General features: G+C 47.2%; 92 protein-coding genes and 1 riboswitch (2 of these 93 running past the window's edge). Of the genes, 60 read left to right on the top strand and 32 right to left on the bottom strand.

All coding sequences use genetic code 11. The features are described 5' to 3' along the window. The 5 genes from glcD to MKX80_RS01860 all read right to left on the bottom strand — a co-directional run. A protein-coding gene (gene glcD / locus MKX80_RS01840) for a glycolate oxidase subunit GlcD (RefSeq protein ID WP_216930708.1) crosses the window boundary here: on the bottom strand, positions 1-129 show its start. It extends 1,284 nt beyond the left edge of the window; the window shows 129 of its 1,413 coding nt (coding positions 1-129); the start codon lies at positions 127-129; its stop codon lies off the left edge, out of view. 122 nt (positions 130-251) lie between these two features. Then, positions 252-554: a PTS sugar transporter subunit IIB gene (locus MKX80_RS01845; RefSeq protein WP_154998052.1), complete on the bottom strand. Its 303-nt coding sequence runs from the start codon at positions 552-554 to the stop codon at positions 252-254. After that, positions 551-883 carry a PTS lactose/cellobiose transporter subunit IIA gene (locus MKX80_RS01850; RefSeq protein ID WP_154998054.1) on the bottom strand — a complete coding sequence of 111 codons (333 nt, stop codon included), beginning with the start codon at positions 881-883 and terminating at the stop codon, positions 551-553. The genes MKX80_RS01845 and MKX80_RS01850 overlap by 4 nt, the downstream gene beginning before the upstream one ends. 16 nt (positions 884-899) lie before the next feature. Next, positions 900-2,186 (bottom strand): PTS cellobiose transporter subunit IIC, encoded by a 1,287-nt coding sequence (gene celB, locus MKX80_RS01855; RefSeq protein WP_154998056.1) that lies wholly within the window; start codon positions 2,184-2,186, stop codon positions 900-902. Next, entirely contained in the window at positions 2,173-3,507 is a 1,335-nt protein-coding gene (locus MKX80_RS01860) for a 6-phospho-beta-glucosidase (RefSeq protein ID WP_268342930.1), read from the bottom strand. The genes celB and MKX80_RS01860 overlap by 14 nt, the downstream gene beginning before the upstream one ends. 162 nt (positions 3,508-3,669) lie before the next feature. Between MKX80_RS01860 and MKX80_RS01865 the strand changes: the two genes are divergently transcribed. From MKX80_RS01865 to MKX80_RS01880, 4 genes are all read left to right on the top strand, one after another. After that, on the top strand, positions 3,670-4,398 hold the full coding sequence (locus MKX80_RS01865) for a GntR family transcriptional regulator (RefSeq protein WP_154998060.1): 729 nt from the start codon (positions 3,670-3,672) through the stop codon (positions 4,396-4,398). 4 nt (positions 4,399-4,402) lie between these two features. After that, positions 4,403-5,137, top strand: coding sequence for a chitin disaccharide deacetylase (gene chbG / locus MKX80_RS01870; protein WP_154998062.1), 735 nt, complete (start codon positions 4,403-4,405; stop codon positions 5,135-5,137). 404 nt (positions 5,138-5,541) lie between these two features. Next, a complete protein-coding gene (locus MKX80_RS01875; RefSeq protein WP_234113131.1) occupies positions 5,542-7,329 on the top strand; it encodes a glycosyl hydrolase family 18 protein in 1,788 nt (595 codons plus the stop codon). A 90-nt stretch (positions 7,330-7,419) separates the two neighbouring features. After that, positions 7,420-9,501 carry a glycosyl hydrolase family 18 protein gene (locus MKX80_RS01880; RefSeq protein ID WP_268343162.1) on the top strand — a complete coding sequence of 694 codons (2,082 nt, stop codon included), beginning with the start codon at positions 7,420-7,422 and terminating at the stop codon, positions 9,499-9,501. Between the two features lie 58 nt (positions 9,502-9,559). Here MKX80_RS01880 and MKX80_RS01885 read toward each other — a convergent pair whose 3' ends face one another. Then, positions 9,560-10,510, bottom strand: coding sequence for a serine protease (locus MKX80_RS01885; protein WP_339227835.1), 951 nt, complete (start codon positions 10,508-10,510; stop codon positions 9,560-9,562). A 171-nt stretch (positions 10,511-10,681) separates the two neighbouring features. On the opposite strand from MKX80_RS01885, the gene MKX80_RS01890 reads away from it, so the two are divergent. The 3 genes from MKX80_RS01890 (at position 10,682) to MKX80_RS01900 (ending at position 13,933) form a co-directional block, all read left to right on the top strand. Beyond that, the gene (locus MKX80_RS01890) at positions 10,682-11,455 is read left to right on the top strand and encodes a glucose 1-dehydrogenase (RefSeq protein ID WP_154998070.1); all 774 of its coding nucleotides are present in this window, start codon (positions 10,682-10,684) and stop codon (positions 11,453-11,455) included. A gap of 163 nt (positions 11,456-11,618) precedes the next feature. Then, the gene (locus tag MKX80_RS01895; RefSeq protein WP_268324723.1) at positions 11,619-12,449 is read left to right on the top strand and encodes a DUF1835 domain-containing protein; all 831 of its coding nucleotides are present in this window, start codon (positions 11,619-11,621) and stop codon (positions 12,447-12,449) included. Between the two features lie 86 nt (positions 12,450-12,535). Beyond that, entirely contained in the window at positions 12,536-13,933 is a 1,398-nt protein-coding gene (locus tag MKX80_RS01900) for a YcdB/YcdC domain-containing protein (RefSeq protein ID WP_216930720.1), read from the top strand. A gap of 53 nt (positions 13,934-13,986) precedes the next feature. Here MKX80_RS01900 and MKX80_RS01905 read toward each other — a convergent pair whose 3' ends face one another. Continuing rightward, positions 13,987-14,838 carry a sulfurtransferase gene (locus tag MKX80_RS01905; RefSeq protein ID WP_268324721.1) on the bottom strand — a complete coding sequence of 284 codons (852 nt, stop codon included), beginning with the start codon at positions 14,836-14,838 and terminating at the stop codon, positions 13,987-13,989. A gap of 155 nt (positions 14,839-14,993) precedes the next feature. On the opposite strand from MKX80_RS01905, the gene MKX80_RS01910 reads away from it, so the two are divergent. Further along, a complete protein-coding gene (locus tag MKX80_RS01910; RefSeq protein WP_154998105.1) occupies positions 14,994-15,422 on the top strand; it encodes a cell wall hydrolase in 429 nt (142 codons plus the stop codon). A 141-nt stretch (positions 15,423-15,563) separates the two neighbouring features. Here MKX80_RS01910 and MKX80_RS01915 read toward each other — a convergent pair whose 3' ends face one another. Then, a complete protein-coding gene (locus MKX80_RS01915) occupies positions 15,564-16,148 on the bottom strand; it encodes a hypothetical protein (protein WP_268324719.1) in 585 nt (194 codons plus the stop codon). A gap of 382 nt (positions 16,149-16,530) precedes the next feature. Here MKX80_RS01915 and MKX80_RS01920 point away from each other — a divergent pair, with 382 nt between their 5' ends. Beyond that, positions 16,531-17,889 carry a C40 family peptidase gene (locus MKX80_RS01920; RefSeq protein ID WP_182069391.1) on the top strand — a complete coding sequence of 453 codons (1,359 nt, stop codon included), beginning with the start codon at positions 16,531-16,533 and terminating at the stop codon, positions 17,887-17,889. A 51-nt stretch (positions 17,890-17,940) separates the two neighbouring features. On the opposite strand, the gene MKX80_RS01925 is transcribed toward MKX80_RS01920, so the two are convergent. Together MKX80_RS01925 and MKX80_RS01930 are read right to left on the bottom strand one after the other, a co-directional pair. Beyond that, positions 17,941-18,753 carry an ABC transporter permease subunit gene (locus tag MKX80_RS01925; protein ID WP_154998080.1) on the bottom strand — a complete coding sequence of 271 codons (813 nt, stop codon included), beginning with the start codon at positions 18,751-18,753 and terminating at the stop codon, positions 17,941-17,943. Then, positions 18,750-19,637, bottom strand: coding sequence for an ABC transporter ATP-binding protein (locus MKX80_RS01930; RefSeq protein ID WP_182069387.1), 888 nt, complete (start codon positions 19,635-19,637; stop codon positions 18,750-18,752). The genes MKX80_RS01925 and MKX80_RS01930 overlap by 4 nt, the downstream gene beginning before the upstream one ends. A gap of 150 nt (positions 19,638-19,787) precedes the next feature. Between MKX80_RS01930 and MKX80_RS01935 the strand changes: the two genes are divergently transcribed. Further along, positions 19,788-20,375, top strand: coding sequence for a TetR/AcrR family transcriptional regulator (locus tag MKX80_RS01935; protein ID WP_154998084.1), 588 nt, complete (start codon positions 19,788-19,790; stop codon positions 20,373-20,375). Between the two features lie 115 nt (positions 20,376-20,490). Further along, positions 20,491-22,386, top strand: coding sequence for a DUF2207 domain-containing protein (locus MKX80_RS01940; RefSeq protein ID WP_268324716.1), 1,896 nt, complete (start codon positions 20,491-20,493; stop codon positions 22,384-22,386). 33 nt (positions 22,387-22,419) lie between these two features. Here MKX80_RS01940 and MKX80_RS01945 read toward each other — a convergent pair whose 3' ends face one another. Next, positions 22,420-22,902, bottom strand: a complete 483-nt coding sequence (locus MKX80_RS01945; protein ID WP_154998088.1) for a DUF4188 domain-containing protein — start codon at positions 22,900-22,902, stop codon at positions 22,420-22,422. Next, a complete protein-coding gene (locus MKX80_RS01950; RefSeq protein ID WP_154998090.1) occupies positions 22,895-23,458 on the bottom strand; it encodes a PadR family transcriptional regulator in 564 nt (187 codons plus the stop codon). Before MKX80_RS01950 ends, MKX80_RS01945 begins: the two co-directional genes overlap by 8 nt. A gap of 316 nt (positions 23,459-23,774) precedes the next feature. Between MKX80_RS01950 and MKX80_RS01955 the strand changes: the two genes are divergently transcribed. The 9 genes from MKX80_RS01955 (at position 23,775) to MKX80_RS01995 (ending at position 31,690) form a co-directional block, all read left to right on the top strand. Beyond that, positions 23,775-24,377, top strand: a complete 603-nt coding sequence (locus tag MKX80_RS01955) for a TerD family protein (protein WP_154998092.1) — start codon at positions 23,775-23,777, stop codon at positions 24,375-24,377. Positions 24,378-24,405: 28 nt separating this feature from the next. Continuing rightward, positions 24,406-24,987, top strand: a complete 582-nt coding sequence (locus MKX80_RS01960) for a TerD family protein (RefSeq protein WP_043925472.1) — start codon at positions 24,406-24,408, stop codon at positions 24,985-24,987. A gap of 78 nt (positions 24,988-25,065) precedes the next feature. Next, the gene (locus tag MKX80_RS01965) at positions 25,066-25,644 is read left to right on the top strand and encodes a TerD family protein (RefSeq protein ID WP_043925471.1); all 579 of its coding nucleotides are present in this window, start codon (positions 25,066-25,068) and stop codon (positions 25,642-25,644) included. 65 nt (positions 25,645-25,709) lie between these two features. Beyond that, positions 25,710-26,483 (top strand): TerC family protein, encoded by a 774-nt coding sequence (locus tag MKX80_RS01970; protein ID WP_043925470.1) that lies wholly within the window; start codon positions 25,710-25,712, stop codon positions 26,481-26,483. Between the two features lie 92 nt (positions 26,484-26,575). Continuing rightward, the gene (locus MKX80_RS01975; RefSeq protein ID WP_154998094.1) at positions 26,576-27,757 is read left to right on the top strand and encodes an HpcH/HpaI aldolase/citrate lyase family protein; all 1,182 of its coding nucleotides are present in this window, start codon (positions 26,576-26,578) and stop codon (positions 27,755-27,757) included. A 141-nt stretch (positions 27,758-27,898) separates the two neighbouring features. Beyond that, positions 27,899-28,120 (top strand): helix-turn-helix domain-containing protein, encoded by a 222-nt coding sequence (locus MKX80_RS01980; RefSeq protein WP_003178729.1) that lies wholly within the window; start codon positions 27,899-27,901, stop codon positions 28,118-28,120. Between the two features lie 5 nt (positions 28,121-28,125). Continuing rightward, complete coding sequence (locus MKX80_RS01985; RefSeq protein ID WP_182069386.1) at positions 28,126-29,730, top strand: YceG family protein; 1,605 nt, start codon at positions 28,126-28,128, stop codon at positions 29,728-29,730. Positions 29,731-29,746: 16 nt separating this feature from the next. Next, on the top strand, positions 29,747-30,841 hold the full coding sequence (locus MKX80_RS01990) for a toxic anion resistance protein (protein WP_154998098.1): 1,095 nt from the start codon (positions 29,747-29,749) through the stop codon (positions 30,839-30,841). 147 nt (positions 30,842-30,988) lie between these two features. Then, the gene (locus MKX80_RS01995; protein WP_154998101.1) at positions 30,989-31,690 is read left to right on the top strand and encodes a cytochrome c biogenesis protein CcdA; all 702 of its coding nucleotides are present in this window, start codon (positions 30,989-30,991) and stop codon (positions 31,688-31,690) included. Positions 31,691-31,709: 19 nt separating this feature from the next. Here MKX80_RS01995 and MKX80_RS02000 read toward each other — a convergent pair whose 3' ends face one another. Beyond that, the gene (locus MKX80_RS02000) at positions 31,710-32,396 is read right to left on the bottom strand and encodes a type II CAAX endopeptidase family protein (protein ID WP_268310372.1); all 687 of its coding nucleotides are present in this window, start codon (positions 32,394-32,396) and stop codon (positions 31,710-31,712) included. Positions 32,397-32,479: 83 nt separating this feature from the next. Here MKX80_RS02000 and MKX80_RS02005 point away from each other — a divergent pair, with 83 nt between their 5' ends. Then, positions 32,480-33,220, top strand: a complete 741-nt coding sequence (locus MKX80_RS02005) for a MerR family transcriptional regulator (RefSeq protein WP_182069384.1) — start codon at positions 32,480-32,482, stop codon at positions 33,218-33,220. Between the two features lie 104 nt (positions 33,221-33,324). Here MKX80_RS02005 and MKX80_RS02010 read toward each other — a convergent pair whose 3' ends face one another. Then, complete coding sequence (locus MKX80_RS02010; protein WP_154996943.1) at positions 33,325-34,530, bottom strand: nitrate/nitrite transporter; 1,206 nt, start codon at positions 34,528-34,530, stop codon at positions 33,325-33,327. Between the two features lie 448 nt (positions 34,531-34,978). Here MKX80_RS02010 and MKX80_RS02015 point away from each other — a divergent pair, with 448 nt between their 5' ends. The 3 genes from MKX80_RS02015 (at position 34,979) to MKX80_RS02025 (ending at position 38,359) form a co-directional block, all read left to right on the top strand. Next, positions 34,979-35,938 (top strand): L-lactate dehydrogenase, encoded by a 960-nt coding sequence (locus MKX80_RS02015; protein ID WP_154996945.1) that lies wholly within the window; start codon positions 34,979-34,981, stop codon positions 35,936-35,938. 50 nt (positions 35,939-35,988) lie between these two features. Continuing rightward, positions 35,989-37,611, top strand: a complete 1,623-nt coding sequence (locus MKX80_RS02020) for an L-lactate permease (RefSeq protein WP_154996981.1) — start codon at positions 35,989-35,991, stop codon at positions 37,609-37,611. Positions 37,612-37,720: 109 nt separating this feature from the next. Next, a complete protein-coding gene (locus MKX80_RS02025; RefSeq protein WP_234113133.1) occupies positions 37,721-38,359 on the top strand; it encodes a LysE family translocator in 639 nt (212 codons plus the stop codon). On the opposite strand, the gene MKX80_RS02030 is transcribed toward MKX80_RS02025, so the two are convergent. Continuing rightward, entirely contained in the window at positions 38,360-39,694 is a 1,335-nt protein-coding gene (locus MKX80_RS02030; protein ID WP_154996949.1) for an amino acid permease, read from the bottom strand. A gap of 167 nt (positions 39,695-39,861) precedes the next feature. Between MKX80_RS02030 and nadE the strand changes: the two genes are divergently transcribed. From nadE to MKX80_RS02065, 7 genes are all read left to right on the top strand, one after another. Continuing rightward, positions 39,862-40,680 carry an ammonia-dependent NAD(+) synthetase gene (gene nadE / locus MKX80_RS02035; protein ID WP_268293063.1) on the top strand — a complete coding sequence of 273 codons (819 nt, stop codon included), beginning with the start codon at positions 39,862-39,864 and terminating at the stop codon, positions 40,678-40,680. Between the two features lie 120 nt (positions 40,681-40,800). Then, complete coding sequence (locus MKX80_RS02040; protein ID WP_216930735.1) at positions 40,801-41,325, top strand: shikimate kinase; 525 nt, start codon at positions 40,801-40,803, stop codon at positions 41,323-41,325. A 301-nt stretch (positions 41,326-41,626) separates the two neighbouring features. Continuing rightward, a complete protein-coding gene (locus MKX80_RS02045) occupies positions 41,627-42,397 on the top strand; it encodes a nucleotidyltransferase domain-containing protein (protein ID WP_268293061.1) in 771 nt (256 codons plus the stop codon). A 370-nt stretch (positions 42,398-42,767) separates the two neighbouring features. Beyond that, on the top strand, positions 42,768-43,679 hold the full coding sequence (locus MKX80_RS02050; RefSeq protein WP_268293145.1) for a proline dehydrogenase: 912 nt from the start codon (positions 42,768-42,770) through the stop codon (positions 43,677-43,679). Between the two features lie 23 nt (positions 43,680-43,702). After that, positions 43,703-45,253: an L-glutamate gamma-semialdehyde dehydrogenase gene (pruA, locus tag MKX80_RS02055; protein ID WP_075753795.1), complete on the top strand. Its 1,551-nt coding sequence runs from the start codon at positions 43,703-43,705 to the stop codon at positions 45,251-45,253. A 129-nt stretch (positions 45,254-45,382) separates the two neighbouring features. Next, positions 45,383-46,831, top strand: a complete 1,449-nt coding sequence (gene putP, locus MKX80_RS02060; RefSeq protein ID WP_154996960.1) for a sodium/proline symporter PutP — start codon at positions 45,383-45,385, stop codon at positions 46,829-46,831. Positions 46,832-46,992: 161 nt separating this feature from the next. Next, positions 46,993-48,237: a PucR family transcriptional regulator gene (locus MKX80_RS02065; RefSeq protein ID WP_182069380.1), complete on the top strand. Its 1,245-nt coding sequence runs from the start codon at positions 46,993-46,995 to the stop codon at positions 48,235-48,237. A gap of 37 nt (positions 48,238-48,274) precedes the next feature. Here the strand turns inward: MKX80_RS02065 and MKX80_RS02070 are convergent, their stop codons facing one another. Together MKX80_RS02070 and MKX80_RS02075 are read right to left on the bottom strand one after the other, a co-directional pair. Then, positions 48,275-49,120 (bottom strand): TIGR03943 family protein, encoded by an 846-nt coding sequence (locus tag MKX80_RS02070; RefSeq protein WP_182069378.1) that lies wholly within the window; start codon positions 49,118-49,120, stop codon positions 48,275-48,277. Positions 49,121-49,124: 4 nt separating this feature from the next. Continuing rightward, a complete protein-coding gene (locus tag MKX80_RS02075) occupies positions 49,125-50,036 on the bottom strand; it encodes a permease (protein ID WP_216930742.1) in 912 nt (303 codons plus the stop codon). A gap of 165 nt (positions 50,037-50,201) precedes the next feature. On the opposite strand from MKX80_RS02075, the gene MKX80_RS02080 reads away from it, so the two are divergent. The 3 genes from MKX80_RS02080 (at position 50,202) to MKX80_RS02090 (ending at position 52,006) form a co-directional block, all read left to right on the top strand. After that, a complete protein-coding gene (locus tag MKX80_RS02080) occupies positions 50,202-51,158 on the top strand; it encodes an acetylxylan esterase (protein WP_154996968.1) in 957 nt (318 codons plus the stop codon). Positions 51,159-51,245: 87 nt separating this feature from the next. After that, the gene (locus tag MKX80_RS02085; RefSeq protein ID WP_268342679.1) at positions 51,246-51,674 is read left to right on the top strand and encodes a MarR family transcriptional regulator; all 429 of its coding nucleotides are present in this window, start codon (positions 51,246-51,248) and stop codon (positions 51,672-51,674) included. Then, entirely contained in the window at positions 51,665-52,006 is a 342-nt protein-coding gene (locus MKX80_RS02090; RefSeq protein ID WP_154996970.1) for a DUF3147 family protein, read from the top strand. The genes MKX80_RS02085 and MKX80_RS02090 overlap by 10 nt, the downstream gene beginning before the upstream one ends. 140 nt (positions 52,007-52,146) lie before the next feature. Here MKX80_RS02090 and MKX80_RS02095 read toward each other — a convergent pair whose 3' ends face one another. The 3 genes from MKX80_RS02095 to MKX80_RS02105 all read right to left on the bottom strand — a co-directional run bounded on the left by MKX80_RS02095 (position 52,147) and on the right by MKX80_RS02105 (position 54,577). Then, a complete protein-coding gene (locus tag MKX80_RS02095) occupies positions 52,147-52,659 on the bottom strand; it encodes a hypothetical protein (protein ID WP_154996972.1) in 513 nt (170 codons plus the stop codon). Between the two features lie 347 nt (positions 52,660-53,006). Next, positions 53,007-53,690 (bottom strand): amino acid ABC transporter permease, encoded by a 684-nt coding sequence (locus tag MKX80_RS02100; RefSeq protein ID WP_182069370.1) that lies wholly within the window; start codon positions 53,688-53,690, stop codon positions 53,007-53,009. A gap of 11 nt (positions 53,691-53,701) precedes the next feature. Beyond that, complete coding sequence (locus tag MKX80_RS02105) at positions 53,702-54,577, bottom strand: transporter substrate-binding domain-containing protein (RefSeq protein ID WP_182069369.1); 876 nt, start codon at positions 54,575-54,577, stop codon at positions 53,702-53,704. A 183-nt stretch (positions 54,578-54,760) separates the two neighbouring features. On the opposite strand from MKX80_RS02105, the gene MKX80_RS02110 reads away from it, so the two are divergent. From MKX80_RS02110 to MKX80_RS02120, 3 genes are all read left to right on the top strand, one after another. Beyond that, entirely contained in the window at positions 54,761-55,312 is a 552-nt protein-coding gene (locus tag MKX80_RS02110) for an NAD(P)H-dependent oxidoreductase (protein ID WP_182069368.1), read from the top strand. 96 nt (positions 55,313-55,408) lie between these two features. Further along, complete coding sequence (locus MKX80_RS02115; protein ID WP_182069367.1) at positions 55,409-56,134, top strand: AAA family ATPase; 726 nt, start codon at positions 55,409-55,411, stop codon at positions 56,132-56,134. Positions 56,135-56,203: 69 nt separating this feature from the next. After that, positions 56,204-57,640 carry a family 1 glycosylhydrolase gene (locus MKX80_RS02120; RefSeq protein WP_154995497.1) on the top strand — a complete coding sequence of 479 codons (1,437 nt, stop codon included), beginning with the start codon at positions 56,204-56,206 and terminating at the stop codon, positions 57,638-57,640. A 40-nt stretch (positions 57,641-57,680) separates the two neighbouring features. Here MKX80_RS02120 and MKX80_RS02125 read toward each other — a convergent pair whose 3' ends face one another. Both MKX80_RS02125 and MKX80_RS02130 read right to left on the bottom strand, forming a co-directional pair. Beyond that, entirely contained in the window at positions 57,681-58,079 is a 399-nt protein-coding gene (locus tag MKX80_RS02125; RefSeq protein WP_154995495.1) for a competence protein ComJ, read from the bottom strand. Between the two features lie 17 nt (positions 58,080-58,096). After that, positions 58,097-58,543 (bottom strand): NucA/NucB deoxyribonuclease domain-containing protein, encoded by a 447-nt coding sequence (locus MKX80_RS02130; protein ID WP_182069366.1) that lies wholly within the window; start codon positions 58,541-58,543, stop codon positions 58,097-58,099. A 268-nt stretch (positions 58,544-58,811) separates the two neighbouring features. On the opposite strand from MKX80_RS02130, the gene MKX80_RS02135 reads away from it, so the two are divergent. Further along, on the top strand, positions 58,812-59,015 hold the full coding sequence (locus MKX80_RS02135; RefSeq protein ID WP_128814219.1) for a hypothetical protein: 204 nt from the start codon (positions 58,812-58,814) through the stop codon (positions 59,013-59,015). A gap of 5 nt (positions 59,016-59,020) precedes the next feature. Beyond that, positions 59,021-59,824 (top strand): protein kinase, encoded by an 804-nt coding sequence (locus MKX80_RS02140; protein ID WP_268310378.1) that lies wholly within the window; start codon positions 59,021-59,023, stop codon positions 59,822-59,824. A 275-nt stretch (positions 59,825-60,099) separates the two neighbouring features. Here MKX80_RS02140 and MKX80_RS02145 read toward each other — a convergent pair whose 3' ends face one another. Then, on the bottom strand, positions 60,100-61,803 hold the full coding sequence (locus tag MKX80_RS02145; RefSeq protein WP_268342622.1) for a methyl-accepting chemotaxis protein: 1,704 nt from the start codon (positions 61,801-61,803) through the stop codon (positions 60,100-60,102). A 117-nt stretch (positions 61,804-61,920) separates the two neighbouring features. Beyond that, positions 61,921-62,661, bottom strand: a complete 741-nt coding sequence (locus MKX80_RS02150) for an LXG domain-containing protein (RefSeq protein WP_182069361.1) — start codon at positions 62,659-62,661, stop codon at positions 61,921-61,923. A 403-nt stretch (positions 62,662-63,064) separates the two neighbouring features. On the opposite strand from MKX80_RS02150, the gene MKX80_RS02155 reads away from it, so the two are divergent. The 10 genes from MKX80_RS02155 (at position 63,065) to licTE (ending at position 97,893) form a co-directional block, all read left to right on the top strand. Further along, the gene (locus MKX80_RS02155) at positions 63,065-65,119 is read left to right on the top strand and encodes a hydantoinase/oxoprolinase family protein (protein WP_154995485.1); all 2,055 of its coding nucleotides are present in this window, start codon (positions 63,065-63,067) and stop codon (positions 65,117-65,119) included. Positions 65,120-65,121: 2 nt separating this feature from the next. Then, on the top strand, positions 65,122-67,116 hold the full coding sequence (locus MKX80_RS02160) for a hydantoinase B/oxoprolinase family protein (RefSeq protein WP_268342623.1): 1,995 nt from the start codon (positions 65,122-65,124) through the stop codon (positions 67,114-67,116). Between the two features lie 2 nt (positions 67,117-67,118). Next, positions 67,119-68,201, top strand: a complete 1,083-nt coding sequence (locus MKX80_RS02165; RefSeq protein WP_216930758.1) for an ABC transporter substrate-binding protein — start codon at positions 67,119-67,121, stop codon at positions 68,199-68,201. A 9-nt stretch (positions 68,202-68,210) separates the two neighbouring features. Beyond that, the gene (locus MKX80_RS02170; RefSeq protein WP_154995479.1) at positions 68,211-69,329 is read left to right on the top strand and encodes an ABC transporter ATP-binding protein; all 1,119 of its coding nucleotides are present in this window, start codon (positions 68,211-68,213) and stop codon (positions 69,327-69,329) included. Then, positions 69,316-70,182 (top strand): ABC transporter permease, encoded by an 867-nt coding sequence (locus tag MKX80_RS02175; protein WP_268342624.1) that lies wholly within the window; start codon positions 69,316-69,318, stop codon positions 70,180-70,182. The genes MKX80_RS02170 and MKX80_RS02175 overlap by 14 nt, the downstream gene beginning before the upstream one ends. Next, on the top strand, positions 70,175-70,987 hold the full coding sequence (locus MKX80_RS02180) for an ABC transporter permease (protein WP_268342625.1): 813 nt from the start codon (positions 70,175-70,177) through the stop codon (positions 70,985-70,987). Before MKX80_RS02175 ends, MKX80_RS02180 begins: the two co-directional genes overlap by 8 nt. Before the next feature lie 449 nt (positions 70,988-71,436). Further along, positions 71,437-71,523, top strand: a riboswitch (cyclic di-GMP riboswitch). 183 nt (positions 71,524-71,706) lie between these two features. Then, the gene (licA, locus tag MKX80_RS02185; RefSeq protein ID WP_339227856.1) at positions 71,707-82,455 is read left to right on the top strand and encodes a lichenysin non-ribosomal peptide synthetase LicA; all 10,749 of its coding nucleotides are present in this window, start codon (positions 71,707-71,709) and stop codon (positions 82,453-82,455) included. 19 nt (positions 82,456-82,474) lie between these two features. Further along, positions 82,475-93,244, top strand: a complete 10,770-nt coding sequence (gene licB / locus MKX80_RS02190; protein ID WP_339227858.1) for a lichenysin non-ribosomal peptide synthetase LicB — start codon at positions 82,475-82,477, stop codon at positions 93,242-93,244. Positions 93,245-93,300: 56 nt separating this feature from the next. Next, complete coding sequence (licC, locus tag MKX80_RS02195; protein WP_268342653.1) at positions 93,301-97,149, top strand: lichenysin non-ribosomal peptide synthetase LicC; 3,849 nt, start codon at positions 93,301-93,303, stop codon at positions 97,147-97,149. A 3-nt stretch (positions 97,150-97,152) separates the two neighbouring features. Next, positions 97,153-97,893 (top strand): lichenysin biosynthesis thioesterase LicTE, encoded by a 741-nt coding sequence (gene licTE / locus MKX80_RS02200; protein ID WP_182069343.1) that lies wholly within the window; start codon positions 97,153-97,155, stop codon positions 97,891-97,893. A gap of 47 nt (positions 97,894-97,940) precedes the next feature. Here the strand turns inward: licTE and MKX80_RS02205 are convergent, their stop codons facing one another. Then, the gene (locus MKX80_RS02205; protein ID WP_182069341.1) at positions 97,941-98,852 is read right to left on the bottom strand and encodes a DMT family transporter; all 912 of its coding nucleotides are present in this window, start codon (positions 98,850-98,852) and stop codon (positions 97,941-97,943) included. Between the two features lie 134 nt (positions 98,853-98,986). Between MKX80_RS02205 and MKX80_RS02210 the strand changes: the two genes are divergently transcribed. Beyond that, positions 98,987-100,336 carry a PLP-dependent aminotransferase family protein gene (locus tag MKX80_RS02210; RefSeq protein ID WP_268315674.1) on the top strand — a complete coding sequence of 450 codons (1,350 nt, stop codon included), beginning with the start codon at positions 98,987-98,989 and terminating at the stop codon, positions 100,334-100,336. Between the two features lie 11 nt (positions 100,337-100,347). On the opposite strand, the gene MKX80_RS02215 is transcribed toward MKX80_RS02210, so the two are convergent. After that, entirely contained in the window at positions 100,348-101,028 is a 681-nt protein-coding gene (locus MKX80_RS02215) for a 4'-phosphopantetheinyl transferase superfamily protein (RefSeq protein ID WP_182071079.1), read from the bottom strand. A 99-nt stretch (positions 101,029-101,127) separates the two neighbouring features. Between MKX80_RS02215 and MKX80_RS02220 the strand changes: the two genes are divergently transcribed. From MKX80_RS02220 to MKX80_RS02230, 3 genes are all read left to right on the top strand, one after another. Beyond that, positions 101,128-101,913 (top strand): alpha/beta hydrolase-fold protein, encoded by a 786-nt coding sequence (locus tag MKX80_RS02220; protein ID WP_182069337.1) that lies wholly within the window; start codon positions 101,128-101,130, stop codon positions 101,911-101,913. 40 nt (positions 101,914-101,953) lie between these two features. Next, positions 101,954-102,268: a helix-turn-helix domain-containing protein gene (locus MKX80_RS02225; protein WP_326099708.1), complete on the top strand. Its 315-nt coding sequence runs from the start codon at positions 101,954-101,956 to the stop codon at positions 102,266-102,268. Positions 102,269-102,335: 67 nt separating this feature from the next. Continuing rightward, positions 102,336-102,821, top strand: a complete 486-nt coding sequence (locus tag MKX80_RS02230; RefSeq protein ID WP_326849665.1) for a GyrI-like domain-containing protein — start codon at positions 102,336-102,338, stop codon at positions 102,819-102,821. Positions 102,822-102,848: 27 nt separating this feature from the next. Here the strand turns inward: MKX80_RS02230 and MKX80_RS02235 are convergent, their stop codons facing one another. Then, on the bottom strand, positions 102,849-103,511 hold the full coding sequence (locus MKX80_RS02235; RefSeq protein ID WP_075753853.1) for a YitT family protein: 663 nt from the start codon (positions 103,509-103,511) through the stop codon (positions 102,849-102,851). A 163-nt stretch (positions 103,512-103,674) separates the two neighbouring features. On the opposite strand from MKX80_RS02235, the gene MKX80_RS02240 reads away from it, so the two are divergent. Together MKX80_RS02240 and MKX80_RS02245 are read left to right on the top strand one after the other, a co-directional pair. Then, complete coding sequence (locus MKX80_RS02240) at positions 103,675-103,839, top strand: hypothetical protein (RefSeq protein WP_268342654.1); 165 nt, start codon at positions 103,675-103,677, stop codon at positions 103,837-103,839. A 45-nt stretch (positions 103,840-103,884) separates the two neighbouring features. Then, on the top strand, positions 103,885-104,073 hold the full coding sequence (locus tag MKX80_RS02245; RefSeq protein ID WP_254115756.1) for a hypothetical protein: 189 nt from the start codon (positions 103,885-103,887) through the stop codon (positions 104,071-104,073). Positions 104,074-104,081: 8 nt separating this feature from the next. Here the strand turns inward: MKX80_RS02245 and MKX80_RS02250 are convergent, their stop codons facing one another. Continuing rightward, positions 104,082-104,330, bottom strand: coding sequence for a hypothetical protein (locus MKX80_RS02250; RefSeq protein ID WP_234112616.1), 249 nt, complete (start codon positions 104,328-104,330; stop codon positions 104,082-104,084). 238 nt (positions 104,331-104,568) lie between these two features. On the opposite strand from MKX80_RS02250, the gene MKX80_RS02255 reads away from it, so the two are divergent. Next, positions 104,569-106,230: a pyridoxal-dependent decarboxylase gene (locus MKX80_RS02255; protein ID WP_268342655.1), complete on the top strand. Its 1,662-nt coding sequence runs from the start codon at positions 104,569-104,571 to the stop codon at positions 106,228-106,230. Between the two features lie 14 nt (positions 106,231-106,244). Beyond that, positions 106,245-107,969: a methyl-accepting chemotaxis protein gene (locus MKX80_RS02260; protein WP_268342656.1), complete on the top strand. Its 1,725-nt coding sequence runs from the start codon at positions 106,245-106,247 to the stop codon at positions 107,967-107,969. A 38-nt stretch (positions 107,970-108,007) separates the two neighbouring features. Here the strand turns inward: MKX80_RS02260 and MKX80_RS02265 are convergent, their stop codons facing one another. From MKX80_RS02265 to MKX80_RS02280, 4 genes are all read right to left on the bottom strand, one after another. Further along, positions 108,008-108,751, bottom strand: a complete 744-nt coding sequence (locus MKX80_RS02265; protein ID WP_154998512.1) for an amino acid ABC transporter ATP-binding protein — start codon at positions 108,749-108,751, stop codon at positions 108,008-108,010. A 15-nt stretch (positions 108,752-108,766) separates the two neighbouring features. Then, positions 108,767-109,471 (bottom strand): amino acid ABC transporter permease, encoded by a 705-nt coding sequence (locus tag MKX80_RS02270; protein ID WP_043926244.1) that lies wholly within the window; start codon positions 109,469-109,471, stop codon positions 108,767-108,769. After that, complete coding sequence (gene tcyA, locus MKX80_RS02275; RefSeq protein ID WP_154998510.1) at positions 109,458-110,264, bottom strand: cystine ABC transporter substrate-binding lipoprotein TcyA; 807 nt, start codon at positions 110,262-110,264, stop codon at positions 109,458-109,460. The genes MKX80_RS02270 and tcyA overlap by 14 nt, the downstream gene beginning before the upstream one ends. 128 nt (positions 110,265-110,392) lie before the next feature. Then, positions 110,393-111,805, bottom strand: a complete 1,413-nt coding sequence (locus MKX80_RS02280) for a sigma-54-dependent Fis family transcriptional regulator (protein ID WP_154998508.1) — start codon at positions 111,803-111,805, stop codon at positions 110,393-110,395. A 240-nt stretch (positions 111,806-112,045) separates the two neighbouring features. Here MKX80_RS02280 and MKX80_RS02285 point away from each other — a divergent pair, with 240 nt between their 5' ends. The 3 genes from MKX80_RS02285 to rocF all read left to right on the top strand — a co-directional run. Beyond that, entirely contained in the window at positions 112,046-113,248 is a 1,203-nt protein-coding gene (locus tag MKX80_RS02285) for an ornithine--oxo-acid transaminase (protein ID WP_268342658.1), read from the top strand. Between the two features lie 212 nt (positions 113,249-113,460). Continuing rightward, positions 113,461-114,864, top strand: coding sequence for an amino acid permease (locus MKX80_RS02290; RefSeq protein ID WP_234113136.1), 1,404 nt, complete (start codon positions 113,461-113,463; stop codon positions 114,862-114,864). Continuing rightward, positions 114,857-115,343, top strand: the 5' portion of a protein-coding gene (gene rocF / locus MKX80_RS02295; RefSeq protein ID WP_154998502.1) for an arginase. The gene runs 407 nt beyond the window's last position; 487 of the gene's 894 nt are visible here — the first part of the coding sequence; it begins with the start codon at positions 114,857-114,859; the stop codon falls past the right edge of the window. Before MKX80_RS02290 ends, rocF begins: the two co-directional genes overlap by 8 nt.

A 115,343-nucleotide genomic window follows, 5' to 3' on the forward strand; every position in this document is an offset into this window, starting at 1 on the left:
CGCGTCAGGCATTGATTGAAACTGGGGTGTCGCATCATAGGAATAGACGAGCCGTCCGGCGTTCGAATCGTCATAATTGGCAGAGCTGACAATCTCAATCAGCTGGGATCTCACTTGTGAGGAAATCATGTATGATCACATCCTTTACCAATTATTATACAAAAACAAACGCTTTCAAAAAATCATTCTTTTAAACTTCAAATATAAAAAAGAACCCGTTTTCAAAGAAAACGCGGTTCTTTGCAGGAGGATCAGGTTGCAAGACTGATTGCTTGATTCAGCACTTTTGCTCCGTCCATCATTCCATAGGCCATTTGGTCAATGACGGCCACGGGCGTATGATACGGCTCGGCACGCTCTGTCATTTGCCCTTTTAAATACCGGACCTGCGGACCAATCAGTATCACATCAATTTCCTCCAGATGGCTGGGCAAATCTGCCTCCGCATACGCATTAATTTCGGCCTTCAATGAACGGCTTTTCGCTTCTTCCCTCATTTTTTTCACCAATATACTCGTAGACATTCCGGCTGAACATACAAGTGCGATCTTCATTCTCCTCTTCCTTTCCCAAGCTCTTGATATAAATGAATCATTTCTTTCGCCAAATCTTTTACAGTCATGGCTGTCATTAAATGGTCCTGCGCATGGATTAATAATAGATTGGGTGAAAGGCCTTCCCCTTGTGCTTCTTTTTGCAGGAGGCGGGTTTGTGCCTGATGCGCTTGGCTCAGCTCCGACTCTGCTTCTTGTATCTTTTGATACCCGGTTTCCCATTCGTGATGTTTCACAAGCTGTAACGCTTCCATTGCAGAAGAACGCGCATTTCCGGCGTGAAGGATGATTTCAAATGAGACCTGTTCCAATTGAAGTGTATCTGCCATAACATTCACTCCTTATTTATTCGTTTTCTGTCTGGTGCAAGGCGGAACGTTCTGCCGCTTTTATAAACGGGAGGTAGAGCAGGGTGGCCAGCACCAGGTTGAAGATTTGCAAAAAGACCCCCCGGACTGATCCCCCGGTGACGAGATATCCGCTGACAATCGGCGGCGTCGTCCACGGAAGGATCGCCACAGTTTTCGGGACGAGACCGGAAGCCAAAGCGATATATGACGTAATCGTCAAAATTAATGGAATCAAGATAAACGGAATGAACATGATCGGATTTAATACAATAGGAAGGCCGAACAGAACGGGTTCATTGATATTAAAAAGGCCGGGTGCAAGAGATACCTTTCCTATCGTTTTGTAGTGCTTCGATTTTACGGCAATTAAAATGCCGGCAAGCAGTGCCAATGTTGTTCCAGATCCCCCCATAAATACGTAAGAATCGAAGAAAGGCTTTGTCACAATATACGGCACATCAAAAGCGCTCATTCCTTGCGAGAATAAGTGTTGATTTTCCTGAATGAGCGGGAGGTAGACGGATTCCATGATCGGGCCCAGGATGTTTGTTCCATGCAATCCAAAGAACCAGAGTAAATGATTCAAGAAAGTAAAAATCAAGGCTGACCCAACCGTGTTGGAAAGGCCTTGAAGAGGCTCTTGAATCGTGCTGAAAACAAGCTCATGGATGCTTTGCCCCGAAAAGTGAACGATCAGAGCATTACATAGCCCGGCAGTGGATAAGATGACGGCAGCCGGCAATAGAGCATTCAAGGATTTTGTGACGCCGTCAGGCACCCCTTCAGGCATTTTGATTTTCAATTTCTCATTTTGGGAAAACAGCCGGAAGACTTCTGTTGACAGCAAAGCCACGATTAAGCCGACGAACAGGCCTTGGGCTCCCAGCCAAGTCATTGAGAAGCCAAAGTCTTCAGTGGTCGGCGTAAGCACAGCGAATGCGCCAATCCCGATTAATGCGGCAGACAGACCATCTGTGTGATATGACTCGGCCAGCTTGAAGCTGACTGCCGCAACGGCTAAAAGGCTCAACAGAGCAAAAGAGCCATTCCATATCGCTCCGCCGACAGCCGTCCATCCCTCACCGAAAAGACCGGTCATAAAATTTTGAAACGCCGGTATTGGAAAATTATTGACCAGGATGGCGAGGGAACCGATGATGATAAGAGGCATAATGGCGATGAATCCGTCGCGTATTGCAATCAGGTGCCTTTGGGAACCGATCCTTCCGGCGATCGGCATGATGTTTGATTCGATGAATGCCATCATTTTATTTTGTTTCATGAGCACGGACCTCCTCAAAAAATTGCGGGAGATAACGTTTATGAGCCTCGAGCATTTCATCCAGTACCTTTTGAGCTTTGTGATCAGAAGATACCAATGGATTGGTAATCATCGCTGAGTATGCCGTATTGTAATCGCCGGTGACCGCAGCTTCAATCACTAATTGTTCAAATTTTTTCATCAGGATGATCGGCCCGCTGATGGCATCGGGCAGTTTTCCGACGGTCAGAGGAATCGGTCCGCTTTTTGTAATGACACTGTTGACTTCGATCACCGCATCATCGGGAAGGTCTGGTATGCTTCCTTTATTCAGTGTGTTCACGGTCTGAACATCCATTGAATGATGATAAAGCGAGTTCATTAATGAGCAGGCTGATTCACTATAGTAAGCCCCGCCGCGGCCTTCCAGTTCTTTAGGTTTCTCATGGATCTCGGCGTCTTTGTATTTCTCAAACAGCTGCCGCTCCACTTCCATGACGGTTTCTGCGCGCGTCCCTTTGTTATTGTACGCTTCGATATCTTTCGCGAGCGCATCTTCATGTTGATAATAGTACTGATGATACGGGCTCGGAAGCATGCGTAACGACCGCAAAAATTGGCGATTCCACGGCAGCGCCGCAATATTGGAAGGCGAGTAGCCGAAATGATTATTTAACAGATGCTCAATCGTCTCTTCCGTCCGGTCGATCCCGTCGATCCATACTCTTTTTCCAAAAACAAAATGGTTGAGGCCCGCGAATTCAATCATGACGCGGCTCACATCCACGGCGAATATTTCTGCGATGCTATTTTTCATGTTGTAAGGAATATTGCATACCCCGACGACCTTTTGATGAGGTCCGTGCTTCAGCAAAGCTTCCGTCACGATGCCGGCCGGATTGGTAAAGTTAATCAGCCATGCTTCTGGACAAATCTCTTTGATATCGCGGGCGATATCCAGCATAAAGGGAATGGTGCGCAAAGCTTTAAACATGCCGCCCGCCCCGTTTGTTTCCTGGCCGATCAGACCGTGGCTGAGCGGAATTTTTTCGTCTAAAGCTCTCGCCTTCAGTCCGCCGACTCTGATTTGAACCGTGACGAAATCGGCGCCTTTCAATGCTTTTGCCCGATCTATTGTATGGCTCAGTTCGATGGGTATCCCCGCATGTCTGATCATTCGCTTCGCAAGCTCTGAGACGATGCGAAGTTTTTCTTTGCCCTCCTCGATATCAACAAGTACAATCTCATTCACCGGAAATTGATGATGCCGTTTGATGATGCCTTCAATGATTTCTGGTGTGTAGCTGGATCCTCCGCCTATAACAACTACTTTCAGCGCCATAATCCCCCTCCTTAACTCTCTTTTTATGAAAGCGCTTAACACAATTGAAACTTAACATGTTACAACAAATTTGTCCATACATATTTGTTATAACAAATTGTTTTTTTGGGAAACTTTTTGTGTTATTCTATAATTACGAACTCACCCCAAAGGAGAAAATGTATGGCGAAACAACCACAGCTCCACAGTCAAATTAAACAAGATATTGTAGATAAGATTGAAAGCGGTTATTATCCGCCGGGCAGCCTGTTGCCGACGGAGTCCGAGTTTTGCAAAATGTATGATGTCAGCCGGACGACGCTGCGGACCGCATTGAATCATTTGCTTATGGAAGGGGCTATTTACCGAAAGCAGGGAAAAGGGACATTTGTCGCCAAAGGAAAAGTAAAGCAGATCTTAAGCTCCAGCAGCCTCCGCTATGCAGAACAATTGAATGCTCAAGGCTTTAAACCGAAAATCAAAGTTGTTGATTTGCAAAAAATAAAGCCGTCTGAAAAAATCCAAACCCGCCTCGGAATCGATGCTGAACAAATGGTCTATCAAGTAAAAAGAATCCGTTATGCAGACGATGAAGAAATCCAGTTTGAAACCGCCTATATCAGAGCGGATCTTGTCCCCGAAGTAACGGAAGAAATGGCGAATATCTCACTTTACCAGTGCATCAGCAGGCAAGGAAACAACATTAAAAGAACAGAAGAACAAATCAAAATTGTGATTTCTGATGAGGAGATCGCACAACATTTAAATATTACACAAGGCACACCTTGCTTCCAGATATCGACGCAAACATTTTTGGCGTCTGAAGAAGTCGTCGAGTATTCTATGGCCTATTTTCGCGGTGACCGTGTTGAGTTCTTCATTGAACGTGATTATGGACAAAGGGGGAAATGAAAGGGTGAAATCTCTAATCATAAATGCGGATGATTTTGGATTTTCAAGGGGAGTCAACCTTGGAATCATTGAAGCTTTCCAGCACGGAGTGCTCACATCGACTACGCTTATGGTCAATATGCAAGAAGCGGAGCATGCCGTTGAACTCGCACGGCAAAATCGTGAACTCGGAGTCGGCGTCCACTTGACATTGACGGCCGGGCGTCCGATTCTTGGCGGACTGTGTACGATAACAGATGAGGAAGGGAATTTTCGCAAGCTTTTGAACTACCAGGGTTTCTTCGACATTGACCTTGAGGAAGTATATCGAGAGTGGAAAGCGCAAATAGAGAAGGCCTTGTCCTGCGGTTTAAATCCGACACATATCGACAGCCATCATCATATTCATACATACGGAAATCTCCCTGAGGTGTATGTAGAGCTTGCAAAAGAGTATGACCTGCCTTGCAGAAAGGTCAATCATGACCAGCCTTCACTATGGAAGGGTGTAAGATCGAACGATGCTTTTGAGCTGAAAGTCGACCGATTGAAGGATCTATCGAGCTTCTTTAATGACTATCAAGACGCAGCAGTGATTGAAGTGATGTGCCATCCGGCTTACGTCGATAAATGTCTGCTTGAGAAATCGTCCTTCCATTATCCTCGGGCATATGAACTTTCACTACTGACGGAACCTTCTCTCAAAGCGGCTTTGCAACAATGTCCGGATATTCGCCTTACGTCTTACGCCTGTCTATGAAAGAGGCGCCGCTTCTATTCCGTGGCTTTTCGCCTGCAAATAAGACTTGAAATGGGATAGAAAGCGGCGGGTTTCATCAATTTCTTTATGTTGACAGTTCAGAAAATTCTGATTAATATAGATTTGTCATTACAAATTTTGTGAGCCCTTCACCACTAAAAAGTCTTCTTTTATACACAAATGTATAGACATCTATACTTGTTTCACTCTCTGTACAACCAGCTCTTTCTGAAATCACGATGTCAATCTCACTTTTGTAAGCGTTTTCCCTTGTTAGCTTCAGCGTATCTGCAGCTATTAGATGACAAGGAAAAATATAAAACCAGCAAAAAAGGCGGTGAGGAAAAAGAGAGTTCTAGTTTCATGGCTTGCCAAAAAAATTGCATGAAAAGGAGATGAAAATCGTGTTGATCAACAAAAGCAAAAAGTTTTTCGTTTTTTCTTTCATTTTTGTTATGTTGCTGAGCCTGTCATTTGTGAATGGGGAAGTTGCAAAAGCCGATTCCGGAAAAAACTATAAAATCATCGGCTACTATCCATCATGGGGTGCTTATGGAAGGGATTTTCAAGTTTGGGATATGGACGTTTCGAAAGTCAGCCACATTAATTATGCTTTTGCTGATATTTGCTGGGAGGGAAGGCATGGGAACCCTGATCCGACAGGCCCCAATCCTCAAACGTGGTCATGTCAGGATGAAAACGGAGTGATCGACGCGCCAAATGGAACAATCGTGATGGGCGATCCTTGGATTGATGCACAAAAGTCAAATCCTGGGGATGTCTGGGATGAACCGATCCGCGGCAACTTTAAACAATTGTTGAAGCTGAAAAAGAGCCACCCTCATTTGAAAACGTTCATATCGGTCGGCGGGTGGACTTGGTCTAACCGCTTTTCAGATGTCGCGGCAGATCCTGCGGCAAGGGAGAATTTCGCCGCTTCGGCCGTTGAGTTTTTAAGGAAATACGGGTTTGACGGGGTCGATCTTGACTGGGAATATCCGGTCAGCGGAGGATTGCCGGGGAACAGCACACGTCCGGAAGATAAAAGAAATTACACGCTGCTCTTGCAAGAGGTGCGCAAAAAACTCGACGCTGCAGAAGCAAAAGACGGCAAGGAATACTTGCTGACGATCGCATCCGGCGCAAGTCCCGATTATGTAAGCAACACTGAGCTCGATAAAATTGCTCAAACTGTGGATTGGATTAACATTATGACCTATGACTTTAATGGGGGATGGCAAAACATAAGCGCCCATAATGCACCGCTGTTCTATGATTCAAAAGCGAAAGAAGCAGGCGTCCCAAACGCTGAGACCTACAACATTGAAAACACTGTGAAACGCTATAAGGAAGCCGGTGTCAAGGCCGACAAATTAGTGCTTGGAACACCGTTCTACGGAAGAGGCTGGAGCGGTTGTGAATCCGGCGGACACGGAGAATATCAGAAGTGCGGACCGGCTAAAGAAGGGACATGGGAAAAGGGAGTATTCGATTATTCAGATCTTGAAAAGAACTATGTGAATCAAAACGGCTATAAAAGGTATTGGAACGATCAAGCGAAAGTGCCGTTTTTGTATAATCCGGAAAATGGCAATTTCATTACTTATGATGATGAACAATCATTCGGCCACAAAACGGATTTTATTAAAGCAAACGGATTAAGCGGAGCGATGTTCTGGGATTTCAGCGGCGATTCCAATCGGACGCTTCTCAATAAATTGGCAGCCGATTTAGATTTTGCACCGGATGGAGGCAATCCTGAGCCGCCTTCATCGGCACCTGCGAATGTGCGTGTAACCGGAAAAACTGCTACAAGTGTCAGCCTGGCGTGGGATGCGCCAAGCAGCGGAGCAAACATTGTGGAATATGTCGTGAAATTTGAAAACCGGTCGATATCTGTAAAAGAAACATCAGCGGAGATCGGCGGCTTGAAGCCGGGTACGGCCTACTCATTTACAGTTTCAGCAAAGGATTCGAATGGAGAGCTCCATACCGGACCAACGGTAGAGGTCACGACAAATTCTGACCAAGCATGTTCATATGACGAATGGAAAGAGACGAACGCATACACAGGCGGAGAGCGGGTTGCATTTAACGGAAAAGTGTATGAAGCGAAATGGTGGACGAAAGGCGACCGGCCGGATCAATCCGGTGAATGGGGCGTATGGCGGCTGATCGGAGGCTGCGAATAAGAGAAAGTCCAATGGATAGAAAACGGTAAAGAGAGATTTGGGAAAAAGCTTCTCACGTCTCTCTTTATGGACAAAGGAGTCTGAATAAACATGAAGATAGCCGCTTCATCTTTTTTATCCTGTATGCTGCTCCTCGCGCTTTTTATCCCGAACGGGCACATTTCCGCAGAGACTTCAAACGAAAAACCGGACTGCCGTCCGGAAGGGCTTTGGGACTCAGGCGTTGAACATGTGCCGTATTGCGATGTATACGACCAGGAAGGCCGTGAAAAGCTAGCCAATCAGTTAGATCGGAGAATCATCGGGTACTTTACGAGCTGGCGTACAGGAAAAGGCAATCAAGATCGTTATTTAGTAAACGATATCCCCTGGAAGTACTTGAGTCACATTAATTATGCGTTTGCCCACATCGGGGAAGATCATCGGATTTCAGTCGGAGATGAGACAGATGAGAACAACCCGTCTATCGGGATGACCTGGCCGGAGCATCCCGATGTAAAAATGGATCAAACCTTGCCGTATAAGGGGCATTTTAACGTTATTCATCAATATAAAGAGAAATACCCGGATGTAAAAGTGTTGGCGGCTGTCGGCGGTTGGGCCGAAACCGGCGGTTATGTTGACAAGGACGGGAAGCGAATTCCAAGCGGCGGCTTTTACTCGATGACAACGAATGGAGACGGATCTGTAAACCACAAGGGTATTCACACCTTTGCAGAATCGGTCGTTGCGTTTCTCAGAAAATATGAGATCGATGGAATCGATATTGACTATGAGTACCCTACATCGATGCAGGATGCAGGGAATCCGGCAGATTGGAACACCGCCAATCCGCGGCGCAAGGGGTTAAATAAAAGCTTTGAGGCATTGATAAAAATATTAAGAGAAAAGCTTGATCAAGCGTCCGCTGAAGATAGAAAGTACTACATGCTGACCATTGCAGCGCCATCATCGGCATATCTACTAAGGGGGATGGAAACGTTTAAGCCGCTTCGATATGTCGATTATGTCAATATCATGTCCTACGATCTTCATGGAGCCTGGAATGAGTTTGTCGGACCGAACGCTTCTTTATTCGATAACGGCGAAGATGCCGAACTCAAGCAGGCCAACATTTATACTACGCCGGAATACGAAGGGATCGGATATTTAAATACGGACTGGGCTTACCATTATTTTAGAGGGGCAGTAGAATCGGGGCGAATCAATATCGGTGTTCCTTATTATACGAGAGGCTGGAAGAATGTGAACGGCGGAGTAAACGGGTTGTGGGGAAGAGCCAAAAGTACAGATTGTCCTCAGGGACTCAGGCAATGCGGTGACGGAGCAACCGGAATCGATAATATTTGGCACGATAAAGATGAACAGGGGAATGAAATTGGAGCAGGGACAAACCCGATGTGGCACGCCAAAAACCTTGAAAAGGGCATTGCCGGTTCTTATTTGGAAAGGTATGGATTGAGCAAGGCTGATTTGACAGGCGCTTATAAAAGGCATTATGACGCAGGGCTGGCAGCGCCTTGGCTTTGGAATCCAGAAAAGAAAGTGTTTCTATCGACAGAAGATGAGGAATCGATCAAAACGAAGGCTGATTATGTCGTTGATAAAGGAATCGGGGGTGTCATGTTTTGGGATTTGAGCGGTGATTATGACTGGTATCCCGAACGAAACGGCAATAAAGGAGAATACGATATCGGCAATACCTTAACGAGAACGCTATATCACAAATTCTCAGATACAACACCATATGATAATCGGCTCAGCACATCGCCTTTGCCTGATGAATCACTGGATGTAGACATAGAGTTGACGAACTTTCCGTTAGGAGATCAAAATTACCCGATCCACCCGGTAATGAAGCTGATCAATAACAGCGATGACACGATTACGGGAGGTTCTGTTATCGAATTTGATGTGCCGACATCCACTTCCCCTCGGTTTGGAAGCTGGAGCGGCGATCAGGTTGAAGTGATTTCTAAAGGGCATAGGGGACCGAACATTGGGGGACTGACAGGAGATTATCACCGTATCGGAGTGACTCTATCAAGCCGGAAGACCATTAAACCGGGCGAGACAGCGGAGTTTCAGCTTGTCTATTATTTGCCGATCAGCGGTCCTTCAAATTTCACGATATCAATAGATGGCAAAAAGTACAGGCTTAAAGGAAATTAAGTATGCAGCAGTTAGATGTGACAGCCCGTTCCAAAAGGAAGCGGGCTGTCTTCGTGTGTTATTGGGCGCTGTTTTTCCAGTTGGTCAAATTGTCGAACACCTCTTTTGTAATCCGGGTGCCTCTGTTGTACGAAGAGCCGGCGTATACTCCATTTGTGTGTACGGCAAGCGAGCATGGACCGCTGCAGTTCGTTCTTGAACTGCTTTGTTCGAATACCGGTGAACCGCTTTGTCCTCCGTACGTGTCCATTGCATACTGCAATTTATACGTTTCGGAGATGGCAATTGGTCCTGAATGCTGCCATTGTGTGCCGGTTGTTTTATCGCCTGGATAGCCGCTGATGGTAACAGTTGTCCCGACAAGTGATGAAGTGGTGTACGAGTATCCGAAGTATCCGACAGTATTGCCGATCGGTTCGCTTAGTTCAATTGCACCGTAATCGTAGTTGGTGTTCCCGCTTCTCCATCCTGACGGAATAAAGTAGCGCGTTGATTTAACAGAGCCGTAAGGATAGCTTGTCCCGTTCCGTCCCGGCGAGACAGTGGCTGTACCCGCAAATGAACCGCTTGATGTGTCATAGATACAGTGCCCGGCTGTTGCGACGGTTTTCGGACCGATCATCCATCCGGTGCACGAACCGATGCTGCTTGAAATATGAACGATCGCTCTGTACGGATATGCTGTTGTGTTGGTCACCCTTGTCCGATCATCAGAACCAATCACCGATTTAATGCTGTAAGGAGCTTTGGCGGGTGACTTTTTTTCCGCTTTTTCTTTTGTTTCATTCACTTTGCCGGTGCCTGTAAATGCTTTTGAATACAAGCCGTATTGATCGCTCTTAATGTTTGGGTCATAAGTAACCGATGTTTCCGCTTTGTATGAAGGATCGCTTGAAACAGGAGTATGAGGCGATGATGCGGCTTGGGCCGGGTGGATACCTAAAGAATAAATAGAAATACCAATGAGACCTGTGATCAAACCTCGTTTAACACTCTTTTTACTAACCAAATCGTATCACTTCCTTATTTTGTTGTAAGTACAAGTTAGATATTAACAAAATAATTCTGAATTTTCCATATGTTTAAAAAAGATCATACTAAAGGCGTGTGTTAACATTTTGTTTGATCATATTGATACCGGGTAATGTACATGAAGAAAAGAAATTGAGGGGGGTTTAGGTTGTATAGTGATTTAAAAGGAAAAACAGCAATTGTGACCGGTTCTTCAAAAGGTATAGGCAAGGCGGTTGCAGAAAGGTTTGGAAAAGAAAAGATGAATGTGGTTGTCAATTATCACAGCGATCCCGGAGGCGCACGGGAAGCCGTCGACAATATTCAAGCAGCGGGTGGAAACGCGCTTGCGGTAGAAGCTGACGTGTCTTCTGAAGAGGACGTGAAAAAGCTGATTAATTCAGCAGTTGAACACTTTGGTTCACTTGATGTCATGGTCAATAATTCAGGATTTAACGGCGCAGGCGCCTTCCCGCACGAACTTGAGCTTGATGAATGGCAGAAAGTGATCGACGTTAATTTAACCGGTGCGTTTCTCGGCGCACGGGAAGCCTTAAGATATATGGCGGACCGCCACATGAAAGGAAGCATACTCAATATATCGAGCGTTCATCAGCAAATCCCGAGACCGAAAAATGTTCATTACTCCGCTTCAAAAGGCGGAATGAAGCTGTTAACAGAAACGCTTGCCCTTGACTACGCGGACAAAGGAATCCGCGTCAACGCGATCGCGCCGGGAACGATTGCGACCGAAAGCAATGAAGACTTGGAGGGAAGCCGCAAGTCGGCACAGCTGAAAAAGATACCGATGAACGAATTTGGCGAGCCTGAACAAGTGGCTTCCGCAGCGGCATGGCTTGTGTCGAAAGAAGCCGCCTATGTAACGGGCGCGACTTTGTTCGTTGACGGCGGCATGACGCTGTATCCATCACAGCTGGAATAGAAAAGCCTGTTTTTTTCAGCTCCCGTTCTGCCCTTTTTCGAATGGCGGAATGGGGGCTTTTTCATTATGTTACCTTTTATATCCTGTTTTTGTATATAATAGTTAAAAAGATGAGTTTAATAGCTTTAATGCTATCACAACTTTAAATAAAAAGGAGATTATCATGCAAAACAATGTCGTTCACATTGCCTTCGGCGAGTCTGCTGGCGGCAGTATAAACATGATGCTCAAACAGTTGGGAGGAATCCAGGAAAAGAGTCTGATCGTTCTTCCTGAATTATTTTCCATCGGGCCGCTTCAAAAGCTGGAAGTCAAAGAAGGCAGGGTCAATCGTTATCAATGGCTGAAAACGCATCTGAATGACCGATTTCACGAGCTTGGAGAGATATACAGCCGTTTTGAAGATGCGGTTTCTGCATTAAGCCGTATTCATGAGCAAGCCTCCGTCTTTATGTGGACGGGTGATCATGCACATGAACAAACGGGCCTGAGGTTTGTACACTATATCCTTCGGCAAATGAACCTTGCTGTTTTCCATCTGAATACGTCGAAGTACTTTCCCCATACCCGAAGTTCTGGTGAATTGAATGATGAAAAACTGAGATTCATTTATGAACAAGGGGATCAGGCGGCTTTGACAGCCGCTGAAAGACGGCGCCTTGCAGAGGAATGGATAGCGCTGTCTCAGCAGACAAGCGTGTTACGAGTATGGGATGACGGTAGAATCAAAAGCGTGAAGGAGGATTTTTATGATTCGTTCATAATCGGCAAGCTGGCACAGCTTCAAAAAAACCGTTCAGCCAAAACCTTTATCAACTGTCCCCGCCTGGTCGGCGAGGTCATTGGCCATCTGGAGGAAAACATCGGAGATGAATATATCGAGTACCGTATTTTAGAGCTGATCCGCAAAGGTATTTTTGAGATGGAAGGCGTACCAACAGGAATGAGATACTTTAGTGTCAGGTTAAAATCGCCATGTAAGTTCACCAGTTAAATCCAATTATCTCAATTTTCATGAAACGATTAATGGTATATTTCGTATACATAAGGAGAAGAAAATGAAAGAGAGGTAGACAGGATTTGGTTCGTGAACAGTTAAAACAAAAAGCGCAATCCATCAGTAAGGTTCCCTCACATTATCAGCTCATGATCGAAGATTACGGAGAAAAGTACGAAAAAGAGAGCCGGGCTTTTTTCGCCTGGCAGGACGTTGAAGAGCCGGAGCGGGACATTTCGGTGGAGTTAGATCATCACGGCCGCTTAATCAGTTTGACAAAAGAGTATGAACCGGTGGTCGAGGAATCTCTTCCGGAGGAAAGGCTGCTGCAAATCGCCCTTCAGTTTACAGAACAGCATTACCCGAATGCGTCACATGAATTCGTTTTCCATGAAAAGAGGGAAACAGAACAATTCGTCCGTTTTACGTATGTCCAGACTGTCCTTGAGCTGCCGCTTCCGCAAACGGGCTTTTATGTCCGGGTCGCCAAGAACGGAGAGGTGATGGAGTTTCGCTATAACGGCGGAACGAGCTCTTTCTCCATTCCAAAGCAGATCGCTGATAAACAATCGGTGACAGCCGATTATCTTAAACATATTCAATTCGAATTGGCGGTCGAAAAAATCCGCAGTGAACTTTATGAAGGGGGAGATGATCGCCCGCATCTTATTTACGAAGCTGACTTGCCATTTTTCAGCTATCCCGCCGATATCACGGAAAAACGCCATATGAAGCCTGCGGCGGATGACGAGGATGAGGAGGAAACATTGCCGCTCCCTTTGCTGCCTGAGGATGACCGTCATGCTGATATCGATGATATGATTGGCTTTACTCGTTCGATGCGGAAAATCCGTGAAACCGATATGGGAGAGTCAACTGGAACGGTATGGCGCCTGGGAAACGACCCTCAGCCGAGAGACCGGAGTATAGCCGGCTACTTTGAAACATGGAACCAAAATACGTTGAAAATTATGAAAGACAAAAAAACGGGGAAGCTCAAAGGAATAGCTTCTTTCATCAAATCGGAAGGCTCTCTTGCCTTGAGCGGGGAAGACTGCTTGAAACGGGCGCTGCAATTTTTGTACAAGCTTTATCCGGACGCTGATCAGCTTTTTCGAATGCATCCGGCGGAAAATGACGGGGACAGGCCAAACGCTTTTTTTCAATTTGATCTTCAATACAAAGGGGTGCCGTTAAGGCTTGGCTCTGCCAATATCAGTGTTAATCGGACAACCGGCAGGGTCGTCGGTTATCACGGTCCGGAAATCGAGCCGGAAGCGCTGGCCGATCTGAGTCCTTCGCCATCCATTTCAGAGGAAGAAGCGAAAGCCGTTTTTGCATCGTCATTTGATGTGAAGCTGCAATGGGAAAGGGATTACAGTCGGGAAAAGGATGACTTCTACAGGCTTGTCTACCGGCCGGTATACCCGTACTTTATCGATGCCCATGACGGAAAGGCGTTTATGAGCAAAAACATGTAATGAACGGCGGCTGGCTGAGGCGCAAAAGCCCCCGGCCGCCGCCTCTTGTAAGATCAGACGTCGTCCTCGGTTCCAGTGGAGATCGGATGGTCGGGGTAGCTGATCCAATCGCTCCAGCTGCCGGCATACAGCTTCACATTTTCAAATCCGGCTTCTTTTAGGCCGAGCACATTCGGGCAGGCTGATACGCCCGATCCGCAATAGACGACGATTTCACTGCCCGGCTCCAAAACAGCATAGTGCTGTCTGAGCTGTTCTTTGCTTTTCCATAATCCGCTTTCGGTCAGATTGCCTTTCCAAAAAAAGTTTTTGGCACCGGGAATATGGCCGGCCCGGTGATCGAGAGGCTCGGTTTCCCCGGTGTATCTGGAAGGGGCACGCGCATCGATCAGGATGGAGCCTTTTCTGCCGATTCGTTTCAGCACTTCTCCGGCATCAAGCAGTTCGTTTTCTCTGAGCGCCGGCTTAAATTCGCGCTGGATAGGACGGAGAACCTCGGCCGTCATCTCATAGCCCGATTTGATCCAATTGGACAGACCCCCATCCATAATATAGACGCTGTCATGCCCGAGGTAGTGAAGCTGCCACCAAAAGCGCGCCGCAAACATGCCGCCGCTGTCATCATAGACAACGACATCTGTTTGCCGGTCAATGCCGATTTTTCCAAGCTTTGCGGCCAGATGGTCAGGGGCTTGAAGCGGGTGTCTGCCGCCGTGCTCTTCCACCTTGCGCGACAGATCCTCTTTTAAATCCATGTAAACGGCTCCAGGCAGATGGCCTTTCGTGTACGCTTTCCGGCCTTCTTCCGGTTTTGTCAAATCAAACCTTACATCGACAATAACCGTTTGATCCGGTTTTTCCATTAATCGTTTGTATACCCATTCAGGGCTCTTCACTGCTGACATTTCGTGATCCCTCCGTTCTCATTTGTTTTTTCTCAATTCTGATAATAGAAGAATAGCTTTCTTTTATGGGGAGTGTCAAAGATAAATCCCGAAATCGTCATCACCTAAATGAAACAGAATATGATAAAGGTGACGACATCATGGGGGTGACTAAAATGGCAGTGGTTCAGGCTTCTTCTAAAGATATCGCTCTTTTGGCCAGACTTTTGAGAGCGGAGGCTGAAGGCGAAGGCGTGCAAGGAATGCTTATGGTCGGAAATGTCGGAATCAACCGCATCAGGGCAAACTGTTCCGACTTTGTGGGACTTCGCACCATTCCGCAGATGATCCATCAGCCGCATGCCTTTGAAGCCGTGACGCACGGTTATTTCTATCAAAGGGCACGGGAAAGTGAAAAGCGCTTGGCGCGCAGGGCGATTAACGGAGAGCGGCTTTGGCCGGCAAAGTTCAGTTTGTGGTATTTCAGACCGGCGGGGGCGTGTCCCGCACAGTGGTATGATCAGCCGCATGTCGGCCGCTTTAAATCGCATTGTTTTTATGAGCCGACAGCAGAAGAGTGTGAGAATGTCTATAATACGTTTTAACAAAAACATCCCTTTTCAACGGATTTTGAAAAGGGATGTTTTGCTGTTTAAATATTACTTTTATATAAATATAAAAATAACTCGGTAATGTTAATTATATAACTTTATTAAAAGAACAGGATAGATTTTTTATGTATTCTTTTATTTAATTGTTCCTGTTCCTTTCATGCCGTTGCTATAAACTAATTTAGGATTATATTTTGAAGGCCAATTACCTTTATATAAGAAGAAATATGGTGTTATCGCATCCTGTTTAGCAACTAATTCAGCTGTTGGAAATACACCAGAACCTATAGAATATGCTTGATATACAATTTTAGAACAATAAGTTTTTTCAGTATTATAAAGCTCGAAATTCATTCCATTTACAAAGCCATATGTAGCTTTTGGGTTGTACATATGTGCCCAATAACCTGCTAGTTCAGCTTTATGTTTATTATTAATTCTGACAACCTTAGTCGGTCTATTTTTCTTTTTAAACCAATTTGAAATAGATTTATTAGTAGGGTGATCGCCTTTTCCGGTTATCTCCATGATTTGATTTGGACTTGAAACAATAGCGGTATGCCCGACTAATCCCCAAAGAGCTCCATCACTAGTTACTAAAATATCACCAACTTGTGCTGCCTTCCCATTTGGATATTTGTACGCTGCACTTGCAGATTGAGCGCTAAAAGCAAGTGCTAAAATAAAAACTGTAAATAAAGAAACTAATAATTTTTTCAAGGTAAATTCCTCCTTTTGATAAAAAAAAGAATATCCCATATATATCTAAAAAACAATATAATCTACAAAAAAAACCAGTTAAAATAATTAAAAAATGTTTTATGTTGCATATATACTTTTCCTATGAGATAACTTAACTTAACAATTGGGAACGACAATTTTAGAGAAAAAATTCAGGAGTATTACAACCTTTTCAATTTGTAATGTAACTGTAAAGAAACTTGGCTTTAATTGTCGAAAATAGATGGTATAATAACGTCTGTACATCAGTTCGGATATTTTTGTCATAGGTCGTAAGAATGGAAGATTCATTTATTCATAATGTTCGATCGAATTCACATAATGAAAAAACAAGAATACATAAAGGAAAGAGGAGTAGAAAGTGAAGAAAAAGGTTTATACTTTTGGTTTAGCGTCGATTCTCGGAACAGCTAGTCTATTTACGCCCTTTATGAACAACACAGCATCGGCAGAAACATCTCAGCAAAAACAAGAAATTCAGCAAAAGCGCTCTGAAGTGAACTCAGGCATCGAGAGCAAGCGAAAAGAAATCGCCAAGCTGCAAGAAGAGCAGAAAAAGCTTGAAGCCAAAATCCAAGAGCTTGATAAAAAAGCACTTGAAACAAGCAACAAAATCGAAGATAAGCAAAAAGAAAACAAAAAAACGAAAAAAGAAGTGGAAGCTCTGAAAAAAGAAATCAAAGAAACCGAAAAGCGGATTGAAGAGCGTTCAAAAGTGATTAAAAATCGCGTGCGCAGCCTGCAGGAAAACGGCGGATCCCAAAACTATCTGAATGTCCTTCTGGGCGCACAAAGCTTCGGAGATTTTATCACTCGTGCAACTGCTGTTTCAACAATTGTTGATGCGGATAAAGACCTGCTTGATGAGCAGGAGAAAGATAAAAACAAGCTTGAAAAAGCAATGTCTGACTTAAATACAAAACTGGATGAAATCCAAAAAACATTAGCCGATTTAAAAACGCTTAAATCGGATCTTGATAAACAGCTGAAAGAACAGGCGAACCTTTCTAAGCAGCTGCAAACGAAGCAGGCGGCAGCAGAATCAGAGCTGAACGATCTGAAAAAAGAAGCAGGCTCTCTGACAAAAGAGGAAGCCGCTCTTGAACAAAAACTTAAAGAAGAAAGAGCTGAAGCGGCTGCAGTAGCAAAAGCGAAAGAAGAATCTGCGACGGCTGAAAAGTCTGATTCAGGATCTTCATCAAACTCAAGTTCAGGTTCAGTCAGCAAATCTGACGGATCGTCCAACAGCGGTTCTTCAAGCAGCAAGAAAAGCAGCAGCCCGTCAAGACACTACTCTTCCGGTTCTGTTGTAAGCAGCAATGGAAATGCGATTGAAGTTGCCATCAGCACAGGTTCAAGCATCGTCGGCAGATCTCCGTACCATTGGGGAGGCGGACGCACACAAGCTGATATCGACAACCGTCGTTTCGACTGCTCATCATTCGTGCGCTGGGCTTATGCATCAGCAGGCGTAGAGCTTGGATTCGGTGCGACAACAAGCACGCTTGTCGGCAAAGGACGAGCTGTGAGCGCGTCTGAAATGAAGCGCGGAGACTTGGTCTTCTTTGACACATACAAAACGAACGGCCACGTTGGTATTTATCTAGGCAATGGCACATTCTTGAACGATAACAGCTCACGCGGGGTATCCGTCGATTCTATGAGCAATTCTTACTGGAAGCAAAAATTCAACGGAGTTGTCAGACGGGTCGTTGAATAAAATATCATACAGAAACAAACGCCGTTCCTGATCGGGAGCGGCGTTTTTATATTACAGCGGCAAGTCGCGCTTTTTAAAGATGAGAATGCTGAGTGCGAAGGCGGCAAAACCGACTGCGGCGAGAACAAAAGACACTTGAGCGATGTCGGCGCTCCCGTTCACAATATCGCCCGGTCTGAATAAAGAGAAAACCGACAGGCTCCTCAGCCATTCCGTCTTTTCGCTTAATTTCCCGAGCAAGTCGAAGCTGAAGAATAAAAACGTGATGCCTCCGGAAAGTCCGAGGGCCCTTTTTTCGTCATTTGAAATGGCCGAAAAGAGGAACGAAATGCCGCCGACTGCAAAGAAGAGCAGAAAGCCGACCAAGTTCAGAACGAGAAACCTTGACACATTAAAATCGTAATCACCGTCCAGCATCAAATGGTAACCAGCCAGTCCGGCCGCTGTCGTCACGGCCATAATGATCAATAGGCCTGTCGTTAAAACGGCTGCTTGGGTGAAAGCCACTTTGCCGCGCGTTGTCGGCGCAGACAGAATATATGCCATTGATCCTTGATCCACGAGCTTTGCCAAAAGCTTTGTCGACAGCATGACAGAGAAGATCGACAAAATCACGATAAAGATTAATCCGTAATACTCTCCAGACATAAAATCTTCGAGATTCCCCAGTCCGTTTTCAAACCCAAAAGCATTGAGAAAGCCTTCCGGCATCGATTTGATCATTTTCTCAATATCCTCCGCATTGCCCGCGATGCTTGGATAAATGCCCAGTATCAAAAGGATATAGAAAGCGGAGCCTACTCCGTAGCTCATGATTCCTTTCATGTTTGTTCTCATCATTTGTTTGTACAGGGAGAAGTTCATTTCACTGTCTCCTTTCTGTCATAGTAGTTCATGAAAATTTCTTCCAAGCTTTGTGAAGAAGCATCAATATGCCGAATATGGTATTTGGCTGTTTCTTTAATAAATTGATCATGGTTCCCTAAAACGGCTACTTTGACACGATTTTCCGTCCGGGACTCGATTTGCAGACCCGAATTCATGAAGGCGGGAATGTCGCCCTTGTTTTCAAATGTAACTTCGAATACTTTTCGCTGCATCGACTGCAGTTCATGAATATCCTTGACGGCAATGATGATGCCGTCTTTTATAATGGCGGCTCTGTCACAGGTTCTTTCGATTTCCTGAAAGCTGTGGGAAGACATTAAAAACGTCGTTCCTTTCGCTTTTTCTTCGAGCACGATTTCAATAAACACTTTTTGCATCAGGGGATCGAGGCCTGATGTCGGTTCATCAAGAATGATGACTTCGGGGTTGTGCATAAAAGCGGCGACAATCCCGACCTTTTGCTTCATTCCTTTCGACATTTTTCTGATCGGAGTATGAACATCGAACTGGAGCCGTTCGATGAGTTCATTGCGCTTAGCTGTATCTTTTAAGCCGTGCATGTCTGCCATGAAATCGAGAAATTGTTTTCCCGTCATGCCTTCGATAAACGCAATCTCTCCGGGAAGATAGCCGATATGCCGCTGAATGTCGCCTTGATGATTCAAGACGTTCATTCCGTTCACTTTGATATCGCCTTGATCAGGCTTCATAAACCCCATGATATGTCGAATGGTTGTCGATTTTCCGGCTCCGTTCGGCCCTAAAAACCCGAAAACTTCACCTTTTCGAACATGAAATGAAACATCAAATATACCTTTACCGTTGGAAAACTTTTTCGTAAGCCGTTCAACTGTCAGCATGTGACACCTCCAGAAATGAAAATTATGAAATAATAATGATTGAAAATTACATAATTTATTTTACGTTCTTATGAACTTTTTTGTCAACGAAAATTAGTGAAATATTTATATGTTATAATTTCATTAAGAAAGATAAGTAAGGATGGTTATATGAACGGATTTGAAAAAAGGGCATTGCTGATTAAAGAGAAGATCAAAAAAACGGCTTTGGAAATGCTCAAAACATGGGAGCCAAAGCGCATCCGGATAACCGATATTGCAAAAGAGGCAAATGTTTCGCAGGTGACGATTTATAATTACTTTGGAAGCAAAGAAGCGCTCCTGAAAGAGGTTTTCAAAGACTATATCGATCATTCTATCAGCGAATTTGAAGAATATATGAACAAAGATATTTCGGTTAAAGAAAAGATTGAATTGATGATATTGCAGAAAAGGGAAGCCAATAATCAAAAATTCGCTTTAACGGTCATCAAAGAGGTGATGATCGAAGACAGTGAAATAATGGATTATGTAAAGAGGCAATACGATGAAAAAATCATTCCCCTTATGCTCCAAATGATTGAAGAAGGTCATCGGACAGGTGAAATCTCTCCTAAAATCACCGCGGAAAGCTTTCTCATCTTTATGAATATGATCATTGAACATTCAAAAACTCTGGGTGAAGCCTTTGAACAAAACAGGCAGTTTACAGAGGAAATGATGCACATTTTCTTCTATGGTTTGTGCGGCAGACCGTAGATGTGTTTTTTTAGAATAAAATTGTCATCTCTGTCATTTCTGTGAACCGCTGAAACAATTTCCTTGCTTTTCCGTATATAAGGCAGATACAAAAAACGAAAGGATTTACTAAACGATGAAGCACTCCTTTTTCTTTTTTATGTTTATTGCCTTTTTTCTTGTCACAGGTTTTTCTGAAGCAGGCAAATCCTTCTCGATCGAGCGGGCTGATATACGCGCAACAGTAAAAGAAAACGGTGATTTAAGCGTAGAGGAAGTTTACACATACGATTTTAAAGGTTCTTTTGAAGGGGCGACAAGATCGTTCAGCGAAGAAACCGCGAGCCGTTTGAAGAATTTTAAAGCCTATCTCCTTCCGGATCACCAGAGAAAGGGCGATCAAGCCATCCCGTTAAAGACAAAGAAAGAAGACGGGACTTATTTTGCTTATTCGGCATCAAAGGATGAAACGAAAAATGTAATGTTTCGCTATGTGATCGAAGATGCCGCTCAAAAGTTTGAAGACACGTCGATTTTGATCCATTCATTTTACCAAAAGGCAAATACGGATTTCGGCCGCGTAAAGATTGAAGTGCACCTGCCTGATTCGGTAAAGGCGCGGGATATTCATGCGTTTTTGCGTGAAAAAGGAAACGGAAAGATTACGAAGGTGAACGATTCATCAGTCACCTACGAGACAGAACTCTATCGCGCAGGCACGGGCTCCGAACTGAGAATATATTTTCCGCAAAGCGCCTTGAAGGAGGCGGTTCGGCACCCTTCTTATCAGACGAAAGATGAGCTGCTGAAGGAGGAGAGAGACGAGGCGAAACGCTACGCAGATCGGGATGAACGGATTGCCGGCGCTGACAGGATGATTTGGATATTTTCGGGGATTGTCGGGTTCATGGTCATCATGGCTGTCATGCTTTCGTTTTTGAGGAAGAGACGCCGTGTCATGCTTTCGTTTGAAGAACTCGAGTCCTTTGATCCTGTGCTTGTCGCTTTTCTTTACAAAAAAGGCCGTTTCACAGACCGTGATCTCCTTGCCGGCTTGCTTTCGCTTTATCAGCGGGGGTTGGTCACTATGCGGAAGGTGCAGGCGGAAGAGAGGTTTCTCCACGATCCTAAGGCGCCTGATGACACATACCAATTCGAATTTTCCGGAAGCAAGGCGGATTTGCCAAAGCCTGATCAGCTCTTAATCGAAAAGCTTTTTGAGCAAACGGGCAGCGATACCTATATGTTCAGGCTGGATTCCCTTAGCGGGCCGACTGAGGAGGAATGCAAGCATAAGGAGCAGTTGGGCAAATATGAACGAAAGAGGATCATTCTTCAAAACGTGGTTCAAAAATGGACGGAAAGCGTCAGACAAGCGCCTGAATTTAAGGAGCTGTTTCAAGAAAATCGCTGGCTGAGAATGCTGTCGCTTTCACTGCTTTCTGTCCATACCGGGCTCCTGCTCTTTATCTTGTATGCAGATGTGGTGCATCCGGCCGGATTCATGACGGCTTGCGTCATATTTGGCTTTGCGCTGTCGGCAGGCATTGTTCTTGCGAAATCAAAGCTGTATACGACTCTGTTTTTGGCCGGATTGTTTTTGGCGTCTGTTTTTACTGACAGCGTTCACACCATTTTGTATTACGGCATATGTGTCGGGCTGTCCATTTTATTAATTGCTTTCATTCCGGCCGTGAAAGAAAACAGGTATGCCTCCATCTGCCGAAGATCGATTCTTTCCTGGAGAAACCATCTGAGAAAAGAAGATTTGTTCTCAGGGAGAAGCCTGTCTCAAAACGAAAAGACGATGATCTATGCAATTGTGCTTGAGGTTGAGGATGATTCTGCCGTGTGGCTCAATCAATCAGCAAACAGGCTTGATTACGCTTCCCCTGTACTGGGTATGGCCGCAGCCGGCTGTTTGCATTATCCGTTTTACAGCTGGCAGCTGCCGTCTTCGCAGGAGCACGCCGGGGCATATGATGCAGGCGGTCCCGGAGCGGGCGGGAGCGACGGGGCAGGAGCTTTTTAAGTTGAAAGGGGCTATCGATTGCGATAGCCTCTTTTAGCTTATTTCAGATCCCCGCATTCGCTGTTCAGCCGTCTTGGTTCTATGGGTGACAGGTTGATGTCCGTACGCTTTTGCCAAGCCGAACATCGGCATGTTATGGTAAAAAGCCTCATAGCGCCCTTTTGGAACTGTATACGTTTCATGATAGATGCCGACAGCTCCTGATGCGGCAGTTTTCTGATAAAAACGGCGCCAAGCCGCCATATGTTTATCACCCTTTGCATATGCTGTCAAATCTTCGAAAGAACGCCAATATTGAATGAGAAAAATCGTCCTGAAATTGATGCATGATTCCATTGCCAAAAAGCCGAGGTCTTTGTTTTGATGAAGCTCTTTTATCATAGGGGGCATGGCGGTAAAAACCGGCCACCATTTATGAACAGCATGCCACTTGTTTATTCTCATCCCGATCACAAATACAACGACTTCATCTTCAGGGGCGGCCGTAAAAGGCTTGTTGATGATCGTTTTACCCATTGGTCCCTTCCTTTCCATTCAGCCGGTTGATTGTGGCTTCACACCATTCAATTCCGGCCGAAGTGGTGCGTTTTCCATAATCCAAAGTGAAAAGCCAGTACTCTCTGTCCTTTGAATGGGTGCTGCATGAAAGAATTGACTGCTCGATTGCTTGATATGCCTCAAGCCGTTCTTCTAGCTTTTGTTGGTACTCCTTGACTTTCAAAGCGGTTTTCTCCCGCTCTTCTTCCTTGCTGAAAAACAGCTTCAGCAAAAATTCGTTTTTTTCTGAGGCGATGCCATTGATCGGTTCTTCAAGCCAGCTCTGCAGCGCTTTTTGACCTTCATCGGTAATCAGGTACTCTTTTCTGTCCGGCTTTTTGTCCGAGAGCGCCGGAGATGCAGCGACCCAGCCTGCTTCTGTTAATTGGCGCAGCGCGGGATAAATTTGGCCGTAGCTGATTTTCCAAAAATGATTTAAACTTTGGTCGATCATTCGTTTCATTTCGTAACCCGTTCGGTAGCCGGCCGTAATCAATCCAAGCAGCGCATAAGTCGTGTGATTTCTTTTTGTCATACATACCGCCTTTATATATCTAATTGATATATATCTTTTAGATACAGCATATCAAACACGATGACTTCGTGCAATCGCTACTATTGTCGTCTATATTTTGACCAGGATGAAAAAATGATAAGAAAATATCGAAAAACCGCGAAACTTTCCTCTGAATCTTTCCGTATATATAGTTAAGCAGGTTAAATAATGATTCATTGGTCTTGTAGTTGTGAAGATATGAATCACGCTGGCGTGATAATTGGATCTTTCAAACTCTTATTCTCATCCAGCACTGTAATCTTGAAAGTCATGATTCAACGGAGGAGTGAACAGTTTGGCTATTTCTTTAGAGAAAGGTCAGCGGATTGATTTAACAAAAGGTAAAGCGGGGCTTTCGAAGATTTTGGTCGGTCTCGGCTGGGACCCGGTAGCGTCCGGAAGCGGCGGTTTTTTTGGAAAGCTGTTTGGAGGAGGAGCCCCGAATATTGACTGTGACGCATCTGTGCTGATGCTGGAAAACGGAAGAGTCACAGAGAACAAGAACGTCATTTATTTCGGAAACTTGAAGAGCAGATGCGGCAGCATCGAACATACCGGAGATAATCTGACAGGGGAAGGCAGCGGAGATGATGAACAAATCATCGTAGATTTGCAAAAAGTTCCTTCGCATATTCATAAGCTTGTCTTTGTCGTGAATATATACGATTGTGTGAAACGAAGCCAGCATTTCGGAATGATCGAAAATGCCTTCATACGCATCGTCAATATGAATGATCGCAGGGAGATGGTCAAGTACAATCTGCGGGACGATTATTCGGGACGGACAAGCCTGATTGCTGGCGAGATTTACCGTGACGGCGCCGAGTGGAAATTCACCGCTGTCGGAGAAGGCACAAACGATACGAGCATTACGGAAATCGTCAAACGCTACGCCTGACATTCATAAAAGAAATGGGGAGATCAACATGGCAATTTCATTAGCAAAAGGACAAAAGGTCGATTTAACAAAAACAAATCCCGGATTGTCGAAAGTCGTCGTCGGCCTTGGCTGGGACGTCAATCAATATGACGGCGGCGCTGATTTTGACCTTGATGCGAGCGTGTTCCTGCTCAATGCAGACGGCAAATGCGCTTCTGAAAAGGACTTTATTTTCTATAATCAGACCGAGGGCGCAGGCGGAGCTGTCATACATACAGGCGACAATCGGACAGGGGAAGGCGAAGGAGATGATGAGCAGGTAAAAATCAATTTGAATGCAGTGCCTGCCGACATTCAAAAGATTTCTTTTGTGATTACGATTCATGAAGCGGAAGCGCGCCGCCAAAATTTCGGACAGGTGTCAAATGCTTACGTTCGCGTGATCAATGAAGACTCGAACGAAGAGTTAATCCGCTATGATCTGGGTGAAGATTTCTCGATTGAAACAGCGCTGATCACGGGAGAGCTGTACCGCCACGGAGGAGAATGGAAATTCTCAGCGATCGGCTCAGGCTATCAAGGCGGGCTGGCGAGGATCGCCACCGATTTCGGCCTGCAGGTCGGCTGATTTTGACGATCCGGACAGCGGGCGCCGCGCGGCGTCCGTTTGTCCGGCACCTGACATTTCTTAAAGGAGGTCCTATCGATGGCGATTCAATTATCTAAAGGACAAAGGATCGACTTAACGAAAACGAACCCCGGTTTGACGAAAGCGCTGATCGGTTTAGGCTGGGATACTAACAAATATACCGGAGGCGCCGATTTCGATTTGGATGCGTCGGCCTTTCTTGTCGATCAGAACGATCGATGCATCAATGAACGCGACTTCGTCTTTTACAACAATCTCGAGCATCCGAGCGGCGCCGTGATTCATACGGGTGACAATCGGACAGGAGAAGGTGAAGGCGATGACGAGCAAATCATCGTCGATTTCTCAAAAATACCCGCCCATGTTGAAAAGATCGGCATCACGGTGACGATTCACGAGGCGGAAAGCCGCAGCCAAAACTTTGGACAAGTCTCAAATGCGTTTGTCCGGCTCGTTGATGAATCAACAAATGAAGAGCTGCTTCGCTTTGACTTGGGAGAGGATTTTTCGATTGAGACAGCGGTTGTTGTTTGCGAATTGTACCGTCACGGAGCCGATTGGAAATTCAATGCCATCGGCAGCGGATTTTCCGGCGGATTGGCATCGCTTTGCCGCAACTACGGCCTGCAAGTCTAGTTTTGCCGGCTGAATCACGTTTGCGTGATTCAGTCTTGCTTTTTCATCATTAGGAGGTAACGAAAGTGGATTTATTTCATCATATTATGTCAATTTACGCCTCATTTTTCGATTGGGAAATGTGGGTGGAAGTATTAACGGACCCCGTTTCCTGGGGGCTGATCGGCTCGCTGGTCGTGCTGGAGGGGCTTTTATCTGCGGATAATGCTCTCGTTCTCGCCGTCATGGTGAAGCACCTTCCGGAAAAACAACGCAAAAAAGCGTTGACATACGGTTTAATCGGGGCCTACTTCTTTAGATTTCTATTCATTGGACTTGGTATGATCCTGATTAAATTCTGGTGGATCAAACTGCTTGGAGCCGCATATCTGGCATGGCTCGTCATCAAGCACTTCTTCATCGGCGAGGGCGATGATGAAGCAAACGCCATCAAAAAAGACAGCTGGATGGTACGCGTTTTCGGGGTCTTCTGGGCGACTGTCATTTCGGTAGAGCTCATGGATCTCGCATTTTCAGTCGACAGCATCCTGGCGGCATTTGCCGTATCCGAAAAGGTATGGGTGCTTCTGATCGGCGGCATGCTCGGCATCTTAATGATGAGAACTGTTGCGAAATTCTTCCTGACGCTGATTGACAAAGTGCCTGAACTTGAAACAACGGCCTTTGTTTTGATCGGGATCATCGCACTGAAAATGGCTGCGAGTGTATGGCATATTGAAATGCCGCACAGCGTCTTCTTTATCATTCTGATAATCGCTTTTGCCGCAACATTCATCATTCACTATTTGAACAAGCAAAAAGCTGTGAAAGAGCAAACGGCGGCTTCAAAGGAAGAATAACAAACTGCAAAACATAAAGGGGGGAGTATATCTGCTCCGCCCTTTTTTACATCAAAGGGGTGTATGATTCCTATTCAAAGAAGGTGACCCATATGCAATACTTTGATTTTTTATCCGCCTCTCAAAAAGAAGATGTCTTTTTCAAACTGCCGGGCTCGGTTACAAAAGACTCTCCGAAGCACATTCTGGAGTATGCGCTTGGAGCTGCGCTTTATGTTCCGGGGAACCGAAAAGATATAGCAGATGTCATGATCAATAACAAGTATCCTGAACTGTGCTCGGTCGTTTTTTGCCTTGAAGATTCGATCGGCGATTGTGAGGTTCTTCAGGCTGAAAACAATCTTGTCAGTCAGGCCGATATGATTTACCAGGCGCAAAAACTGCAAAACATCAGCAGCGATGTGTTGCCGCTAATGTTTATCCGGGTGCGGGAACCGGAGCAAATGCTCGAATTGGGCAACAAGCTCGGCCGCGCGCTTCACTTGTTTACCGGATTCGTATTTCCGAAGTTTTCGATGTTGAATGCAGAGCACTACCTTGATACTTTAACGAAACTGTCGCAAGAATCCGGCATTGTGCTGTACGGAATGCCGATCTTTGAGACACCCGATCTGCTGGCAATGGAAACGAGGGCAAAGGCGCTGCAGGAATTAAAATCAACGCTGGGCTTTTATCAGGATATCATTCTGAATATCAGGATCGGCGCGACTGATTTGTGCGGTCTGTACGGGTTAAGAAGAAAACCGGAAACGCCGATTTATGACATTTTGGTCATCTCTGATTTCATCAAAGATATCGTCAATTATTTTGGCTTGCAATTCGTGATTTCGGGGCCTGTCTGGGAGTACTTTGAAGATGCTTCGCGAACGGTCCCGCCTTTCGCGCCGAATTGGGCTGAGGCGGGGGAACCTTCGCTTGTGATCAATCGGTATATGGACGGATTGATCAATGAAACGCTTCTTGACCTGGCCAACGGCATTCACGGCAAGAGCGTGATTCATCCGTCACAAATAAAAGCGGTCCAAAGCCTGCACGTCATATCAATGGAGGATTATCTGGATGCCCTGAGCATCGTCGAAAGTGCCGACGGCACCCGCGGCGTTGTAAAAAGTTCTTTCTCAAATAAAATGATCGAAATCAAGCCGTACCTTAGTTGGGCCAAAAAAATATTATTAAAGGCTGAAATCTACGGGGTATATCATGGAAACCGCAGCTATACGGACATACTTAGAGCGTCCAAACCGCTTTCAAATCTTGGATCATTCGGGAGGTAGTCTGGGACGGGTGATTGGAAAGGGGCAAAACGCTTAAAAGATCAGTTCCTCTACTGTAAAAGAGCCGCACTACCACCATGATCTCTAAAGCAGACATTGTGAATTCAAGAGAAAACAAATGAAATTTTAGGATGAACAGCCATGATGAAAATAGTCGATCTCACGAGTAGCGAGATTCTAAGTTCTCAGCAGGCTTGTGAAGAGTGGGGGATTGATTCGTCTACGCTTCGAAAGAGAGCGCATGACTTTCCTGCAGGAACAATCAGAAAGTTCGGGACAACCTATGCCGTGACAAGAGCGGGCATGTGTGCCGTATTTGGACGGAAGAGTGATACTGACTCAGAAGAAAGGGGAGACGGCTGAGCGCTATGAATCAAGAGATTAATATTCAAAACGCCCTGGTCAATGATGATGAATGGAAGCAGATCATCAAGAAGCCGCTGCCGGAGAGAACCCCGTATGAAAAAAACGGACATCTGACGATAAGCCGTTTGGCGGGACGGATTCTCGGAACGCCGCCCGATGAAACGGATTACTACATATATCTCCATGAGCTGTATGCATCCGGTGATGTGCATGTGTTAAGCGAGACACTTGATAAAACCATTTCTCCGGAAAGGTTTCAGGCCATACAGCGCATCCATATGGTCAATCAGAAAGAAAAAGGGCTTTCCGTCAATCGGTTTGCCGCTTTTCTCGACGGGGAGCAGCTGATTCCTAAGCACCCTGACGCCGCTATGCACCGGCATTTAAGAAAGGCGCTTATCGAAGTGCTGCAGATGTTTCAGTCCTTTCATGAAAAAGGATTGAACGATCCGGATTTTCGCCGTGTCCTCCTCGACCTTGTCAAATGGATGGGCAACCATTTGGAGAAGTGGCTGAAAGGGGCCGACTGCGAAAGTGCGATGCCGAAAGTGGTTTGGTACGGGGACACGACAAAAAGCCACCGGTATTTTTTATACTATTTGATGCTTGTCGGATGTGATGTGCTGCTGTTTCATCCGGAGGGAAAAGACGAATTTCGCCAGCTTGATCCCGAACAAAAACTTTCTTTTGTCTTCACATACCCGGGAACGTCTCCATTAGAGCCGTTCCCGACTGAAAAGCCCCAGCGCAAATCAACGGTGGCGTACCGTTCCGCCAAGGAGCTGGATACTGTTCTGCACAATGAGGATTCGCTGATGTACAAACCTTGGCAGTTCAGGGAGCATACTCCAGTCTCTGTGACTTTGAAGACCACGTATGATGAACTGTTTTTAATTGCGAAGGAACGCGCCTTTATCAGACCCAATTTTCAGGCGTCTCAAGCAACGGTCAACATTCCGAACTTATTCGCGATGGTCATGGGCGTCTCCAGCAATGAAAAAGAGTACTGGGACCGTCTGCAGACACTGACGGAGTATAAGGAGTCGCATACGATCCGGCGCTACCCGTTTACAAAGGAAGAGACGTCGAATTATCAATTCCATTACAGCCATGCGCTTGATCAAACGGGGATGATCGATCCAGGCCGTTTAATGGAGAGCAATATATGGCGCTACAAACATTTGCCTGAGGGAGTTCAGCGCGGCATTGCCGAAGCGATTTCCAGGATGTGCAAAAGTCCAAAGATGGTGGCCTTGAACAATGAAAAGACAGCTGATGTGCAGCTGTATTTGTTTACTCAGGCGGTACAGCTTCCGGCAGCGCTTTTGAACATGATTCAGACATTTGACTATTCACAGACAGTACCGAAGCTGATCTTGTATCACACTGAACAGACGGGAACACTCACCCGGTCGGACGCGGCCGCCTTGCTTTTGTTAAATGAAATCGGCATTGATATCATCATCTATAATCCGCCGGGCCATAAGTGTATTGACCACCATATCGACGGACAGCATTTTGATACCCATTGGCTTGATGAAATGTCCTTCAACCAGGAGTTTAAAGAGCCGTCAATCGTCCGGAAGTTCATCAATAAAATTTTTTAAGGAGGGGGCCATTCTGATGGCAAATCCAAATGAAACAAGCATCGTCAATATCAGCAAAGAGGAAGAGATCACGGTTGAAAAAGCCGAGGACATCCGTGCCAAACTCCGGCAGGAGCCTGATGTGCAAGCTCTCGCTCGGCAAATTGACGTGAAAAACCAAGTGGAGCTTTTAGAATTCGGAAAGGAGCCCGCACTTGAAATATCCAAGTTCTCCGACCGCATTCTTTCCATGATGAGAACGAACAGTGTGACAGATTCAGGTGCGATGTTGACGCAGCTCGGAAAAATCATGGACCGCTTTGACAAGAATGACTTTGAAGAACAGAAAGGTCTGCTCTCCAAATTGTTTAAGCGCGGCAACAGCATGATCGAGAAAATATTTAAAAAATATCAAACGCTCGGCGGAGAAATCGAAAAAATCAACATTGAAATTTCGAAATATAAAGATGAAATGACAAAATCAACCGTGACGCTTGATGAAATGTATGAAAGCAATCTCCATTACTATGTGGAGCTGGAGAAATACGTTGTAGCCGGCCAGATGAAAATAGAAGAATTGCAGCAGCTCATCCCTGAATATGAAGCGAAAGCGGCAAGCGGGAACCAGATGGCGCAGATGGAGCTTGATACGCTTCGAAACGGCATTCAAGCGCTGGAAGAACGGGTGTATGATCTCGATATGGCCCGGATGGTCGCGATTCAAACCGCGCCGCAAATCCGCCTGCTCCAGCGCGGAAACACAAAGCTGATCGGGAAAATCAACTCGGCATTCATCATTACGATTCCGATTTTTAAAAATGGCATCATCCAGGCTGTTACCGCCAAGCGCCAAAAGCTTGTCGCCGATTCAATGAGCGAACTCGACCGCCGCACAAACGAAATGCTGAAGCGGAACGCTGAAAATATTTCAAGCCAGTCCGTCGAAATTGCAAGAATGTCCGGAAGACCGAGCATCGATATTGAAACGATCGAACAATCTTGGAATACGATTGTCAAAGGCATGCAGGAGACGAAGCAGATTGAAGATGAGAACAAACGTCTGCGCGAAGAAGGGGCAAAACGCATATTGGAACTTCAGGACAATATGAAAAAAGCCGCTATAAACGGTTAAAAAAATAAAGAAGCCGCCCCCCAAATCAGCTGGCGGCGGCTTCAAATATACAAAAAATCACCGCCATGATAGGCGGTTTTTTATGTTATGCTAGAGTAAGAGAATCGCATGGTAAAAAATATATAAACATGAAGGGGATGGAAGTATATGACCGCTTTATGGCTGGCATTCGGCGGCGGTTTCCTGTCGTTTATTTCTCCTTGCTGCCTGCCTTTGTATCCATCATTTATTTCGTACATTACCGGGATTTCGGTCAGCGAATTGAAAAACCGAAATGCAAAGCGTATCAAACAGTTGGTGATGATTCACGCGGCGGCTTTTTTGGCCGGTTTTTCTGTGATCTTTTACATATTGGGTTTCTCCGCCAGCTCGTTTGGCCTGCTGTTTTTGCAATACCATAACTTGATCCGCATGCTGGGCGGGATATTTGTCGTCGTCATGGGCCTGTTCTTACTCGGTGTTTTCCGGCCGGCTTTCATGATGAAGGAGCGGCGCTTTTCGTTTAGAAAGGGAAAAATAGGCTTGCTGAATTCAATGCTGGTCGGAATGATTTTTGCGGCGGGCTGGACGCCGTGCATCGGTCCTATATTCGGAACGATCGCATATGCAAATTTTCAGAACCCTGATTTTGGGAGCGCATTCATGATGATTACCGCATATTCTTTAGGCTTTGCCATTCCTTTTTTGCTCATGGCGTTTTTTATCGGAAACATCAGGCCGCTTATGAAATATTCGAATATGCTCATGAAAGTGGGAGGCGCGCTGATGATCGTCATCGGCATCCTGCTTTATACGGACAACATGATATGGATTAATATCTGGTATTCGAATTTGACGAATCTATTTTGAAAAACTTCCGCATGCTGCATTATGTGAGTAAGATTGTGAGAAACAGCAAAATCGCGTTAAATAAACTATGGATGATCATCGCAGGTATAATCGAGCGTGTTTTTTCGTATGTCCAGGCAAACACAAGCCCTGTTCCAAAGTTAACGGCCAGGGTGTTATATGTGGGGATGTGAGCGATCATAAAGAGAGCGCTGCTTGCAACAAGTGCCCATACAACCCCGAATTCAGCGCGGAACCAGCGGTAAAGAAAGCCGCGGTAAAACAATTCTTCGTAGATGGGAGAAACGATGCAGGCAGAAGCGAAAGACATTGCAATGTTCAACCATGAAGGATCGGCAGTGATCGTTTTTGTTTTTGTATTTTCGTAGCTTACCCCGAACCAAGTCAGGATTTCCATAACGGCAAACGTCATCACGATTAAAAAAACCGTCCATCCCGCTATATGAATCAAGTATGCAGGGGCGAACCGGGAGATTCCGATTTCCCGCCAGGACAGGCGGTCCGGCTTTAAGGCGATATAGTACAGGCTTAGAATAAAAACGGCCGCCATTGCAATACTCATCAATATAGCTGAAGGCATGCCTTCGCCTAAAAGCAGATCCAAAGCATTCTTTAATAAATATTCAATGAAAATCGGAACAGCTGCAAAGGCGATCAAAAACAAGCAAACCCGCTGCTTTTTGTTCCAAGGATTTTTCCATTCCATTACAAAACCCTCCTATTTTTGAGATAAAATTATTTTAAATAGTGACGTAACGTAATCTTCAAGCGCTATGTTAGGAGGGAGATATGGTGAAAGAAGAACTGACAACCGGGCGGGTGGCGAAGATGATGGGGATATCCGTAAGGACGCTCCGCTATTACGATCAAATCGGTTTATTAAAACCGAGCACAACACTGCCAAATGGGCGCAGGCAATATTCGAAGGAAGATATGTTAGAGCTCGAAAAAATTATGATCTTGAAATCTGCTCAATTTTCATTGGAACATATCAAAACGTTAAGGGATCAATTGGATACCATCAGTATCATTGAAATGCATAAAAGGCGCCTGCACTCGGAGATCGAACAGCTGACGAAGAGCCTGCAGCATACAAACACTTTGCTGAACATGTATCAAATCGAAGGAAGCTTAAGCTGGGAAGCCCTTCTCAAGCTCGTCAGACAGCCCCGGCATAAACCATGGAAGGAATCGTTCTCTGAAGAGGAAGCTGAGATTTTAGCAGAAAGGCTTCCGAAGGCGGAGAATGACGATTTCATCACAAAGCAATGGCTCTCCATTATCAAGCGGATTAAGCTGTGTTTAAAAAAAGAGGTACCGCCTGAGTCTGAATGGGGAAAGCAAATTGCGGAGGATATCATGTGCCTGTCTGATCATTCATTTAAGGGACATAAGGATTTAGTTGATCGATTTTGGGAGGTTCGTAAATCTGAAGAGCCAAACGGGCTTTATCCGCTCGACAGCGGGATTCTGGAATTCGCGGAGAAAGCGCTTGAATCTGCATCTAATCATTCAGGAAGATCAGGGTGACTCTTCACATGAACGTCCAATCGTCATGTCCGGACTGGATAACCAAAAGATCAAACAAGCTTTGCCGAATAGAAAACCGCCCGAACAGAATCGGGCGGCTCCCCTTAAATCCGGATTGATTTCTCCTCGGCTTTCCACTGTTTTTTCCATCCGGCCTGAGCAAACAAAAGCAGTCCGAGTGCCAAAAATGCGATAACGGTGAAGGTGAGGAATCCGCTTGAATACGTACCTGTGATTTGCTTCAGCGTTCCGAGGATATTCGGGAGGAAGAATCCGCCGATTCCTCCCGCAGCGCCGACGATCCCTGTCACCATCCCGATCTCTTGTTGAAATCGCTGCGGTACAAGCTGGAATATCGCGCCGTTCCCCATTCCGAGGCAGCCCATGCCGACAAATAATGCGGCCGTAACAACGCCAAGAGGCGGGAGCATGCTGACCGAGAACATGCACAGAGCCACTCCGATAAAGAGAAACTGCAGCAGACGCACGCCGCCGATTTTATCGGCAATCAACCCGCCGACAGGGCGGAGGCAGCTTCCGGATGCAACGACAAGCGTGACAAATTCGCCGGCTCTTACCGCCGGAACGGCATACTGGGATGCAAAAAAGTAGCTTAAAAAGTTGGACAAGCCGACAAAACCCCCGAATGTCACGCTGTAGAGAAGGCAAAAATACCAAGTGTCCCTTTCTTTGAAAACGGCAAAATAGTCTTTAAGCGGTTTAGGCGCCGGCTGATTCGGAGGTTCTTTAGCCATAAGGAAATAGCTGAATAACACGAGGGTTAAAGGAATCAGTGCCAGTCCCATGACACCGTTCCAGCCCACTTGCTCCGCAAGGCGAGGGCCGAATAGCGTAGCAAGCAGTGTTCCGCTGTTTCCCGCCCCGGCGATTCCCATGGCAAGACCTTGCAAGTGCGGCGGATACCAGCGGCTCGCCATAGGAAGGGATGCGGAAAAGCTTGCGCCTGCCACACCGAGTAGAATTCCGATGATAAACAGCTCGGCGACCGATGAACCGAACTGCCACCCCCATATCAGCGGAATCATCGTCACCAGCATTCCGCCAATGGCCGTCTTTTTCGGTCCGAAACGGTCGGTTAAAATGCCGAGTACAATCCGGAAAAACGATCCGGCCAAAGTAGGTATGGCGACGATCAATCCGACCTGAGAAGGCGATAAATCAAAATCAGCCGTAATATAAACACCAAGCGCCCCCAGCAACACCCAAATCATAAAGCTGACATCGAAATATAAAAAAGATGACAACAAGGAAGGCGCGTGTCCGCTCTTCCTCAAATCCGCCAATTTCAATTGCAACACTCCCCATCCGATAGATTCTAGAATTTATCATGACAAAATTGATTAGGGTTGGCAGTATTTTTGTAAGCTTTACTAACAAACTAAAAGATTGAATATTTAAAATGTTAATTTGGATAGCACCATAGCCGGCGATGATTGAATTCTGCTGAAGATTAGAGGTGTTATGACTGCTGAAAATGGGAAAGTTATATTGGTATGGGCCTGATGCACTCGCAGATAAAGCCGTCTTTTGCAACACGTTTATCAATTTTTCTTTAGCCATAAGGCATATTTTTACCAGAAAATGTACAAATTTAAGGAAGAAATATGTGGAGACACAAAATAGACATAAATTAAAATGTATATCACTTGAAAAAGTATGTGAAGTATTGCACAATATGAATGTGAAGAATTTCACAAACAACTCAGTTTAAAACAAACGGCAAAGGAATGATGAGTCATGAGAAACCAAAAAGTCAACCGTACAGTATTGATCGGTGCGGGTTTTGTTGGAAGCAGTTATGCATTTACGTTAATTAACCAAGGTATCACAGACGAACTTGTGATCATTGATTTAAATAAAGACAAAGCAATGGGCGATGTCATGGATTTAAACCACGGTAAAGCATTTGCCCCGCATCCTGTGAAAACATGGTACGGCACATATGAGGACTGCAAAGACGCCGATATTGTCTGCGTATGCGCCGGAGCGAACCAAAAGCCGGGTGAAACCCGCCTGGATCTCGTCGAGAAAAACTTGAGAATTTTCAAAGGAATCATCGGAGAAGTCATGGCCAGCGGTTTTGACGGCATCTTCCTCGTAGCTACAAACCCGGTCGACATCTTGACTTATGCGACTTGGAAATTCAGCGGCCTTCCGAAAGAACGCGTCATCGGAAGCGGTACAACACTTGACACTGCCCGTTTCCGCTACTTGCTCAGCGAGTATTTCGGTGTCGCTGCCCACAATGCGCACGGCTATATTATTGGTGAACACGGAGATACGGAGCTGCCTGTCTGGAGCCATGCGAATATCGGCGGAGTTCCCGTCAGCGACTTGCTGAAAAGAAATGAGAAATACAAAGCGGAAGATCTTGATGAACTGTTTGACAATGTAAAAAACGCCGCTTACCACATTATCGAGAAAAAAGGTGCGACATACTACGGAGTTGCCATGAGCCTCGCGCGTATTACGAAAGCGATTTACCGCAATGAAGAAGCGATTTTGACCGTGAGCGCTCATCTTGATGGTGAATTTGGAGAAAATGATGTTTATATCGGAGTTCCGGCGGTTGTCGGCCGATGCGGAGCTAAGGAAATTGTTGAGCTCGACCTGAATGAAAAGGAAAAACAACAATTCAAGCATAGCGCAGGTGTGTTAAAAGCAATTTTAAAACCGCATTTTGAATTGCAGGCGTAACTGAACATCATAAAGATACTGAACATCATGAAGATTGCGAGATGATGAAAATGTGGCAGCAGATATACGATCCGTTTGGGAATCTGTTTATAAGCGCTTTTGCCGCCATTCTGCCGATTCTTTTCTTTCTCCTTGCATTGACCGTGTTGAAGATGAAAGGAATCATCGCGTCATTTTTGACGCTGGCGGTCAGCTTTATTGTAGCTGTGTTCTTTTTTCACATGCCAGCTGCAAAAGCTGTCTCCGCCGTTTTACTTGGAATTGCAAACGGCCTTTGGCCGATCGGATATATTGTCCTGATGGCTGTATGGCTTTACAAAATTTCCGTCAAAACCGGAAAGTTTAAAGTGATCAGAGCGAGCATTGCCGGGATTTCGTCTGACCAGCGGCTTCAGTTATTGCTGATCGGGTTCAGTTTTAACGCCTTTTTGGAAGGCGCGGCAGGCTTCGGTGTGCCGATTGCGATCAGCGCCGTTCTTCTTGTCGAGCTTGGTTTTAAACCTTTGAAAGCGGCATCCCTATGTTTAATTGCAAATGCGGCATCCGGCGCCTTTGGAGCCATCGGAATTCCGGTGATCACAGGAGCGCAGATGGGAGGCTTGACACCGGTTGAGCTTTCCAGAACGCTCGCTTTGATGCTGCCGGTCATTGCTTTCTTTGTCCCGTTCCTGCTCGTTTTCATATTGGACGGGTTTAAAGGAATAAGGGAAACGCTGCCGGCTCTTCTCGTATTAAGTGGAAGCTATACGGCGGTGCAGACTTTAACGATGATTGGATTGGGGCCGGAGCTTGCTGACATTTTGGCCGCTTTAATCAGCATGGGAGCGCTGGCGCTGTTTTTGAAAAAGTGGCAGCCGCGTCACATATACAGGGAAGCCGGGAATGAACATGAACCCGCTGAAAAATATCATGCAGCAGACATTATGAAAGCCTGGTCACCGTTTTATATCTTGACCGCCGTCATTGCGGTGTGGAGCCTCCCAGGTTTCAAAGGGCTTTTTCAGGAAGGCGGATTGCTGAAGCAAACGACGATTTTATTCAACATGCCTTTTCTTCACCGGGAAGTGCTGAAAACGCCGCCGATATCCCCGGAACCGGCACCGCTTGATGCCTTGATGAAGCTTGACCTCATTTCAGCGACGGGTACGGCGATACTGATCGCCGTGATCATCACGATTGTACTGAGCCGAAACATCAGTTTCCGCGGAGGACTCTCCAGTTTGAAAGAGACGGTCAAGGAACTGTGGCTCCCCGTTCTCACCATTTGCTTTGTGATGGGTTTTGCAAACTTGGCCAATTATGCCGGATTGAGTTCAACCATTGGACTGGCGCTCGCCAAAGCAGGGGATATTTTTCCATTCGTCAGTCCTGTATTGGGCTGGATCGGTGTCTTTATCACAGGTTCAGTCGTCAGCAACAATGCCTTATTCGGCCACCTGCAAGCAGTCACCGGCGCGCAAATCGGGACAAGTTCAGCTTTGCTGCTTGCCGCCAATACCGCGGGAGGCGTGATGGCCAAGCTGATCTCACCGCAGTCGATTGCGATTGCAACAGCCGCGGTTCAAGAGACAGGGCAGGAATCAAAGCTTTTCAGCCAAACCGTTAAATACAGCTTGATCCTGCTTTTCATCATTTGCATTTGGACGTTTGCACTTTCAAAGCTTGGCATATAAAGAAGAGCCTTTTCCCGCAATGGGAAAAGGCTTTTTAAGCTGTTTGTTCTATCATGTCCTCTTTTTGAATACATTGTACAAGTTATCCGCGGAAGGGGGACGAGATATGATAAACATCTTCCTGAGTTATGTGTTTTTGGGTTTGTCATTGGCCGCACCTGTCGGCCCTGTGAATGCGGCGCAGATCGACAGGGGCATGAAAGGCGGATTCTTTCATGCCTGGCTGTTTGGACTTGGCGCTGTGACGGCGGATGTCTTATATATGGCTTTAATCTACTTTGGAGTCGCTCAATTTTTGACAGCGCCATTCTTAAAAACGTTTTTATGGCTGTTTGGTTTTTTTGTTTTGACCTACACGGGAATCGAGAGTCTGGTCAAGGCGAAGGAAGTATCGCTGATGAGAGGTTCGGGAGAGAAAGGTTCATACCGCAAATCTTTCTTGTCTGGGCTGGTGATCTCCCTTTCAAACCCGTTAAGCATCATGTTTTGGCTCGGCATTTACGGAAGCATTTTGGCGAAAACGGTAGAGACGTACGAATCATACCAGCTGCTGATCTGCAGTTCAGGCATTTTAATCGGACTTTTTCTGTGGGACTTGGCCATGTCTTTTCTTGCAGGGACATTCAGAACATTTTTAAGCCCGCGGATGATCCAGGCAACGACTTGGCTCGCGGGCATCAGTCTGATTGTTTTCGGATGTTACTTCGGCTATCAGGGGATGCTCGAACTGCTGAAGGCGGGAGGCTGATTATGTCTGCCCGTTTTTCTCTTCCTGATGCGCCCACCTTTTTTTCATCAGCAACGTCACAGCAGCAATAACGGCAAGAAACAGAAGGCTCACAAAAAAACCGGGCCTGCTGTTTTTTTCAAATAACGTACCCGAAACGGCAAATAAAATCAGGACGAGTGCTGTGACAATCTGGACATTCCCTTTCATTTTCGGCTTTGTGAGCTTTTTGCTGGAAAGCAGGATGAACATCCAGTTATAGAGCAGCATTAAGCTGGCGGCCGTCGTCATGTGTTCATAAAGCTGCTTCGGCAAGAGCAGCGACAGGACGATGGAAGCAGCGAGAACGAGCACCGTCAAGCCGAGTGCCGGCCACGATACTTTCGCCTTTTCTTTTTTCGCAAAGCAGGCGGGAGCATCACCGTTTTTCGCCATTGTTCCCATCAGTGTGGTGACAGCAAACAAGGAAGCGGTCAGCGTTGAAAAACCGGCGATAATAAAAATGCCGTTGAAAATATCCATGATCAAATCGAGATGAAAGTCTTTTAATGACGTAATAAACGGGCTGTTCTGTTCGGTAAATGCCCCGCGGGGTACAAGGAGCATGGCCAGCCCGATCGATGCGACGTAGATCACAGCAAGGGTTATGAGCATCAGGCTGCCTGACTTTGATGAATCTTTCGGGTCTTTTAAGTGAATCGCCATCAGACCCATGACTTCGATTCCCCCATAGGCGTAAAATGTGTAAATCAACCCTGTCCACAACCCCATAAAGCCGAAAGGAAACAATTCGTGAACCCGGTCAGGGAACTGTACTTCAGGCGTTTTCCCGGGCAGCAGCCCGCACAATGCCAAGACAGCGATGATGATAAACATTAAGATGGCCGCCGTTTTCAACACGGCCAGTATGTTTTCCGTTTTTTCAAAACTGCTGCGCCCTGTGAAAATGACGATCAGTCCGAGAATCGCATAAATGGAAGCGAACACCCACAGCGGAATCTGGTTAAACCAATGGCGCGTGAACAGGGAAATCGCCGTCAACTGGCTCCCGATGATCAGCATTTCCGATGACCAGTAGACCCAGCCATTGCTAAACCCCGCCCAATTGCCGAAGGCCTCTCTGGCGTAAGAACAAAAAGACCCTTCAACAGGATGATCTGCCGTTAATTTCGCCAGCTGCTGAAAGACAAGAAAAGTGCCAAGGGCAGCAAGAAGAAAGGCGGCCAATACGGAAAAGCCGCTTTTCTTAATCGCGATGCTTGAGCCGAGAAAAAACCCGGTTCCAATTGTGCAGCCGACCCCGATCATGGACAGCTGCCACCATTTTAAATCTCCTTTTTTCGCTTGTTGTTTCATCGTTTCAACCCCTCTAATCTTCTTGTTATTTTGCCAGGGGGCACTGTTTTTATTCGCGAAGGGGGGAAGGTTCTTTGCGCACCTCAATATTCACTTTGAAATGGGACATATGCTATAGTTAAAGACATAATCATTACGGTTCATTCAGTCAAAAGGAGGAATGACGGATGACTTTACAAGAAAAAATCATGCAGGAACTGAATGTAAAGCCTTCTATCGAACCGAAACAGGAAATTGAAAAAAGGGTCGGTTTTTTAAAAAGCTATTTGAAAAAAACGGGTGCCAAAGGCTTTGTTTTAGGCATCAGCGGAGGACAGGACTCCACATTGGCGGGCAGGCTTGCCCAGCTGGCTGTTGAAGAATTGAGAGAAGAAGGCGTTCAGGCGGAATTTATTGCGGTCCGCTTGCCTTACGGTGTTCAGCAGGATGAAGATGACGCTCAGCTGGCGCTGAAATTTATCCAGCCGGACAAGTCTTTTGCTTTTGACATTGCTTCAACTGTAGGCTCGTTTGCTGCTCAATATCAGGCAGTCACGGGAGAGGCGCTTGCCGATTTTCACAAAGGCAATGTAAAAGCGAGAGTCCGGATGATCACCCAATATGCGATCGGGGGTCAAAATCAGCTGCTGGTGATCGGAACAGATCATGCTGCAGAAGCTGTTACCGGATTTTTCACGAAATACGGAGACGGGGGCGCAGACCTTTTGCCGCTTACAGGACTGACAAAACGCCAGGGCAGAAGCCTGCTGGAAGAGCTGGGAGCGCCGGAGCGGCTTTATACGAAGTCCCCGACCGCCGATTTGCTTGATGAAAAACCTCAGCAATCCGATGAAACAGAGCTCGGCCTGACGTATGATAACATTGACGACTACCTTGAAGGAAAAGCCGTCTCCAGCGAGGTGGCAGAGGCCATCGAAAAACGCTATAAGGTATCCGAGCACAAACGCCAAGTCCCTGCTTCAATGTTTGACGACTGGTGGAAATAAGCAAAAAGAGGCTGACTTCAGCCTCTTTTTTATTAACAGGCACCCTATATCATTACAGATGGATTTGTCATATACTTAAGATATTTGATTCCTTTATGCAAGGAGGAGTAGAAGCTGGAAATGAATGCCGCAAAGAATATTGTGCTGATCGGGTTTATGGGCGTCGGAAAAACAACCATCGGTCAGCTTGTGTCAAAGAAATTAGCCCGTGACTTTATCGATATCGACCACGAGATCGAAAAAGACTTTCAAATGACCATTCCGGAGATGTTTCAGCAAAAAGGGGAAGCGTTTTTCAGACAGACTGAAAAAGAATATATTTTTCAGATGTGCGAACATACAATGGGCAACATCGTGTCTTTAGGGGGCGGCGCTTTTCAACAGGAGGAAATCAGAAAGAAGTGCCTCGAACACTGCTTCGTCATCTTTCTTGATTTAACATGGGAGAATTGGAAGCAGCGGATGGATCTCTTAGTTGAAAACAGGCCGGTTCTTCATAACCGCACAATCGAAGAAATGAAACAGCTGTTCAATGAGAGAAAGAGCATCTATGCATTCCACCACTTAAAAGTGGAAACAGATAACCGGTCTGCCGAAGAAACGGCCGACTATATTGTGGAGATGCTAAAGCTTGGTCCATCTTAAACAAACGTTTAATTAAGCTGTTTTTGTTTAAATATACCGGAATAAGCAAAGAGCCAATGATCTGTCTGATCATTGGCTCTTTCCGTTATACGCATGGGATGAATGCCGGATTTTTCAGTCTTGTTTGACCGTTTGTCCATTTGATACATTATAGAGGCTCGGGATAGGCAGCACGTTTCGCCCCGCCGCCACTTCCCTGGATAAGATTTTTCTTGCTCTGCGGCCGCAAAAAAGTCGCTTATTGCCGGATCGGACACTATAATGTAAATAATAGAAACGATAGACTGGCGGTGCACATATCATGAAACAGCGAATTCAAGAAGAACTGAAAAACATTGAAGCAACATATGGTGTTAAAATCCTTTATGCTGTTGAATCGGGCAGCAGGGCATGGGGCTTTCCCTCGCAGGACAGTGATTACGACGTCAGATTTATTTATGTCCATCAAAAAGACTGGTATCTGTCAATTGATGCAAAGCGCGATGTGATTGAACTGCCGATTGACGATTCTCTCGATATCAGCGGCTGGGAGCTGACAAAAGCGTTAAGACTGTTCCGGAAATCAAATCCTCCGCTCCTCGAATGGCTCTCTTCGGGAACCGTTTATTATGAAGCCTATTCGCTGGCAGAAAAAATGAGGCAGCTTAAAAGCCGCGCCTTTTCTCCAGTCTCCTGCATGTACCATTATCTCAATATGGCATCAGGGAATTTCCGAGACTACCTGCAGCGGGAAGAAGTGAAAATCAAAAAATATTTTTATGTACTCCGCCCGATTCTGGCGTGCCAGTGGATCGAAAGCCGCCGGACGGTTCCTCCGATTGAATTTCAGGATTTGCTTGACGAACTTATGGAAGACGGACCGCTGAAAACGGAAATCCATCAGCTGCTTGAGAGGAAAAAGAAAGGGGAGGAGTTCAATCTTGAACCTCAAAATCCCATCCTCCACGCATTTATTAAGAGTGAATTGGAGCGGCTTCAGCAGGTTGCCAAAGCATATAAAACGGATCATGAAGATCTGACGCAGGAGCTTGACCGGCTGTTTAGAGAAACGCTAGACGAGGTGTGGGCATAACATGATATTCCCTTTAAGTATTCTTAAAGGGTTTTTTCTTTGCATTCATAGGGAAATGGTTGAGTATAACAGAAAGCGTTTTCAAATTAAGCGGCACGGAACGGCAGACAGGGCATTCGCAAAAACGGGTTCGCCGAAAACGCATCCTTTTCTTTACCGAAGTTTCTTCCTGATTCTATTGTCGTATACCATCCAAGTTTTAGGAAGAAAGTTTCTTAAAAAATCCCAGCAGATGTAAAACATTGTGGAAAAACCACAAAAATCGTCAGCTTTTTTGTTTTTTCGAAATATTGTGAATCGGCCCTTGGCTCTTATAAAATTAAGAATATAAAGAAATATTTCATGAGATGGCGGGGTGTGAGTAATGGAAGTGATAACAAGAGACTTTTTCCTATTCTTATCTAAAAGCAGCATCCTGAATCGCCTGGCGAGAAATTGGGGGAGTTCCGTCGCGACCGGAAAAATTATCGGAGGAAAAGATTTTGAAGCTTCAATTCCGATTATTAAGGGGCTGAACGAACAAGGGTTGACTGTAACAGTTGATCATTTGGGCGAATTTGTAGACAGCAGGGAAGTCGCAAGGGAACGCACGCAGGAATGCATTCGGGCCATTCAGCTGATTGCTCAGGAACAGCTTAATTCACATGTTTCATTAAAGATGACGTCACTGGGACTCGATATTGACCTTGACCTTGTCAGGGATAATATGACCAGCATTCTGGAATGTGCCGAACAGCACCAAGTGATGGTCACAATCGATATGGAAGATGAAGTGCGCTGCCAAAAGACGCTTGACCTCTTTAAGGAGTTCAGGCAGAAATACGAGTATGTCAGTACTGTCCTGCAGGCCTACTTGTACCGGACCGAACAGGATTTGGAGGAGCTTAATCCGTATAATCCGTTTTTCCGTCTTGTGAAGGGAGCTTATAAAGAATCGCCACAAGTGGCGTTTCCTGACAAAAAAGATGTGGATGAGAATTACAAAAAGCTCATTAAAAAGCAGCTGCTGAGCGGCCATTACACAGCCATCGCAACTCATGACGACAAGATGATTGATTACACCAAAGAAATTGCGAAAGAGCATCAAATCGGCAAAGACCGCTTCGAGTTTCAAATGCTGTACGGGATGCGCAACAAAACTCAGCTGGAACTGGTGAAGGAAGGCTACAATATGCGCGTGTATCTTCCTTACGGAGACGACTGGTACGGATACTTTATGAGACGGCTTGCCGAGCGGCCTGCCAACATCGCTTTTGCGTTTAAAGGCATGACGAAGAAATAAAACGATAAAAAGGGGAGATTAGCATGACAACACCTTACAAACACGAACCATTTACAAATTTCGGGATCGAAGAAAACCGGAAGGCATTCGAAAAAGCTCTGGAAACGGTAAATAACGAATGGCTGGGTCAGTCCTATCCTCTTGTTATCGATGGAGAAAGGTATGAAACGGAAGACAAGATCGTATCGATCAATCCTGCAAACAAAGAAGAAGTTGTAGGCACGGTATCCAAGGCTACTCAGGATCATGCGGAAAAGGCCATTCAGGCGGCTGCGAAAGCGTTTGAAACTTGGAGATACACAGATCCTGAAGAAAGAGCGGCTGTTTTATTCCGCGCGGCTGCCAATGTGCGCCGCAAAAAGCATGAGTTCTCTGCGCTTCTAGTTAAAGAAGCAGGAAAACCTTGGAATGAAGCGGATGCGGATACGGCAGAAGCGATCGATTTTATGGAATATTATGCGCGGCAAATGATTGAGCTTGCGAAAGGAAAGCCGGTTAACAGCCGTGAAGGCGAACGAAATCAATATGTGTACACACCGACTGGTGTTACGGTTGTTATTCCGCCTTGGAACTTCCTGTTCGCGATCATGGCCGGAACGACGGTTGCGCCGATCGTGACAGGAAACACGGTTGTTCTGAAGCCTGCAAGCGCAGCGCCTGTCATTGCTGCCAAGTTCGTTGAAGTGCTTGAAGAAAGCGGTCTTCCAAAAGGAGTAGTCAACTTCGTCCCTGGAAGCGGAGCTGAAGTCGGAGATTACCTGGTGGATCATCCGAAAACAAGCATCATTACGTTTACCGGTTCAAGGGAAGTCGGAACGCGCATTTTTGAGCGTGCAGCGAAGGTTCAGCCTGGTCAGACACACTTAAAACAAGTGATTGCTGAGATGGGCGGAAAAGATACGGTTGTCGTTGATGAAGACTGCGATATTGAATTGGCTGCACAATCAATTTTCACATCTGCCTTCGGCTTTGCAGGCCAAAAATGTTCAGCAGGTTCACGGGCTGTCGTGCATGAAAAGGTATATGACGAAGTATTGAAGCGCGTGATCGAAATTACGGAGTCCAAGAAAGTCGGAGAGCCTGACAGCGCGGACGTTTACATGGGACCTGTCATCGACCAGGCATCCTTTAACAAAATCATGGACTATATCGAAATCGGAAAAGAAGAAGGCCGCTTAGTCAGCGGAGGAAAAGGCGATGATTCAAAAGGCTACTTCATCGATCCGACGATCTTTGCCGATCTAGATCCGAAAGCTCGGTTAATGCAGGAAGAAATTTTCGGACCTGTTGTTGCTTTCTCAAAAGTCAGCAGCTTTGATGAGGCGCTGGAAGTTGCCAACAACACCGAATACGGCCTGACAGGCGCGGTCATTACTAAAAACCGCGACCATATCAACAGGGCAAAACAAGAATTCCATGTCGGAAATCTGTATTTCAACCGCAACTGTACAGGGGCGATCGTCGGCTACCATCCGTTTGGCGGTTTCAAAATGTCGGGAACCGATTCTAAAGCGGGCGGACCTGATTATCTTGCGCTTCACATGCAGGCGAAAACGATCAGCGAAACGTTTTAAGGTGTAAGAAAAGGGGTTAAACAGGGGACGAAGGCAGCCTATGAAAGGCTGCCTTCAAAAAAAGAGAAATTAGTCTAAAAATTTAGATAAACGGCATCTTGGGGGGAGATTCTTATTCAGAACGTACAATTGATCATTTCCATCGTGATTTACATGGTAGGGATGCTTTATATTGGGTATTACGCTTACAAACGGACAGCAAACCTCTCAGACTATATGCTTGGCGGACGGACGCTCGGGCCTGCTGTCACGGCGCTTAGCGCCGGCGCATCAGACATGAGCGGCTGGCTTTTGATGGGGCTGCCGGGCGCCATGTTTGCAACAGGCCTGAGCGGTTCATGGATTGTCATCGGCCTTGTACTCGGCGCATGGGCGAACTGGATTTTTGTGGCGCCGCGTTTGAGGTCATACACCGAGGTAGCAGGCAATTCGATCACCATCCCTGCATTTTTAGAAAACCGCTTTCATGACAAATCAAAGATCCTGCGAATATTTTCCGGAGTCGTCATTATTACCTTTTTTACGTTTTATGTATCATCAGGAATGGTTTCCGGCGGCGTTTTATTTAACAGCATGTTTAATTTGGATTACCATACAGGGCTGTGGCTCATTTCGGGAGTCGTCGTGGCTTACACGCTTTTCGGCGGGTTTTTGGCAGTCAGCTGGACGGACTTTGTCCAGGGCATCATTATGTTTGTCGCGTTAATTCTTGTTCCGATTGTGACCGTCATTCAGACGGGAGGACCTGGAGAAGCCTTCAGCGAAATCCAGTCGATCGATCCAAACCTCCTCAATATTTTTAAAGGAACGAGTGTCCTCGGCATCATCTCCTTGTTCGCATGGGGCCTCGGCTACTTTGGACAGCCTCACATTATCGTGCGTTTTATGGCGATATCCTCTGTCAAGGAAACGAAGAAAGCGCGCCGGATCGGCATGGGATGGATGATCTTTTCAAGTGCGGGCGCACTTCTGACCGGATTGCTCGGTATTGCTTATTACTCAAAGAACGGGCTTCACTTGGATGATCCGGAAACCATCTTCATTCAATTGGGGAACATCTTGTTTCACCCTCTGATCACAGGCTTTTTAATCTCGGCGATTTTAGCAGCGGTTATGAGTACTATTTCCTCCCAGCTGCTAGTTACATCAAGTTCTCTAACTGAAGATTTATACAAAACACTATTTAAACGCTCTGCATCTGACAAAGAACTCGTCTTTTTCGGACGGCTTTCTGTTTTGGCGGTTTCCATTGTCGGACTCTGTCTCGCCTGGACGAAAAACAATACGATTCTCGGTCTTGTCAGCTATGCTTGGGCGGGTTTCGGCGCGTCGTTCGGCCCTGTGATCATCTTAAGTTTGTTTTGGAAAAGGATGACAAAATGGGGGGCGCTTGCCGGAATGGTTGCCGGAGCAGTTACCGTCATCATTTGGGCGGAAGCCGGGCTTTCCGATGTTCTTTATGAAATTATTCCGGGCTTTGCCGCCAGCTTGCTGTTTGTATTTGTCGTCAGTCTATTGACGTCAAAACCGGAGCAGCAGGTGCTTGATGAGTTCGAGCAATACAAACAAACACTGTAACGATGATGGAGATGGGGAACTATTCTCCGTCTCTCTTTTTATAGGCCTTCTCCCCCCTTCTAACAGGGGATTGATCCCATTTTTTTAAAAGTCGCATATAAGTCTATACAAGAGTGTAAAGGAGAAGTATGATTAAGTTAAAAACGAGTAGGAGAAAGGATATGGAAGAGCTATTAGAACAAGTTGTTTCTCTTTCAAACATTAATGAGATCATTGACTTTATCAGCGGCGAGCTGAAAAAGCCGGTCATACTGGAAAGCGCAGATTTTTTCTTATTAGCTTATAACTCCTATTATATTAACCATTTTGATGCAGCAAACCAGCAAACGATTTTCTCCAAAAAATGTCCGCTGCCGATCTTTGAAAAATTCGTCGAAGAAGGCATTATTGATCAATTGAAAACGACTCCGACTCCCTTTCGGGTAAAACAGATTGAAGAAATCGGCTTAAACCAGCGGGTTGTCGTCAGCGCCAAGCATAAAGACGAAATTATGGGCTATATCTGGGTGCAGGAGATTGAAGACAATCTGTCTGATGAAGAGCTCGATTTCTTATACCAAGCTTCCTTTCATGTCGGGAAGATCATTTATAAGAAAAAACGCCTCAAACAAGAAAAAGAAGAACAGGCGGAAGAGCTTTACAAAAAGGCAATTAACGATCAGTTTCAAACGGAAAAAGAGCTGAAAGCCGCCGCCGATAAGGCAAGCGTTGTCCTGCCGGCTGTGTTTACGGTCATGGTGCTTCAAGTCGTTGACGGGGAGGATGAACTGCTCGAAGATCTGAAGGAAACGATCCGATCTTATTTAAACCTGAAAGATAACATCAGTCACGTATTGGAGGATCATTCGAATATCGCCATCATTGTCGGCAGTGTGTCGCGCAAGCGTTCCGCGCTGGCCGCGGCCTCAGAACTGATCAACCGTCTGTTGACCCATCTGCGCTCACAAATGCTGCCCCTTATTTTGATCGGGGTCGGCAATGAGTACAGCAGCCTGCTGTCCCTTGGCAGAAGCTACAGAGAGGCGCTCCAAGTGACGAAAGCAGCGGAAATCACGGGAAGCCAGGAACACATTCCCTATGAATATCAAAAGCTCGGGCTTTTCAAATATCTTGACCAAATCGCCGCAAAAAACGATCATCTGCAATATGTAAACCCGGACCTTCAGCTGCTGAAAGAAAAAGATAAAGAAAGCCACACCGAATTTTTAAGAACGCTTGAAATCTATCTCGTCAACAACTGCAAGGTCAAACCATCCGCAGAACAGCTGTTCATCCACCAAAACACGCTCAATTACCGCATTAAACAAATATTAGAAATGACATCGATCGATCTCAATGATTTTAATACAAGATGTCAATTGTTTATCGATTTAATGCTGATGAAGAAAGCAGGCTACAAATCGTAAACAGGAAAAGAAAAGCTGGCACATAAAGTGCCGGCTTTTAATATGTCCGATAAACATAAGGATCTTTCGGTTCTTTTATTGTAGACCAATCCTTCACTTTCAGCACGGGGATCGTAGATTTGAAAGGCTGATAGTATTCGGAAGACAGCGTTCCTTTTACATGAAGCCACTGGTCGTCTTTAATATCCATATTTTCAGGGAACTCGACCAGCATGCCGTAGACTCCCGAGTCGGCGATGCAATGAATGATTCCGAAGCGGAGGACAAACAGCTGTTTGTCACTGATCGCTTCCCCTTTAAAAGCAAAGCCGTCGAACTCGATCGTTCGGTCAAGGAATTCTCCCGGATATTGGTATATCGTTTCCATGCCCTTCAAAAAATCATCGTCTTTTAATGTAATATGCTGTTTTGTTTTATAATTTTTCAGCGCTTTATTCATCAATTCATCGTACCCTTCTTCGCCGTAGTAGATGCTTGTGTCAGGGCGCAGGTATTGGGTTTGGGCATAATGCTCCGGCTGTTCGATCGCTTTGAACGAGAAGCCCTTCGACTTGACGATATTGGAATCGAGCGTCGCTGCCGGCAGAAAAAGTCCGGTGCATAAAGGGAAGATGAACACGAAATAAATAAACATTCTTTTCAGAAAAGGCTTATCTTTTTCATGATCGTGATCATGGCTGCATCCGCAGTCGTGGTCACACCCTTTTTCATCCGAGCCTTTCATATAAATGTAGAATTGCACTGCTGTCAAAATGGCCAGAAGAAAAATAGCGATGTATGAAAGGTAAGCGTATTTCATATTAATATATTTTGTCAGATTGCCGGATGCATGAAGATGAAAAAAGAAAAATGTAAACAACATTAAAATGAATGTGCGAAACATGTTCTCACCCCTTTACCAACAGTGATCCGGCTAAGACAATAACGGCGATGTAGGCGATTAAGACAAACACAAAGCGCTTTTTGAAGATGCCGAGCATCATCAGCAGATTTTTGATGTCCACCATCGCTCCGAATACAAGAAAGGCGATGAGGGAGCCGAGTGAAAACGTGCTGCTGAAAGAAGAAGCAATAAAAGCGTCGACCTCTGAACAAAGGGACAGCACAAATGAAAGCCCCATCATAACGAGGGAGGAAGAAACATCATTTTGCCCGATCGCTAAAAGGGTCGATGTTTTAATATACGTCTGCATCGCTGCTGCGACAAATGCGCCGATGATCAAATATTTTCCGACTGAGAAAAACTCGTCAACTGCATGGCGGAGCGTCCCGCCGAGCTTTTGCAGGAAAGACTGGCTCGCATGGCCATGGTGGTGATGGCCGTGCGTCCCGTTTTCGATCAGCTGATTCCCTTTAAATTGATAAGAGATGATCAGCCCGGCGATAAGAGACACCGCAATCGCCAACCCGCCGCGATAGAACACAACATCCCATTTGTTCCCGAAAGCGATGAATGTCGAGAATAAAACAATCGGATTGATGATCGGGGCCGTTAGCATGAAGGCGACCGCTGCGTGAAGAGGCACTCCCTTTAAAAGCAGCCTGCGGGCAATCGGAACGATGCCGCACTCGCAAGCCGGAAACAATACCCCGGCAAATGTCCCTGACAAAACGGCGAGAAATCGGTTTTTTGGAATGATTCTCGCCATCATCTCCTCTGTTACAAACATTTGAATCAAACCTGATATAAAAACCCCGATTAAGACGAACGGAATCGCTTCTATTAATATACTGATAAATATTGAGTTCAGCTGCAGAAAGGATTGTGAAACCACAAAAAAACCTCCGCGCAAATGCATATTTTTAGTTACAATCTAGCATTATAACATAAATTGAAAAAGCGGTTTTGTGCGGCGGGGTTCAGATAATGGGAGGCGCAGGAGTGACAGAATTAATACACAGCCTTGAAGGGTAATGTTATGATAAGAATATTCAAAAAATGAAAAGAAGAGGGGAAAGACAAGATGCAGCAGCCTTATGATATGCCGCTAGAACAGCTTTATCAGTATAAACCTGAACGGACGGCACCGTCCGATTTCAAAGAGTTCTGGAAGGGTTCATTGGAGGAATTGGCAAATGTAAAAGCGGAGCCTGAGCTTGAACCGCATGAATATCCGGCTGACGGGGTAAAAGTCTACTGGCTTACATACAAAAGCATCGGAGGAGCGCGAATCAAAGGCTGGTACGCAGTACCCGACCGCCAAGGACCGCATCCTGCGATCGTCAAATACCACGGCTATAACGCCAGCTATGACGGAGACATCCACGATATTGTCAATTGGGCTCTTCACGGCTACGCGGCATTCGGTATGCTGGTCCGCGGGCAGAACAGCAGTGAAGATACAGAGATCTCTCTTCACGGAAATGTACCAGGCTGGATGACAAAAGGAATCCTCGATCCGAAAACATATTACTACAGAGGGGTTTATTTAGATGCCGTACGAGCAGTCGAAGTGGTCAGCGGTTTTGCTGAAGTCGATGAAAAGCGGATCGGAGTGATCGGGGCAAGCCAAGGAGGCGGGCTGGCCGTCGCGGTTTCGGCGCTGTCCGGTATTCCAAAAGCAGCCGTGTCCGAATACCCTTATTTAAGCAATTTTCAACGAGCGATCGATACAGCGATCGACCAGCCTTATCTCGAAATCAACTCCTTTTTCAGAAGAAACACCAGCCCGGATATTGAACAGGCGGCCATGCATACCCTGTCTTATTTCGATATCATGAACCTTGCCCAAGAGGTCAAAGCGCCCGTTCTCATGTCGATCGGACTGGTTGACACCATCACACCGCCATCTACCGTCTTTGCGGCTTACAATCACTTGGAAACGGATAAAGAAATAAAAGTGTACCGTTATTTTGGACACGAATACATCCCGCCGTTCCAAACAGAAAAGCTGGCGTTTTTGAGAAAGCATCTGAAATGAATAAAAGTGAACACCCGGTGAAGCCGGGGTTTTTTTATGTCTTGATTTAAGAATATATCGTATTATAAGATATAATTAGAGAGGATGATGAAAGTGAATACGGAACAAATTATAGAAGTGATGAATCAGGACTGGACGGATATTTACTACCATCTGCACACAAAACATGATGATCATTTATCTCACCAAGCTGTTCGGATGCTTCAGCATATCGAAAAAAACCGCTTTGTGACCATTGGCCATTTAGCAGAATTATTGGATGTATCTCATAATACGGCATCAGAACATGTGAAAAGACTTATACAAAAAGGCCTTGTACGGAAAAAAAGGGACAGCAGTGATGAACGCAAAGTCTATGTCACGTTAACGCCTGAAGGTGAAGAAGCAGTGAAACGGCATACGAGACTTAATCCGAAAAAACTGCAAAAGGTGCTGGAGCAATTAAATAAGGAAGAAGTTGAAATGATTAAAACGGCATTTTCCTTGTTAAGCCGGGAGGCAAAATCATGTTTTTAATAGTGAAAATCGGGGTGTCTGCAATATTGATCGCCATTATAACCGAAATTGCACGAAAATCGCCTGAAATGGGCGGAATAATTGCGGCTTTGCCGCTTGTCAGTCTGCTCAGTTTATTTTGGCTGAGTGTACAAGGGGAATCTTTGAAGCATTTAAGCCAATTTGCGAAAGGCGTGCTATGGGGGTTTCCCGCCACGGCGGTTCTCCTTTTGATCGTGGTTTTGAGTTTGAAAGCATCATTCCCGGTTATCATTTCTGTTGTATTTGGAATATGCGGATGGGGCGGGTGTTTAATGCTGCAAAAAGCTCTCATTGGTGCGATATTCGGGTGAAAGGCGGAATGTCCTTTCGAATGGAATAAGTAGCTGCCTGTGCTGCCGCACAAGCAGCCTAAGAAGGCTCGATGGCGGGATGGGCTTGAACCAGGCAGAAAACGATCGGAGAGCGGAGTAACCATCCCTATATGAGACTATCACATATAAAGCCTGGAGTAGTAAATCATCCTCGCCGGAAAAGGAGCGTCCCGGTATGGCCCGTCGGGCGGGATGGATGTCGACAGAAATCTGAAATAATTGCTCCAGAGTACTTTTAAGTTTACCGGATATGTCTGGACGGTTTCAGGAGCGAGTTCGTAGGAGAATGCTTGAGCTTTAGATTGACTGATCATAAACTTTTGATATTCTCCGTTTTGAAAGTAATATAAATAGCCTTTTAAACGATGCGCTTCCTGGTTGACCAAAGAGATATACAGGTCTTCTCGGCCGGTTTTTTCAACCGGGTTTCCTGCTTTGTCAGACAGATAAATCAATCCCGTTTGTGATGCGCTTCCGCTGTTCGTTTGACAGTTAACGGGTTCAATATAAGCAGGGTGTGCCAAGAGCCGGTCAGGATGCAGAGCATGTGAAATCAATTCAAAATAGTAGGGCGCTACATAGTCGGCATCCCGATTCCATTTGCAATCGCGCTCAGCCTTTGGATCGAACATGAAAGTCTGGGTGATGATATAAACGATATGTCTGCCTGCGGGAACATGCTGGAGCCTGATTTTGATTTCCTTGGACGAATGAGCGGGGACGATGGATGGAAAGGTTTGCGAGGGCCGGTCATTTCCTTCAAAGAAGACGGATATATGAATGCGGTCTTCTGCATTCGTATAGTTGCAGTAGACGTATGATGCTTGGAAATGGCCTGACGGGTCTGTTTGATAGCTTAATTTGTTTCTGTCGATCGTATAAAGGTTTTCTGCGTGAAAATGAGTTGATCCGATGATATGGATAGTACCGCCTCCGTTTCACAGTATGGTAAGCCGCCGGAGCACCCGGCAGCTTCTTGCTATTTTTTGATATAGACCTCTGTCCGCTTTTCCAGGAAATCCTGGAGCAAAGCGATCGCCGAGCAAACGGCCCAGTAAATCAAGGCAACTAAAATATACATCGTCATATAGTCGAATTCCCGCCCGCCGACGATTTTTGCCTGTTGAAACAATTCAGGCACGGTAATCATGGCGGCCAGGGAAGACGCTTTAACGAGATCAAGCATTACGTTTGCAAGAGGCGGGAGCGCAATTCTAACCGATTGAGGGACAATCACATGGCGCATCGTCTGCCAGTAGGAAAACCCGATCGATTTTGCAGCGTCCCACTGCCCTCTGTCAACAGACGACAGGGCAGAGCGGATAATCTCGGCAATGTATGCGGCGCTGTTGATGCTGAAGCCAATTAAGGCAGCAGTCAAAGCCGTAAACTGGATTCCGATATAAGGAAAACCGAAATAAAGGATAAATAGAATGACCAGGATCGGAACGCCTCTCATAAACGAGATATAGATTCTTGCCGGCCAACGAAGCAAAGCGATCCCGGACATACGCCCAAGCGCGATGAAAAAACCGAGAATTAAACCGGCAAACATGCTCGCAAAAGAAATTAAAAGCGTATTCCATATGCCTTGCATCACATAAGGAAAAGATTTCGCAGCCAATTCTGCATTAAAAATATACTCCCATTGAATAGAGCCCAATTTACATCCCTCTATTTATTCACATCGACATCGATATAGTCGATATCCTGCTTTTTCGAAACATCGGCACCGCCGAAAAACTTTTTCGAAATCTTTTTGATTGTGCCGTCCTTCAGCATTTCGTCAATCGTTTTGTCGAATTGCTTTTTAAGTTCAGTGTTTCCTTTTTTCATGATCATGCCTTGCTGATGCGGATAGTATTTAAGATCGGGATGAATAGTCAGATCCAGATCAGGCATTGCGGCGAGCGCGAGCTTTTGAAGGTAGTAGTCGTTTAAGATGACGTCGGTTCTTCCATTCGCTACATCCTTTAAAAATTGGTCATTTGTTGCGTTGTCGTAAATGACTTCCTCTGCTCCGTATTTGCGTGCGATATCCATGTAAACTGTCGTAGCTGCACCAGCGGCTTTCTTTCCCTTTAAGTCCTCAAGCGAGTGGATGCCTGATAAGTCTTTTTTGCGGACGATAGCCGTTCCGAATGAATATTTATAAGGCATAGAGAACAAAAACTTTTCTTTGCGGTCGTCTGTCATTGTAATATCGTTGGCGGCAGCGTCGACTTGTCCGCTCCCCACCGCCGTCAGCATACCGTCAAAGCCCATTTCTTTAAATTCAACATTCAGGTCGAGTCGTTTAGCCGCTTCCCGAATCACTTCAACTTCGTAGCCGGTCAGCTTGTCCTTGCCGGAATCAGTGTCATGATATGAAGTGGGGTAAAGGGTTCCCGAAGTCGCTACAACGATCTTCCCTTTTTCCTTTATCTCATCCCAGGCTGTTTTTTGGTTTTCAGCCTTATTTTGAGCTGTGCTGCATGCAGCTGTTATAAGAGCAAGCGCTAACACTGTTATCCACAATGTAATGCGCTTATACGTATGCAATTTGTTCACTTAAACAATCCTCCTATTCCTTTAGTCAAGTAAACCATAGCACTGAAGTAGGGATTAGGCAATAAGATAATTAGTATTGGGAAAAAATAAAATAATTGATTGTGCAACCTGCTTTACTTTTTAAGGTGAAAGATGGAATCATAAAGGTATTGGCAAATTGAAACATAAGGAGGATCAGAAAAGATGAAAAATATTTTAATCATCAACGGACATGAAGCCTATCCCCATGCAAGGGGACAGCTCAATCACACTATTTTTACAGCGATGGCGGACAAGCTGGGCGAAAAATATGAGGTGAAAAAAACAGTGGTGGCAGACGGCTATCAAATCCCGGAGGAACACGAGAAATTCAAGTGGGCTGATGCCGTTATTTATCAGACGCCTGTTTACTGGTTCAGCGTTCCTGCTTTATTTAAAAAATATATTGATGAAATTTATGAGTACGGGCTTTTTTATCAAGGGTCTGAAGACTACGGCAGAGGCGGGCTGTTTACCGATAAAAAGTATATGTTTTCAACCACATGGAACGCGCCGAAGGAAGTCTTCTCCAAAACGGGGACATTCTTCGAAGGTAAAAGCCTTGATGAAGCGCTGTTTCATTTGCACAAAATGCAGGAATTCGTCGGCATGAAGCCTTTAAAAACATTCTCTGTCCATGATGTCATCAGCAATCCGCAAGTGGATCAATATTTAGCTGACCTGGACGCTCATTTAAAAGAAGTATTTTCGATTTAAGTCAAGAGGTTTGTGCACAAGCGCAAACCTCTTTTTTTCGTTTTCCTCTAAGAAAACGTGATACAGTTGAGTAAAAGCAAAGCAGGGGGTGTTCGCATGTTTTTAAAAAAGCTGACTTTACTTCGAGAAGAAGTTCCTTCTTATGCAAAATATCCATTTTCAATTCCTGCTATTCAACATTTAAATGAACTGACGTTTCAAAAAAACGTAACATTTTTTGTCGGGGAAAACGGATCGGGCAAATCGACGCTGCTTGAAGCAATCGCAGATAAATGCGAATTTAACACGGCTGGCGGGGGAAGAAATAATACATATGAAGTATACGGCTCCGGATCGGCTCTAGGAGACTATATCAGATTGTCGTGGCTTCCCAAAGTAACAAACGGCTTTTTCCTTCGCGCTGAATCTTTCTATCATTTTGCCACTCATATTGATGAAGTGGATATCACAGGTTTTCGCAGCTACGGAGGCAGATCTCTTCACGAGCAATCGCACGGCGAATCTTTTTTATCGCTTTTCAAGCATCGTTTTAAAGAAAAGGGAATCTATCTTCTCGATGAGCCTGAAGCTGCTTTATCCCCGGCAAGACAGCTGGCATTCCTGAAAATCATTCATGATTTGACGAAATCCAGCCAGGCTCAGTTTATCATCGCCTCCCATTCCCCCATTTTATTAGGGTATCCGGAAGCTGAAATCTTCAGTTTTGATGGTGAGCAAATCGCTGAAGTGAACTATGAGGATACGGATCATTACACCTTAACCAAGTATTTTCTTCAGCATCGGGAAAAGCTTCTGGCGGAGCTGTTTTTAGATGATGTTTGATCTGAAACGCGTTTCATAGAATATGATAAGAAGCATCCGGATCAAAATACGAAACAGGAGTTGAGCCATATGATTCATCAGCGACTACGCCCATTTCCAGACCATTTCTTATGGGGATCAGCATCAGCAGCCTATCAGATCGAAGGAGCCTGGAATGAAGACGGCAAAGGCCTCTCGGTTTGGGATGTGTTCACAAAGATTCCCGGAAAAACGTTTAAAGGAAGCAATGGAGACATTGCGGTTGACCATTACCACCGCTTTAAAGAAGATGTTGCTTTAATGGCCGAGATGGGGTTAAAAGCATACCGTTTTTCAGTCAGCTGGCCGAGAATTTTTCCGCAGGGCAGGGGAGAAGCCAATGAAGCGGGTTTGAGATTTTACGATGACTTGATCAATGAGCTCCTTGCTCATGATATTGAACCTGTTTTAACGCTTTATCATTGGGATCTTCCCCAGGCTTTAATGGATGAATACGGCGGCTTTGAATCCAGAAGAATTATAGAGGATTTCAATGCGTATTGCGTTACGCTCTATAAGCGGTATGGGGACAGGGTCAAATATTGGGTGTCCCTTAACGAGCAAAATTACAACTTTAATCACGGCTTTATCACAGCGATGCATCCTCCGGGTGTGAAGGATAGAAAACGCTTCTATGAGGCTAACCATATTGCATTTCTGGCGAATGCAAAGGCAATCGATTCTTTTCGCCGGTATGTTCCCGATGGAAAAATCGGACCTAGTTTTGCTTATTCGCCTGCATATCCGCTCTCCAGCCGTCCGGATGATATCCTCGCTTTCGAAAATGCCGAGGAATTCACAAATTATTGGTGGCTTGATGTGTATTGCCGGGGGACATATCCGGGCATTCCTTTGAAATATCTGAAGGAAAAAGGCTGGGCGCCGACAATTGAGGATGGGGATATGGAGCTTTTAGCAAAAGGAAAACCCGATTTTGTCGGTGTGAATTATTATCAAACCATCACATATGAAATGAATCCTCTTGACGGGGTATCGGAAGGAAAGATGAATACGACCGGCCAAAAGGGCAGCAACCAGGAAACAGGCATGCCCGGTTTATACAAAACAAAGAGGAACCCTCATCTTGAGACATCGAATTGGGATTGGGCCATTGATCCGATCGGTTTAAGAATCGGGCTTCGCAGGATTTCCAGCCGCTATGGGCTTCCGCTTTTCATAACAGAAAACGGGCTGGGGGAATTCGATAAGGTTGAAAATGACGGCGCGATTCATGATGATTACAGAATTGCCTACTTGCGTGCGCACCTTGAACAGTGCAGACAGGCTTTAAACGACGGAGTCGATTTAATCGGCTACTGCAGCTGGTCATTTACAGATTTATTGAGCTGGCTAAACGGCTATCAGAAAAGATACGGGTTTGTTTATATTAATCGTGATGAAGAGAATGTAAAGGACTTGAAGAGAATTAAAAAAGACAGCTTTTACTGGTACCAAAACGTCATTCAGACGAACGGGGAAGAGCTTTAGGATGAGGGCGCCGGATGAAACCGGCGCCTTTATCCGTTGTTCAAGCCTGTTTAAAATCGAGAATATAGGTGATCTTCGCAGTGCTGTTATGATCAGGCATTATCGTATAGCATGTCAGCTGATAGGCGCCTTGCGGGATGTCGCATGTCAATTTTTTGGATAGGACGCTTGCAATTTCGACCCCGTCATGAAGGACGTCGAAGGAAACGGTGACGCGCCTGTTAAAGGAGGGCACCTGTTCTTGGACATTCAAACGGACTTCTACTAAAGATGCCGTGTTATCGAGAGCTTCAAACGAGACCGCATGCTCTCCCGTCGTGTAGCCTCTTTTAATATCCTCGTCTGTCCAATCCATAACGGGCGGCTTTCCGCCTTTTTGATAAACGGTAAACTGATGGTATGACATCGTCATTTCTCGTGCTTCCCACTTTTTGATCAAAGACCGTACCTCCAGTGTTATTTAATCTTGAAAAGTACCTTCGTCCCATCCGGATAATCGCTTACCTGATTGCCCACCCAAGATCCTGCTCCGCGGTTATCAGACGGCCTGATATACTCGACGGAAGCACCTGTTCCGCCTTCTTCGCACATGGCCATCGGCCACTCGTCGCGGTCATAGCCTGATTTGGAAGGAACATCTTTTAATGAATCCTTTCTGCGTTCGTCGGCTCCGTCCCTGTCGATCGTACAGATTTCGGAATGCCCTTTTTTGATGGCTTTTCGAATGTGCGCGCCTGTTTCAGGATAGCGGTCCGAAGGAAAAATCAGCACTTCATCATAGTTTGAGCCGTTTTGCCGGCCAGTAGGCTGATGTTCTGAAGTAAAAAAGTCGCCAGATATAATGCCGATGATCACGACGGCGATGGCGAGCAAGGTGATCAGCAAAGATTTAATCTTGTCCATTCTTGTTGTCCTGCTTTCTTATAAGTTAAATCATTCGGTCGCAGCGGACCGGAAGTAAATACAACTTTATTATCGTAAAAATGATTTGAGAAATAAAGGGGAGATTAATAAGTTTTTCCTCTTAAAATGCTGAATTTTCGTCTATCATATCGCCTTTTTTAAAAATTTTGCCGGTCATTTAGAAAGTTTTAGAGGTTCAAAATCTAAATTTCTCATATGAAAGAAAAACTTTCAGGCCCCCTTTATAAAGCCTTCCTGCGCGAATGATATGAAATACAAGACAGAAAAGGAGCTGATCGAGTTGCTTCGCAAGCTATTGAAGGCACTGCAAAACGGTAAAAACCGACGATACAGCAGCAGCGATTACGGACGGAAATCATACAAAAAATACAGCAGCAGCGATTATAAAAGAAAAGGGTACGGTCATCACCATTACAAAAGAAAGCATAAGAAATTTTTCGGCAGCAGCTAAATCGCGTGAAAATATTGATGAGATGGCTGTTTGACCGCCCGCTCAAAAAAGGAACTGTCTTGGAGGGGAGATATCGGATCCACCGTGTGCTCGGGATGGGCAGCTACGGCATCACATATCTTGCCGAAGAACTTGGGAGAGCCGGTTTCCGCGTCATTAAGCAACAGAGAAAAACAAAAGCATGGACATCAGCCGGACGGCAGTCTTTCAACCGTGAGGCTGAAATTTTGCGAGAATTGGATCTGGCTGCCGCGCCCCGTATATATGAGGTGCTTCAATCGGCCGGTGAGCGGTATATCGTAATGGAGTATATCGAAGGAAAAACGTTTGAAGATTTGCTCTTTTATGATGGGCGTGTCTTTGATGAACAGCAAACGATCAGCATATTGAAGGAAGTGCTTCACAGCGTTTCCCTTCTTCACAGGCGAGGAATTATTCACCGGGATTTGAGGATTCCAAATTTGATTGTGAATGGAGGAACGATCCGCATCATAGATTTCGGACTGGCATGCCGCCTGACTGAAAGAGAACGTGTTGATGACCGGCACCCGGAAAAAAAGCTGATGCGTGCTGTTTCAGTCAAAAGTGACTTTTATGCGTTAGGGCATTTCGCATTGTTTCTCCTCTACTCCGGGTTTACTCCGTCCAAGGAGGAAGAAAAATGCTGGGAAGAAGAGCTCAGCATATCGTCCGGGCTTAAATCTGTTCTGCGGAGGATGCTGCAGATTGATCTCCCGTATGAGCGTGCAGAAGATATTATCGGCGATTTGACTTCCTGTATGGCGAAAAAGAAGAAGCTGCCGTTTTAACGGCAGCCCAGCGTGTCGAGAAACCCTCGCATTCGTTGTCAGGCCTGCGCGTCGGTGCTCACGAATAGAGGAAGGATCGGCGGCTAAACGCCCAGGCGTCCTGCCTGAACGCCGCCGTCATCACCTCCTGTGAAAGTCCGCTCCGATGCTCGGCCTTCCTAGACTGCAAGGGTTTTCAATCACGCTGAAAGGATGACAAAGTCCCAAAACAAAAGCCGTTTTGGGATTTTGTCAACAATCTAAGCTGCCGTTTTAACGGCAGCCTTTATTCCCTGCTATTTCATTTTGACTTCCCCGATGAGCTGATGCAAATCTTCAGCCAGTTTGGAGAGTTCATTTGCAGAGGCGGTGACTTCTTCCATAGCCGCAAACTGCTCTTCTGTCAGACCTGCGACTTGTTGTGAATGATCTGAAGTTTCCTGGACTTCTTTTGAGATTGCTGCAAATGACGCTGTGATGTTTTGAATGCTTTGCGATATATGCTGAGCAGCGGAAGACAAGTCGGAAATTCTTACGCTGGACTCTTCCATTAAGTCGACAATAGATTCAAACGTCCTTTTGTTCTGTTCGATCATTTTGACGCCGTTGACCGCTTCCGTTTTCACTGTCATGATTGAATCGGTTGTGGTTGCGATTTCTGATTGAATCCCTGAAATGAGATGGGAGATCTGATTGGCTGATTGCTGCGACTGTTCGGCAAGACTGCGAACTTCTTCTGCAACGACGGCAAAACCTTTTCCGTGTTCTCCTGCTCTTGCAGCTTCTATTGAAGCGTTCAAGGCGAGCAGGTTGGTTTGATCGGCAATCTCCGTGATCGCTTTTGAAATGCTGCCGATTTCATGTGATCTTGTATTAAGCATTTCAATGATTTCTCCGCTTTCATGAACCGATTGATGCATTGTGTGAATTTGCTGCATCGTTTCGGAGATATCTTTTGCCCCCTGTTTTGCTTTTTCGCGGGCGTATTGGCTTTTCTCAGAAAGGACCGCAGCGTTTTCGGATATGTTTTGAATATCGGCGGAAGTTTGTTCAATGGCTTGTTTGCTGCCTGCTATCCCCGATGTCTGCATTTCGGACAAGCTTGCTACATGCTGGACGGCTTCGGTGATTTTTTCAGAAGCAAGGCTTGTTTCTTCAGCGCCAGATGTCAATTGATCAGAAGCCGCAGCTACACTGTGCGACGACTGTGAAATTTTTTGCATCAGACGGTTTAAGCTGTCATTCATTTGATTGAAATGATGTGACAAGTCGCCGAGTTCATCTGTCGAATCATCCTGGATCTCGGTCGTCAAGTTGCCGCTGCCCGCCTGTTCAAAAGCATGAGTCAGCATCCTGAGCCTTCTGTTGATGCTTTTGGTGAATACGAGGACAAGGAAAATGGAGATGATGATGGAAGCAGTCAGAACGATAGCAAAAATTTTCAGGAACGATTGAAGAGTGCTTGTAATCATATCCTGGTTGGCCCCTGTATAAAAGATGCCGATAACTTCACCGCTCTTGTCCTTGATCGGCATATATGCCGTTTGATATGTTTTTCCCGCTACATCAGCTTTTCCATAAAAGTTTTTTCCTTCTTTTAAAACCGCATTTGCTACCTCCGAAGACACTTTCGTTCCGACAGCGCGTTTTCCGTCTACCGTTACATTTGTAGATACGCGAGTATCATATTGAAAGATGGTGACTGTATCTTTCGTATCATTGCCGATTTGATCAACGAGGTCTTCATTGCCGTTGATAAGGGTCGAACCTTTGTAAAGTCTGTCTTCTTTGACTTCCCAATCCCCTTCTAGAGACTCATTCAAATAACGGTAGCTCAATTTCAAATCGCTTTTGGCTTTTTCTGTCGCCATCTGTTCTAACTCTTTTGAAAGCTGATTGATAATGAAAATCCCGAGTGCTGACGAAAAGATCAAAATAACGGCCAACACGAGAAGATTGATTTTTGTCCCCAGTTTCAGCTTAAATCGTTTTTTCCTCACTGCTTTTCCCCCTTTTGCTTCACCTGTATATACAATATCGGTTAAAACGGGGGCGTTTTGACAAGATGAAAAAGAAAACCCCGTTTGTGATAACGGAGTTTTGGACGATCTGAAAGCCTAATGTCCATCTGGTTTTTCGGCTTTTCCTGTTTCATACTGTTTTTGTTTATTTGCGATGTAGCTTCTGGCCTCTTGATGCATACGATGTTTCAGTTTATAGACTTCACTGTTTTGATAGATATGTGAATTGTAGTTTAGCGGAGACGCATTTTTCCCTTTTCCTGTTGCGTCGATTAAGGCGGAATAGTCAGTCTGGATCATTTGCTCAATTTGCTCAGACGCCGAGTATTCTCTTTTGAGCAGCCCGTCAAGATCCTCGACAGCTTTAATCGTGTCTTTTCTGTTTTGGTTTGCAGCATCGAGCTGCTGTTTGATTTCATCAGATGAGAACGGCTGTAACGATATTAAATCATCAATCTGTCCTAAAATATTCGACAGCTCTTGTTGCTGTGCGGAGACCATGTTTTGAGAGTGAATGTGGACATTTGCAAGCTCCTGTTCAAGAAATTGAACATCAACGAATGTGTCCTCTGAAAGCCCGGCATTTTCGGCAGCCGCAGATACACCATTCAGAAACTGAATCTGCATATCGGCTAAATCCAGCCAGCCGTCTACGACCCCTGATTGGTCTCTGTAAAATGCTTTAATGGCATCGGCGCCTTTTCCTTGGAACTCATCAAGTTCAGCGACGCTGTTTAACGCTTTTTTTAAGCTGACGAGCTGTTCTCTCAAGTTTTTATATTCATCAGATCTTTGCTTCATAGCTGATATTAGGGTTTCCGCTTCGTAGACTTTCATTGGAAATCTGCCCTTCCTGCGACTTATTTAGTACAGAGTGTACCACTTTGTCATAGGGAATTGGGCAATAAATCCTGAATATCCATGAAAATGAATCTTTGTGATCAAATTCGCAAGCCCTTTGGGCTTTTGGTCGTAATAGATGACCTTTATTTTAGTAGTTAATTAGTCCTCTTTATGGCAGGATTGTGTCGTCGGACCGAAGAAAAGCGGAACACCAAAAATATGAAATACTGTGAACAACACAATTAAAAATGTGATTTTATGGTATCTTAAAATAAAATATTAAATAATAAAGACTTGGAATATTGTAATTAAACATAATTGACTACTTTCTCATGCTTGATTAGTATGATAGTAAAATATTTTAAAAAAAGGATATTTTTAAAAGGGGAGATCGGGATTGAATGAAGAAGGTTACCGGCTTGGAATTGATATTGGAGGAACTTTTACCGATCTTACATTGTTAAATCCAGCAGATGGAAGCATGACCGCAGTTAAAACGCCGACCGTTCCCGAAGATCCGGCCCAAGGGATCATCAACGGCTTGGCTCTCTTGAAAACCCGGGGTGTTCAGCCTTCAGAAATTCATCACTTTGTACACGGCATGACAATCGGTTTGAACACATTATTACAACGCAAAGGGGCTGATATTGCTTTATTCGTAACCGAAGGTTTCCGTGATATTCTTTCGCTCCAGCGCCTCCGGCTTCCGATACCCTACGATTTTAGATCGAGAATGCCGGAGCCTCTCATTCCCCGGAAAAACGTGTTTCCCATTCAAGAAAGAATGCTTTATGACGGTTCTGAAAAACTGCCGCTTCATATGGAAGAGATCGATGAGGCGGTTGGACAAGTTTTAAAAAAAGGCTTAAAAGGAATCGTTGTTTCTTTTTTGCACAGCTATCGGAATCCGCTCCATGAACGCCAGGCTGCAGAACGGATCAGACAAATAGCACCTGAGCTTGAGGTGGCAACGTCTGCGGAGCTCTGGCCGCAAATGAGGGAATACGAACGAACGGTTATGTCCGTCGCGAATCTATATATTAAACCGAATGTCCATCACTATTTTGGAACGCTGAAAGAGAGGCTTGCTCTGGAAGGAATTTCGGCGCAGCCGTTTATCACCCAGTCTAACGGAGGATTGATGGACATTGAATCGGCTGCCGAGGCACCTGTCAAAACGCTTTTTTCCGGACCGGCAGCAGGGGTCATCGGAGCCATCAGAACGGCGGAATCCGCAGGCGAGGTGAATATCATCACATTTGATGTTGGAGGAACTAGCGCGGATATTTCGATTGTTGAAGAAGGAGAGCCGACCTTTACCCAGTCAAATCAAATCTCGGGATTTCCGATTACGATTCCGTCTGTAGCGATGTATTCGATCGGTGCCGGCGGAGGATCGGTGGCATGGATTGACAGAGGCGGTCTCTTGAAAGTAGGACCGGAGTCAGTTGGCTCTGATCCGGGGCCGGCCTGTTACGGAAAAGGAACACAGGCCGCACTTACAGATGCGTTTCTCATATGTCATTATTTAAATCCAAACCGGTTTGCATCAGGAAATATGAAACTGTACCGGGAAAGATCCGAAAAAGCGCTCCTCCCGGTTGCCGAGTATTTAGGCACAGATGTGGAGCAGGCCGCGGATAAGATGATTCAGGTTGCGCTTGCCAATATGTACACGGAACTAAGCAATGTCATGGAGCAACACGGGTTTGACCCGCGTGAATTCAGCCTTATGGCTTTTGGAGGCGCAGGCCCGGTTACTGCTAATTTTTTGGCTGAGGAAATTCAGGCCAAAAATGTGCTGATCCCGCCGCATCCTGGAACTCTATCCGCTTTGGGCGCACTGACGGCTGATTTTATCTACGATGCTGTATGTTCAAGACAGGTGCTGCTTGAGCAAATAAAAACGGCTGAGTTAAAAGCGGAGTTTGTGAGGCTGCAAGAAAAAGCGGAAACATGGCTGCGGAAACAACAGGCGGACATGATGACGGAAACCTCTCTTCTTTACTTGCTTGATGCCCGTTATAAAGGTCAGGCGTACGAAATTGAGCTCCCTGTTTCACCGGAATGCCTGGAAGGCGAAAGTACGAGTGAAATTGCAGACTCCTTTCATCTCTTACATGGGAAGCAATATGGACACAGCGATGAGAAAGCAAGCATTGAATTGATGAATATGCGCGTCCGCATCATAGGCAAGACACCGAAGCCGCCAGGCGGAAAAGGATGTCAAAGTAATCTGCCCGAAGCTGAACCGGTCAGCCAAAGAAAGATCATCATGAAAGGCGGTACATATCAAGCCTCCGTATACCGTCGTTCAGATTTAAAGTGCGGACAGAGAATAAATGGGCCGGCCATTGTGGAGCAGGACGATACAACGACGTTGATTTTGCCAAATTGGAGCGGGAAAACCGATCATGCCGGAAATTTGATCATTGAACGGAAGGAGAGCTGACCATGCGCACAGATCCTGCTCGGCTTGAAATAATGAGAAGCTACTTTAACGCGATAGCCGCGGGAATGGGGCACGTTATTGAACGGACGTCCTTTACCACATTTGTAAAAGAATCAGCTGATTTCGCTACTGCGCTTGCAACGCCGGAAGGGGAATTTTTCGTTTATCCGAAAACGGTCGGCGTCACGATTTTTTTAGGGCTTTCATTAAAACGGGTCATCGAAGAAAGCGGCCCATTTGAACCGGGAGACATTATCCTCACAAACGATCCCTATACAACGGACGGACTGGCGACCCACTTGCCTGATATTCATGTGGTGAAGCCGATTTTCATGGAGGGCGAGGTCATCAGTTATGCATGGTGTTTTGTCCATTGCAGCGATGTCGGCGGCCTTGTCCCGGCAAGCATTTCGCCGACAGCGACAGACATCCATCAGGAAGGCCTGAGGATACCGCCGGTAAGGATTTACAAATCGGGAAGAGAAAATCGCGATATATTGAATGTTTTGCGGGCAAACAGCAGGGTTCCCGATTTAAATGAAGGGGATATTCATGCGATGGTGGCCGCGGTCAATACGGCGGAGAATCGATTGACAGAGATGGTCGGAAAGTTTGGAAAAGAAGCGGTCCAACAAGGAATGGATGATTTGCTCGAACAATCAGCGATGAGAGCCGGCCGGGTTATGAGCAGGATTCCGGAAGGCACATACAGTTTTTCAGATTATCTTGATGACGATATGATTTCTGACGTTCCGATCCGCTTGGCTGTTACGGCAAATGTCTCGGGAGGGGAAATCACATTGGACTTTTCAGACTGTGATCCTCAGGTGAAAACCGCATTTAACCTTGTCACTAATGGAAGCAAACATTCATTTCTATACCAGGGCCTGATCAACTATATCATAAGTGAAGACCCGTATATTCCGATTAACGGGGGACTGACAAGGCCGATCAAAGTTATCGCTCCAAAGGGTACGCTCGTTCATCCGGAATATCCAGCGGCGGTCGGCATTCGTCATTCGATCACGATGAGACTTTATAATGCTGTACTGGGCGCTTTGGCCAAGGCGCTTCCGAAAGCTGTGCCTGCAGCAGGCGCCGGTCAGTCAGCGATTGTCGTACTGTCGGTTCCCGACGAATCAACGGGCGGCCGGAAGATGTCGGTGGTCGAACCGATGGGAGGCGGAGGAGGCGGCCAGCATGACATGGACGGAGCAGACGGAATTGACCATGCCTCCGGATTTTTGAAAAATACGCCGATTGAAAGCCTTGAACAGCATATTGACATCCATGTTCGCCGCTATGAGCTGATCAAAAATACCGCCGGAGCCGGTTTTCACAGGGGCGGCCATGCAATCGGGCTGGAGTTTGAAGCGGCGGTATCAGAATCCATTGTGACCGCAAGGGGGATGGAGAGGATGCGTTTTCATCCGTGGGGGCTCGCCGGGGGAACGGCAGGAGCGCTCGGGCGAGTGCGCCTTTATCCGGATCAGCCTCAGGAGAAAACGATTTCGAAGATCGACGTTCTAAAGCTCAACAAAGGGGATGTTATCAGCATTCATTCACCTGGCGGCGGAGGCTGGGGAAATCCCTTCAGCCGGGAAGCTGAATCGATTTTGAGAGAAGTTGAAGCGGGCTTGCTGAGCCCGGAAGCGGCCTATCGCCAATACGGCGCGGCTGTAAAAGAAAACGGTGCAGGCTCCTTCATTATTGATCTGGAAGAAACAGCTGAAATCAGAAAAAAGAAGGCAGGCGAACATCGGAAACAATGGGATTTCGGAATCGCCAGAGAAGAATACGAACGGCGCTGGACAGAGGAAGCCAGCAGCACATTGGCCCGGCTTCTGCGACAGCTTCCGGCTCATCAACGATCACATGTTAAACATTTAGTCCACCGTTATTTTTTAAAAGAATATAAAGGTCCGATCAGTAAAGGCGACGTTGCGGCCGCTGTGGAAAAACTGGCTGGCAAAAATAACACGGGAATGGTGAGATGACAATGAAAAGTAAAATTTCTGCTTTATTTATTCTGTCTCTTGTATCGGTGATCCTCCTTTCGAGCTGCGGCGGAAACGGAAGTCAGGAAAGCAAACAATCAGATACAGTCGTTATCGGAGTCTATGGGGGCGATTGGGAAAAACATATCAAGCCGAGCCTTGAATCTTTTGAAAAAGAAACAGGGCTGAAGGTCAAAGTCGTCGCAGGGACAGACTCTGAGTGGTTCACAAAGCTCAAAGCATCGAATGGCAGAAATGCTCCGTATGATCTCTTAATCCTGCAGCCGGATACGATTCACAGGGCACAGTCGGCGGGATTGCTGGCGCCGATTGATCAGGAAAAGGTTCCGAATGTCCGCGATCTGTACCATTCAGTTCAGAAACGCTTCACCGATGATGGAAAGCAGTATGCGGCCGGTTTCAGTATGGGACAGCTCGGAATTGTCTACCGAAAGGATCTTGTACCACAGGAGCCTAAGCGCTGGACGGATCTTTGGAACAGCAGCTATAAAGGTCATGTGGCCATATCATCGCCGGCTTATTCGGCAGGACTTCAGTTTTTTGTAGGATTAATCAATGCCCAGGGCGGCCTGGAGTCAAATGGGAAAGACGTGGATAAAGCGTTCAACAGTTTGGCGGATTTAAAGAACAACATAACGGCCTATCCAGATAATCCGGGCTCGATACAAACGCTTCTGGAACGCGGGGATGCATGGGTTGTTCCGTTTTGGGACGGACGCGCTTTTTCTTTGCAGGATGCCGGTCTTGACCTGGGATTTGCGTACCCTGAGGAAGGTGCAGTCGCAGCAGTTGCAAGCTGGGCTTTAGTGAAGGGAAGTCCTAATCAGGATAACGCATACAAGCTGTTAAATCATCTGCTCAGTCCAGAAGTGCAAGGAGATTTTGCCGATAGAACGTTTTACGGCATGGCCAATAAAAAAGTGAAATACAGCGATAAATTAAAAGGAAAGATCAAAGTAGGGGAGGACTATTACAGGAATTTAAAATGGGTTGACTATGAAGTTGCTGCAAAAGATCTAGGCGATTGGACAAATCGCTGGAATCAAGTACTTGGCGGAAAATAGGTGACAAACATGAGTACAATTCAGATTCAGCATGTCAGCCGGCATTTCGAAAACACCATCGCATTGGAAGACGTACAGCTTGAAGTCAAAGAAGGGGAGTTTTTCTCTCTCCTCGGTCCGAGCGGCTGCGGAAAGTCAACGCTCCTTAATGTCATTGCCGGGTTCCTTGAACCGACGTCAGGTTTTGTATATATAGGAGGACGAGATGTAACTGATTTGCCGCCATACGACCGACATATCGGAATGGTTTTTCAGGATTATGCTTTATTTCCGCATCTCAGCGTATTTGACAATGTTGCATACGGATTGAAAGTTCGAAAATGGCCCCGCCGCAAGATTGAAGAACGGGTGATGGAATGCCTCGCTCTTGTCAGGCTTGAAGCGTTTGCTAAACGCATGCCCCGTCAGCTGAGCGGGGGCCAGCAGCAGCGGGTGGCGATTGCCCGGGCATTGGCCGTTCAGCCGTCTGTGCTTTTGCTTGACGAGCCGCTGAGCAACCTGGATGCGAAACTTCGAAAGGAAATGCAGACGGAGCTGCGCAGTATCCAAAAGCGCGTCGGCATTACAACGATTTTAGTGACGCACGATCAGGAGGAGGCTTTAAGCTTATCAGACAGAATTGGAATTCTTGGACGCGGCAGGCTTCAGCAGCTTGGCACTCCGTTGGACGTGTACCGCACGCCTGCCAATCAATTTGTCGCCGAATTTATCGGACAGGTCAATTTGCTGAAAGCGCGTAAGTCGGAGGTACAGCCTTCAGCGGGCGGTTACGGCTACGAAGCGATCGATTTCGAAGTGTATGAAGGCGTTCCGCTGACTTTTGAAATCAACCAGAATCTCTTAAAAAAATCCTCTGTATTGTTTATGGTGCGGCCTGAGAGAATCTCAGTTTCCTTCGAGAAGCAGAAGAACAGGCTGATTGAAATGCCTGCAACGTTAACGGAAGTCAGTTATGCCGGGCATGCTCTCAGGCTGAAAGCAGCTGTTTTCAAAGGTGAATGGATCATTCAGGCGCCCGATCCTCAATTTCCAAGATTGCCGAAGGCGGGAGATCAAGTGTATCTTTCTTTGGAGCCGGACGATTTTGTTCCGCTGGATGTAAAGGAGGATGCAGATGGGTGCTGTTGAACAAAAACGATTTTATTGGTTTTTGCTTGTTCCTGTCCTTTTATTTCTCGGCGTTTTTCTTGTTTTGCCGCTTGTTCTGCTGCTGTTTTTAAGTTTCAGAGACGTGGACGCTATGATGAATGCGCTCGATACGTATAGTTTTTCTCAATATATCGAAGTGTTTTCTTCAGACATTTATTTGAAAACAATCGGTATAACGCTTTGGACGGCGTTGAAGACCACTGTTCTATGCCTTGTGATGGCGTATCCGGCGGCATATTTACTCGTTAAGGCGCAAACCGGCAGGCTGCGGGCTTTGTTTTACATTTTGCTTGTATCTCCTTTATTGACCAGTGTAGTCATTCGGACGTTTTCCTGGATTGTGCTGCTTTCGCAAAACGGGATCGTCAATGAGGTGCTTATCAGCATGAAGGTGATTGAAAAGCCCCTGCCACTTTTATGGAATATGAACGCCGTCATCATTGCATATGTCCAGGTTATGTTGCCGTTTGCTGTGCTGCCGCTCGCAGGTTCTTTAAGCGAAGTGAAACCCGATCTTAAATTTGCTTCGATGAGCCTTGGAGCGGGGAGGCTGCGGACATTTTTTTTCGTGACCTTGCCGATGACGGTTCCAGGATTGCTGACAGGAGCAATGATCGTGTTTTCGCTTTCTGCAGGAAGCTATATTACGCCTCTTCTCGTCGGGGGAAGGATGCAGCCATTGCTGCCGTTGTCAATCTATCAGCAGGTCATGCAAGTCTTTCATCTTCCTCTTGCAGCCGCCATGGCGATTACTTTATTAGCCGTTGTCAGCGTGGTCATCGGAATCCTTGGCTTTTTCCAAAAGCGTTGGGAGGCGAGAATAAATGGGTAGACGATTCCGCCGTCTGTCTGGGGGAAAATGGATTGATGCGTGTGTTTGGACTGCGGGTTTATTGGTATACCTTTTTTTGGCGCTGCCTGTCTTTGTGATCATACTGTCGGCTTTCAGCCCGGACGAATATCCGAAGTTCCCGCCATCAGGCGTCTCGCTGCGCTGGTTTGCCGGAGTTTTCAGCAGCACCGGCTGGATGGAATCGATTTGGGTCAGCTGTATGCTGCTCCTCGTTGTAACGCCTCTTGCGGTGATCCTTGGAACTGTTGCGGCCTATGCATTGGCGCGGCTCAACTTTCCTGGAAAACAGGCGATTCAGGCTTTTATTTTATCGCCGTTGATGATTCCCCAAATCGCATTAGGCGTGTCCTTTCTCTATTTATTGACAATAATTGGGATAAACGGCACGTTTGCCGGGCTGGCCGCCGGGCATATGCTGATCAGCCTTCCGTATGTTGTTCGGACGGTCGGAGTCAGCATGGCAAACGTGGATCCGAAGCTTGAGCTGGCATCCATGAATCTCGGCGCAGGTCCCTGGCATACCTTTTTTCATGTCACCTTGCCGCTCATTAAACCGGGAATCATTGCGGGAGCCGTTTTTGCCGCAGTAACGTCATTCGGAGAAATCTCAATCAGTCTGTTTGTTTCTTCACCGGCTGTCACGCCTGTACCGGTTCGTACGTTCAGCTATATTGACCAGACGTTTGATCCGAGCGTTAATGCGATTTCGGTTATTTTTATCACAGTTTCAGTGATTGCGCTGATCATCATCGAGCGGACGATCGGGCTCTCAAAATCCATGTAGCAGGCGAAACTCAGCCTGCTTATTTGTATGGAACATCGGAAGAGAATGAGACAGTTCAGCAAATTTACCGTTCTGCTTCAATGTTTTTGCAAGCCGGTTTGTCTTTTCCCGTCAGTTTAAAAAGCCGGGTAAAAGAAACGTTTTAATTGAATGAATATTGTAAAAGGAAATACTGAAGCTTTAACGGACTTTCATGAGTTATTTATGAAATTCATGCTGTTTTTTTAATATTTTAATACACTCTTCATCTAAGATTTGGAATATTTTGCGGGTTTAAACGATTTTTTTCGTTTTCCCGCATATTTTTTTGTCGATTTCGGGATCACGCATTAACATTCATGGATAACATTCGGCATCCCGCATGAAACTTTTCACCTATTTTTCGGTGAAAAAAACAAAATTTTCATTTAAAGTGAACTGTGAGCAGAAAATGAATTTATATCAAGAAAAGCAGATAAAGGCAAACCTGCGGAAACGCAGGGACGCAAAGCCATGGCCTAAGGTGCTGACAGTGCTACGGTTGACAGGTTGCCGAATAAACAGGGAGTTCGCCCGTTTTTATTCGGGTGGGCTCTTTTCTTTTTATTTCCAATATAATGTTTTATTGGAAACGACAAATCTGTGACAGCGTTTTTCGCTCATCGCAAAACCGCAACATTGCATTGCGGATTGGCTGTTCGCATCGTCATACATAACAAGAGATAAAGGAGGAATAAAGAATGGGAAACACATTTTACCCGCTGACACATGCTCAAAGGCGAATTTGGTACACGGAAAAGTTCTATCCCGGCACAAGTGTTTCAAATTTGAGCGGCTTTGGAAAATTAAAATCTGCATCCGGAATCGATTCCGGGTTATTGACTGAAGCCATTCGCCAGTTTGTTCGTACGAATGAAACCATGCGATTCAGGCTGATGTTTGAAGGAGAGGATGAGCCGAAGCAGTATATAGCGGAAGACGAACCTTTCCAGATTGAATATTTTGACGCTTCAGAAAGCGGAGGAGCAGACGGCGTTCTTAAATGGGGACAAGCTGAGGCGCGCAGACCTCTGCCTTTGTATGAAAGTCCGCTGTTTAAATTTGCCGTTGTTCGCATCAGTGAAGAAGAAAGCTGGTTTTTTGCAAAAGTTCATCATATCATTTCCGATGGTATTTCCATGACGATCCTGGGCAACCGGATCACAGACATTTATTTGAAGCTTGCCAAAGGGGAAACCGACCTCGAACCTGTACAGTCATCATTTACGGAACACATTCAGAGTGAATTGGAGTATGAAAATTCGAAGCGGTTCCAGAAGGATAAAGCATATTGGAACGCACAATATGAAGTGATTCCGGAGCCCGTATCGTTAAAAGCGAGCGATACGTATCAGATCCAATTGGATGCAGCTCGCTTTTCAAAAGAGATTTCCCCTGCCCTGTATAAAAAAATTCAAACGTATTGTAATGAACATAACATAAGTGTACTCTCACTGTTCCTATCCATTCTGCACATTTATATGCACCGGGTAACCGGACAAAAAGACGTCGTTCTTGGAACATTTATGGGTAACCGGACAAATGCAAAAGAAAAACAGATGCTCGGAATGTTCGTGTCGACGATTCCGATGAAAGCCTCCATTGATGTACACCAAGACTTTAGTGCATTTGTGCAGGAAAGAATGAAAGACCAGCTGAAAATCATTCGGCATCAAAAGTATCCGTACAATCTGTTGATTAATGATTTGCGGGAAAGACAGCCGCATGTCAGCAAATTGTTCGCCGTCTCACTGGAATACCAGGTTATGCAATGGCAGCAAAAAGAAACGGTGTCATTTCTTACTGAGCCGATTTTCAGCGGCAATGAAGTAAACGATATTTCCATTCACGTGAAAGAGAGATGGGACACCGGTACGCTTGCGATTGATTTTGATTACAGGGAGGAGCTTTTTACCTGTGAAGAAATGGCCATTTTATATGAACGGCTGATGACGCTGCTTAAAGATGCCCTGCTGTCTCCGCAAAAAACAATCGCTGAACTGGAGATTGTTCCCGCTTTTGAAAAAGAGCAGCTGTTAAAGCGTGCATCAAGCCAAACCATTGCATATGACAAGAACATGACCCTGCACGGTTTATTTGAACAAATAGCAGCCGATCGTCCTGAAAAAACCGCGGTTGTATATGAAGGACAAAAACTTTCGTACCGCGAGCTGAATGAACAATCAAATCGTTTAGCAAATGCGCTTCGGAGAAGAGGCATCGGGCCTGACGCTCCGGCTGCGATAGTAATGGAGCGGTCAGAGCGGGTCATCACGGCGATGCTGGGCGTTTTGAAAGCCGGCGGAGCTTATGTACCGATCGATCCCGGATTTCCGGAAGAAAGAATCCGTTTTATGCTGGAGGATTCTAAGGCCAAAGCGGTTATCACAGACAGCGGGCTGACTTTTGAAACGCCCGAAACTGTGCGGTTCAGCGAAGCGCTTTCTGAATCGCGGGAAAACGGCCATCCGTCTTCAGAGGCAGGCGCCGGGCACCTTGCATATATCATTTATACTTCCGGAACAACAGGCCGTCCAAAAGGCGTCATGATTGAACACAAGCAGGTTCACCATCTTGTAAGAGGGCTTCAGCAGGCTGTTGGTACATACGATCAGGATGATTTGAAACTGGCACTTCTGGCTCCGTTTCATTTTGATGCTTCCGTTCAGCAGATTTTTACGTCTCTATTGCTCGGCCAAACGTTGTACATCGTTCCGAAAAAGACGGTTTCCGACGGACGCGCTTTATCGGCTTATTACCGCCGGCATCAAATCGATGTGACAGACTGTACGCCGGCTCATTTGCAGCTTTTGTCTGCGGCTGATGATCTTTCAGGCGTCAAGCTGAGACATATGCTTGTTGGAGGAGAGGCTTTATCAAGGGTCGCGACGGAAAGGCTGCTTCAGTTATTTGCAGAAACAGCTGAATCCGTGCCTGATGTTACGAATGTTTACGGACCGACGGAAACTTGTGTGGATGCCTCTTCTTTTACGATGACAAACCGCACGGATCTTCAATACGATACGGCCTATGTACCGATCGGCCGACCGATAGGAAACAACCGTTTTTATATTTTGGATGAAAACGGTGCACTCCTTCCTGATGGCGTCGAAGGGGAATTGTATATTGCAGGAGACGGAGTCGGGCGAGGCTATTTGAACTTGCCTGACATGACCAGAGACAAGTTCTTGGAAGACCCGTTTGTCCCCGGAGGTCTCATGTATCGAACAGGGGATGCTGCACGTTGGCTTCCTGACGGTACGGTTGATTTTATCGGCCGAAAAGACGATCAAGTGAAAATCCGCGGCTACCGGATCGAGCTTGGCGAGATAGAGTCGGTGCTGCAAGAAGCCCCTGCTGTCGAAAAGGCAGTTGTCCTCGCGCGGCATGAAACCGGCGGCAGCCTTGAGGTTTGCGCTTATATCGTGCCGAAACAAGGCGGAAAGTTTCACCTTCAGGTGGTGAGGGAGCACTTATCCAAGCATCTGCCCGACTATATGGTCCCTTCATGCTTTGTCGAGCTTGATGAAATACCGCTGACAGCAAGCGGCAAAGTCGACCGGAAAGCGCTGCTTCGTCATGAAGTCTCTGTCAGCGGGGCTGCAGAGTATGAGGCGCCGAGAAATGAATATGAAGAAAAAATGGTAGGTATATGGCAGGAAGTGCTTGGAGCTGAACAAGTCGGAATCAACGACCAGTTTTTTGACCTGGGCGGCCATTCTCTCAAAGCGATGGTCATGTTGGCAAAAATTCATAAAGCTTTCGGTGTCGAGGTTCCGCTGCAAGTCCTATTTGAAAAGCCGACAGTAGCGGCGCTGAGCGACTTTGTTTCTGAAGCGGAAAAAGACGGATTCACGGTTATTGAACCGGCGCCGGAAAGTGACGATTATCCTCTCTCATTGGCGCAGCAGCGAATCTATATCGTCAGCCAGCTGGAGGATGCCGGAGTCGGCTACAATATGCCGGCCGCGGCGATGCTTGAGGGCACCCTCGATCTTCAGCGTCTTGAAGCTGCTTTTCAAAAACTGATTGATAGGCATGAGGCGCTGCGCACTTCGTTTACAGTTGTCGATGGCGAGCCGAGGCAGATCATTCATCAAACGGTTCAGTTTAGGATTGAGAAAGTCGAGGCAGAGGACAAGCCGATCGAACAAATGGCGAAATCTTTTGTCCGCCGCTTTGATCTTGCCAAAGCTCCGCTGATGAGAGCAGGCCTCGTCCGTCTTGCAGACAGCAGACATCTGCTGTTGTTCGATATGCATCACCTCGTATCTGACGGCGTGTCGATTTCGATCATATTGAATGAGCTGGCCGTGCTGTATAAAGGGGAGGAACTGCCGGAGCCGCATTTGCATTACAAAGATTATGCTTTCTGGCAAAGGACGCAGGCACAAGAAGGTTTTCAAAAAGAAGAGGCCTATTGGCAAAGCGTGTTTGCCAGCGAGCTTCCCGTACTCCAGCTGATGACGGATGAGCCGAGGCCGCCTGTTCAAAGCTTTGAAGGAGACAGGGTATCCGCAGTCCTGCCAAAAGACATGAAAGAAAAATTAGCCGTGCTGGCAGAGCAAAACGGCGCGACATTGTACATGGTCATGTTGTCCGCGTACAACATGTTTCTTGCAAAGTACTCCGGGCAGGAAGATGTGATCGTCGGGACGCCGGCGGCCGGCCGAAGACATTCCGATCTGGAAGGAATCATCGGCATGTTTGTTAATACGCTGGCGATCCGTTCAAAAGTGGACCCGGGCAGAACGTTCGCAGATTTCCTCCATGATGTTAAGAAAACGGTAATCGATGCTTTTGAGCATCAGGATTATCCGTTTGAGCGGCTTGCGGAAAAGTTTGGTGCATCTCGCGATTTAAGCCGTCATCCCGTCTTTGACACGATGTTCATTTTGCAAAATGCATGGGAAGACATTCCGCTGCTCGGTGATTTGCACCTCTCGATTTATGAAACGAATTTCAATATTGCAAAATTCGACCTGACGCTGCAGGCAAAAGAAGAGCAGGGAGAATTGATTCTTGATTTGGATTACAGTACGAAGCTGTTTAAAAAAGATACGGCTGAAAGGATGCTGAAAGCATACTTGAACCTTCTGGAGGACATGACGGCTGATCCGCTGCGCAAGATTGGCGAGTACAGCCTTTTGACAGAAGAGGAAACAAATCGTCAGCTCGTCGCGTTCAACCCCGCGACAAGCGATTATCCGCGGGAGAAAACGATCGTTCAGCTATTCGAGGAACAGGCGGCAGAAAGAGGCGGGCATCCTGCCTTGCAATTTGAAGACAAAGTATGGTCATACGATGAGCTCAATCGGAAAGCGAACCAATTGGCGAGGCGCCTCCGCGAAAGAGGTGTGCAGGGCGGCACGACGGCAGCGATTCTTACCGCCAGGTCAGCTGAAATGGTCATCGGCATTCTCGCTGTGCTGAAAGCCGGCGGGGCTTATGTGCCGATCGATCCCGATCATCCGGAAAAGCGTGTGCAACATTTCTTCAAGGACAGCGGAGCGGCGGTTCTTTTAACGCAAAAGGCGATGAAGCCGCTCGCTGTGGCGGCTGAATTTGGCGGCGACATCCTATTTCTGGAGGATGAACATCTTTATATGGGAGATACATCTGATTTGCGTCTTCCGATTTCTCCGGAAGCAATGGCAAATCTAACGTACACATCTGGAACGACAGGGACGCCGAAGGGCAATATGGTCTCTCACCGGAATATTTTGCGTACGGTAAAAAACGCGAATTACTTGGAAGTGATGGAATCCGATACCGTTCTTTCCATTTCAAATTATGTGTTTGACGCCTTTATGTTTGATGTGTTCGGTTCATTGCTGAACGGCGCCAAGCTGGTGATAGCTCCAAAAGACACGATTCTTGATATGAGCCGGCTCGCACATGTACTCGAAAAAGAAAAGGTTACCGTCTTAATGATCACAACTGCATTATTCAATCTGCTGACAGACATGCGGCCGGACAGTTTGAAGGGACTTCGCAGGGTTCTGTTCGGCGGCGAACGTGCATCTGTCGATCATGTCAGAAAAGCTTTGAAGACAGTTGGCAAAGGTCGGCTGCTTCATATGTATGGCCCGTCTGAGAGCACGGTCTTTACAACTTATCATCCAGTTAACGAAGTGCCGGACGATGCGCAGGCTATACCGATCGGAAAGCCTGTCAGCAATACGGAGGTTCTGATTCTTGATTCATTCGGCAATGTCCAGCCGGCAGGGGTTGCGGGAGAATTATGCGTCAGCGGAGACGGCCTTGTCCGCGGCTATTTTAACCGCCCGGAACTGACGGCTGAAAAGTTTACAGCGCATCCTTTCAAAATCGGCGAGAAGATTTACCGAACGGGTGATATGGCGAGATGGCTTGCCGACGGATGCCTCGAATTTATCGGCCGGATTGATCATCAGGTCAAAATTCGCGGACAGAGAATCGAACTGGGCGAAATCGAGCACCATCTCCTCACACATGACATGGTTCAGGAAGCCGCTGTTCTTGCTGTTGACAGCGGGGCGGGAGATCAAATGATCTGTGCATACTTTTCAGCCGATCAGGAGCTTTCAAGTGAAGAGCTTCGCCGACATGCGGCAGAAGGTCTGCCGGGCTACATGATCCCGTCCGTGTTTATGCAGCTTGATGAGCTTCCGCTCACAGGCAATGGAAAGGTTGACAGAAGGGCGCTGCCTGAACCGGATATCGCGCAGGCGGCGCAAAAGGAATATACGGCGCCAAGGAGCAGCACAGAAGCGCAGCTTGCCGATCTTTGGCAGGAAGTGCTCAATGTACCGAAAATCGGTGTGCATGACAATTTCTTTGAACTCGGCGGACACTCTTTACTCGGAATGACGCTCATCGCTCGCATCCAGCAAGAGATGAATGTTGACCTGCAACTGAAAGACTTGTTCCAGGCACCGACAATCGAAAGCCTGGCACAGGCGGCGGCAAAAGCTGAGAAAAAATCAGCCGTTTATATTGAAGCGGCGCCGGATCAGGAAACGTACCCCGTATCTTCGGCGCAAAAACGGTTGTACGTCCTTCAGCAGATCGAAGGCGCTGAGAAAAGCTATAACATGCCGGCCGTTCTCCAGCTTGAAGGGAAGCTTGATTTGAAGCGCCTCGAGTCTGCCGCGCAAATGCTGATCAAGCGCCATGAAGCATTCCGCACGACGTTTGAAATCAAGGACGGCGAACCTGTTCAGCGGATTTGGGAAGCAGCGGAATTGACCATTGATGTCACCGATGCAGATGAACAAGAAGCGGAAAAGCTGATTAAAGAATTTATAAGGCCGTTTGATTTAACAAAGGCCCCGTTATTTAGAATGAGCATCATACGTGTCACGGAAGAAAAACATCTTTTGCTTGTGGATATGCATCATATCATTTCAGACGGCGCTTCCGTCAGCGTGCTGATCGATGAGATGACAAGGCTTTATGCGGGAGAGGCGCTTGAACCGCTGAGGATTCAGTATAAAGACTATTCTGTATGGCAGCAGCATCTGCTGACAGAACGGCACAAAATGCAGGAGGAATACTGGCTCAAAGAGCTGGACGGCGAACTGCCTGTTTTGACGCTTCCGGCAGACTACCCGCGTCCTTCTATTCAAACGTTTGAAGGAAGCCGTCTCAGCTTTGCGCTGAAACCGGAGCTTGTCCAGCAGCTGAGAAAACTGGCCAAGGAAACGGAAAGCACTTTATACATGGTGCTCGCTGCCTCATACAGCGCGTTATTATCAAAACTGAGCGGACAGAGCGAGGTTATTGTCGGCTCTCCGGCTGCCGGGCGGCCGCATGCCGACTTGAACCGTATCATCGGCATGTTTGTCAATACGCTTGCGATAAGAACGCGTCCTGAAGGAGACAAGCTGTTTTCTGCATTCCTTGAGGAAGTGAAAGAAACGACGCTCGGCGCATTTGAGCATCAAGATTACCCGTTTGAAGAACTCATCGAAAAGCTGAACATCCAGCGCGACATGAGCCGAAACCCGTTATTTGATGCCGTCTTTTCAATGAAAAATGCCGATTTGAAAGACTTGTCAATGGAAGGGGTCACACTTGAGCCGTATGATTTTGACCATCAGACCGCGAAGTTTGATCTGACGCTGACAGCGGCGGAAGAAGACGAACTTCTCGTTTTTGAAATGGAATACAATACAGCTCTCTTTAAGCGTGAATCGATCGAGCGCTGGAGCGAGTACTGGGTCAACCTGCTTGAAGCGGTTGCGAAAAACCCGGATGCCCGCATTTCAGAGCTTTCGCTTCTGGATGAAGCGGAAAAACGGCGGATCGTGTACGAATGGAATGACACAGTGCTTGACGTGCCGCAGGACAAAACGGTCCATGGGCTGTTCGAAGCACAAGTCCTCCGCACGCCTGACCGTGGGGCAGCCGTGTACAACGGCGTGGAGTGGACGTACAAAGAGCTGAACGCGCGGGCGAACCGCCTGGCCCGCCTCCTGATCGAAAAAGGGGCTGGTCCTGAACAGCGGATCGGGATCATGGTCAGGCCTTCGCTTGAAATGGCCGCCGGCGTGCTCGCGATTTTGAAAGCGGGAGCGGCCTATGTGCCGATCGATCCCGGCTATCCGGCCGAGCGGATCGGATACGTGCTGAGAGACAGCGGTGCAGAGCTGCTTTTGACGCAAACAAACTTAGCCGTACCTGGAGAATTCAGCGGTGAAACGCTTCTTCTCGATTCGATACTGAGCGAAGAAATCACAAAAGATGATGAAGTGAACCCGCAGGCAGGTACACAGCCAAACAACCTGGCATACTTGATCTACACATCGGGCACGACAGGCCAGCCGAAAGGCGTCATGGTCGAACATCAGTCGCTCGTGAACTTGTGCTATTGGCATAATGATGCATTCTCGGTCACCGAACAGGATAAAAGCGCGAAATATGCCGGCTTTGGCTTTGATGCTTCCGTCTGGGAAATGTTCCCGTACTGGATCGCTGGAGCGGAGCTTCACATCATCGATGAATCGATCCGGATGGATATTACGCGCTTGAATCAATACTTCGAAGAGAACGGGATTACGATCACGTTCCTGCCGACACAGCTGTGCGAACAGTTCATGGAGTTAGACAACAAGTCGCTGCGCGTGCTGCTTACGGGCGGAGACAAGCTGAAACGGATCGAAAAACGGAATTACACACTTGTCAACAACTACGGGCCGACGGAAAACACGGTCGTTGCGACGAGCACGGCGATCGATCCTGAAGAAGGGATGCTTTCGATCGGAAAGCCGATCGCCAATACCCGGGCGTATGTGCTTGGACAAAACAACGAAGTTCAGCCTGTCGGCGTCGCGGGCGAGCTGTGTATCGCCGGCCGCGGGCTTGCGCGCGGCTATTTGAACAAGCCGGAGGAAACGGCGAAGCGTTTTACGGAAGACCCGTTTGTGCCGGGCGAGCGCATGTACCGGACGGGGGATGCGGTCAAATGGCTGAAAGACGGGCGGCTTGAGTACATCGGCCGGATCGACCAGCAGGTGAAAATCCGCGGCTTCCGGATCGAGCTTTCTGAAATCGAAGTCCAGCTTTCGCGGCTTTCTGAAGTTCAGGAAGCAGTCGTCACCGACATCGAAGGTGCCTACGGCAACAAAGCGCTGTGCGGCTATGTCGTTTCGGACGAACAGCTTGATCCGGAAAGCCTCGCCCGCAAGCTGGCGCAGACGCTCCCGGACTATATGGTACCGGCATTCTGGGTGCAGCTTGATGAGCTTCCGGTTACGGCGAACGGAAAAGTCGACCGAAGGGCGCTGCCTCAGCCTGATGTCGAAGCGCAGACAGCAGAATACAAAGCACCGCGCACGGAAACGGAACAGCTGTTGGCGGACATTTGGCAGGAGGTTCTCGGTATAGACCGAATCGGAATCAGCGACAATTTCTTCGCGCTCGGCGGGGACTCGATCAAAGGAATTCAGATGGCAAGCCGGCTTCAGCAGCACGGGTGGAAGCTGGAAATGAAGGACTTGTTTCAGCATCCGACGATCGGAGAGCTCAGTGCTTATGTTCAAGCGGCTGACAATCAGCCGATCGATCAAGACCCTGTCGAAGGAGAAGTCACACTGACGCCGATCCAGCGCTGGTTCTTTGAGCGCCAATTTACGAACGAGCATCACTGGAATCAGTCGGTCATGCTTCATGCTTTAACAGGGTTCGACCCGGAAGCGGCAGGCAAGGCTTTAAGCAAGCTGATCGAACACCATGATGCACTTCGCATGGTTTATCAGCGAAATGGAGACGGGATTGTTCAGTACAACAGAGGGCTGGAAGAAACAGCGGTTAGCCCTGAAGTCATCCGCTTCAATGAATCGGGCGCTGAGCTTGAAGCTGCCGTGTTGAAGGCATCAAACCGGATTCAAAGCAATATCGATTTAACCGAAGGCCCGCTTTTGAAAGCGGCGATCTTTAAAACGGATCAAGGCGATCATCTTCTCATCGTCATTCATCATCTCGTTGTGGACGGAATCTCATGGAGAATCCTCCTTGAGGATTTCGCCGCCGGGTACGCTCAGGCTGAAAAAGGGGAGCCGATCATTCTTCAAGAAAAGACGCACTCTTTTGCTGAATATGCGGCTCGCCTGAAAGAATACGCAGGGTCAAAAGCTTTCGCAAAAGAAATCGGCTATTGGCAGGAAGTCGAGCAGGCGGAGACGGCACCGCTTCCTAAAGATGATGAAGCAGAGGACAAACGGATGTGCCATACGAAAACGGCTGAGTTTTCTCTCTCAAAAGAAGAAACGGAACAGTTGATGACAAAAGTTCATGAAGCATACAACACGGAAATGAACGACATTTTACTTACGGCGTTAGGCTTGGCGCTGAAAGAGTGGACCGGGCAGGAAGACTTTATCATCAGCTTGGAGGGACACGGCCGGGAGGACATCATAGAAGGCTTGAATATTTCCCGGACGGTCGGCTGGTTTACAAGCCAGTTCCCGGCGCTGATTCAAATGCGCCATTCCGAAGATATCGGCTATCAAATTAAACAGATCAAAGAAGAATTGCGCCACATCCCGAATAAAGGAATCGGCTATGGCATTTATCGTTATTTGACCGAAGAAGGCAAAGAGGCGCAGCCGATCAAGCGTGATATCAGCTTCAACTATTTGGGCCAGTTTACAGAGATGGCGGATTCGGGTCTGTTCACGAGATCAACTTTGCCGTCCGGCGATCCGCTCAGCCCGGAAACGGAAAAGCCGAATGCGCTAGACATCGTCGGCTATATCGAAAACGGCATTTTGACAATGTCAATTGCCTATCATTCACTCGAATACAAAGAAAGCACCGTCGCCGCTGTCGCCGCAAGCTTTAAAACTTATTTGCTGCAATTGATCGATCATTGCTTAGAGCGGGATGGAGGCGAACTGACCCCGAGCGATCTTGGAGATGACGAACTAACGCTTGAAGAATTAGATAAACTGATGGAAATTTTCTAACAAAAAAACGAGGTGCCTTATGGGGAAACAAAAGATTCAAAAGGTGTATCCTTTGACACCGATGCAGGAAGGAATGCTGTACCACGCAATGCTTGATCCGGAATCTTCCTCTTACTTCACACAGCTGGAGCTTTTCATAGACGGGGAATTTGATTTGGGGATCTTTGAAAAAAGCGTGAATCAGCTCGTGCGTTCATACGATATTCTCAGAACGGTTTTTGTTCATCAGCAATTGCAAAAACCGCGCCAGGTTGTCCTGGCTGAACGGCAGGCAATAGTGGAATTTGAGGATCTTGCGGACTTGGATGAGGAAAGGCAAAAAACCCGCATTGACCGGTATAAACAAGAGGTACAGGCGGCCGGGTTTAATTTGGCGAAAGACATGCTGTTTAAAACGGCGGTCTTTCGGCTTGACCGGAAAAAATACCATCTCGTCTGGAGCAACCATCATATCGTGATGGACGGCTGGAGCATGGGGATATTGATGAAACGCCTTTTTCAAAACTATGAAGCGTTTCGAGCAAACCGGACGGTTCCGCTTGCTCAGGGAAAACCGTATGCGGACTATATTAAATGGCTCGGCCGGCAGGATAAGGATGAAGCGGCATCCTACTGGGAACACCGCCTTTCGGGTTTAGAAAGCCCGAGCGTCATTCCCGGCGGAAAAACGCAGCCGGATTCAGGATCGTACCGGAACGAGGAGTTCACGTTTGTTTGGGACAAAGACATGGTGGATGCTCTTCAAAAGGCGGCAAACCGCTATCATGTCACAGCTCCCAATCTTTTTCAGGCGATTTGGGGAACAGTGCTTGCTAAATATAACAGATCCGAAGATGTGGTGTTCGGCACGGTTGTGTCCGGGCGCCCGTCGGAAATTGACGGAATCGAACATATGGCAGGGCTGTTCATCAACACGATCCCCGTCCGTTTAAGGGTCGATCAAAACGCATCGTTTGCCGAGCTGTTTAAACAAGCACAGCAGCATGCAATTGACGCGGAGCGGTACGACTATCTCCCGCTCTATGAGATTCAGAAGCAATCGGCATTGGACGGCCGCTTGATCAGCCACCTTGTCGCGTTTGAGAACTATCCGCTTGATAAAGAGCTGGAAAACGGAACGATCCATGAGCGGCTCGGCTTTTCTATCAAGGCTGCCGGAGCTTTTGAACAAACGAATTACGACTTTAATTTGATCGTTTATCCGGGAGCGGAGTGGACGATCAAATTGAAATACAACGGCGAAGCTTTTGACGCGGCTTTCATTGAGCAGGCCGCAGGGCATTTAACGAGACTTGCAGAAGAGGCGATTGCAAATCCCGAATCAAAAGCAGGCAGCGCCGATATGTTATCAAAACAGGAGCAACAAACGCTGCTCGCTTTTAATCAAACGAAAACCGGTTATCCAAGAGAAAAGACGATTCCGGAGCTGTTTGAAGAACAGGTTGAAGCGTCTCCTGACAAAACGGCTGTTGCCGCTGACGGAAGAAGCCTGACTTACCGCAGGCTGAATGAGAAAGCCAATCAGCTCGCGAGAAGGCTGAAAGCAAGAGGCTTGATGCAGGGAAATGCCGCGGCCATTATGATGGAGCGGTCGCTTGAAGCAGCCGTCAGTATGCTGGCGGTACTGAAGGCAGGCGGCGTGTACGTACCGATCGATCCCGGATATCCTGAAGAGCGGATTTGCTTTTTGCTCGAAGACAGCGGGGCAAAGATCGTCCTTACAAAAGACAGTACGCAGATTTCACTGGAAGGGTATGAGGTGCTCGCTGCAAATGCGGTGGATGCAGAAAAAGAAGAGACTGCCAACCTTGAACATGTCAACAAACCCGGAGATCTTGCCTATTACATTTATACATCCGGATCGACGGGCAAGCCGAAGGGCGTTATGGTCGAACACCGCAATATCGTCCGTCTTGTCAAAAATGCGGGCTACATCCCGCTGAAGAGCGGCGTGAAGATGGCACAGACGGGGGCCGTCAGCTTTGATGCCAGTACATTTGAAGTATTCGGCGCGCTGCTAAATGGAGGAACCCTTTATCCCGTCCCGAAAGAGACGCTCCTTGATGGAAAGCGGTTCAAAATGTTCCTGAAGGAAACCGGCATCACAACAATGTGGCTGACTTCGCCTCTTTTCAATCAGCTTGCTCAGCAGGATCCGGGAATGTTTGCAACCTTGAATGATCTGATTATCGGCGGAGATGCCCTTGTTCCTGGAATCGTCAACAGAGTCAAACGCGAATCGCCGGAACTCTCGCTTTGGAACGGATACGGGCCTACTGAAAATACAACATTTTCGACCTGTTTTCTCATCGATCAAGCATATGAGAGAACGATCCCGATTGGAAAGCCGATCGGAAATTCAACCGCCTATATCGTTGATGAATACGGCGCGCTTCAGCCGATCGGCGTGCCCGGCGAGCTGTGTGTCGGCGGAGACGGGGTGGCCCGCGGCTACTTGAACCAGCCTGAGCTGACAGATGAAAAGTTTGTCGGCGATCCTTTTGCCGAAGGGAAGAGGATGTACCGCACGGGCGACTTGGCAAAATGGCTTCCCGACGGGAATATCGAATTTCTCGGGCGGATCGATCATCAAGTGAAGGTTCGCGGCTTCCGGATCGAATTAGGCGAGGTTGAAGCGGCTTTAGCCCGCCTTGAGGGTGTTTCAGAAGCTGCCGCTGTCATTCGGGAAAACAATGCCGGAGAAAACGAGATTTGCGCCTATTACACTGCAGTTGGCGCGAGGCCGGCCGCACAGCTGCGGACAGAGCTGTCCCGGTCGCTTCCGGAGTATATGATTCCGGCTCATTTGATCGAACTCGACAGCATGCCGCTGACAGCCAACGGAAAGGTTGACAAACGTCAGCTTCCGGTTCCTATCGCTGAAGAGACTGGTAGATTCGAAGCACCGAAAAATGAAACGGAGGAAATTCTGGCGGCAATCTGGGAAGAGATTCTCGGCATCAAGCAGCCGGGAGTCGATGACAACTTCTTTTCCATCGGCGGACACTCGCTGAAGGCGATGATGCTGACAGCCAAAATACAAGAGCAGCTCCAAAAAGAGGTGCCGATTAAAGTATTGTTTGAAAGACCGACGATCAGAGGGCTCGCCGAATTTCTTCAAGGGGAAACGAAAGAGAAAACCGCTCCGATTACGCCGGCACCGTCCCGTCCGAATTATCCGGTGTCGTCGGCCCAACGGCGGATGTATATCCTCAATCAGCTAGAAGAAGCAAGCACGAGCTACAATGTGCCGGCGGTTCTGCTTTTGGAAGGTGAATTGGATAAGGAGCGTCTGGAAGCCGCGTTTCAGGCCTTGATCGACCGCCATGAAACATTGCGCACATCGTTCGAATTAATCGATGGAGAAATCGTTCAAACCATCCATCAAGACGCAGTTTTTCGCCTGACGGAATCAGTGGCTGAAGAAGCGGAAGCCGAAGCGGCGATCAGAGAATTTATCCGGCCGTTTCAGCTGGATAAGGCGCCGCTCGTCCGAGCGGAGCTCGTAAAGCTTGAAGAAAAGCGCCACCTGCTGATGATCGATATGCACCACATTATTACGGACGGAAGCTCCACCGGCATATTGATTCGCGACCTGGCCAGCTTCTACCACGGAGAAGAGGCGCCTCTTCCTAAGCTCCACTATAAAGATTTCGCTGTGTGGCAAAACGGGCCGGAGCATCAGGAAAAATTGAAGGAACAGGAACAGTATTGGCTCGACATTTTCAAAGGCGATCTGCCTGTTCTCGATCTGCCCTACGATTTTCCGCGGCCGTCAAAACGCAGCTTTGAAGGCGACCGTGTCGTCTTCGGAATCGATCAAAAACTGACGGCAGACATTCAAAAGCTGCTTTCTGAAGCTGATGCGACACTTTATATGTTCCTGTTGGCTGCATTTAATATCTTGCTTTCCAAGTATGCGTCTCAGGATGATTTGATCATCGGATCGCCTGTGGCAGGCAGAACCCATCCGGATCTGCACAACATTCCGGGCATGTTTGTCAATACGCTGGCGCTCCGCAATCGTCCCGAGGGGGAAAAAACGTTTAAGCAGTTTTTGCAGGAAGTCAAAGAGACAAGTCTTCAAGGCTTTGCCAAGCAGGACTATCCGCTTGAAGAACTGATTGAAAAACTGCCATTGCCGCGGGATACAAGCCGAAATCCGCTGTTCAGCGTCTTTTTCAACATGCAGAACATGGAAGTCCCGACGCTGAAACTCGGAGATTTGCAGATTTCGTCTTACTCGGTGCGCCATCGCACAGCAAAGTTCGATCTGTCGCTTGAGGCCGTGGAGCATGATGGCGAAATCGGTTTGAGCTTTGACTATGCCGTATCCTTATTTAAAGAAGAAACGATCAGGCGCTGGAGCGGCCACTTCTTAAATGTGATTAAAAAAATCTGCGAAAATCCCGGAATTAAGCTTCGGGACATCGAACTGCTTTCAGTCAAAGAGCGCGCACTTCTGCTGGAAGAAGGGAGGCACAGCCGGGCAGAAAGCCTTGAGGAGCGGCCGTTTCATGTACGGTTTGAAGAAAAGGCGGCCGAAATGCCTGATCGGCCGGCCGTTGTCTGCGGGGAAACAATTCTCACATACCGCGTGCTCGATGAAAAAGCAAATCAGATCGCAAATGTGCTGCGCAGTGAAGGCATCGGAAAAGACGATGTTGTCGGCATTATGCTGGATCGTTCTGCAGAGGTCGCCGCAGCGATTCTCGGCGTGATGAAATCAGGAGGCGCTTTTTTGCCGATTGATCCGGAAATGCCGACGAGCAGGGTGCAATATATGCTGGAAGACAGCGGAGCCCGCTGGCTCTTAACAGAACCTTCCCATCAAGCGGATCTCGCTGATTGGTATACCGGGAGATTGATAGATGTCAGAAAAGACACGCTGATGGCAAGTAATCAACGGCCGCAACCAATCATAGACGGATCGAGTCTGGCGTACATCATCTACACATCCGGAACGACCGGCCGGCCGAAAGGCGTTCAGCTCGAACACCGCAATCTGGCAAACTATGTTTCCTGGTTTATCAGTGAGGCGCGCCTGTCAGCTTCGGATAAAACGATGCTTTTGTCTTCCTATGCGTTCGATCTCGGATACACGAGCCTTTTCCCGGTGCTGCTCGCCGGGGGAGAGCTGCATATCGTCCCGAAAGAAACGTATACAGAACCGGAGGCATTTACTCATTATATCGGTGAACAAGGGATCACATATATCAAGCTGACGCCGTCGCTTTTCCATACGGTCGTTCAGCCGCAAAGCTTCGCTTTGGCAAAGGGGCTTCAGTCATTGAGACTGATCGTACTCGGGGGAGAAAAAATTAATTCGAAAGATGTGGAGCGGTTCCATTCCCGCTTTCCGGACACCAGATTCATCAATCATTACGGTCCCACGGAAACGACGATCGGTGCGATCGCTAAAACGGTCGGACCGGGCATGATCCGGCAATTCGCCCAGCGCCCGACGATTGGACGGCCGATTTCGGGTGCCGGAGCACTGGTATTGGACGCTTCCCGCCGTCTTGTGCCTGCCGGAGCGGCAGGCGAGCTGTATATAACGGGAAGCGGGCTTGCAAGAGGATATGTGAACAACCGGGAACTCACGGCTGCGAAGTTTATCGAAAATCCTTACACACCGGGCACATTCATGTACCGGACGGGGGATCTCGTCCGCCGTCTTCCGGATGGTGAGATTGAATTTTTGGGGCGGACGGATGATCAGGTGAAAATCCGCGGCTACAGAATCGAATTGAAAGAAATCGAAGAAGCCTTTATCGGGCTTGATGATATAGAGAGAGCGGTCGTCCTTTCCTTTACGACTGACTCGGGGTTAGACGAGCTGTGCGCTTATATTCAAGCGAAACGACAGCTGCCGGTTTCCGAACTGAGAGAGCGTCTTTCCGAGCGGCTGCCGTCGTACATGATCCCTTCATACTTCGTAACCGTGGATGAAATGCCGCTTTCGGCAAACGGAAAAGTGGACCGCAGCGCGCTGCCGGAGCCGCAAGGTCTAAACGGGCGAAGCGATTCGTATAGAGCGCCGTCAACCGAATTTGAAAAAGCCCTCTGCGGCATTTGGGAAGAGGTGCTTGACGTTCGGCCGGTCGGACTTGACGACAATTTCTTCGATCTCGGCGGACATTCATTAAAAGGAATGATGCTGACAGCGGAAATCCAATCCAGGCTCGGAAAAAAAGTACCGTTAAAAACGTTGTTCGATTGTCCGACAGCCGGCTTGCTCGCCCGCAGTATCGAAGCATCTGAAGGACAGTCAGAACAAAGCGGGATTCAGCCTGCCGAAAAACGCGACTGGTATCCGGTTTCATCCGCTCAACAACGGATGTATGCCCTCCATCATTTTGAAAAGAACGGAACGGGCTACAATATGCCGTCTGTGCTCATGATGGAAGGCGAGCTTGATACGGATCGTTTAAGACGGGCATTTGCCGACTTGGTGAACCGCCATGAATCATTGCGGACCGCATTTGTTGAAATCGATGGCCGTACCGTTCAAATTGTGCATGAAAAAGCGGACATTGACTTAAAGGTTATTCATATTCATGAAGAGGACGCAGAAGCGGAAATCAACCGCTTTATCAGACCGTTTGATCTCAGTATGGCTCCGCTGATCAGAGCCGAGCTGCTCTCCATCAGCTCTGCGCGCCATCTGCTTTTGATTGATACGCATCATATTATTGCGGACGGCGTTTCCAGAAGCCTTTTCGTCAAAGAAATCGCACACCTTTATAAAGGCGCTTCGCTCCCTGAGCCGAAGCTGCACTATAAAGATTATGCGGTGTGGCAGCAAGAACCTGACCAGCAAGAAAACATTCGGAAACAGGAAGACTTCTGGCTCCGTCAGTTTAAGGAAAGCGTTCCGGAACTCAGCCTTCCGCTCGACTTTCCGCGTCCTCCTGTCCAAAGCTTTGCCGGGGACCGGGTTCACTTTAAAGTATCAAAAGACACCGCCCTTAAAATCCGCCGTTTGACGGCGGAAACGAACACGACGCTGAATATTGTAATGCTCGCCGTTTTTAACCTGTTTTTAAGCCGCCTTGCCGGCCAAAAGGATATTGTTGTCGGCTCAGCGGCAGCGGGCAGAACGAATGCTGATCTGAAAGACATGCCGGGGATGTTCGTCAATTCGTTGGCGCTGAAAAACCATGTACCTGATCAAGCATCATTCAGCGAGTTTTTGGAAGAGGTGAAAAACAACAGCCTCACAGCCCTCGACCATCAGGACTATCCGTTTGAAGAGCTGATCGCCAAGCTTGATTTGCCGCGCGATATGAGCCGAAATCCGCTGTTCAATGTCATGCTGACAACGGAAGATCCTGATAAAGAGACGCTCGATTTAGACGGTCTGACAATCAAGCCGTATGAGATTTCACATGCCGCTGCCAAGTTCGACCTGACACTGGGGGCTTTTGAAAAAGAGCATGAAATCGGTCTTCAGTTCGAATATGCAACAGACTTGTTTCAGAAACAAACGATTGAACGCTGGGGCGGATATTTGCTTAACCTGCTCGAAGCGGTTGCCGAAAACCCGGATGCCCGCATTTCAGAGCTTTCGCTTCTGGATGAAACGGAGAAACGGCGAATCGTGTACGAATGGAATAAAACAGTGCTCGACGTGCCGCAGGACAAAACGGTCCATGGTCTGTTCGAAGCACAAGTCCTTCGCACGCCTGACCGTGGGGCAGCCGTGTACAACGGTGTGGAGTGGACGTACAAAGAGCTGAACGCGCGGGCGAACCGCCTGGCCCGCCTGCTGATCGAAAAAGGGGCTGGTCCTGAACAGCGGATCGGGATCATGGTCAAGCCTTCGCTTGAAATGGCCGCCGGCGTGCTCGCGATTTTGAAAGCGGGAGCGGCCTATGTGCCGATCGATCCCGGTTATCCGGCTGAGCGGATCGGATACGTGCTGAAAGACAGCGGTGCAGAACTACTTTTGACGCAAAACGGATTAACGGTGCCGGACACATTTACCGGCGAAGTGATCGATTTGAATGGAGAAGCCTCCATTCTGGATGGTGAGCTTTATCCAGAGGATGACATCAATCCAAACGCGGAAGCTCAGCCTGACAACCTGGCATACTTGATCTACACATCGGGCACGACAGGCCAGCCGAAAGGCGTCATGGTCGAACATCAGTCGCTCGTGAACTTGTGCTATTGGCATAATGATGCATTCTCGGTCACCGAACAGGATAAAAGCGCGAAATATGCCGGCTTTGGCTTTGATGCTTCCGTCTGGGAGATGTTCCCGTACTGGATCGCTGGAGCGGAGCTTCACATCATCGATGAATCGATCCGGATGGATATTACGCGCTTGAATCAATACTTCGAAGAGAACGGGATTACGATCACGTTCCTGCCGACACAGCTTTGCGAACAGTTCATGGAGCTCGACAACCAGTCGCTGCGCGTGCTGCTTACGGGCGGAGACAAGCTGAAACGGATCGAAAAACGGAATTACACACTTGTCAACAACTACGGGCCGACGGAAAACACGGTCGTTGCGACGAGCACAGCGATCGATCCTGATGAAGGGATGCTTTCGATCGGAAAGCCGATCGCCAATACCCGGGCGTATGTGCTTGGACAAAACAACGAAGTTCAGCCTGTCGGCGTCGCGGGCGAGCTGTGTATCGCCGGCCGCGGGCTTGCGCGCGGCTATTTGAACAAGCCGGAGGAAACGGCGAAGCGTTTTACGGAAGACCCGTTTGTGCCGGGCGAGCGCATGTACCGGACGGGGGATGCGGTCAAATGGCTGAAAGACGGGCGGCTTGAGTACATCGGCCGGATCGACCAGCAGGTGAAAATCCGCGGCTTCCGGATCGAGCTTTCTGAAATCGAAGTCCAGCTTTCGCGGCTTTCTGAAGTGCAGGAAGCAGTCGTCACCGACATCGAAGACGTCTACGGCAACAAAGCGCTGTGCGGCTATGTCGTTGCGGATGAACAGCTTGATCCGGAAAGCCTCGCCCGCAAGCTGGCGCAGACGCTCCCGGACTATATGGTACCGTCATTCTGGGTGCAGCTTGATGAGCTTCCGGTTACGGCGAACGGAAAAGTCGACCGAAGGGCGCTGCCTCAGCCTGATGTCGAAGCGCAGACAGCAGAATACAAAGCACCGCGCACGGAAACGGAACAGCTGTTGGCCGACATTTGGCAGGAGGTTCTCGGTCTGGACCAAATCGGGATCACAGACAATTTCTTCGCACTCGGTGGGGACTCGATCAAAGGAATTCAGATGGCAAGCCGGCTTCAGCAGCACGGGTGGAAGCTGGAAATGAAGGACTTGTTTCAGCATCCGACGATCGGAGAGCTCAGTGCTTATGTTCAAGCGGCTGACAATCAGCCGATCGATCAAGACCCTGTCGAAGGAGAAGTCACACTGACGCCGATCCAGCGCTGGTTCTTTGAGCACCGGTTTACGAACGAGCATCACTGGAACCAATCGGTTATGCTTCACGCCCCTTCAGGGTTTGACCCGGGGCTTGTCGAACAGACATTGGCGGCATTGACAGAGCATCATGATGCCCTGCGCATGGTGTATCAAAAGAGTACCGGCCGTCTCATTCAATATAACCGCGGGCCGGGTGCAGGTTCGTTCGCCTTTCGAGTGGTTGATCTTCGATATGTCACCGACATTGAAACGGAAATCGCCGCCCAGGCAAACCGTCTCCAGGCAAGCCTTGATCTCGAAAACGGGCCGCTTGTAAAGGCTGAACAGTATCAGACTGCGGAAGGCGACCATTTGCTGATCGTCATTCACCATTTGGTGATCGACGGCGTGTCATGGCGGATTCTGCTGGAAGACTTTGCATCAGGCTATTCGCAAGCCGCACAGCAGCATGACATTGTCTTCCCTGACAAAACCAATTCGTTTAAAGACTGGGCCGAAAAGCTTGAGGCTTATGCGCAAACCGAACGCTTTCTTAAAACAGCCGCTTATTGGCGCAGACTTGAACAAGAGCGCATTTGTGAGCTGCCGAAAGATCGCGCTGACGCAGAAAGAAAAGCAGAAAACACCTCTGCCGTTAAGTTTGAATTAAACGAAGCGGAGACGCGTCTGCTGCTGACGAAAGTGCATGAGCCGTATGGAACGGATATCAACGACATCCTGCTTTCCGCCCTCAGCCTGACAATCAGGGAATGGACGAACGACTCCAATATTTGCATCAATATGGAAGGACACGGCAGGGAGGAAATCATTCCAGGGATCAATATTTCGAGAACGGCGGGGTGGTTTACCGCACAATATCCGGTTATTTTAAAAAGCGAAGCAGCGGCAGGATTGCCTGAGACCATTAAAAACGTCAAAGAAACCCTTCGGCGCATTCCTGATAAAGGAATCGGCTACGGCATCCTTCGCTACTTAACAGACCGGAAAAAAGTCGGTGCCGATTTCTCGATCAAGCCTGACATCAGCTTTAACTACCTGGGGCAGATCGACAGGGAGGTGCAGACCGACTTCTTCGGGCCTTCTCCTTATGATATGGGAAGACAGGTCTCTGAAAGCTCTGAAGCACTCTATGCGCTGAGCTTCAGCGGCATCATCAGCAAGGAAAAATTCATCTTGTCATGTTCATTCAATACAGAGGAATATGACAGGCAGACCATACAGGAGCTCATGGACAGATTCAAAGCATTCCTAACGGCATTGATCGACCATTGTACAGCTAAAGAAGAGCGCGAATTTACACCGAGTGACTTTTCTGCCGGCGATCTTGAGATGGAAGAAATGGGCGATCTGTTTGATGTACTTGAAGAAAACTTGAATTAACCACTGAGGACTTGCCCGCTTGCCAAGCGGGCGAGCCTATGAAAGGGGGAACGATCTTGAGCCAATTTAAAAAAGAACATGTCCAGGACATATATTATTTGTCGCCGATGCAGGAAGGGATGCTGTTTCATACGCTGCTGCATCCGGGACAAGGATTTTATATTGAACAAATCAGCATGCAGGTGAAAGGCTCTTTTCAAAAAAATGTATTGGAAAAAAGCATGAATGTCATCATTGGCAGGTATGATATATTCCGAACCGTTTTCGTTCATGAAAAAATGAAACGTCCGGTTCAAGTCGTTTTAAAGGAAAGGTCATTTCAGGCAGAAGAAATTGATCTATCAGGACTTTCTGAAGCAGAACAAAACGAGAGAATTGAAGATTATAAACGAAAAGATAAAGAAAAAGGGTTTAACCTCTCAAAAGACATTCCGATGAGAACCGCGGTTTTTAAGAAGGGACAGGATCGTTACGAATGGGTGTGGAGCTATCACCATATTCTTCTTGACGGATGGTGCTTCGGCATTGTCGTACAGGAACTGTTCGAAGTGTACCAAGCGCTCCGCGAAAATAAGCCATACAGCCTCGGGCCCGTCAAACCTTACAAAGAATATATTAAATGGCTCGAAAGTCAGGACAAACAAAAATCGCTGGCCTACTGGGAACATCATTTAGCCGGATTCGAAGGGCAGACGACGTTCAGCGAACAACGGAAAAAACCGGAGCAAGCCGGCAATCAGCCGGAAGAACTGCTGTTTACCCTTCCAAAAGAAGATACAGAAGCGTTCACACAGCTTGCAAAGGCGCATCATACCACGTTGAGCACGGCTCTTCAGGCGGTGTGGTCGGTGCTGCTCAGCCGCTATCAGCGATCCCGCGATCTGATCTTCGGTACAGTTGTGTCAGGCCGCCCCGCTGACATTCAAGGTGTCGAGCATATGGTCGGTTTGTTTATCAATGTCGTCCCGAAACGCGTGACCTTTGGCGCGCAAACGACCTTTACGAAACTGGTCGCCGATTTGCAGAAGCAGGCGCTCGAAGCTGAGCCGCATCAATATGTGCCGCTCTATGATATTCAAAGTCATATAGCAGCGCCGAACTTAATCGACCACATTATCGTTTTTGAAAATTACCCGCTGCAAGAAGCCAACAAACAGCAGGAAGAAAAAAATCTCGGCTTCACAATGGACGATATCAGCGTTTTTGAAAAATCGAATTATGATCTGAATTTGCTCGCCTCACCGGGTGAAGAAATGCTGCTGAAACTTGCATACAATCGGAATATCTTTGAACCATCTTTCATCTTGCAGTTAAAAGAACAGCTTTTGACAGCCATTCGCGAGATCATTAGAAATCCGGAGCAGCCGCTTGCCGACATTTGTGTCGTTTCCACGAAGGAAAAAGAGCGCCTTCTCCATGAATTTATCGGTCAAGTCCAACAGAAGCCAACCGGGCTGACGATTCCGCAATGGTTTGAGCAATATGCTGAAGCGCTCCCGGAACAGCCCGCGGTATCAGCGGCCGGGCGGACGCTGACATATCGGGAATTGAACGAACAGGCGAACAAAGTCGCGCATCTTTTGCGCAAAAAGAACGTCGGCCGCGGCGAACCCGTCGCTCTTTTGTTCCGCCGTTCGCCGGAAATGGTCATCGCACTACTCGCCGTCTTAAAAGCAGGGGGCGCCTATCTGCCGATTGACCCGGAATATCCTGAAGCGCGGATTCAGTACATGCTGGAAGACAGCGGGGCTGTTTGCATGCTGACACAAGAAGAGCTTGCCGGGCAGGCGGCGTCGCTTTCTTTTCATAAGAATACGATCTTGATCGACGATCCGGCGGTGTCTGCAGAAAGCGGGCGGAACCTTGAAATCGCAGCCAAGCCGGACGGCCTTGCTTATATCATGTATACGTCAGGCACAACGGGAAAACCGAAAGGCAACCTGACGACACATGCCAATATTACAAGGGTTGTAAAAGAAACAAACTACATCAGCCTTTCCGAGAAAGACACCTTGCTGTCCCTTTCAAACTATGCGTTTGACGGCTTCACATTTGATGTGTACGGCGCGCTGTTAAACGGAGCAAAGCTGGTGGTGGCTGATCAGGCGACGATTCTCCATATCGGCAAGCTGACAGAAACGATTCAGAAGGAAAACATCACGGTCATGTTTGTGACAACGGCGCTGTTCAACCTGCTGGTCGATGCCGGAACAGAGTGGATGAAAGGGATTCGCAAAGTCCTGTTCGGCGGAGAGCGCTCATCTGTCAGCCATGTCAAGAAAGCATTTGCTGCCATGGGACCGGACAGAATCATCCATGTATACGGGCCGACGGAAACGACCGTCTTCGCGACGTTCTATCCGGTCAACCGCATGGAGGACAGCGCGGTATCCATTCCGATCGGCAAGCCGATAAACGAAACGAATGCATACATTCTGACGGAAAATAACCGGCTTCAGCCGATTGGAGCGGTGGGTGAATTGTGTCTGAGCGGTACAGGGGTATCGCGCGGCTATTTGAACAGGCCGGAACTGACTGCGGAAAAATTCGCGCCGCATCCGTTTAACAGCGGTGAAACGATGTACAGGACGGGGGATCTGGCCCGCTGGCTGCCGGACGGCAATATCGACTTCATCGGGCGGATCGATGACCAAGTGAAAATCCGCGGACACCGGATTGAGCTCGGTGAAATCGAAGAGGAGCTGCTGCGCTGTCAAGGCGTAAAGGAAGCGGTGGTAACTGCCATGAAAGGCGGGAACGGGGATGCGGCGCTCACCGCTTATGTCGTCCCCGTGCAGGGAGCTGAGATTTCGAACGAGGAGGTTCGCCGCCAATTGGCTCGGAAGCTTCCGGCTTACATGGTGCCGGCTGCATATATCACGCTTGAAGAGCTGCCGCTCACCGCAAACGGAAAAGTCAACCGCCGCCTTCTTCCTGAAGCCGATGGCCGGCCGAATTCAACAGGGCATCGTGCACCTCGGAATGCTACGGAAGAAAAGCTTGCGGTGATTTGGTCTGAGGTTCTCGGCAGACAGCAGATCGGAATAGACGAGAACTTTTTTGAAATCGGCGGACATTCATTGAAAGCCATGGCCGTCACCTCCCGGATGCTGAAAGACCTCGCCATCGATGTTCCGGTGAATGTGTTGTTTGAAATGCCTACAATCGAGGGTCTCGCGGCTTATATCGACCAAGGCGGACATGCGGATGACGTGAAAAAAACCGTCTTCAATCAGGAAAGCACCCGCCATTTGTTCGCCTTCCCGCCCGTCCTCGGATATGGCATCATGTACAGCAAACTGGCCGCACAAATGCCGGAGTACAAGATTCATGCGTTTGACTTTATAGAAAGCGATAACCGAGCCGTGCGCTATGCCGAAGCTATCTCCGGCCTTCAGCCTGAAGGACCGCTGACATTGATCGGCTATTCAGCCGGCTGCGGACTTGCCTTTGAAGTGGCGCAAGCGCTCGAAAAGAACGGGCGGAAAGTCGAAAAGCTGCTGATGATCGACTCATATATGAAGAATGATGTCAGCGATTTAGAAGGGCGGTCAATTGAAACCGATACAGCTGCCCTGATGGAAGCCAACAAGGACAATGAATATATGAAAATCAAGGCGGTTGCCGATGGCATCGCTAAAAAGATGACAGCCTATTATTCTTACTTTGTCAATCTTGTTCATCAAGGAACGGTCAGCTCCGAGATTATCTTGATCAAATCAGAGCAGGCGAAACCGCTCCCGGCATGGCTTTCGTCGTGGAAAGAAGGAACGGAGTCTTCTTATGATGAATATCAAGGAGTTGGAAGACATGATGAAATGCTTGCGGACGGCTTTGTCAAAACTAATGCAGATCTGATCAGACAGATTTTGGGCGAACGTGCCGCTGTAATCGGAGGTGCATGATGCATGGACGAGATCATTAAGCAGTTTGGAGCGCCGGCAAGCGGCATGCAGTTGATCTGTTTCCCGTTTGCCGGGGGATACTCGGCATCATTCAGGCCGCTTTATGAACATTTAAAAGCAGATTTTGATATGCTGGCGATCGAACCGCCTGGACACGGAACAAATCGAATGGCGCTTGTCGACAATTTGGAAGAACTCGTCGATCTGTATATAGCGGCGCTCAAGCCGAGGCTTTCCTCCCAATTCGTGCTGTTCGGCCACAGCATGGGCGGCATGGTTGTTTACAGGTTGGCGCAAAAGCTTGAACAGGAAGGGATCTTTCCGGCAGCCGCGGTGATTTCAGCGATTCAGCCGCCTCATATTCAGCGGCAAAAGGTGTCTCACAAAAATGATGACGCATTTCTCGACCATCTCAGCCAGCTTGGCGGAATACCTCAGGAACTGGCAGAGCACAGGGAAATCATGAGCTTTTTCCTGCCGTCATTCAGAGCGGACTACAGAGCGCTTGAGACGTTCTGCCATACGGATCATACGCCGCTCAGATCGCCTGTTCATATCCTGAACGGAGATCGTGATGAGAAATGCATGAAGGATGCGCTTGGCTGGAAAAAGTGGGCGCGTACGATCGATTTCCACTATTTCAAAGGCGGACATATGTATCTTTTATCAGAAACGGAACAAGTAGCCGCCAAGATTAAAACGATTGCCGCGGCCAGCCGCAGGGAGGCTGGTCCGGCAATTTAAAGAAAAACGGAAAATCGGTGTGTTGAAACAGCCGATTTTCCGTTTTTTTAGCTTTTTTTCAGCTGATTTTCCGGCTGAACCATCGTCGCTCCGATCATTCCGGCAATGATCATCCCCGTTCCTGCGAAGTGAAACCATTCGAGTGATTCTCCCAGCCATATGATCCCCGCTAAAATCGTCACCAGTGTCGCCAGATGATTAAACATGCTGATTTTCGCAGCTTCTATTTTTGACAGAGCATAATTTGATAAAAATGATGTCGCAAACGATGACAACACACCCAAATACAAAACCGAAAGAACAAACACCGGATCAGTGAAGGGGGCAAAAAATCCGCTCAGCGTGCCGTCTGACATGTGACTGATCCCGGCGATGCCGTTGAAAAAAAGAAATCCCGCACCCGTTGTCACATATGTTAATTCAAGCGAGCTGAAGGTGCGTGTCATCTTTCTGGCGAGCACACTGTAGCCCGCCGATGAAAGCGCCGAAAGCAAAATCAGCGCCGCCCCTCTCAAATCGGAACTTCCGGTGCCTGCACTTTTCATCATAAAGATGCAGGCCACCCCCGCCGCTGACAAGACGGTGAAAAAGAATTGCCGCTTCGTAAACCGCTCATTTAAAAAATAAGCGGCGAATATCATCGTAAAGATCGGGATCGCCGCTTGAATGATGCCGGCTTCAGACGAAGACGTGTAGACGAGCCCGAAAACTTGAAAAGCAAAAAACATGACAGGATAAAATAAAGCTAAAGGCAGCACCTTCAGTGCGTCTTTTATGCTGATGGCGATCTTCACCCATCCGAGCAGAAGGGGAAAGAGCGCAGCCAAAAAAGCGACCGTAAAGCGATGGGCCAGAATGTCGACCGGACTCGCTGCAGTGAGAGCTAATTTGACAAAGAAAAAGGAAAGCCCAATGATAAAAGCATAGAGCAAAGCTGCCGCATAAGCAGTTTTGTTCAAAGTCGATCATCTCCGTTGAGTATGCATGCAATACAGATATTTTACCGGCTTCTGTCATCTTATACGGAAGCGAAATCTGATACAATACAAAAAAACGGAATCTGTACCGTTACAGATTGGCGAAGGAGACGAACATGCACAAATATGTCGCATTGATGAATCAATTGGAGGTTATGATCGAAGACAAATCCTTTCAGGAAGGGGACAGGCTGCCTTCCATCCGCGCGCTGTCTGTACGCTTCAATGTAAGCAAAAGCACGGTCATCAGGGCGTTTAACGAGCTGGAAAGACGGCACCTCATCTATTCAGTGCCGAAAAGCGGCTATTACGTCGTGAAAAAAACGAATCAGCGGTCAAACCCCGGAAAGACTGTGATCGATTTCGCAGCATCTGCTCCTGATCCGGATGTTTTTCCATACATCGATTTTCAGCATTGCATCAATAAAGCCATTGACACATACAAAAACGATCTGTTTATCTATGGGACGCCGAAAGGTCTTCCGTCATTAATCGAGGCCATACAAAAAGAGCTTGCCAACGGCCAGGTGTTTGCAAAAGAGGAACACATTTTTATTACATCAGGCGTCCAGCAAGCCCTCGCTTTGCTCGCTTCAATGCCTTTTCCTAACGGAAAGCGGAAAATTCTGATCGAACAGCCGAGCTATCATTTACTGATTCAATACCTTGAGGTTCACGGCATCCCCGCGATCGGCATCGAGAGAACCGCTGAAGGCATCGATATGGACGAGCTGGAGCGCATCTTTCAAACCGAAGACATCAAATTCTTTTATACGATGCCGAGATTCCACAATCCGCTCGGGACCTCCTATACGGAACAGGAAAAAATGGCCATCGTCAAGCTGGCGGAGAAATATGACGTCTATATCGCCGAGGATGATTTTTTAGGAGATTTGGAGAATCATAAAAAGGCGGATCCGTTACATTATTATGACGTTTCTTCACACGTGATTTATTTGAAAAGTTTCTCAAAGATTATTTTTCCGGGTCTGCGGGTCGGAGCCGCCGTGCTCCCCGCTTCTCTGACAAATGTGTTCAACCGGTACAAACAGCTGCTCGACATTGACAGTTCCATGCTTTCTCAGGCCGCTTTGGAGATCTATTTGAAGAGCGGGATGTTTGAAAAGCATAAGCAAAAGATTCGTTCTTCCTATCAAAAAAGATCATGCCTTCTGCATGATCTGCTAAAAGAATGTGCCGCGTCTCTAGGAGATGTGTTTGAATTTCATCCTCCCGCAAATCCGGCTATCCACACCCATATCGAATTGGACCGAACGATCCCGGTTTCCCGTCTGATTAAAAGCTTACAAAAACGGGACGTCCTGCTCGAACCGGTAAACGCTCATTATATGCCGGCTTTTCCAAAAAGAAATCTTTTAAAAATCAATACGTCCAATGTGAAGGAAGAAGACATCCGCCGCGGCATCGAGCGATTGCGGCAAGCGGTGGAGACCGCTTATTTTTAGGGCGGGACTTTTTAAAGCATTGTCAGTTCAGCACAGCTTTTCATCACAATGCGGCCGGGAAATTCAGGCGCGGCGGAACACACCGCCATTTTATAGCCGGGGTCAATTTCATAGGTCTGTATATAACAAGGCGGATAGCCCGGAGGAGTTTCCACCGAAGCGCGCCCCTGTTCGTTCAGCTTGACGGAGAAGGAATCAAGCGGCAGAGACAGGCCTTTTCCCGCCTGTTTGATAAAGCTTTCTTTCATCGTCCACAAATGATAGAAATACGACAAGCGCTCTGAGTCGTCCTTTTCCATGAGATCATGGTGCTCAGAAGGTGAAAAAAACCGCTTGGCAATGTCGAAATTGATCGGCTTGATTTTTTCGACATCCACTCCGATCGGCTGCGTGCCAGCTCCGCACACGATCCATTTTCCGGAGTGGGAAATGTTGAAATGAAAGTCGTTCAGGCCTTCAGCAGCCGGTTTGCCGTACTTTCCTTCCGTAAAACGGATCTGATCATTCGGCAAATGAAACGTTTCGCTGATGATATGCCTCGCCAGCACTTCCCCGATCAGCGTCCGGCTGGCATCTTCGGGATATCTGTATCTGCCCACTTTTTTTCGCTTTTCTTCAGATACCATGGCCATCATTCGGTTAAATTGACCGGCTTCCGGCAGCTGATCCATATAAACGGCGTAAATCTTCATCAAATGCAACCTCTTCACATGATATTTTTTCTGCTTTCATTTTAGCAAACGGGCAGCAGGAAAGATAGGCATGATACTCGTACAGAATGGAGGATGAACATGATAGACGGAACATTGATCAAAGATACATACTCAGGAAGGGAGCTTTTGATCTACCTTCCTCCTTCATACGGGAGCGGTGAAAACCGTTATCCCGTCCTATACGTACAAGACCTGGGAGATTTGTTTGATCCGGCATACAGCGGCAGTTTGCGCTCAATCGAAAAGCTGTTTTTGAATCAGGAAGTGCCGGAATTGCTGCTGGTCGGAGTGGCTCCAAAAGACAGGGAAAGCGAATACACCCCTTTTCCCAAGCCGCATTTGCTGCCGAATAAACGGAAGTACGGCGGGAAGGGCAACGAATATGCCGCTTTTTTGGCAAATCGGCTCAAGCCTCATATCGACCGGCGCTACCGAACAAATCCAAGCCGTGAACATACAGGAATCATCGGAAAGTCGTTCGGCGGATTGATCTCGGTTTACACGGCATATTTAGCATCTGAGACTTTTGGGAAAATCGGATCTTTGTCAGGGTCTTTCTGGTTTGAAGGAATGACCGAGTTTATGAAGAATAACCGCTTTGAAAATGAGCATCTGCGCATTTATATGGATGTCGGAAGCACGGAAGGGGCAGACAGGGATAATCTGCAGAAGGAGATGATATCGAGGACGAAGGAAGCCTTCAGCCTGTTAACCGAAAGCGCCGCCTCCGAAAAAGAACTGAAATTTGTCATTGATGAAGGAGGCTCACATCGGCTTGAGAGGTTTGCGAAGCGTTTTCCGGAAGCTGTCAAATGGCTGTTCGGCTCCTGTCACAACAACGCACGGAATGACAGGAATGTCTGATTGGCATGAAGTATCGTTGTAAACGAGAGGAGCGGAAGCAATGGACATTCTGAATCGTTTGGCTGAAAGCATCGATTATATAGAAAAGCACTTGGATCAGCCGCTGAAACACGAAGAAATCGCCAAAATCGCATATTGTTCGAAATTTCATTATCAGCGGATGTTCTACATGCTGACGGGTGTCACACTTGCCGATTATATTCGGAAAAGAAGGCTGACAGTCGCCGCGCAGGAGCTGGCTGCTTCACAAATAAAAGTGATTGATGCTGCTTTTAAGTACGGCTACAACACACCGGAAGCATTTTCAGGAGGCCTTCAGCCGCCTTCACGGCATCAGCCCTTCACAGGCCCGTGAAAAAGGCCGGACGCTCAGGACATTTCCGCGTCTTTCCTTTCATATTCAAATAAAAGGAGTGGAGGATATGAATTACAAGGTTGTTGAAAAAGAATCGTTTCAGGTGATCGGCAAAGTATTGGAGGTTACGGTGAGGGATGGTCAAAACAAAAAAGATATTCCGGCTTTTTGGAACGAATTAAATCACAACGGCTTCACCGATTCTTTAAAGCCGCATATCGGCCAACTCGGCTTCCTTGGGGTCTGCATCGATTTTAACGATCAAGCCGATACGTTCAATTATGTCATCGGGGTCGAAAAAACAACGGCTGACACGCCTGCCGGCTGTGTCGAAAAACCGATTCCTACCGCAACATGGGCCGTATTTGAAGCCGTCGGTCCCGTCAATCCGACTGTTCAAGCCACATGGGAAAGGATCTTCTCAGAATGGTTTCCGGCGACAGGCTATGAACTGGCAAACGCTCCGCAATTTGAATCCTATCCGAAAGACGGGGATATTATGGCGCAAGACCATATCACCGAGATTTGGATACCGGTAGTAAAGAAAAAATAATTTGAATGAGAAAAACGGATGAAAGGCTCATCCGTTTTTTTTCAGCGACATATGTACAGGCTTGGCAGCTCTGATGCGCCTTCCTGTCATTGCTGCTTTTAAAAGCTGTTTGGACTGCGGCAAAGAAAACCGCAAAATCAGGCCTGTTAAAATGGCGGTTAAGACAGTGCCAATGCCGATCGGCCCGCCGAGCAGCCAGCCGATCAATAAAATCGTCAGCTCCATTCCGTTTCGGACCCACTGAACGTTCCAGCCCGTTTTCTCGGAAATCAAAAGCATCAAAGAGTCACGCGGACCCGCACCGAGATCGGCCGACACATAAATGCCGACTCCGTAACCGATAAAAATGACGCCGATCACGAATACGACAGTGCTTGAAATATACGTTTCCGGGTCTGGAAGAATATACGTAAAGAAATCTATAAAAATACCGATTAACAGCATATTAAGCACAGCGCCGATTTTCGGCCATGCTTTTGTAAATAAAGACGTTAAACCTACGATGACAGCCCCGACAATAATAGCCCATTGGCCGACCGTAAGGCCCAAAAGCATATACAGCCCGTAGTGAAACGCATCCCAAGGACCGATGCCGAGCACTTTCCCTTCAATCGTAAGAGAAACCCCGAAAGACAAAACAATCAATCCGACAAAATAAAAAAGCCAGCGCAAAACAAGTTCCCGCTTCAATGGATTCCCCTCTTTTCAAAAAAACAATCGATTGTCATTGTATCATATTCTTCAGGACGGATAAATGCGGATTTCGGCATGTGGCTCCTTAATTTACATAATTATGATTATATTCCAATTGATGAAAATGATGTATGATAGCTGTGGAGATACATTTTCCATTATGGAGGGGAGAAATTCAGAGCCTTGGCAGTCGATAGTGATCCGGGACCATTTTATTTATGTCGACGGAAGCATCATCGGCCAGCCCTATTTGACAGAGCCGATGGGCGAACCGAGCGCTTGGGCTGTTCTTGTATGCTGGCTCTTTGCTTTCATTGCGGTTTAGCAGTTTGCCGCGAAAAAACAGCAGATTTTATGAAAAAAGGGGGGAATGGCGTTGATTTTTTTAGTTAGGCTGATCTGTCTTGCCTTTTTAGCCTGTCTGGCGCTGTTGTTTATATTGAACTATGCACCTTTTCTGGCGATGCCCGTTTGGATCGCTTTGATCATTGCCTTAATCGTCTGTCTGTATCTTGCCTTTAAAGAGGAAACGAAGGAATGGAGAAGACGAAAGCACTAATCTTTTCTTCAGCGTTTTTTCTTGAATGAAAGAACATTTGCCAAAACGAAATAGATAACGGCCGTCCCGGACACAAATAATAAAAATTCTTTCCACTCTCTTGCCGTCATGTATACAAGGCGGCGGATTTCGAGGTGTTCATCCAAGTAATAAGCCTGGGTATATGCGCCGACTGTCATGCCGATAAAGGCGAATAGACCGAACACATTGAGCACCATTCTCATGCTGAAAGTCTTTTTCTCTTTTTCGTGTTTCATTTTAAAGAAATCCTTTCCAATATAAATTTATCATTCTATTTGTACGGAAATAGCGCTCAAATGATTCGAAAACTTCTTAATCTATTGTTAAGAAGTTTTTTTATTTAAAAGAAAATGTAAAAGATAAAACAATTTCATGAACTTTTTGAGCGAAAGCCTAAAAATATAGGAAGATTATACCGATATGGCAAGTGAAATCTTTTTCTGAAATATAAAAGACAAGGCAGGAGAGAAAATCATGCAGCAACGCAATACACCGGATGTACAGAAATGGTTTCCGAGCGAAGACGGAAATGAAGCAAAAAGACACGAATTCCTATCATTGATCGAGCAGCTGATCGAGGGAGTGGATGAGCTGAAAAACCCGGATCAGGTCAACCTTGGCGGCGAGAAGAACCGTGAGGGCTTCTTTTATGAAAAGCTGGTTGCAGAGAGTCGGATTCCGCATGAAGGTGCGCCGATGAAAGAGGTTAACGAAGAGCTGTTGAAGCTGTTGTACGGCCATCCGTATCACACCAAATACTTTTTCACGAACATTCTGCCGATGGCCAGCATCCCGGGGATATTAGGCATGCTTACGGCGTTTATGGTCAATGGCAACAACCTGTGGGATGTGTACGGTCCAGCCGGAGCGGAGGCGGAAGTGAAAGTTACGGCGATGATGTCTAAGCTTGCGGGGTATGATGCCGAAACAAGCGGAGGATATACAACGTGGGGAGGACAAGGGGCGGTATACAGCGGCCTCAGAATCGCGATTGCCAAAATGGCGCCTTCAGCGCTGAAGGAAGGAGTTCCCGGCAATTTCTATGCGTTTTGTTCTGAAGCGGCTCATTACAGCTTGTATAAGTCGATGGAAGCCGCAGGACTTGGCAGCGATCATTTAATTAAAGTCAAAACAAATCTCGACCATTCCATGGATACGGAAGATTTGCGAGCGAAGCTTAGACAAGTCTGCGAAGCCGGGGGCATTCCCGTTTATATCGTGGCTACGACAGGAACGACAGATGCGATCGGCATCGATGATGTGAGCGCTGTCCGCCGTGCGGCTGAAGAAACGGCGAAGAGCTTCGGTCTGCCGGTTCCGCATATCCACGCCGATTCCGCCCTGGGAGGATTTTTTGCCTTTTTTAATGAGTACGATCTGAATGAGAACGCTTTATCCTTCAGTCCCGGTGTCCTCAGCATGATCAAACCGATTCAGGAAAAAATGAGGCATCTGCATGCAGCCGATTCGCTTTGCTTTGATTTTCAGAAGCTCGGGCAGACGCCTTATGTGACAAGCCTGTTTCTTGTGAAGGATCGCAATGACTTAAAACGGATCGATCTGGATCCTGATGAGACGCCGTATGTCGGCCACCGCGGCTATGGGGACTACCATACGGGCTACACGCTGGAATGTTCGCGCATGGCCAGTTCGATCAGTATGTACAGTGCGCTGATGGCATTTGGCTATGAAGGCTATCAAAAGCTGCTCGCCCAATTTCTTGAAGTCAACCTGCATTTTAGGGAACAGCTGTCTCAGCAGATTCCGGAGGCCGATATTGTGAACCCGGACAACTGCGGCATGTCTACGCTGTTCCGCATTTATCCTGAAGGTGCGCCGAGATTTGAAGACGAAATTTCGGGAGCATGCACCATTCAAGAGCTGGAAAGAAACAATGCACTCACTGAAAAATTATTTGAAAAGCTCGGAACAAAAAGGGACAAGATGTTTTTTGGCGATACGAAAAAACACTTGCTTGTGAAGTCCTGTGAAGGAACTGAGATACCGCTGTGCGTCAGCAAATTTTTCGTCATTTCTCCGTATACCATGCCTGAACATGTCCCGGGAATTATCGATTATTTAAAAGAAAATATTGAGGAAGTCTGCCGGGAGCATGGATCTCTCATGACAAATTAAAGGGGATATAGACGATGAAAACGTTGAAGAAAAAGCTAACAGAACACATTTCAGTCAAAATTATGATTGGCGTCGCCTTAGTGCTTTTGATCACGATCGCATCATTTTCAGCTGTGTTTACTTTTATCAGCAAAGACTTGTCAGAGCAGCTGAAACAGCAGTTCCAAAACCGCCTTTATACCGATATTCATCTTGCTGAAAACCAAATCAAACGTCTGGACGGGAATCCGCTTGAGATCGATTCCGCAGACAGTCCGCTTTACAAGCAGACAAAAATGGCTGTGGACAGCCTGAAAAAGAAAAACAAACTTGAGAATATCTACATCCTTTCCAATGAGGGCGGGAAGGAGCGGATTCTCGTGCTGTCGGATACGTCCGATGATTTCGGCACGGATTACAGCTTTTCTCCCGAAATGAAAGAAGCTTTGACGACAAACAAAGAGACGGTAAGCGATGTGTATGAGGACGAATACGGCATCCACCAGTCGATTTTTCTGCCGCTTGAGAACGGCTCCGGCGAAAAGGTCGGTATTTTGGGGATCGACCTTGATGCTTCCGTGATTCCGGCGACAGCGGCAAAAGCGAAATGGTATACAGTTGCGATCGCAGCATTTGTCTTGCTGCTCGGCATGGTCATGGCCTATTTTCTCGGTTCTTATATCGCGAAGCCGATCAGGCAGCTGATGAAGGCTTCAGAAAAAATTGCCGACGGCGATCTATCGGCCGACATTTCTGTCAAGAGCCGTGATGAAGCAGGAAAGCTTGCCGAATCGTTCAAGCGGATGAGCGAAAATTTACAACAGTTGATCGGACATATTTCAGCTTCCTCTGAAGAGGTATCCAAGACGAGCCTCCAGCTGAAAAATGTATCGGCTGAATCGAGCGAAAGCGCAATCCAGGTGGCTGAATCGATGAACAGCATGAGCGAGGGAATCAACGAAGTTGTCTCTTCCGTTTCAGATTGCCATACATCGGCTGCCGAAATCGATCATCAGCTTTCACATGTCACAGAAGAAGTAAACGAGATGAAGAACGTTGCCGAAGGCGTCAGCAAGGATTCCAAGACAGGCCAGGAGCTTGTCGAAGAAACATTGCGGCAGACCCAGACGATTAAAAACGTGATGGAAGAGTCCAAACAAGCGGCAGCAGAGATGCAAAATCATACCGAAGAAATTGAAAAAGTCATCGGAATGATTTCCTCTATTGCCGAACAGACGAATTTGCTCGCGCTCAATGCTTCCATTGAAGCTGCCCGCGTCGGTGAAGAAGGCCAGGGTTTTGCGGTTGTTGCGGGAGAAGTCAGAAAGCTTTCTGAACGCTCGGCAGATGCCGCTTTATCCGTTTCCCAGCTTGTGGCGGGCACGCAGGAGAGCAGCCGGCTTGTCATGGAACGCATTCAGGAGGGAAATGAAGCGGTTGACAAAGGGCAGATTTTAATTAATGGCACATACGAGAATTTTTCAGGTATTTTTAAAGGGATCTCTCAATTTGCCGAACGCACTGATCAATTGCTGCAGTCATTGTTAAAAGTCGAAAAATCGTATCAAACCATTTCGTCCGCGATGGAACAGATTTCCTCCGTTACAGAAGAGCAGGCGGCAGGTTCTGAAGAAGTCGCTGCAGCAGCGGAGCAGCAAAGCGCCGGCATGCAGGAAATCGCATCGGCCATTCAGCAGCTTTCCGCTTTGTCGGAAGAATTGAATCAAGCGGCATCCAAGTTTAAATTAGCCGCTGAATAAACAGAACAGCCTGATCCGGAGAGATCAGGCTGTTTTGTTTATACAGGATTCAAAATTCGGTTTAAAAACTGTTTTGTTCTTTCTTCCTTAGGGGCTGAGAAAATTTGTTCAGGCGGACCCTGTTCGACGATAACGCCGCCGTCGATAAAGACGACTTCATCTGCGACATCCTGCGCGAATTTGATTTCGTGGGTGACGACAACCATTGTCCAGCCCTCATTTGCAAGGTCTTTCATGACTTTCAGCACTTCACCGACCAGCTCGGGGTCAAGCGCTGATGTAGGCTCGTCAAAAAGCATCAGTTCAGGCTTGATGGCCAGGGCGCGGGCGATGCCGACGCGCTGCTGCTGTCCCCCGGAAAGCTGGAATGGATAGAGGTCCATTTTGTCTTCAAGGCCGACCTTTTGCAGCAGCTGAACGGCTTCCTTTTTGACCTCTGCTTTATTGCGCTTTTGCACTTTTACAGGCCCTTCCATCACATTTTCGAGCACGGTGCGGTGCGGGAACAGGTGATAGGCCTGGAATACCATTCCCGACTTTCTCCGCAGGCGGAGGAGGTCAGCCGGTTTATTTTTCTTGGAAAAGTCGATGGTGAAATCGTCAAAAGAAAGAATGCCGCGGTTTGGAGTTTCCAAAGCGTTCAGGCAGCGAAGCAGCGTCGTCTTGCCGGAACCGGAAGGCCCTAAAATGGCGATCACTTTTCCTTTTTCGATGTTCAGATCGATTTTTTTTAAGATTTCATTTTCGCCGAAGGATTTATTCAGCCCTTTGATCGCAAGCATTGTCTATTTCCCTCCTTACTTGGCCACATACCGGTCCAAACGCCGTTCAATCTGCTGCTGAACAAGCGCGAGAACAAAGCAGATGATCCAATAGATAAATGCGGCTTCCATATAAATGATTAAAATTTGGTCAAGGTTGCTGGCCCCGATTTCCTGGGCTTTCCGGAATAATTCAGCAACAAGAATCTGTGACGCAAGCGATGTGTCTTTAACCAAGCTGATGAATGTATTGGATAATGGCGGAATCGACACGCGTACAGCTTGCGGCAGGATGACCCTGGTAAGCGCCGTTTTTTGAGTCATTCCAATCGAATAAGCCGCTTCCCACTGTCCTTTCGGAACAGAAAGGATGGAAGCCCTGATGATTTCCGATGCATAAGCGCCGACATTTAATGAAAAGGCAATGATTGCGCTCGGAAACGGGTCAATCGTGATTTGAAACGCAGGAAACAAGTAAAAAATGATAAACAGCTGAACGAGCAGCGGCGTTCCGCGGATCGCTGAGACATAAATGCCGAAAACCGCTCTTAAAATGCGGGATTTGGACATTCTCGCCAGCGCCGTGATCAATGCGATGATCATACCGAATATAAAAGAGAGAATGGCAAGGGGAATCGAGTAATAGATTCCCCTTAAAAAGATCGGCCAAAATGACTCACGCACAAGATCCCACGGGATCGCCGCGCCGATGGCCGCCGCTTGTATATTACTTAGAAACATCTTCGCCAAACCATTTCTTCGCTATTTTCGCGAGTGTGCCATCCTCTTTCATGTCTTTCAGCGCGGAGTTGACCTTGTCAACCAGCTCGCCGCTTCCTTTGCGGAAAGCAAAATGCGTAGTTTGCGGCTCGCCTGTTTCAAAAGCGACTTTCAGGTTTTTGTTTCCTGATGTCTTCAAATAGTTCAGCACCGCCAGTTTATCGTTAAAGGTGAGGTCGACACGGCCCTGCTGAATCAGCTGAAACGCTTGAGCCATTCCTTCCACGCCTTCGATTTCAGCTCCGGCGTTTTTCGCAAGGTCATTATAGTTGCTTGTCAAAGACTGTGCAGCTTTTTTCCCTTTGACATCCCCTTCAGACTTTATATCGTTGTTGTCCGCTTTTGTGACAACGACGGCTTGGGAAGTTGTATATGAATCAGAAAAATCGTACTGATCTTCACGTTCTTTTTTCCCGACTTGATTGGCAACGACGTCAAAACGCTTGGAGTTGAGTCCGGCAAACATGCTGTCCCACTGTGTTTCTTTAAATTCAGCTTTCAGGTTGAGGCGCTTGGCGACTTCCTGCATCACTTCGACATCATAACCTGTTAATTGATCTGTTTTCTTATCGTGGAATGTAAATGGTTCGTACGTTCCTTCAGTACCGACAGTCAAAACGCCTTTATCTTTAATTGAAGACCAGAGGCTGTCGCCGTCTGCGTTTTTATCCTTAGAATTGTCTCCTGACGCGCCGCATGCGGCCATCACGGTGATCAACAGCGTCAATAATACAGCGAAAATGGCTTTCTTCATTTTATTCCCCACTTTTCTGATTGGATTTAGTTGATATGATTTTACTTAAGGCTCTTACAAAAGTAAAGCATAAACCTTTTTTAGTATGAGTCAAGAAATACGTTTTTAGTGATGAAAGGGAGAGAAGATCATTCTGATTCCTGATCAAAGCGGATCTTCCATTTTTTAAGCCTGTATTGCAGGCTTTGCCTGCTGATCCCCAGAACCCGCGCCGCTTGTGACACATTGTAATTGCATTTTTTAACGGTTTTTTGAATATAATACTTTTCGGCATTCTCGATTTGTTCCTTTAATGGAGCGGCTGAGGCGGAAGGAAGCGGGGCGAACAGATCATAGCCCTGCTGCGGCAGCTGCTCTTTTGCCGCTGGTTTCGTCCTGTATTGCAATGGAAGGTGCATCAGCTCCATTTTGTCTTCGTAGGACATCAAGTTCATGGCACCTTCAATTAAATGTTCAAGCTCCCTGACGTTTCCCGGCCAATCGTATGAAAGCAGAAACCGCCGCACCTCTTCTTCTAAACCCTTGACCTCCATTTGGAACAATGCGTTGTATTTGTCGATAAAATGCTGCGTGAGCGGCATGATATCTTCCTTTCGGTCTTTTAATGGAGGAATGAACAAGGTGACGACACTCAGCCTGTAATACAAATCTTTTCGCAGCCTTTGGCCGCTGACAGCGTCGACTGGATCTTCGTTCATCGTCGCGATGATCCTGACGTCGATCGGAGTATCCTTCGAAGCGCCGATCCGCCTGATCGTTTTTTCTTGAATCGCGCGCAAAAGCTTTGCCTGCAAACTGAAGTCCAAAGAATTGATTTCGTCAAGGAGCAGTGTGCCGCCGTCTGCTTGTTCGAAAAGACCTGGGCGATCGACGGCTCCCGTGAATGCGCCTTTAACCGTACCGAATAATAGGCCTTCAACGAGGCTTTCCGGGAGGGCTGCGCAGTTTTGCGAGATGAATGGGCCCGTCGACCGCTGGCTTCCGTTATGTATACTTTGGGCGAACAGTTCTTTTCCGGTTCCGGTGTCGCCAACGATCAGAATGGATGAAGAGGTCCGGGTCGCCCGCTTTGCATGTTCAATGACCTCCTTGATTGCCGGACTGACGCCGATCAGGCTGTCAAACGTATACTTTGTGTTTTCTGTTTTGTTCATATTTTCTCTGATCAGCCGCTCAAGCTTTGTGACATCTTTAGCAATCTCGACCGCTCCTTTCGTATTCCCGTTTTCTATAATGGGAAACGTATGATTGACGGTCGTAATTTCCTGGCCTTTGTTATTGAAGTAAGTCTGCTTGACGTTTTTGTTCGTTTTCCCGTGATGCAGCGCCTGCAGGAGAGTGCTGTCATGCTGGCTGGCAAACGTAAACACGTCCAGCACGTTTTTGCCGAGCACATCGCCGACATCCATCCCTTCAATCTGGCTCATTTTTTTGTTATAGACAACAGATGTGCCGTTTCCATCGACGACATGCAAGCCGATATCGATTTCATCTATAATTCTTTGAAAAATAAGCTTCAGTAAATCGTAATCCTTCAGCAAGTGACATCCCCCTTTGTTCGTCTCTGTCTCCATTTTAAGTGAAGACTTGATAAAGGTGCAAAAAAATATGCATTTATTTTTGCACCTTTGAATAAAAACCGCAAAATTTTTGCGAATTATACATGCAATGTTCTGAAAATTTGCGGTTTTAAGGATTGGCACGATACTTGCATATAAGATAGTGTGAAACAAAATACGACATCTGGCATGTATGTCCAAAAATAAGAAGGAGGAATCAGAATGACGGTTCTATCAAAGTCCGAGAAAATTATGAAGCAAACCGCACATTTTGGGGCAAATAACTATCATCCTCTGCCGATCGTGATTTCTGAAGCGGAAGGCGCTTGGGTGAAAGATCCGGAAGGCAACCGATACATGGATATGCTGAGCGCTTATTCCGCAGTGAATCAAGGGCACAGGCACCCGAAAATCATTCAGGCGTTAAAAGATCAGGCCGACAAAATCACCCTGACTTCGAGAGCTTTTCACAATGACCAGCTTGGTCCTTTCTATGAAAAGGTCGCTTCATTAACGGGGAAAGATATGGTTCTCCCGATGAACACCGGGGCAGAAGCGGTTGAGTCTGCGATTAAAGCAGCCCGGCGCTGGGCTTATGATGTAAAAGGCGTTCCGGACAATAAGGCGGAAATTATCGCATGTGAAGGCAATTTTCACGGCCGGACGATGCTGGCTGTGTCGCTTTCTTCAGAAGAAGAGTATAAACGCGGTTTCGGACCGATGCTTCCCGGCATCAAGCTGATTCCATACGGGGATCTGGAGGCGCTGAAACAGGCGATCACATCGAATACAGCCGCTTTCTTAATTGAGCCGATTCAGGGTGAAGCAGGTATTGTCATTCCGCCGGAAGGCTTTTTGAAACAGGCAGCAGAAGTCTGCAAAGAACGCAATGTCTTGTTTATCGCTGACGAAATACAGTCAGGGCTTGCACGAACAGGTAAAATGTTCGCCTCTGATTGGGAGGATGTCACACCGGACATGTACATTTTAGGAAAAGCGCTCGGAGGCGGCGTATTCCCGATATCGTGCATTGCTGCAAACCGGGATGTGCTTGGCGTGTTTAATCCCGGCTCGCACGGATCGACATTCGGAGGGAACCCGCTTGCATGCGCCGTATCGATTGCCGCCCTTGAAGTGCTGGAAGACGAGCGGCTCGCTGAACGGTCGCTGGAGCTTGGGGAATACTTTAAAGAAAAGCTCTCGCAAATCGATAATCCTATAATCAAAGAAGTGCGCGGCAGAGGGCTGTTCATCGGGGTAGAACTGACCGAGGCGGCGCGTCCGTATTGCGAGCGCCTGAAAGAAGAAGGGCTGCTCTGCAAAGAAACGCATGAGACGGTGATTCGCTTTGCACCTCCTCTTATCATTTCAAATGAGGATCTGGATTGGGCGATTGAAAAGATTACCCGTGTTTTGTCGAAGTAAAGCGGACGGCTGAACAATAAGGGGATTGTTCAGCCCGTTTTTTCGATGTTTGTGCGAAGTTTGTCAAAAATTGAAATATAAGGAAAATGTTCAGAAGATTTAAAAAATAGTCTATATGTCATAGGGGAGCTGACATTAGGGAGAATGGAAACGGAAGGGGTGAAGGCGGTTTGAATCATGAAAACCGTGAACAATATACACTGAAACGAACGATGAAATCCCGCCATTTGTTTATGATCTCGCTTGGCGGCGTCATCGGAACCGGCTTTTTTCTCGGAACAGGATATACGATCAATGAAGCCGGGCCGATCGGCGCGATTCTTTCTTATTTAGCGGGCGGAATGATCATGTATTTTACGATGCTTTGCCTTGGAGAGCTCGCAGTGGCAATGCCGGTTTCAGGCTCTTTTCAGACGTACGCGACAAAATTTATCGGGCCTGCTACGGGGTTTGCCGTCGGCTGGATCTACTGGCTCGGTTGGTCGGTTACGGTCGCTTTGGAATTTTTGTCGGCGGGGCAGCTGATGAAAAGATGGTTTCCCGATGTCGGCGTCTGGATATGGTGTTTGATTTTCGGGCTGCTGCTTTTTTCACTCAATGCTTTATCGGCAAAGGCCTTTGGGGAATCGGAATTTTGGCTGTCCGGCATCAAAATTATCGTCATCCTTCTGTTTATTATTCTTGGCGGAGGTGCGATGTTCGGACTCATCGATATGAAAGACGGACAGACTGCACCGTTCTTTTCCAATCTGATTGGAGACGGAATTTTTCCAAACGGATTCGGCGCGATCTTTATCACGATGATCACCGTCAACTTTGCCTTTCAGGGGACAGAGCTGATTGGGATCGCGGCGGGGGAAAGCGAAAATCCGGAAAAAACGGTGCCCCGCTCCATCAAACAGACGGTCTGGCGGACACTCGTGTTTTTCGGCCTGTCCGTATTTGTCCTGGCGGGGTTGATTCCATGGGAAAAAGCGGGGGTTGTTGAAAGCCCGTTCGTTGTCGTATTTGAACAAATTGGCATTCCGTATGCCGCCGATCTGATGAACTTTGTCATTTTAATTGCTTTGTTATCGGTGGCGAATTCGGGTTTGTACGCATCGACGAGGATGCTTTATTCCCTTGCGAAAGAAGGAATGGCCGCTCAGGCTTTAAGCCGGGTCAATAAAAGAGGGATTCCGATGAATGCGCTGTGGATTACGCTCGGTTTTGCGGGGTTGTCCCTCGTCTCAAGCGTAGTCGCCGCAGAAACGCTTTACATCTGGCTTTTGTCTCTTGCCGGTTTAAGCGCACAAGTCGGCTGGATCACGATTACGGTATCACAGCTGCTATTTCGCAGACGATATGTCAAAGAAGGCGGTAAGGTTGAAGACTTGAAATTTAAAACGCCTCTTTATCCTTATTTGCCGCTGGCGGGTTTTATTTTAAACAGCGTCGTCCTTGTGAGCCTTGCCTTTGATTCAGAGCAGAGGATGGCATTGTACTGCGGGATTTTGTTCATGTCGGCCTGCTACTTTGTTTATCACGTGTTTGTGAAAAAACGCCAGGCTCTAGAGCGACAAGAAGCAATGATCTATCAAAACAAAACGAACGATGAGGTGGTTATTGATGAATAAGCAAGTTTCTCTGATTGGAATGCCGATGGACTTAGGACAGGCGCGGCGCGGTGTGGATATGGGACCGAGCGCGATTCGCTACGCTCATATCGTGGAGCGCTTAACAGAGCTGGGCTATGATATCGATGATCTGGGCGATGTGCCGATCAACCGCGATCAGCCAAAAGGAGACGAAGGGCTGAAAAATTTAGTTTCCGTACTGGAAGGAAACCGCAAACTGGCCGATATCGTCGACAATGTCATCGAGCAGCGCCGCTTCCCGCTCGTGCTGGGCGGAGACCACAGCATTGCCATCGGGACATTGGCGGGTGTAGCCAAGCACTATCAACAGCTCGGCGTGATTTGGTATGACGCACACGGAGACCTAAATACGCTTGAGACATCGCCGTCAGGCAACATCCACGGCATGCCGCTGGCGGTAAGTCTCGGTGTCGGCCACGAAAAGCTGGTCAACCTCCACGGCTATGCGCCGAAAATCA

The sequence above is a fragment of the Bacillus sp. FSL K6-0972 genome, assembly GCF_037976035.1.
Classification (GTDB): Bacteria; Bacillota; Bacilli; order Bacillales; family Bacillaceae; genus Bacillus; species Bacillus haynesii.

What these genes read in the sequence shown, in the direction of transcription:
- MKX80_RS01845 (WP_154998052.1), bottom strand. Translation starts at nt 554, where the DNA reads ATGAAGATCGCACTTGTATGTTCAGCCGGAATGTCTACGAGTATATTG.
- MKX80_RS01850 (WP_154998054.1), bottom strand. Translation starts at nt 883, where the DNA reads ATGGCAGATACACTTCAATTGGAACAGGTCTCATTTGAAATCATCCTT.
- celB (WP_154998056.1), bottom strand. Translation starts at nt 2,186, where the DNA reads ATGAAACAAAATAAAATGATGGCATTCATCGAATCAAACATCATGCCG.
- MKX80_RS01860 (WP_268342930.1), bottom strand. Translation starts at nt 3,507, where the DNA reads ATGGCGCTGAAAGTAGTTGTTATAGGCGGAGGATCCAGCTACACACCA.
- MKX80_RS01865 (WP_154998060.1), top strand. Translation starts at nt 3,670, where the DNA reads ATGGCGAAACAACCACAGCTCCACAGTCAAATTAAACAAGATATTGTA.
- MKX80_RS01880 (WP_268343162.1), top strand. Translation starts at nt 7,420, where the DNA reads ATGAAGATAGCCGCTTCATCTTTTTTATCCTGTATGCTGCTCCTCGCG.
- MKX80_RS01895 (WP_268324723.1), top strand. Translation starts at nt 11,619, where the DNA reads ATGCAAAACAATGTCGTTCACATTGCCTTCGGCGAGTCTGCTGGCGGC.
- MKX80_RS01905 (WP_268324721.1), bottom strand. Translation starts at nt 14,838, where the DNA reads ATGTCAGCAGTGAAGAGCCCTGAATGGGTATACAAACGATTAATGGAA.
- MKX80_RS01910 (WP_154998105.1), top strand. Translation starts at nt 14,994, where the DNA reads ATGGCAGTGGTTCAGGCTTCTTCTAAAGATATCGCTCTTTTGGCCAGA.
- MKX80_RS01925 (WP_154998080.1), bottom strand. Translation starts at nt 18,753, where the DNA reads ATGAACTTCTCCCTGTACAAACAAATGATGAGAACAAACATGAAAGGA.
- MKX80_RS01930 (WP_182069387.1), bottom strand. Translation starts at nt 19,637, where the DNA reads ATGCTGACAGTTGAACGGCTTACGAAAAAGTTTTCCAACGGTAAAGGT.
- MKX80_RS01935 (WP_154998084.1), top strand. Translation starts at nt 19,788, where the DNA reads ATGAACGGATTTGAAAAAAGGGCATTGCTGATTAAAGAGAAGATCAAA.
- MKX80_RS01940 (WP_268324716.1), top strand. Translation starts at nt 20,491, where the DNA reads ATGAAGCACTCCTTTTTCTTTTTTATGTTTATTGCCTTTTTTCTTGTC.
- MKX80_RS01945 (WP_154998088.1), bottom strand. Translation starts at nt 22,902, where the DNA reads ATGGGTAAAACGATCATCAACAAGCCTTTTACGGCCGCCCCTGAAGAT.
- MKX80_RS01950 (WP_154998090.1), bottom strand. Translation starts at nt 23,458, where the DNA reads ATGACAAAAAGAAATCACACGACTTATGCGCTGCTTGGATTGATTACG.
- MKX80_RS01960 (WP_043925472.1), top strand. Translation starts at nt 24,406, where the DNA reads ATGGCAATTTCATTAGCAAAAGGACAAAAGGTCGATTTAACAAAAACA.
- MKX80_RS01965 (WP_043925471.1), top strand. Translation starts at nt 25,066, where the DNA reads ATGGCGATTCAATTATCTAAAGGACAAAGGATCGACTTAACGAAAACG.
- MKX80_RS01975 (WP_154998094.1), top strand. Translation starts at nt 26,576, where the DNA reads ATGCAATACTTTGATTTTTTATCCGCCTCTCAAAAAGAAGATGTCTTT.
- MKX80_RS01980 (WP_003178729.1), top strand. Translation starts at nt 27,899, where the DNA reads ATGATGAAAATAGTCGATCTCACGAGTAGCGAGATTCTAAGTTCTCAG.
- MKX80_RS01985 (WP_182069386.1), top strand. Translation starts at nt 28,126, where the DNA reads ATGAATCAAGAGATTAATATTCAAAACGCCCTGGTCAATGATGATGAA.
- MKX80_RS01990 (WP_154998098.1), top strand. Translation starts at nt 29,747, where the DNA reads ATGGCAAATCCAAATGAAACAAGCATCGTCAATATCAGCAAAGAGGAA.
- MKX80_RS01995 (WP_154998101.1), top strand. Translation starts at nt 30,989, where the DNA reads ATGACCGCTTTATGGCTGGCATTCGGCGGCGGTTTCCTGTCGTTTATT.
- MKX80_RS02000 (WP_268310372.1), bottom strand. Translation starts at nt 32,396, where the DNA reads ATGGAATGGAAAAATCCTTGGAACAAAAAGCAGCGGGTTTGCTTGTTT.
- MKX80_RS02005 (WP_182069384.1), top strand. Translation starts at nt 32,480, where the DNA reads ATGGTGAAAGAAGAACTGACAACCGGGCGGGTGGCGAAGATGATGGGG.
- MKX80_RS02015 (WP_154996945.1), top strand. Translation starts at nt 34,979, where the DNA reads ATGAGAAACCAAAAAGTCAACCGTACAGTATTGATCGGTGCGGGTTTT.
- MKX80_RS02020 (WP_154996981.1), top strand. Translation starts at nt 35,989, where the DNA reads ATGTGGCAGCAGATATACGATCCGTTTGGGAATCTGTTTATAAGCGCT.
- MKX80_RS02030 (WP_154996949.1), bottom strand. Translation starts at nt 39,694, where the DNA reads ATGAAACAACAAGCGAAAAAAGGAGATTTAAAATGGTGGCAGCTGTCC.
- nadE (WP_268293063.1), top strand. Translation starts at nt 39,862, where the DNA reads ATGACTTTACAAGAAAAAATCATGCAGGAACTGAATGTAAAGCCTTCT.
- MKX80_RS02040 (WP_216930735.1), top strand. Translation starts at nt 40,801, where the DNA reads ATGAATGCCGCAAAGAATATTGTGCTGATCGGGTTTATGGGCGTCGGA.
- MKX80_RS02045 (WP_268293061.1), top strand. Translation starts at nt 41,627, where the DNA reads ATGAAACAGCGAATTCAAGAAGAACTGAAAAACATTGAAGCAACATAT.
- pruA (WP_075753795.1), top strand. Translation starts at nt 43,703, where the DNA reads ATGACAACACCTTACAAACACGAACCATTTACAAATTTCGGGATCGAA.
- MKX80_RS02065 (WP_182069380.1), top strand. Translation starts at nt 46,993, where the DNA reads ATGGAAGAGCTATTAGAACAAGTTGTTTCTCTTTCAAACATTAATGAG.
- MKX80_RS02070 (WP_182069378.1), bottom strand. Translation starts at nt 49,120, where the DNA reads ATGTTTCGCACATTCATTTTAATGTTGTTTACATTTTTCTTTTTTCAT.
- MKX80_RS02075 (WP_216930742.1), bottom strand. Translation starts at nt 50,036, where the DNA reads ATGCATTTGCGCGGAGGTTTTTTTGTGGTTTCACAATCCTTTCTGCAG.
- MKX80_RS02080 (WP_154996968.1), top strand. Translation starts at nt 50,202, where the DNA reads ATGCAGCAGCCTTATGATATGCCGCTAGAACAGCTTTATCAGTATAAA.
- MKX80_RS02085 (WP_268342679.1), top strand. Translation starts at nt 51,246, where the DNA reads ATGAAAGTGAATACGGAACAAATTATAGAAGTGATGAATCAGGACTGG.
- MKX80_RS02090 (WP_154996970.1), top strand. Translation starts at nt 51,665, where the DNA reads ATGTTTTTAATAGTGAAAATCGGGGTGTCTGCAATATTGATCGCCATT.
- MKX80_RS02095 (WP_154996972.1), bottom strand. Translation starts at nt 52,659, where the DNA reads ATGTTCGATCCAAAGGCTGAGCGCGATTGCAAATGGAATCGGGATGCC.
- MKX80_RS02110 (WP_182069368.1), top strand. Translation starts at nt 54,761, where the DNA reads ATGAAAAATATTTTAATCATCAACGGACATGAAGCCTATCCCCATGCA.
- MKX80_RS02115 (WP_182069367.1), top strand. Translation starts at nt 55,409, where the DNA reads ATGTTTTTAAAAAAGCTGACTTTACTTCGAGAAGAAGTTCCTTCTTAT.
- MKX80_RS02120 (WP_154995497.1), top strand. Translation starts at nt 56,204, where the DNA reads ATGATTCATCAGCGACTACGCCCATTTCCAGACCATTTCTTATGGGGA.
- MKX80_RS02130 (WP_182069366.1), bottom strand. Translation starts at nt 58,543, where the DNA reads ATGGACAAGATTAAATCTTTGCTGATCACCTTGCTCGCCATCGCCGTC.
- MKX80_RS02135 (WP_128814219.1), top strand. Translation starts at nt 58,812, where the DNA reads ATGAAATACAAGACAGAAAAGGAGCTGATCGAGTTGCTTCGCAAGCTA.
- MKX80_RS02150 (WP_182069361.1), bottom strand. Translation starts at nt 62,661, where the DNA reads ATGAAAGTCTACGAAGCGGAAACCCTAATATCAGCTATGAAGCAAAGA.
- MKX80_RS02160 (WP_268342623.1), top strand. Translation starts at nt 65,122, where the DNA reads ATGCGCACAGATCCTGCTCGGCTTGAAATAATGAGAAGCTACTTTAAC.
- MKX80_RS02165 (WP_216930758.1), top strand. Translation starts at nt 67,119, where the DNA reads ATGAAAAGTAAAATTTCTGCTTTATTTATTCTGTCTCTTGTATCGGTG.
- MKX80_RS02170 (WP_154995479.1), top strand. Translation starts at nt 68,211, where the DNA reads ATGAGTACAATTCAGATTCAGCATGTCAGCCGGCATTTCGAAAACACC.
- MKX80_RS02175 (WP_268342624.1), top strand. Translation starts at nt 69,316, where the DNA reads ATGGGTGCTGTTGAACAAAAACGATTTTATTGGTTTTTGCTTGTTCCT.
- MKX80_RS02180 (WP_268342625.1), top strand. Translation starts at nt 70,175, where the DNA reads ATGGGTAGACGATTCCGCCGTCTGTCTGGGGGAAAATGGATTGATGCG.
- licA (WP_339227856.1), top strand. Translation starts at nt 71,707, where the DNA reads ATGGGAAACACATTTTACCCGCTGACACATGCTCAAAGGCGAATTTGG.
- licB (WP_339227858.1), top strand. Translation starts at nt 82,475, where the DNA reads ATGGGGAAACAAAAGATTCAAAAGGTGTATCCTTTGACACCGATGCAG.
- licTE (WP_182069343.1), top strand. Translation starts at nt 97,153, where the DNA reads ATGGACGAGATCATTAAGCAGTTTGGAGCGCCGGCAAGCGGCATGCAG.
- MKX80_RS02210 (WP_268315674.1), top strand. Translation starts at nt 98,987, where the DNA reads ATGCACAAATATGTCGCATTGATGAATCAATTGGAGGTTATGATCGAA.
- MKX80_RS02215 (WP_182071079.1), bottom strand. Translation starts at nt 101,028, where the DNA reads ATGAAGATTTACGCCGTTTATATGGATCAGCTGCCGGAAGCCGGTCAA.
- MKX80_RS02220 (WP_182069337.1), top strand. Translation starts at nt 101,128, where the DNA reads ATGATAGACGGAACATTGATCAAAGATACATACTCAGGAAGGGAGCTT.
- MKX80_RS02225 (WP_326099708.1), top strand. Translation starts at nt 101,954, where the DNA reads ATGGACATTCTGAATCGTTTGGCTGAAAGCATCGATTATATAGAAAAG.
- MKX80_RS02230 (WP_326849665.1), top strand. Translation starts at nt 102,336, where the DNA reads ATGAATTACAAGGTTGTTGAAAAAGAATCGTTTCAGGTGATCGGCAAA.
- MKX80_RS02240 (WP_268342654.1), top strand. Translation starts at nt 103,675, where the DNA reads ATGGAGGGGAGAAATTCAGAGCCTTGGCAGTCGATAGTGATCCGGGAC.
- MKX80_RS02245 (WP_254115756.1), top strand. Translation starts at nt 103,885, where the DNA reads ATGGCGTTGATTTTTTTAGTTAGGCTGATCTGTCTTGCCTTTTTAGCC.
- MKX80_RS02250 (WP_234112616.1), bottom strand. Translation starts at nt 104,330, where the DNA reads ATGAAACACGAAAAAGAGAAAAAGACTTTCAGCATGAGAATGGTGCTC.
- MKX80_RS02255 (WP_268342655.1), top strand. Translation starts at nt 104,569, where the DNA reads ATGCAGCAACGCAATACACCGGATGTACAGAAATGGTTTCCGAGCGAA.
- MKX80_RS02260 (WP_268342656.1), top strand. Translation starts at nt 106,245, where the DNA reads ATGAAAACGTTGAAGAAAAAGCTAACAGAACACATTTCAGTCAAAATT.
- MKX80_RS02265 (WP_154998512.1), bottom strand. Translation starts at nt 108,751, where the DNA reads ATGCTTGCGATCAAAGGGCTGAATAAATCCTTCGGCGAAAATGAAATC.
- MKX80_RS02270 (WP_043926244.1), bottom strand. Translation starts at nt 109,471, where the DNA reads ATGTTTCTAAGTAATATACAAGCGGCGGCCATCGGCGCGGCGATCCCG.
- tcyA (WP_154998510.1), bottom strand. Translation starts at nt 110,264, where the DNA reads ATGAAGAAAGCCATTTTCGCTGTATTATTGACGCTGTTGATCACCGTG.
- MKX80_RS02285 (WP_268342658.1), top strand. Translation starts at nt 112,046, where the DNA reads ATGACGGTTCTATCAAAGTCCGAGAAAATTATGAAGCAAACCGCACAT.
- MKX80_RS02290 (WP_234113136.1), top strand. Translation starts at nt 113,461, where the DNA reads ATGAAATCCCGCCATTTGTTTATGATCTCGCTTGGCGGCGTCATCGGA.